Below are 85,082 nucleotides of genomic sequence, written 5' to 3'. Positions count from 1 at the left end.
TCCCTTTTAATATAGCGCGCCTCGTTGCAGTGGATGTTTATAAGCTATCAAGGCTTTTAAAATTATAGGACACCAGCGTAATAAGTTTAGCCTTTTCTAGACACAGCCATAACTTACGAATAAGTTTATTGATGCTCTATGAGTCGTAAGGAATTGATTGCTGTGAAAAAAATTGCGTTCCTATTGAGTTGTATCCTCGTACTAAGTGCCATGCCAGCGCAGGCGGATGGTATGTTTAAAATTGCGGCAGCGGATAATCAGCCCTCCGGTTTTGGGACAGAGGCTAGCGCTCTGGTAGTTGTGGAGGTGTATCGCATCTCCGTACCAGCAGAGAAAGCACGGGCGAGTATGAAGGATATTCGGCAAGCCTTGGGTTTAGTGCAGACCTTCAGGGCTCTGCCTGCTGGGACGACCTCCATTACGGCGGCAACTAAGGAGGAGTTCTGGAAGGGCCGGAACATGCGTGAGCGTGTTTTTATCAATATGATTCGTAATCAAGGGTATGACATAGACAAAGTGGCAGAGGATGTGACCCCCTTTAACACTTTGCCTGTACAGATGTCTGACAATAATAAAGGTAAGATTGATAGTTCAGAGATGGCGTTCAATTTTAATGCACAAGCATTTAAGGCAGAAGATAAAAGCGTAAAGCTTACATTTAACGCCTCAGCGAAGCCCTTTAGCGAGAGTGACCAGTTTTTCAGTAAACAATATACGTTTAAATTGAAGAATGTAGAGACCGGGTACGCGTTTGATAAACCAAAAGAATCATCCAAACTTGGGGATCGTAATATTTTTGTCTTTTCAATTACACCATTTTTGATGGATAGTTTTGTGTACCCTGTTCAGGAAAAATAAATACATAAGGGGGAGAGGGTATGATGCAGTCTGTTATGGAGTGGCCTGCTAAAAGCCCTCTCCCTGGTAGCGATGTTGAGCATCCCGCGCTTTATCATCTACTTGATGTCGCAGCAGTGGCGGAAGTGCTTATTGAGCCTTTTCCCTTTTCACCGCCTCTTAAACAGGCTTTTGTGGCTCTTGTTGGGTTGCATGACCTCGGTAAGTTTAGCGAGAGCTTTCGCGCTATGTTGCGGGAGGGGATAGCGCAGCTGTTTCGGCATTGGGAACTCACAGAAATCTTCCTGTATGAAAAAGATGAGTATTTGGAGGAATGGCTCGGTGGTGAGGAAGATGTCCGGCGTTGTTTATATGCGTCTATAGCTGGACATCATGGTCGTCCTCCGAAAGTGAGTCTGCAAGGGGATAAGTATGACGAATGTTTAGAACAATTTGGTGAGGGAGCGGAGAGTGCGTCGGAGGTTTTAGAACTATTCCGTACGCTTTGGCCTGAAGCCTCTTTAGCGGAGCTGAATGAGGAGGATGCTATCCGCCTATCATGGTGGTTACCCGGTTTCTGTACAGCGGCGGATTGGGTTGGGTCGAACACATTTTATTTTCCTCCGCTAGCCCCGGGGTTGGAGCCGCAGGCATATTTAGAGAAAGCCCGTGAGACAGCGCGTAAAGCTGTGCAGGAGGTAGGGCTTGGCAGCACAAGCGCGCGGGATGAGGCGTTATTTTTCTTTGCGCTGCGTCCGCTACAAATCGCGTGTGTTGATGTGCCTTTGCCGGATGGTCCTAGTTTGGTCATTTTGGAGGCAGAAACTGGGGCAGGCAAGACGGAAGCGGCATTGCTTTTGGCGCAACGTATGGCTTTGGCTGGGAAGGGGCGAGGGTTGTTTTTTGCCCTCCCCACTATGGCAACGGCCGATGCGATGTTTGAGCGTGTTAAACAAAGCATTGGCAAGATGTTTGACAAGCCAACCCTTACCCTTGCGCATGGGCGGGCGGGTCTTTCGGTCCCTTTTCAAGATTTAGTGTTGGGGCAAAGCCGTACGGGCGAGGATGTACCACATGATGAGGCTACGAGTTCTGCATGGTTGGCCCATGATAACCGGCGCGCTTTGTTAGCAGATGTTGGTGTAGGGACGATTGACCAAGCGTTGTTGTCGGTTCTCCCCGTGCGGTTTCAAACATTGCGGCATTATGGCTTATCCTCAAAAATTATAGTGGTGGATGAGGTTCACGAGATGGGTGAGCCTTATATTGCGCAAGAGCTAGTGGCTTTATTGAAAATGCATCGGGCGATGGGGGGCTCGGCCATTTTATTAACGGCGACATTGCCTTTAACGTGGCGGGAAAAATTACTGGCCACATATGGTGGTGAGGCGCAGTCTTACGCTTACCCCGCGATAACTGTAGCCGGTGGTGAGGCCGTGACCGCTTTTGCAGCGGATGAACGTCCCCAAAAAGGCTCGGTAAAGGTAGAACGTCTCGGCACTATGGATGAAGCCGTGCATTATCTTGCCGAATGTGCGGCAAAGGGAGCGGCTTGTGTATGGGTGCGCAATGCGGTTGATGATGCTATTGCCGCGGTAGAGGTTTTGCGCCAGCAAGGGATAGAGGCGCGGCTTTTGCATGCGCGTTTTGCGTTATGCGATCGTAAGCGTTTGGAGCATGAGGTTCTCTCCCGCGTGGGGCGTGATGGCACTGAGCGTGACGGGTTTGTTTTGGTCTCGACACAAATTGTTGAGGCATCGTTAGACCTAGATTTTGATGTCATGGTCTCGGACCTTGCGCCTATGGGCTCTCTAATACAGCGTGTCGGGCGGTTATGGCGGCATATGGACCGTCGTTCTGCCGCAACTCGGCCCGTACCTGCACCGGTCTTGAAGGTTCTTTCACCTGACCCTGCGGTGATAGAGGGCGAGCGTTGGCTACAAGGGGCTTTGGGTAAGGGGGAATGGGTGTACCCCCTGCCTGATATGTGGAGAACAGCCTCTGTTCTATTCCGTACGGGGCAAATTGAAGCTCCAGAAGGCTTGCGGAGCCTTATTGAGGCTGTTCATGGGGATGAGGTCGAGCCGGTACCGTCCGTTTTAGAGAATGCGGAAAATGAAAGATGGGGTAAGGATTCAGCGGCTAAGGGCTTAGCTTATCAAAATATTGTCGCTTTAGGGAATGGCTATCGTAAGGCTGGCAATGGAGCGGATGATGCGCGTTATCCGACACGTCTGGGTGATGAGACGAGGACATTAATGTTAGCGCGTTATACAGAGGCAGGCTTACGCCCTTGGGCGCAGGCTGATGGCAGTACCAATGGTGATGAGAAGGCTTTATGGCACTTATCGGAGCTTTCTGTGCGGGTTGCTAAAGTAGCGCACCTTGAATTGCCAGACCAAGCTGCCCCAGCGATTCAGGCTATTAAGAAAGACTGGCCTCAATGGAGGCAAGCCAGCGTTACGCTATGCCCTGTGAAGGAGACAGCAGGCGATATTTGTGCGGGACTGCATTATGACAGAGATAACGGGCTAGTATTCTACAATAAAGAGAATTAAAAGAGATAGTATTTATTATCAACCCAAAGTTGTGAATATGTGGCTATTGCTGGGTAAGATTTCTCTTTACGGTTAGTTTGAATAGTTTGTGAGGGCTTAGCGTTGTTGAATCTCATCACGGATCCGTGGATTCCTGTAAAATGTAAAGAGGGCCGCCGGGTGATTGCCCCGTGGCAAATAGCGGAGAGTGATGTACTATTCCCCGATTGGCCTAGGCCTGATTTTAACGTTGCGTGCTTGGAGCTATTAATTGGGCTTGTTTATATGGCAACCCCGCCTTCTGATAAGAAGGATTGGAAGGCACGTACAAAGCCCGACCCGGAGGGATTAAAGACCGCGTTGGAGGCTTATGCTCCGGCTTTCTTTTTAATGGGGGATGGGCCGCGTTTCTTGCAGGATTATGACAAGCTTGATGGTGCGCCTAATCCTGTTGATATGTTGTTTATCGATAGTGCTGGCGGCCAGACGATGCGGAAAAATCTGGACCTTATGGTCCACCGGCATCGGTATAAGTGTTTGACGTTGCCAGAGGCGGCCATGGCTCTCTACACCTTGCAGGATTTTGCGCCTGCTGGTGGTGCGGGGAATCGGACCTCTATGCGTGGTGGTGGCCCGCTCGTGACGATTTTAGACCCCGGCAAAACATTGTGGGATTTAGTGTGGTTGAATGTGCCATTCGGCCAGCCTTCTATGATGAAGGACCTTCCATGGATGCGCCCGACCCGAACATCAGAGAAGGGGAAGGGGCCTGTACGGCCTAATGATGGTAAGGATGAAAAGGCTCCTCCCTTTACGGTTGAAGCCTTTTTTGGCATGCCCCGCCGCCTACGTCTTGTAGGGGATGAACAGGGGATAACGGGGGTTATCCAAAAACCTTACGGGACGAATTATGAAGGGTGGCAGCATCCTCTTAGTCCTTATTATCGTATGAAGTCCGGAGAAATGCCACTTTCCCGGCACCCGCGTGCGGGTCGGTTTGGGTACCGTAATTGGCTGGGTGTTCTTATTGTAGGGAAACCTTCTCGTGAGGATGAAGAGGGTTTAGAGCATCGGGCTTTAATTCTCCAAGAATGGGACGGGATGGACAGACCAACAGGGAAGCAAGTGTCTGTTATTGTCGCGGGTTGGGCTATGAGTAATATGAGCCCGTTAGATTTTGTTTTTTCACGTCAACCAATGCAGATTTGTTCGGCTGAAGCGGTAAGGCGTGTGAAACGTTTCATCGAGGCCGCGGAGATGGTGGCCTCTATGCTGCATCAGGCTTTAGCGTCCCTTTTGGATAAAGGGGAAGCGCGTGACGCGCAGCGGGAGGAGTTTTATCTCAAGACGGAACCGGCTTTTTATGAGCATTTTCGCGACATAGCCGAAGGTGGTAATCCTGCCGAGGCGTGGTTGGGTGAGATGCGGGCTCAAGCTTTGTCTCAATTTGATGTCTTAGCCAAACCAGGACTCTCTGAGCGTGGCATGAAGGAGATGAAGGCGATCGCAGAGGCGCGGAAGTTCTTGAGCATAGCATTATATGGCCATGGCAAAAAAACCGGGGCTTTATTGTTCCAGAAGTTAGGTCTTCCTGTTCCTACACCAAAAATGCAGAAGAAGGGGCAAGCGGCATGAGTGAGAAACGACCAATCGGGGAGGACATCTTTCAATGGTGGAAGGATTATATCGCCCCGCGCGTGCAGGGCGACTCTGGCGATTATGACCCGCGGCAAAGTGCAGCGCGTGCCCTAAGTGCGCGGTTACGTCGCAGCACATATCCCGATATTTTGTTTGAGCCGGATGTGTCTGAGCTGGTCGTTGAGCTGAGCTTAAGCAAGGATCAGCTAAAACCTTTTGCCTACATGCTGCATGTTATTAGTTTTGTGCGTCGTGATGTGCCCGATAGTTTAGCAAAGCGGTTAAAGGGCGCAGATGAAACCCCTGTGATGTCGCATATGCGTTTTAAGCAATTAATGACGGCAGGGGAGGATGAGGTCGCGTCCTTATTGCGGCGTGCTGTCACGTTAGTGGGGTATGAATGTAATGTAGCGCGTCTTGCAGGGGATATGATGTTTTGGAAGGATCAAACTCATACGCATTGGTGCCTAGATTATTTTGGAGCTCCGCCTAGTTCTTATGAAGAGGTTGAGCCTAGCCAAGCTTGAGTTTCTGTTTTTACCTGATGGATAGAGTGAGTGTTTTATCATGACTGTTTTTGTACAATTCCACCTTTTGACGACATACGGCCCATCTAATCCTAATCGTGACGATATGGGGCGGCCGAAGCAGGCTGTGATTGGTGGTGAGACGCGTTTGCGGCACTCCTCACAATCGATCAAGCGCGCGTTGCGGGAGAGTGCCTTCTTTGCGGAGAATCTTGCGGGTCATATGGGGGTGCGGACGAAGCGTCTTTACGGTAAGTTGGTCGAACATTTAGTGAAGAATGGCATCAAAGAGGCGGTTGCTCATAAAACTGCTGAAGAGGTTGCGGCTGTTTTTGGTAAATTAGAATCGGCTGGGAAAGAGTCCGGCGATAAGCTTGCTACGACACTAGCTTTTATTTCTCCAGAAGAACAGAAATTGGCCTATGAATTGGCTGAATCTGCGGCTGCAGGTGAGAAATTACTGAAGGATAAAGACCTTAAAAACCGGGTTCTTCGGAATGCTGATGGTGCGGTGGATGTGGCTATGTTTGGGCGTATGCTGGCCTCTGATGCGGACTTCAACCGGGATGCCGCTGTGCAGGTCGCTCACGCTTTCACCACACATCGGGCGGTCGCGCAAGAAGACTGGTTCTCTGCGGTGGATGACCTCAATAAAGCAGATGAGACAGGGGCCGCGCATATTGGCGAGACCGGTTTTGGCTCTGGCGTATTCTATCACTATGTTTGCGTGAATGTGGACCTTTTGATTGAAAATCTAGCGGGTGATAAAGAGCTTGCTGTTAAAGCGTTGGAGGCCTTGGCAAAAGGTCTAGCGCAAGCGACGCCTAGCGGTAAGCAGAACAGCTTTGCTCATCATCCACGCGCCCATTACATTTTGGCAGAGCGTGGCGAGCAAGCCCCGCGTGATTTGTCTGGTGCCTTCTTTAAGGCTGTGGAAGGCAAGGACTTGCTGGGTGAATCCGTTACGAAATTGGAAGCTACCCGTAAGGCGATTGATAAAGCCTATGGTCCATGTTGGGAGGCAGAAGCTAAGCTGCATGTTGGTCATGAAGGTGGTGCGACATTGGAAGAGATTGCTGCATTTGCAGGCGAAGCCGCGCGGGGTGCGTGATGTCTTCTTATCTGGTGTTTTCGCTCGCAGCCTCTCTTGGGGCGATGGGCGAACTTGCCGGGCATGAGCGGCGCGGGTCGCTGCTCTGGCCCGGTCGCTCCGCCCTTATTGGTTTGATGGGGGCAGCCTTAGGCATTCCGCGTGATGGTGATTTTTCACTGTTAGATGCGTTGAAGATTGATGTGGCGATTTTTGCAAGCGGTGAGGGGGTGCGGGATTTTCATACAATCCAAGCTGTGCCATCTGCTGCGGTGAAGAAACCCAATTCGCGCCCAGAGGCTTTGTTAGCTGCGGGGGACAAGGTAGAGACGAGCATTACGCTGCGTGACTACCGGGCGGGGGTGTTCTATGGCATCGCCGTACAGGGTGAAGGCTTGAAGGTTATAGAAGCTGCCTTAAAGAAGCCGTGTTTTACGCTCTATTTAGGGCGGAAATCATGCCCGCTTGCTGCACCACCACACCCGCAAATCGTAGAAGCGGATACGGTGGAGGACGCTTTGGGGCATATAATAGTGCCGAGGGTGCCACATTGGTTTTCGTCCTTTGGGGAGGAGGGCAAATTAGAGGCACGCACTCTCGTGGTGGATGGCGCGCATAGTGATGAACACGCCCCGCGTGAGATTGTGCACGATGTGCCGTTAGACCGGCAACGCTGGCATTTTGCTGCGCGCGAGGTTGCTCTGCGCTCGGTGTCGATTAAGGCACAAATAGCCAGAGAGACAAAGGGGGAGGCGCGCTAATGGAGTGGTATTTAAGCCGTATTCGCCTCTCGCGTAGTCCTGTTGTGCGTGTTTTGGAGGATACGTTAAAACAGCCCGATGCGGGACACAGGCGGTCTGCTCAGCATAATATGTTATGGTCTGCTTTTGCGACAGACCCCGACCAAAAGCGGGATTTCCTCTGGCGGGCGGAGAGCGATGGGAGCTTTATCACTTTATCGCCGCGCCCACCACGGGATGATAATGAGCTTTTTGAAAAACCGGTGGTCAAGCCTTTTGCCCCTCAGTTGCAGGCGGGGGACCGGTTGCGCTTTCAACTACAAGTCAACGCAACACGGATGAAGCGTGATACGGGCAAGCGTGTTGATGTTGTGTTGGATGCGCTTTATCCCGTGGTGAAAGAGGAACGAGCAGCAAAGCGTATGGACCTCGCACAGCAAGAGGGCCAAGCATGGCTCGCCCGCCAAGGTGAGAGTGCTGGCTTTGTGTTGGAAGATATGCAGGTTGAGGATTACCGTGTAGAGCGGCTGCCACGTTTTGATAAACGGCGTGGCAAAGAGCAGCCAGTATTTGGTATCTTGGACCTGACAGGGCAGTTAGAGGTCACGGACCCTCAAGCCTTTTTGGAGAGGATGGGTAAAGGCTTTGGCCGCGCAAAGGCCTTTGGGTGTGGGCTTATGCTCATTCGGCGGGCTATATGAGCGGGGCGGGGAAGGGTGGGTTACCCGGTCTTGCCCCGCCAAAGCCTATCCCGCTTAAAGACCGTGCTTCGCTCATCTTTGTTGAGCGTGCCCAACTTGATGTGCTGGATGGTGCCTTCGTTGCTGTGAATGCAGACGGCACACGGACGCAAATCCCCGTTGGTGGATTAGCAGGCATTATGCTGGAGCCGGGGGCGCGTATCTCTCACGCAGCAGTATGTTTAGCCGCGCGTGTGGGGACGCTCATCACATGGGTAGGTGAGGCGGGGGTACGGTTATATTCGGCTGGCCAACCCGGTGGAGCGCGGTCTGATCGCCTGCTCTGGCAAGCAAGTTTGGCGTTGAATGACGAAGCGCGTTTGCGCGTTGTGCGGGAAATGTACAAGCTGCGCTTTAAGGAGGACCCACCAGCACGGCGATCGGTCGAGCAATTACGCGGCATTGAGGGCGCGCGCGTGCGGGAAGGGTACGCTCTTTTGGCAGCACAATATGGCGTGAGCTGGAAACGCCGCTCTTATGACCGGAAAGATTGGGATGGCTCCGATATTCCTAATCGATGTCTTTCCGCCGCGACAGCGTGCTTGCATGGTTTGTCCGAGGCCGCTGTATTGGCCGCTGGTTATGCCCCAGCGGTGGGGTTTCTCCATAGTGGGAAGCCGCTCTCCTTTGTGTATGATGTGGCTGATATTTTTAAGATGGATACAGTCATACCAGAGGCTTTTCGCATTGCGGGTAAAGCAGAGCGGGGCCGGTTAGATATGGCACCAGATCGTGCCGTGAGGCTTGCCTGCCGGGATAAGTTCCGCAAAGAGCGTTTATTGCAGAAGATTATCCCTACCATAGAGGAGGTTCTCTCCGCTGGTGGCTTGCCTCGGCCTGACCCTCCGCCAGAGGCCGTACCCGTCGCGTTTGAGGATGAACCCTTTGGCGACCCCGGGCACCGCTAATGCTTGTTGTCGTGGTTACGAATGCCCCGCCGCGGTTGCGTGGTCGTCTCGCCGCTTGGTTGGTGGAGATACGCGCTGGTGTTTATGTGGGTGATTACTCTGCCCGCACACGGGAGATGATATGGGAGCAAGTGCTTGCTGGCTTAGGGTTGGGAGATGCTGTCATGGTCTGGCATGTGCCTAACGACCAAGGCTATGCCTTTCGCACCGCAGGGCGGAACCGCCGCATGCCCGTTGATTTTGATGGGTTAGAGCTTGTCTCGTTTCGCCCGGAACAGGAGGGAGGTGATAATTCTTAAAATATAATTTATGTTGGTACGCTCTTTGACAATTGAAAAAGATTTATAATACAGTTGGTTTTAAGAAGTATGTTCCCCGCCCCCGCGGGGATGAACCGACTAAATTAGTATCATTGTTTTTCATTTCATTATGTTCCCCGCCCCCGCGGGGATGAACCGGCCCATGCGCGCCTATTGCAGCCAGAACCACAATGTTCCCCGCCCCCGCGGGGATGAACCGCGCTTGTGTGCGCTATAATCGCTCGCGGCTTTATGTTCCCCGCCCCCGCGGGGATGAACCGGGCGAATCCTGCCAGAAACACCCCCAACCCGGATGTTCCCCGCCCCCGCGGGGATGAACCTTGACGAAGGCCACCACCTCGGTAACGAAGTTTATGTTCCCCGCCCCCGCGGGGATGAACCGAAACTCATGGCCGGTTCCCACAAACAATCTTGATGTTCCCCGCCCCCGCGGGGATGAACCGCTGATGGGCAGCCACAGCCCATTCCAAGAGGAATGTTCCCCGCCCCCGCGGGGATGAACCGTCCGAAACACACAGTCCGGCGGCAAGATCGTCAATGTTCCCCGCCCCTGCGGGGATGAACCGAGCCGCTTTCGCGCAATTATTCAGCTTCTCACATATTCCCGCCTTGCGGGGATACTTACCTAGGGTCGTTGCTTCATCGTCAGTTGTGACGGGGTGTGGGATTTGGCCGCCAAAGCCATTCTAGGGCTTCTGGGAGGGTTTGGTCTATTGTGGGGCCATCGACATGCTGGGCGTTGCGTGAGATGATAAATTGATACGCATAGCCTTTTGCCGCAAGGACACGGGCGAGATTTTCGCCAGCGAGGACCCAATCATGCATCCCATCAGGCATAGGGTGCACGGGGTAAAAGAGGTCTTGGTCGCCCATCTCGTACCAAATGCGTAAAGGCAGGCGTGGGCTTGCTGGGATGAGGGCCGCGCCGGGGTGGGGTGGTATAGCCTGCGGCGTGCCTGCCCATGGGGAATGGAGCTGCCAGCCCCCACCGGGTAGAGCGGGGTTATACGGCCATTGTTGATTCACTAAAGAGGGAGAATAGGCCAGGACCCGATGGTACAGCGTGGGGCGAAACCATGCCATGGCAAAGGCTGCGGCCCCGCTGGAGCTAAAGCCCATGGTCGCACGGTCATCAGGGTTATGGGAGAGATGGAGGTGAGCCTTTGCCTCTACAAGAGGGAGGATATGGGCCTCGACCCAATCGGCATAATCGCCGGACATCGTATCATATTCGCGCCCGCGTTCGCTGCCTTGGGCATCACCCCCGCCGGAACCAACACCAATGATGACCATCGGGGGGATGCGATGCGCTTTGATGAGGGCATCAACCAAAGCGAATAGGTCATGCCCCGGATAAATACCGTCATCGCCCGCATCACCAAATATGAGAAAAGGGAGAGGATGGTCTGTTGGTGTATAGGGCGGGATGTAAATATCAACGCTACGGTGCCAAGGGGCGGGATGGGCACCGGGGACGTCTAGGCGTGAGGGGTCGCCTGCGTGGCTGGTGGACATATTGCGCATCCCCGTTGCGCAGGGCTCTGCCTCATCACGGGCGATGCCGGGGTTATAACCGCTTTGAGGAGAGGATGAGAGTGTGAAGTGAATCAAGCGGCCTTGTGCGGGTTGGGTGTTGTTCCACTCTGCGGGGAGTGTGTGGGTAGGGCCTAGGATGTAATTACCGTTTTGGGTGAGGGGTGGGAGTGTGGCATCGGGGAGGTCGGTCGCAGGGGGATAAAGTGGGTTATGCGGGTCATGGATGGGCATAACACCGCTGCCGCTTAAGCCGGATGTATCGATATAGAAAGGTTGGGTGGGGTCTGTCGTATTAGCGTGCGGGGGGTGGAGGGCGTCTAGCGGCATACAAGGGCCTGCGATAGCAAGTGCAGGGCATAAGATGGCCAAAGCCAGCACGGCTCTTACAGTGAGAGCTAACAGAGAGATGGGGGCGTGTGAGCGGATGAACATAGCCCCACGCTATCATAAATTGGGTCAAAACATACAGGCCCCGTTCGTTATGCCGGGGCCTGTGGGTGAAGTTTACGCGGGTTGATGTGTGTGGATGAGGGCAGCGAGCTGGCCGTAATCGTCTTGCGAGATACCTTGCAATGGGCGTGGGAGCGCGCCCGGCCCTGCTAGATTCATAATCTCCGCAGCAGAGGCGATAACGCGTAGTGAACCATTATAACGGGCACTCATAGCCCAGAAAGGCGCGAATATCGCCTCAATGCGGGTTATTTCAGCCTCATTTTTAGCAAGGGCCGCATCGGTGAGGTGACGGGCTAGACGAGGGAACAAGCCGCCCCATTCGGAGTACCATATGCGTGCGCCATGTATGAGGGCTTGGGCCGCGGTTGGGTCGCCACTAATGCCGGGGGTGATGCTCTCTGGCAGGGTGGGGAGGAGGCGTGCCATCCGTGCAGCAGCTTCCTCAGCGGTGGGGGAGCCGCTAGGGAGCTTAATGGAACGGACATGCGAAAGTTCGCAAATATGCTGCATTAACGCATCGGAGAAATGGAACTGCGTTGTACCGGGCGTATCATAAACAATGAGCGGGACGGAGACATGGCGGTTGACGGTCTCATAAAGTGTAAAGACCTCTTCATCTCGTAGGGGGAAGTAGCTCATAGGGGGGAGAAGAAGGGCTTTTGCCCCGGCTTTTTGGGCATCTTCAGCAAGTAGGAGTGTATCGCGTAGATGAATAGCCCCAATGCTGACAAGGACGGGGATGCTACCCGCATGGCTGACGGCCAAGCGTGTTAGTTTTTCCCGCTCCGTGTGGGTGAGGAAGGCATAACTTCCCGTAGAGCCGAGGGCCCCGATGGAATCCACTTTGGCCTCCACCAACCGGGTGATGAGGGCAGCAAAGCGTGCCTCATCGGGTTTGTCCTGTTGCATAGGGGTAATGGGAAAGGCACTCAGGCCGTGGAAAGAGATGCTCATAAGTTATCCTCATGATGAGACAGAGTGGGTGCGTCATCATGCTAGAGAGGCCGTGTCACGGTATAGAAGGAATGTGACCTTATTTGTTTTATAAAAGCGGTGCGGGGGTAAGTGGAGGTATGGTGGGGTCCTGACGATAGCGGCCCGGTGTGGTGCCAAAGGTCCGGTGGAAGAGCCGGCCCATATGGCTTTGGTCCGCAAAACCCGTATTCATGGCCGCTTGCACGTTGTTTATCCCTGTGCGGAGTTGGGCTTTAGCCTCGTTTAATTGGCATAGAAGCCGAAAAGCCTGCGGGGTTACGCCGTATTGGCGTTGAAAGCGGCGGGAATAGGCCTCCCGACTCATTCCAGCTTCTCGCGCAAGGGTTTGGATAGAATGAAGGGGGGTGCCATCCTGCATAGGGAGGGGTAAAGCCGGTGCGGGAATAATGGTGATGTGAGTGGGGCGTTCCCCAACAGATTTTTGGAGGAGGGCCGCGCAATCGGCTGGGTCGTGATAATGGTGGGGTGTGAGATAGAGATTGAGGCATAATGTGTCCCCAATGCGGGCAGGGTCATCATCACGTGAGAGATGCGGTGTAGCAGCGGGGATGAGCAAAGCCTGCCCCGCTGTAAGAGTGACGCTGCGATGAGGAAATAGGAAATGACGACATCCCGTTAGGAGGAAAGCGAGTTGGTCTTCTTGATGAAAATGCAAGGGGAGGGCCAGTTTTGCACCATATGCCATGCTCATCTCCCGAATATCAGGGTGATGTATGCGCCAATAATGCCAAAGTGGCCCAGAGGATGAAGAAGATGACGGGGTGAATGAAACAGGCATAGCAGCGCTATGATACTGAGGGGAGCGCGGGAGCGTCCAGAGGAATGATGTGGACTGACCAGTCTATTTCAATTCTGGACAGATAGGCTTGTTTTTGATAGGGGGTGAAAGCATGACAGTGGCAGGGAAGCATGTGCAAGCGCGTCGGCGTATTTTGGAATCGGCCCGCCCGCTTATAAGCCAGCGGGGATTTTCCGCTGTGGGGTTAAGCCAAGTTTTAGAGGCGGCGCAGATTCCTAAAGGTTCCTTCTATCATTATTTTGAATCGAAGGAGCATTTCGGTGCGGCATTGTTGGAGCTGTATAATGAGCAATATCTCCAAAAGCTGGATGCTTTGATTGCCGAGCGGGGCAAGACGGGCTTTGAGAAATTATCCGCCTATTGCCAATGCTGGGTGGACGCGCAGCAACATGGCTGTTTGAGCGAGAAATGCCTTGTCGTTAAATTAGCGGCAGAAGTCTCCGACCTTTCCGAGCGCATGAGGTTGATTTTGGAGGAAGGGACAACGGCCATTATTGCGCGGCTTGCCTGTATGGTGGAGGAAGGCCAACAGGATGGGACCATCACAAAAGCTCTACCTGCGCGTTTAGCGGCATCTGTTGTGTATCAAACATGGTTAGGGGCGACCTTGCTTGTTAAGGTCACGCATAAACAAACCGCTTTTGAGGATGCGTTTGTGGCAACGCGGCAGCTATTAGCCTCCTAATAGGGTTATTAATATGAGTTTTTTGTAATGAGAGGGTTTTTTAAGGATGCCTCCCTTTCATTTTCGAGATGACCGGTCTATTTTTAGTGTATGTCCAGAATCAGCGAGGATGCTATGGATAATTTTGAGTTTTATAACCCGACAAAGATTCTCTTTGGCAAAGGGATGATTGCCAAGTTGGATGAGCAGCTTAGCCCGCAAGCGCGCGTGCTTGTCCTTTATGGTGGGGCGAGTGCAGAGAAGACCGGCACATTGGCAGAGGTACGCAAAGCCCTTGGGTCGCGAGTTTTCTGCGAGTTTGGGGGGATTGAAGCCAACCCGACTTACGAAACCCTCATGAAGGCTGTTGAGGTTGCGCGTAAAGAGAAGGTGGATTTCCTCCTCGCAGTTGGTGGTGGCTCCGTTATGGATGGCACCAAGTTTGTTGCGGCTGCTGTACCTTATGAAGGTGAGCCGTGGGACATCCTGTTAAAGCAGGGGCAGACGGTTAAAAAGGCTCTGCCTTTGGGGACGGTTGTTACCTTGCCTGCTACGGGCTCGGAGATGAACAATATTGCTGTGATTTCCCGCAAGGAAACAGGCGATAAGCTTGCCTTCTCTAACCCGCATGTGTTCCCGACTTTTTCCATTTTGGACCCTACACGCACCTTCAGCTTGCCGCCGCGTCAGGTGGCCAATGGTGTGGCGGACTCGTTCGTCCATGTGATGGAAGCTTATATGACCTTGCCGCAAGATGCGATGGTGCAGGACCGTTACGCAGAAGGGCTTTTGCTCAGCCTGCATGATATTGCACAGCGCATCACAAAAGCCCCTGCTGATGATTATGACCTGCGGGCAAATCTGATGTGGGTCGCAACACAGGCTCTTAATGGTTTGATTGGGGCTGGTGTGAAGCAAGATTGGGCAACGCACGCTATCGGGCATGAGCTCACGGCGAAATATGGCATTGACCATGCCCGTACTCTAGCCATTGTTCTGCCGGCTATGTTGAAGGAGCGGCGGGAGCAGAAGCGGGCGAAGCTGCTGCAATATGCAACGCGTGTTCTGGGGCTAAAGGATGGCTCTGAGGATGAGCGGATTGATGCGGCGATTGCTCAGATTGAGGCCTTCTTTAAAGGGTTGGATATTCCTGTTCGTCTCTCAGCTTATGAGATTGGCCATGAGGGGATTGAGCCTATCATCACGCAGCTAAAAGACCACGGCATGACAGCCTTAGGGGAAGGGGAGGAAATTACCCCAGAAATTAGCCGCAAAGTGTTGGAACGCGCTCTATAAAATAGGGCAAGAGAAAGAGGTATATTATGGCTTACGCAACAACAAACCCTTATACGAATGAGGTCCTCAAACAATTCCCCGAGGCAACGGACCAAGAGGTCCAAGCGGCACTAGCCCGGGGGTATGAGGCTTATGAGGCATGGCGGACAACGAGCTTTGCCGAGCGGGCGAAGGTTTTAAAAGCTCTTGGAGCCTTATTGCGCCGGGATGCTGATAAATTAGCGCGTCTTGCTGCTTTAGAGATGGGCAAGGTACTGGCTGAAGGCAAAGCAGAAGTCATTCTCTCAGCCGAGATTTGCGAATATTATGCTGAGCATGCAGAAGACCTTCTGAAGCCAGAGGAGTTGAAGGTCTCTAACCCTGCCATTGGGCGGGCAAAGATTGTGTATGAGCCGCAGGGCATTGTTCTGGCGATTGAGCCGTGGAACTTCCCTTATTATCAGGTGGTGCGTATTGCAGCACCGCAGATTTCTGCAGGGAATGCGGTCATCCTCAAACATGCTGGTAATTTGCCGCAATGTGCGGCGGTGTGTCAGGAGTTGTTTGAGGAAGCAGGGGCACCGAAAGGCTTGTTCCAGAATCTCTATCTGGCTCGTCATCATACGGAAATGGTGCTGAATGACCCGCGTAGTTGCGGTGTGGCCCTGACAGGCTCGGAAGGGGCTGGCTCGGTCGTGGCAGGGATTGCCGGTAAAGCGTTGAAGAAAGCCACGATGGAATTAGGCGGTAGTGATGCCTTTATCGTGCTGGATGATGCTGATTTAGAAAAGACCGTCAAATGGGCTGTGTTTGGCCGCCATTGGAATGCAGGGCAGGTTTGTGTGTCTGCTAAGCGCATCATCGTGGTGGATAGCCTCTATGACCGTTTTGTGGAGCTGTATAAAAAAGGCATCTCTGAGCTGAAGGCCGGTGATCCGTTAGACCCAAGCACCAATTATGCGCCACTCTCTTCCCAAAAAGCGGCTGATGATTTGCGTGCCCAGGTGGAAGAGGCCAAAAAGCATGGGGCACAGGTTGAGACAATTCCTCTGCCTATCCCCAATCAGGGGGCATTCTTCCAGCCAATGATTATGACAGGGCTGGATGAGAAGAATGAGGCACGCCATTGGGAGTTCTTTGGCCCGGTTACGCAGCTTTATCGGGCAAAAGATGAGGCTGATGCTATCCGCATCGCTAATGATTCCCCTTATGGGCTTGGTGGCTCTGTCTTTACAAAGGACGAAGCCCGTGGTGCCCGTGTGGCTGCAAAAATCCGTACTGGTATGGTGTTCATCAATCACCCAACCGGGACAAAGGCCGAGCTACCTTTCGGTGGGATTGCCCGCTCCGGCTATGGCCGGGAGCTTATCGACCTTGGTATTAAGGAGTTTGTGAACCACAAGCTCATCAATATCGTGGATATTGATGCTCCTTTCTGAGGCTTACTACTTACCGTTTGGGTAAAGGAAAAGGCGGTCCTGTAAAAGGGCCGCCTTTTTTATGTGTTTTGTGCCAAATTGGGATTGGTTACCGCCCCAACATGGAGCCCATGACACCATCGCGGCGGATGACGCCGTGTAGTAGGGCCGCTCCGATATGGGCGAGGATGAGGAGGATGAGCCCATAGGCGAGCAGGCTGTGTAGGCAGCGTAGCGCACCCCATAGATGGGGATGAAAGCCCATAAGAGGCGGAATGTGACAACCGCCCCATAAGGTAATGGGGTAGCCCCCGGCTGAGAGCATAGCCCAGCCAACCAGCGGTAAGGCGAACATGAAGCCATAGAGCAGGATATGGGAGAGATGGGCGGCGAGCTTCATGGGGCCGGGGAGGTCTGCCGGGAGGGGCGGTGTGCGATTGGTAAAGCGGTTAATAAGCCGGATGACCACGAGTAGCAGGATGAGGAACCCGACCGTGCGGTGCAATGTAAAGAGGCCCGCATAATGGATGCTCGATATATGCGCCATAAACAGCCCGACAAAGAGCATCACAAGGATGAGTGCGGCCATGATCCAATGAAGCATGATGGAGAGGCGAGGGAAGGGCGCAGCCTTACCCGTATTTTGCGGAAGTGACATAGCTTACTGGCCCTTCTCGTCTGATGTGAGGGTCGGGTTGGCGACATCGTTAGGGGTGACCATGCTCGGCGTTTTATGCTCAGCAGAGCGTGTTGCGTAAGACTTCATATACACCGAGGCTCGCAGGGTAAGTAAAGGGTCTTGCGAGACGCTGATGCCCTCTGGGAGGATGGTGGGGTCAAAGACCATAGGGCCGCAGGGATTTTCATCCTCACTATAAGCTTTGGTGAAGGTTACAGTGCCAACGGTAACTTTTTGGTCTGCGTCATTCCAAGGTTGGCTGGGGTCGTTCACCGGGTCGCCCTCACGGGCAATGGTGGCTACAATATCCCAGCTTAGGGGGCGTTCATCTAGCGTTTGCACTAAGCGTTTAAAGAGGTAATTGCCATCATTCGCACCGCTCCCTTCAGCCGGGCGGAAAGGCTCTTTTGCCTGTACAGCCCAGCGGACGGCTGTTTTCTTACCTGCATCATTTGTCAGGATGAAGCTGTCCAGGCTGTTATAAGTATCGTTTGTCAGGTCGGATGGTTGTTGATGGGCTTTTGCTTGCTCAAAGGCGGTGTTTAGCCAAGGGCGTTGGGCGGCATAGGCCTTAACTGCCTCCGGGTCTGGCTTATGGGTTACAGGGTCTAACCGTGCGGCTTTGAAGAAGGCGTAAGCATCAGCAATGTCCCGCATGGATTGTAAAGGCATATCAACAAGGGCCATGCGCCAATCATCTCCTGAAGGCGTGCGAATCTGCAAGGCTAAGCTGCGGGCTATGTTGGGGTTATCGGGTAAATAAGGCAGCGGGGGTGCGAGTGAGAAACGCCCGATAACGGGGAGATGCTCCCCTTTAAAGACTCCTGCATGGGAGAGGGCGCGGCCTTCTGGTGAGGGGTCAAACCAGCCTGTTACACACATCCCTTTGGCATGGGCGCGGCGGAATCCTGTATTAGGGGCCCCAGCATTATGGAAGCGTTGCATAAAATGGGAGGGCGAGATGGAGGCCGGGGTTAATAAGCCAGCCGACCACGCCAGCAAGCCACCCAAGCATAAAGGTGGCAGAATGACAGCAGCCCAGCGGGCTGGACTCGCTGAATGGGGGGAGCGCGCCATAAGAGAGCATCTCCTTCGCAAAAGATGAGGAACGTGCTCTCAGGCTTATCAGATGTATGGGGTAATAGGAAGAAAAGACTATGCCCCATCATGACGTGAGACCATCACGATGGGGCGGGTGTTGCGTTACGGCATGGCCCCAATGGGCAACGGTTTGAGATGAGCATTGGTGCCACGGCCTACAGCATCGGGGGCATCATGAGTGAGGTCCTCATGCGCTTCGGGATGCTCGGAGGCATGGACATCCCCCACCTGTTTGGGGTGGTGCAGCCCTTCATATTGGAAGGCCCCGACCGAGAGGGTCTCACCCATATTGGGGAGGTCTTTTACATCCCAGCCCCCGCCAAGGCTGCGGATTAAAGCAACATCTGCTTGGTAAAGCCGTGTAGCAACTTCCACTTGCGCAATGCGGCTGCGGAGGGTGTTTTCTTGGCTGAAGATAGCATCCAGATATGTGCCGACCCCACCTTGGTAGAGCGTCATGGTCATATTCTGGGTCTCCATATTCGCATTAACAGCTTTTTGGAGGGCTTGGTTCTCCAACGCAAGGCGATTGGTGCGGGAGAGGCCATCTTCCACCTCGCGGAAGGCCGAGAGGACGGTCGTGCGGTATTGGTCCCGTGTTTCCCGATAAGCTGACCAAGAGCGCTGCAGCTCAGCACGGTGAATCCCGCCATCAAAGAGGGGGATGTTCATCCGTGCGCCATATGTCCAGAGGGAGTTGGCAAGATTGGCCAGCTTGAAGCCATTGGCCTCAAAGCCTGCATCCGCATTAAGGGAGAAATGCGGGTAAAAGGCGGCGCGCGCAATGCCGATAGCACGGTTTGCTTGGGCCATTTCCCGCTCTGCACTGGCAATATCAGGCCGGCGTTGCAGCAAGGCTGATGGCACCCCGGTGGGGATTGAAGGTTGGTGGAAGTCCAACGCCGTTACCGGGTCGATATGGAAGCTAGAAGGCGCACTATTGGTCAGGACAGCAAGCGCATGTTCTGTCACCTCACGGGCGGCTTGGATGTCATATAACGCGGCTTGTGTGGTGTAGAGCTGCGCCTCTGCACGGGCGAGGTCTAACCGGGGGGCGGCTTTATATTTCAGTTGTGTGCGTGTGACATTAAGCGCACGCTGATAATAGGCGATGGATTGCTGATAGATAGCAATCTGTGCGTCATAGCCGCGCAGCTGGATGTAATCACTTGCAAGCTCGGCCTCCAAGCTGAGGCGTGCCATCGCAAATTGTGCCGCCGATTGTTGAGCAGCTTGCCGGTTTATTCTCACCCGGTTACGGATGGAGGACCAAATATCTGGCTCCCATGAGGCCAGGCCTGCATATTCCTCTTGCGTTTGGGTTAGCGTAGCCCCGTTACGAAAGAGCCTATCGGCTGATTGTTTATTATCAGACCCGCCTACATCAAGGCTGAGATGAGGCAGAAGGCCCGCGCGTGCTTTAGCGACTAAAGAGCGTGCTTGGAGGAAGCGTTCCGCCGCAGCTTGGAGGTCGCCATTCTCGGCAATGGCGCGGTCCTCTAGCTTATCAAGGAGCGGGTCATGCAAGAGGGTCCACCAGTTTGTAGGTAAGGTGGCATCAGCTGGCTGGGCGACAGCAAAAGGGGCTTGGCCTTGCCAGCTATCAGGCACGACAAAATGCGGAGGCTCATAGCGTGGGGCGAGGTCACACGCGCCCAGGGCGGTGAGGGCCAGCAGGCCACTCCCAAGGGCTGTATGGCGGGCAAGCCGTCCCAGCCAATGGCGTGTTTTTTGTACAGGGCTGGCGAGGGTGGAGGGTGTGGTTGTCATGCTAGGCATTAGTCATCATCCCCGGATTCTTCCCAGCCGCTTTGGTTATAACCACGCGCAGGGGTGACGATATGGACGGGGTCGCCCTCTAGCAGGTCAGCCGGTGGGTTATTGATGATGCGGTCATCAGCATTAAGCCCCGCTTGGACCTCTGTAGAGCTATCAGCCATTTTACCAACGCGGATATTTTTAAAATGCACATGGCTCTTTGCATCCACCGTGGCAACTTGCATGCCTTTTTCTTGAAAGACGAGCGAACCGGTGGGGATTTTCAGCAAATGAGCCGCGTTATTATTGGCTTTCAGCTCGACTGAGGCGAAGGTCCCTGGCCAGAGGGCATGGTCGCTATTCTCCAAGGTGAACTCGGAGACGGCTGTCCGTGTGTTAGGGTCATAACCGAGCGAGGCGGTGAGGAACTTGGCTTCAAAAGTCCGGCCCGGATATTGTGGGACATGGATGTGCGCTGTGAGGCCGTCTGTTAGCATGTAGGAGAAGATTTCCGGTACGGAGACGAATAAGCGTAGCCGGTGCGTATCTGCTACGGTGAACAGCTCAGACGCGCCACCGGTGGCATTAAGCTGCCCCCCACCGCTATTGACGTAATCCCCCACATTGATGGAACGCTCCGTTACCACGCCATCAAAAGGCGCGACAATTTGTTTAAACTTCTCCAATGCGGCGAAATGGTCCAGGTTACGTTGGGCAGCCTCTAATGTAGCGAGGGCGGCTTTTTCATCCGCTGTGGCAACAGAGACAGACTGGCCCGATACAGCCTGGGACTTGCCCATGGCCCGCCAACGGTTAGCCGTGACAGAGGCCAGATTATAGCGGGCTTGTTGGGCGTCGAGGTCAGCACGCGCTTGGGCGTATTGAGCATCCAAAGCGGGGGCGTTAATCTCGGCTAAGACATCGCCTTGATGAACGACAGCCCCGTAATCTTTGTACCACATTTTCACATAGCCAGAGACCTGAGCATAAATGGGGGCTTGGTACCATGCGTCAATCGTGCCGGGGAGGGTGAGGCTTACCTTGCTATCAGCCTTATGAGGCAGAATGACCGCGACATTGGGGACGGCACTTTCCTCCGCTACGTTATGGAGATGGGCCATATGGGCGATGCGGCCTATCAATAATGAGGCAATGTAAAGGCCCAGCACTAAGGCAATCAGGCCGAGCAGTAATTTACGGTTGCGAGACATGCTGGCCATTAGATGGTCTCCTTATGAGAGGCAGTACGGTTATGGATGATGGCGTAAACACAGGGGACAAACAGGAGCGTGGAGAGTGTGGCGACAATCAACCCACCAATAACGGCCCGGCCTAAGGGAGCATTGGTGGAGTTGGAGGTCGCCATGGGGATCATCCCCACAATCATAGCAAGGGCTGTCATCAGCACGGGGCGGATACGCTCTCGCCCGGCCTCTGTTGCAGCGCGTAGGGCATCGCCGTGGAGCTCAATCCGCTCTCTTGCGAAGGATACAACGAGGATGGAGTTCGCCGTTGCTGTCCCCATGCACATAATGGCCCCCGTCAGAGCCGGGACGGAGAGGCGTGTCCCGGTGAGGAACAAGGCCCATGCAATCCCCGCTAACGCGCCGGGTAGGGCGGTGATGATGATGAAAGGGTCCGTCCAAGATTGGAAGTTCACGACAATGAGCAGATAAATCAGCACGATGGAGACCATCAGCCCGAGGACGAGTTGGCTATAAGCACTATACATCGTCACCGCTGCCCCGTGGATGTCTGTTGCAGCTGTTTTGGGCAGGAGGGGCTTGGTATCGGCGATGACCTGCTTAACATCTGCCAGCACAGCCCCAAGGTCGCGCCCTTCGGTCGAGACGTAAATATCAACTTCGGGCATGGAGTTAAAATGTGAGACCTCGCCCGGTGTGCCTGTTGGCACAACAGTGCTGATGCTGCCGAGCAACTGGTCCCCCGTCCCGGTTGGGTTGCCATCGCCTTTATCGACGGGGATGGTCAGCAGGTCGCTCAAATGGGTGAGCTGGTCTTGAGAGACGTAGGTATTGAGCGGGAAGGTGACATCATTACTGGGATCGAGCCAGAATTGCGGGTCCACCGTGCTGGAGCCGGAGAGTGTCATAAGCTGGTTATTGGCGAGGTCGGCCTCGGTGAGGCCGGTGGCCATACTGAAGGTCCGGTTACCACGAATCATCAAGGTGGGTGTTTTCATCGTTTGCTGGATGACCACATCCGCCGTGCCGGGAATATGACGTAAACGGGCGATGATTTTACGCGCATAGTCGTAATTATCGGCAATATCTGGCCCGTTAATTTGAATATCAATCGGCGCGGGGGAGCCAAAATTGAGGATTTTGGCTGTCAGGTCCGCTGGTTGAAAGGTAAAGACCGTACCGGGGAATTGCGCGGAGAGGTCTTTACGCAGTAGGGCACGATAATCCCATACCGGGGAGGCCTCATTTTTGAGGGCGATGGTCAGGTCGCAATCTTGCGTGCCGATGGTAGGTGTTGGGATAAAGGCCTGATTATGCGCCCCTTCTGGCAGGCCGCAATTACTGACAATTTCTTCCACTTGGCCGGGGAGGTCACGCTCGATACGGTCAGAGACGAGGGCAGCGATACGCCCTGCAACCTCAATACGTGTGCCTAGTGGGGCACGCATATGCATTTGTAGAGCGTTGGATTTTGTCTCCGGGAAGAAGTCCCGTCCCGCAGTGAGGTAAAGCCCCAAAGAGAGGACAGAAAGCCCTAAGAACACCCCGACAAAGAGCTTACGTTGCTCCACACAGCGGACGAGGAGAGCGTAATAGCTATCGCGAAAGAGATTGAACTTTTCCTCAAAGCTTTGTTGGAAGCGGATACAAGCTCCCATAAAGCCGCTGCGTGCTGGTAGGGGGGCGGAACGGTTATGGCTATCTGTCCCATCTCCACGCTGGGCAGGGTGGCCTGCGGCTATAGCAGCGGCGTTGCTATCGGCAATATGCTGCTCTCTATCTGGAATATCATGGCCATGGTTATGATTAGCGAGCAGATATTTCGCCATGGTGGGGACGAGTGTCCGGGAGAGGATAAAAGAGGCAATCATCGCAAAGATGATCGCTTCTGCCATGGGGCGGAAGAGATACCCCGCTACCCCTCCAAGCTCAAAGAGAGGGAGCCACACAATGCAGATGCAGGTGGTGGAAACAAAGGTCGCTGTGACAATTTGATTCGCTGCATCAATAATAGCAGGCTCAAGCTCTTTACCCATCTCAAGATGGGTATCGATATTTTCAATCATCACGGTGGCATCATCAACGAGGATACCAACAGCGAGAGCCAGCCCGCCAAGGGTCATGACATTGATGGATTCACCAGCCCAGCTTAGCCCGATGACAGAGCAGAGAATGGCCAGCGGGATAGAGGTGGCAATAATGACGGTGGACCGCCACGAGCCAAGGAAGAGCAGCACCACAATCCCGGTCAGGAAGGCCGCTGTGACCATCTCCCGCACCACATCTTTAATCGCGTCTTTCACGAAGATGGAGGCGTCTGTGAGGATGCTGACATTGACATCATCTGGTAAGACGGCCCGTAGGCGGGGGAGGGCTTTTTTCACACCATCCACGACATCTAGCGTGGAAGCCTCACCACTTTTCATGACGACAACCTCAACGCCTTGTCGGCCTTTGACCAGCACAAGGTTGGTTTGTGGATGCCCGCCGCGATACACATCGGCTACATCATGCACGTAAATGACGGCATTGCCTACGCGTTTGACGGGGATATTGCCGATAGCCTTCATGCTCTTAGGGGTGGCGTTGGTTTGGACCATCCAATCCACAGCATCAATCTTTTGGTCACCAGCGGGGAGGACGATGTTTTGATTATGCATGGCATTTTGCACATCCATCGCTGAGAGGTGATGAGCGCGGAGCTGGTCTTGATTCAGCGTGACCATCACAAAACTATCCATCCCGCCATAAGGGTGCGGTACCACCGCGCCCTCTACCGTGACGAGAAGGGGCCGGACGCGAATCATCGCTAATTTATAAAGGTCGGATGGTGTTTGCTTGTCGGAGGTAATTTGCAGCGAAATCACGGGGACAGAGGAGGCATCCAGCCGCATAATCATCGGGGCTGGGATATTCACCGGCAGCTGCTTGATGACTGTTTGAGAGATTGCGGTTACTTCTGCCTCTGCTTCGCCAATCTCCGTCCCGGGTTGGAAGAAGATGGTGACAATCCCGCGCCCGTAATAGGAGTTGGACTCCATATGCTCGATGCCCTCTACGGTAGAGGTCACCATGAGTTCGTAATTATAGATGATGCGGCCAGCAAACTCTTCTGGCAGCATCCCACCATAGGTCCATACCGCTGAGACGACCGGGATTTTGATATTAGGGAAGACGTCTGTTGGTGTTTTAAAAACAGACATTACCCCAAACATCACAATCAAGATCGACAAGACCACAAAGGTCAGAGGCCGCTTGAGCGCGGTGATGACAATGGCATTCATGATGCAGGTGGTTTCCTGTTATTGCAGAGGCAGAAAATTATAGGCGTAATTTAAGCAAAAAAGAGGGGTTAGCGTATTAAATACGGTTTTAGTCAGCTTTATGACATCGCTGTAAGACAAAGCGTATCCAAGCCAAAACCAGAGGAGACGGCTTTTCCTGATTTTATGCTCTTTAAAAGAAGCACTCTCTTTGCGTTACTTTATATTACAATAATGTCACTTATAGCAGGACGGTTTCATCTTAGTTTTTCGGTAAGATGGGGGGTACGGTGGGGTGAGCAATCTGCTGGCGAAGCCGCCGGACTTTATCCTCACTAACGCTGCTGCTGTGATTGCCCCAACTATGGCGGATGAAGCTTACAAGCTCTGCGACCTCTTTGTCAGAGAGCGCATCGCCAAAAGCGGGCATTGTAAAGGCAGAGGGCGCGGTAGGGAGGGGGTGCATTGTCTCGCCCGCGAGGATGATATGGATGAGCGAGGTGGGATTATCCGTCATCACGACAGGGTTCCCTGCTAGAGGGGGAAAGACCGTGCCATAACCAGCCCCATCGCTGCGATGGCAAGCTGCGCAGCGGTCCAGATAAGTTTGTGCGCCAGGTTGGGTGACATCACCCCGGCGTAGGGCGTCTGCCGTGCTTGGGTCATAAACCCAAGGGGCTTCTGGGCGGGCGGGGCTTAGTGTGCGTAAATAGCGCGCAATCGCGTGGAGGTCGTTATCTGTAAATGCGTAGGTGCTGTGGATGACAACAGGCGTCATGCCCCCGAAGCTGGCACCGGGGCGAGCGCGGCCAGTGCGGAGGAAGTCCACAATATCTTGTTCACTCCAACGGCCTAGGCCGGTGCGATTTTCTTGCCGCAGGGAGGGGACAACCCATTGTTCTACAACCCCACCGCCGGAGAGAAAGAGCGGGCCATCTTGGGCTGTTTGGGCCTTTTCATTCAGTGCGATGCCGCGTGGTGTATGGCAGGCCCCGCAATGGCCCGGCCCTTCGACAAGATAGGCCCCTCGTGCCAAGGTTGGGTCGGTGAATTGGCTATTGGTGCGTTGCTGGGCATAGCGAATGCTAGGGGCAAAGAGCCACCGCCAAACGCGTAGTGGCCAACGCATAGAGAGCGGCCACTTAATTTTATTCTCTGGTGGCGCTATCGCTTGAGGGGCCACACCATGTTGAAAATAAACATAAAGCGCGTGGATATCCGCATCACTCAGCCGCGCATAGGAGGGGTACGGCATAGCGGGATAAAGTGTGGAGCCATCTTTACGCACCCCAAGCCGGACAGCGCGGGCAAACTCTGCCTCGCTATAGCGGCCAATGCCATGAACAGGATCTGGCGAAATATTGGTTGAATAAATCGTGCCGATGGGCAGCTCAAAGGGTAAGCCCCCGCTATAATCAGGGCGGCCCGGTGCTGTATGGCAGGCAGCGCAATCGCCGAGGATAGCTTGATAATGGCCTTCCTCTAGCAAAGCAGGCGGTATGGGGGTGTCTGCTCGAGCTATGGTGAGGGGGGAGGAAAAAATGGCAAGCAGCCCTAATGCTGCATAAAGTGCCGCATAAAAGGAAGCGCGGAAGATATGGGTCATGCGGTTACCATAGGGCCGGGGTTACGGAGGTAAGTATGGCGGATATGGTAAGCCGACCAATAAGCCAGCGCGGCCACCAGCCCGGTGGGGTTATAGCCTAACCCTTGGGGAAATGCGCTAGAGCCAATGACAAAGAGATTAGAGACATCCCAACTTTGTAGATAACGGTTCACCGCACTGGTTTTGGGGTTTTCCCCCATGATAACCCCACCATTAAGGTGCGTGGTTTGGTAGAGGCGGCTATCAAAGTTCTGGCCATGTTGGAGGCTATTGAGGGCAATCTTAGTGGCCCCCATGGCTTTGGCGATCTGACCAATATGCTGGACGGCATATTGATTCATGCGGATGTCGTTCTCCTTCCATGTGAAGGTCATGCGTAACATGGGTTGGCCATAAGCGTTGCGCCATGTGGGGTCGAGGTCCAAATACACATCGCGATAAGCCATATTGCTGCCATGGGCATCAATACTGAGAGAGTGGCGATATTGGTCAATCATGGCTGTTTTATAAGCGTGTCCCCAGCGGGGTGCGCCCTTGCCACCACTGCTAAGGGCGGCATTGATGGGTTTTGTCCCTGCTTGGTTTACCCAAATGGGTGAGCCACCAATAAAGCCCGCTTTCCCACGGTCTAGGCCGGGATGGTTGATGTCATCAATGGCAACACCCCCGCCGCCAGCGCCAACAAATTGGTTGGTAAAGTGCGTTTTAGGCAGCCAAACGCGGGAAGAGGTAATGGTTTGATAGGTGAAGTTACGGCCAATCACCCCCGTTTGCGTTACTGGGTCATAAGGTTGGCCAATGCCTGAGGTGAGCATGAGATGAACATTATGGAGCTGGAAGGCACTCAGTATGACGAGGTCAGCCTGCATCGTCTGTTCGGATTGTGTTGTGAGGTCAATATACCGTACGCCTGTGGCGGTCTTGCGGTCATCATCTAAGAGGATTTCCAACACTTGCGCCTGTGTGATGAGGGTGAAGCGTTTATCCTGCCGCAGGGCGGGGAGGATGTTCACATTCGGGGACGCTTTGGAATAGAGATAACAATCATAACCGCTGCAATAACCGCAAAAATTGCACGGCCCCATCTGGCAGCCATATGGGTTGGTGTAAGGCTGGGAGGCATTAGCAGCAGGCATGCTGTAAGGGTGAAACCCAACCTCGGTTGCGGCTTTGCGGAACAGGCTGGCTGAGAAAGTATCAGCCAGTGGAGGTAGTGGGAAATGGTCGGAACGATCAGGCGCAAAAATATTTCCGCCGCCTGTAGCTTGCCCTCGTACGGAGGAGGCCTCTCCTGCTGTACCGAAAACTTTCTCGGCTTTATCGAAGAAGGGTTCTAGCTCCTGATAGCTCACCCCATAATCTTGTAAGAACATGCCATCTGGGATGAAGTTACGCCCATATCGCTCTTGTGTTACGCTATGGAGGCGCAGTTCATCCTCTGTGGTGCGGAAGTGACAGCCTGACCAATGCAGCCCGGCCCCGCCTACGCCCTCGCCGGGAAGAAAGGCGGCAAGTTGGCGGTAGGGAAGGGCTGTTTGGGTGGGATGGTTGCGAATGGTCAGAGAAGTGCGCGCGAGTTTTTGGAAGAGACGCTTGCGTATCGCCCCGCGTAATTCATCAATCGATTCAGGATACGCGCCCTCTACGGCCGTGCTATGGTCATGCCCGCGCTCTAGCATGGTAACATGCAGGCCAGCCTCGGTTAGCTCTTTTGCCATGATGCTGCCAGCCCAGCCAGCCCCGATGATGAGAACATCTGGCTTTTTAGGTGGTGTAACGTGGTCTGTCATGCGTGGTTAATCTTCCTCATCATGAAGCGCATCAGGGCCATAGGGGGCAACATTAGGGGGCATACCAACAGGGCCAAGCGGATAAGGGGCCCCTTGCTGGTTGACCCAATCCATAAAATCGGCCCGCGCACCGGGGAAGCCCATCATCTTCCATCCCCCCATAGCGTCATTACCGCCATAGAGGGGGTCGGCAAAGGCACCTTCTAACGTATTGGTGCGTAATTGCTCAAAAAAGACAGCCCCGGGAATATCATTAAACTGTAAGACGCCGTCCTCAAGTTTATGAAGAACCTCATCTTGCTGTGTGGTGGTGAGGTCTGCAAAGAGGGCGTTATAGGTCATCAAACAATGGGTATTAATAGGTTCGATCGTACGGCGATACAGCTCTTGCGGGCCGTAGGGAAGTTGGTAGCCGAGTTCTGGTGGACCATTGACAAATGGGGGGTGAAGGTACCAGAGGTCCCCTTGCCCGTAAGGGGTTTGCATTTGTTTATCAATAAAACGCGGTACAGCTAAGGCTAATGCACCGGGCCCATTTTCATCTTCTGGGAAAATCCGCTCACAGGCATGGCAGAGGAAGCGATATTCCTCCGCTGTGAAGAAACGCGGCACATAACGGGCGGGATCATTCTCTGCTTTTCTGGCCTGCTGGGTCTTTAAGTCAGCACGGGCTTGGGCTGCATGGCTTAGTAATGATGAGCCAGAAAGCGCACCAGTCCCCCTTATAAATCCCCGCCGCGATAACGCAGTACGGGATGGAGCAGTGGGGTGAGAGGGGGATGACGTCATCGTGTGGGGTGGGCCTGAGGAGATGAAGAGATGGTTAAAGATGCGGTAAGGTGAGCAAAATCTTCGCAGAATACAAGTGAATCTGCTGTCATATATTCACCTTATAGCGAGGAGGTAGGTTTAATGTTGTGGTAGGGAGAGAACACCCGGCGGTGGGGAGTGGAGCTTTGTCGGCGTGGTGCTCTCATATGTTGTGGAAGTGGGGTGAGGGGCAGCAGGAGCCGTGGTGTTGAGGGGGGCATGTTGTTGTGCGCTGCCCTCCAACGCGGGGAGTTCTGTACTAGAGAGGTCTTGGCTTTGGACGGTAGTGGCATTTAGCGGCGTACCGGTGGCGTCAGTCAACCAAGAGGCAAGATGATTGCGGACCTGATATTCCAGCTCGACATTCATATCATCCATGAGGGCCGTGTTTAGCGTGTGGAGGTCACGCTCCAGACTATAAGAGCCGGGGGCCTCAATGGTGCGATGGACACGTGCGGTGATAAAGCCATGGCGTTGATGGGTTGGGTCATCCAGTGTGAGCTTTACGCCATAAGTCCCGCTAAAACTATGATGAGAGAGTTTTGTCATCTCGATTTGCGTGACGATAAATTGCGCTGAGCCGGACGTTCCCGTTGTGTGTAATCTCTGACGCGCCATGAGCTGGAGGTCACTCTCGGGGTTGTTGGGGCTTCGTGCGGTTAAATCGTCATAATTCGGTTGGATTTGACTAGTGATTGTGATCTGGCTGACATTTAGATTTAGTGGTGGCAGATAGCTATAATCAGCTTTTGGGAAGGTCTCATTACCTTCATCATGCGCACAGCCTGTTAAGAGAGCCAGCCCGAAGAGGAGAGCCAAACAAGGCCATAAGCGCGAGAGGGGGGCAAAGCGTGTAATGGTCATGAGCGGCGTTTCCGTCCTTTTTTACGTTTCTTCTTACGAGGTTGATAGGGCTTTTGGGCCCGTTTCTGCGTTGGTTTGTTGTGTATCTCATCCTCTAAAGGGGTAAAGGGCGTCTCTCCTAGAGGTCGCAGAAAAGCGGCCTGTCCCCATAATAGAGAGGAGAATGGGAAAGAAGAGAGTATTTGTCCAGCCTTCCCGCGTTCGGTTGTTTTTTTCGGGGAGGAAAGATTGTCCCATAAGGCAGAGGCATGGCCAACGCCGTAATCCTCTAGCGTGAAGGGGCGGGCTTGTTTGAGCTCTTCAACACAATGTGGTGTCCCTATAAACCATGAGAGAAGAAAAGTAGGTACTAACGGGGTAAAGAGTCCCTCCCCGACTAATAGTGAGGCTTTGGGAAGGTAGAAAATTGGTGGAATGGTCTCGGGAGAGGTGTTGCCTTCATCCCCATGTGGCCAGAAGAGATAAAAGGTGAGTTCTTCCTGTGGGTCAGTAAAGCGACATGCTATGCCTTGCTCTAAAGTGATTGTCAGCTCTGTACGGATAATGTCCCCATTAAAGGGGGAGCAGGCCAGACTATGCGGCCCGGCTAGACGTGTGCGGAATAGCTTTTGGATGAAGGCGGGGGGAAAAGGGCTTTCATTTTCATGCTCTAAGAGGGCTGTAAGAGAGATAACATGCATCGCCGCTCGCGCGGTTTGGAACCATAACGTCACCAGTTGCAAACGTGCAGGTGCAGGAAGAGCGCGCAGAAGGGGAAGAGGTTCGTTTAAAAGATCATCTTCAGAGGGAAGGGGAGCAGCCCCATCAAGCAGGCTTGCACTAAGGGGTTGGAGGACAGGGTCTAATGTTTTGACGAGGGCCTCTTGCCATGTCCCCCTTAGGGCGAGAGCATGGCAGGCTAAAATCTCGCCATCGGGGGAGAGCCACCAATAGGCCTCTTCTTTGGTGCGGGGATGCTGAAGGATTAGGATGTCCATACCCGCAGGGCCAGAAATACGCTGGCCCATTTCCCAGCCGGGATAAAGCCCTGTAAGAGGTTGGCCTCTGCGGTGGAGTTCTGCGGGGTGTGCTGCCGTCATGGCGTCTCGGCAGAGAGTGTGTTTGTATGATGCGTAAGGCTATCACGAGGGAAGGTGAAGGCCGTATTGCAGAAATGACATTCCATAGAAATCACCCCATCTTGGGCCATATGGTCAAGGTCATCCGTGCTGAAACGCTCTAACACCCCTTGCAGGCGGGCACGGCTACAGCGGCACCCAAAGGAGAGCGGCCTCGCCGGGGCAAGCTCTACCCCCAATGTGCCAAAGAGCCTTGTGATAAGGGTAGAGGCTGAAAGAGCAGGGTCAAATAATTCATCCGCTTTTAGGGTATGAGCAAAGGTGCAAGCCGTCTCCCAGAGGTCTTGGATGGTCGCCTCGGAATGTTGCTGGTCATCATTACCGGCAACGGGGTCGCTATCGGGCAGACGCTCTAACACCAACGCCCCCGCTTGCCACCCGCTCTCTGTTAAGCGGGAGAAAAGTTGGATGGCACAATCATGTTGCTCACTGGTTTGAAAGTAGTGCGTCGCCATGGCGGCGAGGTCTTTACCCTCTAGCCCAACAATCCCTTGATAACGCTCCGTCTCTGGCCCTTGGTCCACTGTAAAGGCCAGATACCCCTTGCCAAGCAAGCCCGGAGCGGTTTCAGGCAGGGGGGTGGTGTAGTCCTCTGCCATGCGGGCGGTAAAGCGCAACGCCCCTGTATCGGTGCAATCGGCCAGAAAGAGCGAGACCGGACCATCGCCTTTAACTTGTAGGGAGAAGGAGCCTTTAAACTTTAAAGCCGTTGCCATAGCCGCTACCAAGGCAAGGGCTTGGCCTCCAAGGGCGCGCACAGGCTCTGGAAGTTCATCATGGCGGGAGAGGATGGCATCAGCCAACGGCCCAAGCGTAATTAATCGCCCTCGAACAGGCACATGGCCGAGATGGAAGGGCGTAATCGCATGGGCAACCGTTAGGTCTGGTACATCCTGCGGGCGGGTCGTGGCTGTAGGGGTGGTTTCTGTCACCGGGTTTGTCATGGTCCTATCCTCCCTTTTGGCCCCGATAGAGGGGAGAGGGGTGTGCCCTCTCAGCCCTGATAAGCGGAGAGGTCATCTTCCCCCAAGCACCAGAGCAGCAATCCCTTTTGGGCATGTAGGCGGTTTTCTGCCTCATCAAACACAACAGAGGCCGGGCCTTCAAACACGGCCTTGCTGACTTCCTCCCCTATATGGGCAGGCAAGCAGTGCATAAACAGGGCCTCCGGTGCTGCGAGAGCCATGAGGGCTTCATCAACATGATAAGGGCGGAAGATTTGATGGCGTTTTTCAGCATCTTTATCCCCCATGCTGACCCATGTATCGGTGATGATGGCATCAGCCCCCGCGGCAGCCTCGCGCGGGTCGTGGGTGAGTTGAATATCACCGCCCTGTGCGCGCGCCCAGTTTACAGCCGTCTCAGAGGGCATAAACTCCCCTTCTGGCGTGGCGAGATGCAGGGAGAAGCCTAGCCGTGCGGCGGCCTCAATCATGGAGGTGGCGACGTTATTGCCATCGCCAATCCAAGCCAGTTTTTTGCCGGTAATGGAGCCGCGATGTTCCTCAAAAGTGAGAATATCGGCCAAAATCTGCACAGGATGGGAGACTGGCGTTAGCCCGTTAATGACGGGCACATCACTCCAGCGGGCAAGCTCCCGAAGGTTAGCATCTGTCCCCGTGCGGAGGGTGATAACATCCAAAAAACGGGAGAGGACACGCGCCGTATCGGCAATGCTCTCGCCCCGGCCAAGCTGCATATCCGCAGGGGAGAGGACATTAACCGTCCCGCCAAGCTGCTTCATCCCCACCTCAAAAGAGACACGTGTGCGGGTGGAGGGGCGGGACATCATCAGCCCCAAAGCACGTCCGGCTAATGGCAGACCAGGGCAGAGAGGGCGTTTGCGCTCTTGCTGTAGAGCTTTGATATGGGCCGCAAGGTCCAGAATATGGCGCAATGTCTCGGTGGAATGGTCCTTAATATCCAGGAAGTGCCGAGGGGATGAGGTATAATCGTTGCTCACGCTACTGCTCTCCTTATTGGTTGCTTAGGGCGTGAGCTGCACGCCCGATGCGGGTGCAAGCCTCCGCGCAATCTGCTTCTGTGGCGATGAGGGGGGGGACGAGGCGCAATACATTATCGCCCGCCCCGATGGCGAGGAGCCCTTCTGCCATAACAGCCTCAAGCACCTCCCCTACAGGGATGCGGCACCGCAAACCCCGCATCAGCCCAATGCCGCGTACTTCCTCAAAAATGGAGGGATGGTCTGTAACACAAGCCTCGAGCATTTTCCCAAAAGCTGCGCCTGTTGTGCGGACATGCTCTAGGAAGCCGGGGCGGAGGATTTCGCTGACGACAGCAAAGCCCGCTGCACAGGCCAGAGGGTTCCCCCCATAGGTTGTGCCATGCGTGCCGGGGGTGAGATGCTGGGCTAAATCTGCACGGGCTAAAACAGCCCCAAGGGGGAAGCCCCCGCCAATCCCTTTGGCGGAGGAGACGACATCTGGCGTAATGCCAGCATGTTCAAAAGCAAAGAATGTACCGGTGCGGCCCATCCCACTTTGGACCTCATCAATCCCTAAATACAGCCCTTTTTCATCACAAAGAGCACGTAAAGCGCGTAAGAACGCAGGCTCTGCAGCACGGATGCCACTTTCCCCTTGGACAGGCTCTATGAGGATGCCAGCGGTCTTGTCTGTGATCGCTGCGCGAACGGCCTCAATATCGTTAAAGGGGACATGGTCAAACCCTTCTACGGGGGAGCCGAAACCTTCCAAATAAGCGGGATTTCCCGTGGCGGAGATGGTCGCTAATGTCCGACCATGGAAGGCGTGATGAAAGCAGATAATCCGCGTGCGTTCAGGATGGCCGTTTTTATATTGCGCCCGGCGGATAAGCTTGATCAGCCCCTCATTCGCTTCCGCCCCAGAGTTACAAAAGAGGACGGAATCCGCAAAGCTATGGGCTACGAGCAGGTCCGCTAAGGCTTTTGCTTGCGGCACCTGATAGAGGTTGGAGACATGGATGAGCTTCTTTGCTTGTGCGGTAATCGCTTCGACAAGGGCAGGGTGGCTATGGCCGAGGGAGGAGACGGCAATCCCCGCGCCGAAATCAAGATAACGTCGTCCATTTGTGCTTGTAAGCCAGAGGCCTTCGCCATGCTCAAAAGCAAGGTCGAAGCGTTTATAATTCGGCATGATGGAGGCGATCATGATGGACGCGTTCCCCGACTTAGATATAACACCACATAGCGTATTCTCCGTTCATCCAACGGAAAACACCCCTGTCTGAAGGAGCAGATCAGGGGGGCTATGCTGCTATACTGCGTGGAGAAAGAGCCGTCGTCAATTCCTATAGGTGGGAAAACGGGTCTTTAAGTATGTGTTCTCGCTGCGCTGTCTGCCTCACTTTTAGGAACGCGTTGATAAATCAGGTTCCGGGCTAGCCAACAGCTAATGCGGAGTTGATGGATTGTTCCCTGGCGGCGTTCAAAATGGAGTGTCCAATCACCGGGGGCGGTATGGTCCAAAGCGCGCGGGCAGGGGAGAACCCATAAATCCGGGCCTAAATGCTCTAGCCGTTCCATCCGTCCAGTGCCTAAAAAGCCAGAGAAACCTCCATATAATAAGCCCCCTTGGTTTGTAATGGTAATGCGGGCGTTATCAAGCTCCTCACAGTCATAAAGGCCGGTGAGGTCCTCTAGGGAGGGTTGAGGCGTTGTGGGGTAGGGGCGGAGGAGGGCGTGACGATTTTCCCCCGGGCGAACCATAAGGATATGCGCGCCTTCCGCTCTATTAGGCGGCGTTGTATGCATGGTTTTATCGTGGATATGCCGCAGCGTGACAGACCCGTTCTCTGCAAGGTGAGGGTCAATCATATCCAGTGTTTCCGGCAGCATAAGGTAGCGGAGCTGCAATTTCCCCGGTTCTGCTGCGCTGATGCGGGCGGAGAGCCCTGTTTCCTCATCTAGCCAGAGGCCTTCTAACATATGGGGGGATGTAGGGCAGGAGCGTGCAGGGCTGGGGGTGGGTTTAGCGGTTTCGTCACCTAAGAAGGCATGAGCCAGATCCGCCGCGGCCTGTTGGGCTGGGGCCATATGATTGAAAAGCACAACCACGGATAAACGCAGCTTAGCACAATGCAGCCGATTAGACCGCCAACCGCGTAAGGCTCCCCCGTGTGAGGTGATGTCGTAGCCCGCGATTTTACCATGCTGGAGGCCGTAGCTATAGGGGGCCTTATGGCCGTTATCAAACTGTACAATAGGGCAGAGACGGTTATAGAGGCCTTGAGGGTCATCACGCTGTTGGTCGATAAACCGCTCCCATGCGATCATATCTTCAAGAGAGGCTGCCATCCCGGCATCACCTGTCCAATAAATATGATTACGGGCAGGCCAATAGCCTCCCTCCTTTGTGCCTTCATAACCGGTTGTCCCGTCTGGGAGGGCGGTTGTCTCGGCGGAGAGGATGGCATGGTCCATGCCTACAGGCTTAAAGATATGCTCTTGGAGCAATGAGGCAAAGCTCAGCCCGCTTTCTTCCTCCATCGCTTCGGAAATGAGGCGGAAGTTCTGATTTACGTAGGAATAGGATGTCCCCGGTATAAAATGGAGCGAGCGCGTCCCCGCTATCACTCTCTCAGAATCGGCAGGGCTGAAATGCCCTTCAATCGCTGCACCATGGAGCATCGCTACAGCCCAATAATCGCGCAAGCCCGATTGATTATGGGCTAACTGGGCAATGCTTGGTGGGTCAGAGAGGAGATGGGGGAGGCGTTTACGAATATAAGGGGCGAGGATTTCGGGGTCGTTATAACGGGCGAGCATAGTCGCGCAGGTAAATTGTTTGGTGATGGAGCAAATACGAAACAAACTTGTTGGGGTGAAAGGGATTCGGCGTTCAAGTGACGCATAGCCCCATGTCTGGCACGCAATAACCTTCCCTTCATGGAGGACCGCCACGGCCCCACCCGGACCGGGATAACGGTGCTGAATGGTCGTAATGGCTGTTTTTATACGCTCAAGCTGGGAGGTGTGAGAATGTCGTGGCATGGGCGGCCTTAATGGTGAGAATGGAAGCAAACTCGGTCTTTCAGAGATGAAGAGTTTGGACGCCAAGAGCAAGACAGGCTATAGGTTGAAAGCATGTCTGACCTTCCACCAGCACCGGACTATCAAAAACTACGCGAGGCGGCTTTGGTACATCTGGCCCGCTTTGCCACCACGCGGCAAAGTTTGCGGCAGATGTTGCAACGGCGTGTAAAACGCTGGGGCATGCGGGCTTTACGGGCCGGTATGTTCGCTGAAGATGTCGCTATAAAGGAGCAAGACTGCCAACCGTGGATTGAGCAGATTATAGAAGATATGCAACGGCTAGGCGCGGTGGATGATGCCGTATTTTCGCGTTCAAAAGCGCGTTATCTGGCGCGGTCGGGTCGGTCACGCCGGGCTGTGCATGCTCATCTTCATGCGAAAGGCGTCGATGGTGAAACCGCACAACAGGCAATGGATGAGAGCCTTGGTGAGGTGGGGGATGAGCAGGCCCGCCAGGCAGAATTAACAGCGGCTCTTATTTTGGCCCGTAAGCGTGCTATTGGGCCGTTTCGACGGCCTGATAGGCCGGAGAAGGAACGGCTTAAACTCCTAGCCATTTTTGCACGTAATGGATTTTCACATGATATTGCCGAAGCCGCTTTGACGATGGAGCGCGAGGAGGCTGAGGATATGATTATTGCGTTTCGGTCTTTATAAACCGGCCTTGAGGGAGGGGGAGTATCATGGTGATGCGTGGGATAACATGGCGGGCTATGGCTCTTTTTGCCGTGTCGTTATGTCTCGCCCTTGGGGCCTGTAGCAACTCTTCAGTAGGCTCTTATCATGGCCCGGTGCAATGCGCGCCTTATGCACGGCAGGTGAGTGCAATCAAATTGCGTGGTCGGGCGGCAGATTGGTGGTGGGAGGCTCGTGGTCATTATCCGCGCAGTCATAAGCCGGTTGTGGGGAGTGTGTTAGTCTTTAAAGCGAGTTCACGCATCCCGGATGGGCATGTCTCTGTCGTGCGGCGTATCCGCACGCAGCGGCAAATTGAGGTTGACCATGCCAACTGGGTTGGCGGGCGGATAGAGCGTCATGCGTTGGTAGAGGATGTCTCTGTACGGGGGGATTGGTCGCATGTGCGCGTATGGTGGGCCCCCTCCGGGCGAATGGGGCGGCGTGTTTATGCAACCTATGGCTTTATTTTGCCGATGCGTTAGGATGTAGTTACACCATTATGGTGCAAATAACGGGGAGGGGTTGCACAATTCTATCACCCCTGCCACAGTAATAAAGCATTAACCTTATTAGGGAGTAGATCCTATGGGTAGCATGAGTCCGATTCATTGGGTGATCCTTGCCGTCATTGTACTTGTCTTGTTCGGCGGTGGGGGCAAGATTAGCAGCTTGATGGGGGACTTTGCGAAAGGGATCAAATCCTTCAAGAAAGGTATGGCGGAGGATGATAAAGAGGGGTCTGCCTCTCAACAGGGTGACCAACGTTTATCCCCCCCGCCGCAGGCCTCTCAATCAGGCCAACAGAACGCCCCTCATCAAGATCAGTCATCTCAACAAGTTGATGTGCGTATGGCTGATGATGAGTCCCATCATCCACGCTGAAAAGCGGTATTTGATACTTCGGTAAAGCCTTTATGATCTTCTGCAAAAACTGGCGAGCTGTGCCGCGCTCCTGCTGGCGAGCCGCGGTTGCTCTGGGTAACTTTGATGGCGTGCATCGTGGCCATGTCCATCTGATGCAGAGTTTGAAGATGGCTCGGCCGGGGTATCGGGTTGGGGTTTTAACATTTGAGCCACACCCGCGTTCTTTGTTTCGTCCGCAGGACCCCTCCTTTAGGCTTATGCGCCCGGAGGTACGTGCCCGTGCGTTAGAAGAGCAAGGGGTAAGTTGCGTTGTACAAGCACGTTTTGATAATGCGTTCTCCCATTTAGGGGCGGAAGCTTTTGTCCGTGACGTGTTGATTGACGGGCTACATGTGGCTCATGTGGCGTGTGGGGCAGACTTCGCTTTTGGCCATAGGCGAGAAGGCGATGTGGTATTGTTGGAGCGGTTGTTGGTGGCTCATGGCGTTGGTGTGAGTATCGTTCCCCCTCTGGCTGATGCAGCGGGGCCAATTTCTTCCAGTCGTATTCGTCGTTTGTTGCAAGAGGGTTATCCAGAGAAAGCGGCAGAATTGTTAGGGCGTAATTGGGCCATTACGGGGGAAGTTGTTAAAGGGGACCAGCGTGGACGGACGCTGGGCTTCCCAACAGCTAATATTGCGTTAGGCGATCATATTGAGCCTGCACGGGGTGTTTATGCGGTGCAGGTGCATCTTCCTGGTGGGCGCGTTTTCCCAGGTGTGGCGAATATTGGCCGCCGCCCAACGATTGATGATGGGCAGGAAAGTCGCCTAGAGGCGCATCTTTTTGATTTTGATGGGGACCTATACGGCCAGATATTAAAAGTAGAGCTTTTTGCTCTTTTGCGAGAAGAGAAACGCTTTGCCTCTTTGGATGACCTCAAAAGGCAAATCGCTCTTGATGCCGCCCAAGCGCGGGAGGTTCTTGCCGCAAGGGCTTGACCAAAGAGGCCGCATCTCTCCATAAATAGGGGTATTTTCTTAGCTATTAAGCAGGCGCGCTTATTCCATGTCTGAGTCTGTCGAAAAGACCGATACCCTCTTTCGTGAACAACAAGACCGTTATCGCGGTACGGTGTTCCTCCCCAAAACCTCTTTTCCTATGCGGGGGAACCTCCCTAAGCGGGAGCCGGAGATTTTGGCGCAATGGGCCGAGACAGGGCTAGATGAGCAGATTCGCGAGGCAGGACGTAAGGCGGAGCGTATCTTCACCCTTCATGATGGCCCGCCTTATGCGAATGGGCATATCCATATTGGCCATGCGCTTAATAAGGTGATGAAGGATGTCATCAACCGGGCGCATCGGATGGATGGGGCGGAGGTCCGCTATATGCCGGGGTGGGATTGCCACGGCCTGCCGATTGAATGGAAAGTTGAGGAAGAATATCGCAAAAAAGGCAAGGATAAGGACGCTGTGCCTGTCCTCCAATTCCGTGCGGAATGTCGTGAGTATGCGGCAAAATGGGTCGAGGCCCAGCGGGAGGATTTTAAGCGGTTAGGCATTCAGGCAGAGTGGGATCATCGCTATGTGACGATGGATTTCTCCTCCGAGGCCCAGATTGTAGAAGAAATTGGCAAGTTTTTGCTCAATGGGCGGCTTTATCGTGGGTTACGCCCTGTAATGTGGAGCCCTGTAGAAAAGACAGCCCTTGCCGAAGCGGAGGTCGAGTATCACGATATCACCTCCACAACGCTTTTTGTGGCTTTCCCGAATGTGAAGGACCCGACAGAGGGCCATAAGCTAGAGGGTGTCTCCGCAGTTATCTGGACGACAACGCCTTGGACCATCCCCGTCAATCGTGCCCTCGCGGCAGGGCCGGAGATTCTCTATAGCGTCATTCAGGTTACTAGCGTGAAGGAGGGCAGCCTCGTGCCTGTGGGGGCCAAGCTGCTCATCGCTGAGGATCGTCTTACAGCTTTTGCGGAGGAAGCGGGCCTTAACGCCTATAATGTGCTGCATAGCTTGCCCGGCCAAGCCCTAGAGGGGGCTGTGTTTGCGCACCCTTTGCGGGGGCGTGGGTTTGATTATGACGTGCCGCTCTTGCTGGGAGAGTTTGTCACGACTGATGCCGGTACGGGGTTGGTTCATATGGCCCCGGCCCATGGTCATGATGACTTTATGCTCTGTCGCGCTCATGGGGTGGAGGTCACGGAGGAGGTCCGCGATAACGGCACCTATGTGGATTGGATGCCAGAACTTGGTGGTGTGCATGTCTTTAAGGCTACGCAGCCTGTATGCAGCTTGTTGACCGAGGTACGCGAGGCCGCGCAGAAGGCAGGTCGGCCCGCTTGTGGCTTGATGGCCCAGGCAGAGATTATCCACTCTTACCCTCATTCTTGGCGGTCTAAAAAGCCGGTGATTTTCCGGGCAACGCCGCAATGGTTCATCGCGATGGAGCCGCGTGAGGGTGATGAGGGCGGCCCCGGCCTGCGGGAGAAAGCTCTTAATGCGTTGGAGGATATTACCTTCGTTCCTGCAAGCGCGCGCCGCCGCTTAACCAGCATGATTGAGCAACGGCCCGATTGGTGTATTTCTCGCCAACGCTCTTGGGGCGTGCCGATTGCCGTATTTGTGGAGAAGCGCACCGGTGAGGTGCTGCGTGATGCGGAGGTCATGGCCCGCGTGGTGCAAAGCTTCCAAGAGCGTGGGGCAGATGCATGGTACGATACGGACCCTGCCATTTATCTTGGTGAAGGCCGCAACCCGGACGATTATGACCAAGTCTTTGATATTGTCGATGTCTGGTTTGAGAGTGGATGCAGCCATCGCTTTGTTCTGCATCAGGAAGGGGTGAATTACCCTGCTGATTTGTATTTGGAGGGGTCAGACCAGCATCGCGGTTGGTTCCAATCCTCTTTGTTGGAGAGTGTTGGGGCAGAAGGTGAGGCCTCCTATAAGGCGGTTGTGACCAATGGCTTTGTGCTGGATGGCCAAGGGCGGAAAATGTCCAAATCCCTCGGCAATACAATCGGGCCAAAGGATGTTACAGAGACCCTAGGGGCGGATGTATTGCGCCTATGGGTGTTGAACTCCGATACAAATGAGGACCTCCGCATCAGTAAGGAGATTCTCAAACAACAAGGCGAGCTGTATCGCCGCGTGCGTAATACGCTGCGTTGGTTGCTTGGCGCGCTTGAGGGGTTTGAGGCAGAGGAAGCTATCCCGCTTGGGTGGGAGGATGTTTCTGCCCCAGCCGATAAGGTGTTGCATAAGCTGTTCCCAGAGGATGCCGCGCGCGCATTACGGTATAAAACGACCGAGAAAGCGCGTAAGGCCCTGCCGCTTTTGGAGCAATATATCCTCCATCGCCTTTACGAGCTGTATCAGCGTATTCAAGAAGCGGTGCAGACTCATCAATGGAATGGCGTTTACCCGCTGCTGCATAATTTCTGCAATAATGAGCTTTCAGCCTTTTACTTCGACATCCGCAAAGATTGCCTCTATTGCGACCCGAAGGATTCGCCTAAACGCCGTGCAGCACGCACCGTGCTGGATATTCTCCATCGTGCTTTAACGACATGGCTTGCCCCGGCTTTGGTCTTTACGGCAGAAGAATCATGGCAGGCGCGTTTTGGGACGGAAAGCAGCGTACATGCAGAGCGTTTCTTCGTGCCTGAAGATGGCTGGCATAACCCGGTTTTAATCGAACATTGGGAGCTGGTACGTCAGGTACGTCGTCGGGTGAATACAGCGTTAGAGGCTGCACGGCGGGAAGGGCTTATTGGCTCCTCGCTGGAAGCACAAGTGATCCTCTCTCTCACGCCGGAGGAGCAAGCGGCTTCGGAGGATGTGGATTGGGCGACGCTGTGCTTGGCTTCGGAAGTGCATCTACAAGAGGGTAGTGATGCAGACCCCGTACAGGTGCGCCGTGCAGATGGGCAGAAATGCGCGCGCTGTTGGCGTGTCCTACCTGATGTGGGGCAGAATGAGGAGCATACGCATCTCTGCTTGCGCTGTGTGGAGGCGGTAAGCGCATGATGTCCCCAACCGGGCCGGAACCTCAGAGTGAGGCGAAGGCTTCCTCGCCTGTGACGTCTCAACCTACGCCGCGTTGGCGGCGTGTTGGGGTGGTGGTCGCTTTGCTCGTCTTATTGGTGGATCAAATCAGTAAGGCATGGATTTTACAGGGGTTAGACCTCCCTGCAAAACGGAGTGTTGTGATCTTCCCCTGGCTTAATTTCACGATGGTGTGGAACCACGCTGTGACCTTCGGCATGTTTGGGGGGCATGGGCGATGGGTGTTTATCATCATTTCGGCTTTAGCTGTACTGGGGCTGTTATGTGTGCTGGCACGTTCGCGCCGCCGGTTGGTAAGTGTTGCCTGTGGTGGGATTATTGGCGGGGCGATTGGGAATGTGATTGACCGCCTACGTTACGGGGCTGTGGTGGATTTTCTCCATTTCCACATTGGGCAATGGTCTTGGTATGTTTTTAATATTGCAGATTCGGCCATTGTGTGTGGTGTTGGGCTGTGGCTGCTTGATTCTTTCTTGGTAGAGAGGCGGTCACATCATGGATAAAATGACAAGCGGCTTGCTCATTAAGGGTAGGACGGCTATAGGATTGAGCCATCTTCTTGTCAGTGCAATGCGGGAACCTGTCATGCGGCGTTTTGCTCCTTCAATTATGCGTTATGGGGTTCGGTTGGGGATTACGGCCTCAGTCGGGCTTGCGCTGGCGGGCTGTTCTGGTAGCGATGTTGCGCGTGGCTTTGGCCTCAAACGCAGCCTGCCGGATGAATATACAGTGACGACGCGTGCGCCTCTCTCCATGCCACCATCGGAGCAACTGGCTCTACCAGGCTCTGCCAGTGCCAACCGCCCTGATGAAAGCCCGCGTATGCAAGCTCTTGAGACGCTGGATCCTGATGCGGCCTTGCATCCCAATGCTGGGGCGGATAGTGCAGGCCAAGAGGCCCTTGTAAAGGATGCGGCGTCTGCCTCACACGCGCCAGCTAATGCCGAGTTAGGTGATGCTGATGCAGGCTTTGTGGATAGTCTGCTCTTCTGGCGCGGGGGCCGTGCGGGGAGTGTGGTTGATGGTGAGGCCGAAAATCGCCGCATCCAAAAGGCAGAGGCTTTGGGGCAGAGCTTTACAGAAGGGGCTACGCCTACTTTAAAGAAAAGCAGTAAGAAGTAAGGAGGTTTGACCTCCTCTCTTACGAGGCCTTCTTACGGGGAAGGGTATATGGCACGGCCTGTAATTCGCCGTTTGTCTGATCATGTTGTGGACCTTATCGCAGCGGGTGAGGTGGTGGAGCGGCCTGCTGCGGCCCTTAAAGAGCTTGTCGAAAATGCGTTAGATGCCGGGGCCACACGGATAGATGTGGCTCTGCGCGGTGGTGGTCGTGACGTTATTGAGGTTGTCGATAATGGTCGGGGGATGGATGCGGAGGAGCTTCCCCTCGCGGTGCAGCGTCATTGTACCTCCAAGTTACCTGATGATAATTTAACAGCCATTCAGACTTTAGGCTTCCGTGGGGAGGCTTTGCCCTCCATTGGGGCGAGTGCTCGCTTATCTTTAGTATCCCGTACGGCAGAGGCAGAGTCCGCATGGGAGTTATCGGTGGAAGGCGGGGTGATGAAAGGCCCCTTCCCCGCGGCAGGCAGCGTAGGGACGCGCGTTGTGGTGCGGGATTTGTTTTTCGCCACACCAGCGCGGCGGAAGTTTCTTAAAACCGTGCGGGTTGAAAGCGGCCATGCTGAGAGCGTCATGCGCCGGATTGCCCTTAGCGCGCCAGAATGTGCCTTTCGCGTTACCTTTGATGGGCGGGAGATTATGAATCTACCGCCGCAAGATATGCCGGGCCGTGTTGCTTCTATTTTAGCGGTACCTGAGGATAACTTGCTGCATCTGGATGAGCAACGCGGGGCTATGCGGTTAAGCGGTTATCTGTGCGGGCCGGGGGAGAGCCGGCGCACGGGGGCAGGGCAATTCATGCTCGTTAATCATCGTCCCGTGGTGGACCCCGTTTTAAGAACAGCGGTGCGCGTTGCTTATCGGCCTGTGATAGAGCGTGGGCGTTTTCCCATTTTCTTATTGCATCTTCAAGTACCGTTAGAGCGTGTGGATGTGAATGTTCATCCCGCTAAAACGGAACTGCGCTTTGCTGATGAGGCCGAGGTGCGTGGCTTTGTGATTGGGGCGGTAGGCCGTGCCCTTGCGCGTGGGGCAGGTGAAGGCGGTGGGATTCAGGCAGACCTTAGCGTCATTGGTCGTCATGCAGGGCAAGAGGCAGCCCAGTTAAGCCAAAGCCACGCAGTATCCGCTCCCCAGCCACGGTTGGACACTATTCCTGCGCGAGATTTTGGGTTTGGCCCTTCCATACGGCGTCTAACGCCTCCGCAAGGGGGGCGTAGCCAGCATGGTGAGGGCGTAGCAGAGGGGCAGCGTTCTTACACTACGGCATTTGCTGGGTTGGATGAGCGTGCGATGGCCGCGCAGACGGATTCATCAGAGCCGCAAACTATACCGCCTTCTTATCCTCTCGGTGTGCCGATTGGGCAGATTCACGCCACTTATATTCTCTCCATCGCGCCGAATGGGGATTTAATCCTCACCGACCAACATGCCGCGCATGAACGCTTAACGCATGAGCGTTTGCGTGCGCGTTTTGCAGAGGGGGCTATAACCGCACAGGCTCTCCTCATGCCGGAGGTTGTGGACCTCCCCCATGATGAAAGCATAGCCCTTTTGCAGTGCGCGGAGGAGCTTGCCGGTTTAGGGCTAGAGATTGAGGCCTTTGGTAATGGGAGCATCCTTGTCCGTAGCCTTCCTGCCCCGTTAAGCGGTGGTGATGTTGCCGGGTTGCTGCGCGATGTGGCCGAAGAACTTGCTCAAATGCCCGATTTAGCAGCACGGCAGACGGATAGTTTGGAGTCCCGGTTTGAGGCCATTATGGCGCGGATGGCGTGCCATGGTAGTATTCGGGCCGGGCGCATCCTCAAGCAGGAGGAGATGGAGGCCCTCTTGCGGGGGATGGAGCAGCACCCGCGCGCTAATACCTGCCCTCATGGTCGTCCTACATGGTTACGGCTAGACCGCGCAGGGCTAGAGACATTATTCGGCCGAGTGAAATAACGTCCCATCAACAAGCCCCTCACAGTCTTTTGACATATTTTCAGGCAGTTAGGTTATTGCCCCCGTGGTGCTGTGGGCAAAAAGAGCGGTAAGATCATGCCTGCGATATATAAGGCCTTTGGCCCAGGAGGGAAGCCCTCCTTGAAGCATGCGCTAGAAGAGGATGACATGACCACGATTGTTGATGACCTAAAAACCGTTGTTGGGAAACGTAACGTCCTAACAACGGAGGGAGGCACTTATGGGTATCGTAAGGGCTTTCGCTTTGGTGATGGCAAGGTGGAAGCGGTCGTGATTCCACGTTCGTTGGTCGAGCTATGGCATGTCGCAACGCTTGCGGTAGCAGCAGGGCGTATCATTTTAATGCAGGCCTCTAATACTGGCCTGACAGGTGGTTCCACCCCCGATGGGGATGATTATGACCGCCCCATCATTCTCATCAGTACAAGGCGATTAAAAGGGATTCAGCTTCTTGGGGAGGGTAAGCAAGTTGTCTGCCTCCCCGGGGCAGACCTCTACGAGCTGGAGGACCGGCTTGCGCCTCTTGGGCGGGAGCCTCATTCAGTGATTGGCTCATCTTGCATCGGGGCTTCTGTCTTGGGTGGGGTGAGTAATAATTCCGGCGGTGCACTCGTCCAGCGGGGGCCGGCCTATACGGAGATGGCCCTTTATGGTCAGGTAGATGCACATGGTAAGCTGCATCTGGTCAATCATCTAGGCATACGCTTCCCCAATGCGCAAACGGCCGAGGAGGTTTTAGAAGCCTTAGAGCATGGCCAATATCATCCAGAGGATGTTGATTGGTCGGGTCAGCAAAAAGCCCATGATGATGATTATGTAACGCGGATTCGGCAGGTCGATGCAGAGACGCCGGGCCGGTATAATGCAGATCCCGGCCGTTTATTTGAGGCCTCTGGCAATGCGGGGAAGTTGATTGTCTTTGCGGTGCGGTTAGATACATTCCCCGCCGCGCAGGAGACAGCCGTATTTTACCTTGGGACAAACCAGACCAAAACGCTGGAAACTGTGCGTCGTGCCTTGTTGACAGAGTTTGAGGAACTCCCCATCGCTGGCGAATATATGCATCGTGATGCTTTTGAGGTCACCGACCATTACGGGCGGGATACTGTGGCGATGATTCGCTATTTGGGGACGAAGCATCTACCTGCGCTATTTCGTGCGAAAGCGTGGGTGGATTCGCTATCTCGCCGGTTTCAGTGGGTGCCTGATGGGTTGAGCGACCGGGTGATGCAGTCTGTAAGTCGACTTTTGCCCTCGCAAGTCCCCGCGCGTTTAATGGCTTATCATAAACGCTATGAGCATCACCTCATGCTACGGGTGTCAGGCCGTTTGGCGCAGCAGGTGCAGCCATGGTTAGACCGCTTTTTTGCTGAGGGTGGGGAGGGTGAAGGGGCCTTCTTTACCTGTACTGCAGAGGAAGGCAAATTAGCCTTTTTGCATCGTTTTGCCGCAGCCGGGGCGGCTAATCGTTATAATGTCGTCCACGCCCACATGACGGGCGGTATGATGGCTTTGGATATTGCCCTCCGCCGTAATGACTGGGATTGGTTTGAGCAACTCCCCCCAGAGATAGACGATAAATTAGTCATGAAGCTCTATTACGGGCACTTCCTCTGCCATGTCATGCATCAGGATTATGTGGTTAAAGCCGGTGTGGACCCGATGGAGGTGGAAAAAACTATGATGTGGCCTCTGCTCGATAAACGCGGTGCTTGTTATCCTGCTGAGCATAATGTAGGCCATCTCTACCAAGCCCCGCAAAGCATGGTGGAGCATTACCGCAAATTAGACCCTTGTAATTGCCTAAATCCCGGCATTGGTCGCCAGACTAAGCAAAAGAATTGGGTCGCTGAGAGCGTCTAAGGGAAGAAAAGCCTTTAGAGAAAATCGTCTTCCCTAAGGGGGATGGGGGTGAGGGTTTCTGGCAGATAGAGCGGATGTTCTGGCCGGTGGCCCTTGCGGCTAAGCCTGAGGGCTGTGACCTCGTACCCCGCGCGCAGTAGGAGCAAAGCAACCTCAGGCCCACGGGCACGGAGTGCTTTGGCTTGTGGCGTGCCATAGGCCAGCACGATGCGCTCTGCATGGGCGGCCATCTCTAAAAGATAATGATTTGTTTCAGGCCCAATAGGGTCTGGGACTTCCAAAAGGCGTTTTTGGTCTGTGCAGCGATACGCAAAGCTATTGCCTACAAACATCCCGCCATAGCCCCATTTACGGCTATAACGCTGGCATTTTGCAACAGAGCGATCATCTCCATATTCTGTGGCGACAGAGGGGTTCATCATCACCCACATAATGAGAGGTTTTGTCTCATCCCACACACGGCGTAGGGTGTAACGGTAGCATTCCCCCGGCCCGTCATAACGGGCTGTGCTGGTGACATCATCCGCTAAACGCAGCGGTTTAGCCGTCCCGACATGATGCGTTGGTTTAGCCATAAATCATCTCCAGAGATGGGGAAGGCTTAAAAATGGGCCCCGGGGGGGACTGTTACACAAGGGGAGATGCCATGGAGGCGTCTGCACGCATCGACAGCCTGACTATGGGTAAGGTTTGTCAAACGGGCGCGGTAGAGTGTGCCGTGGTTGGTATGGGTCTGCATGATATGGATCATCGCTCCACCAGCAATAGGAGTGATGCGAGGGCGTAATTTTGTGGCTGTCATATGGGCCTGTTTTTGCCCTGCATAGCTACCAAGCTGGATGGCCCAATCATGGGTGGATTCCGCCATCATATCCGTAGCGCGTGTATGGCTTGTGGGGGCATCAGCTAGCGGGATGGAGCGGATGCGGAGCGTATTGGGCTCTGGTCGTGGTTCTGCGCGTTGAGGAGGGGGCGCGACAGGCTGTACAGGGGTGGGGGTAAAACCGCGCGAGGCCCAAGCGGAGCGTATATCTTGCGTCTCAGCTGTTTGGACGGCTTGTTCTGCCACCGGGGCTGCATCAGCAGGTAGAGAGTCCTCAGGGTTATAATGGCGGTTCATCCTAGCGGTGCGATCATGACGGGCTACGATGAGGTCATTTTGCGAGCGTTGACGTGGCCAAATCCCAACGATTTTAGGCGCAATGGCAGCAACGTAATTGCGTGTCTCGCGTGGGAGGGCACGATTTTGGCGGAGATAGTGATCCAAACTTCCGGGGCCATAATTATAGGCCGCTAAAAAGCCTGGGGAGCCATAAATATCATACATTTGGCGGAGATAAGCCGTGCCTGCCAAAATGTTATCATGCGGGTCGTAAGGGTCCGGGCCAAGATTATATTGGGCGCGGAGGTCATCATAAGAGGGGGGCATAATCTGCATTAGCCCCATTGCGCCGGGCGTAGAGGTAATAAAATTGCCAGAGCTATCGTAAAGATGGCCGCCTGATTCCTGGTGCATAACAGCACGAATCCACTCAGTGGGGATATCAAAACGGTTGGAGGCTTCCTCAATATAAGGCCCCCATGGGTCATCAGGGGGACCGGGAGGGGTGTAATGTGAGCGCGCATGAGCGCGGTAATCAGCTTGCTCCTCCATCACGGGCATGGTGGGTGTGGTTGGGCGGGTGGCACAAGCAGCCAGTAGGATGGGGAGAAATAAAGCAAAAAGGAAACGGCCTATAGGTGCAGGGGCAGGAGTGGCAGCAGTGCAGATCATGTGGACGTCCTATGCAAAGGCGAGAATGGGATTTCTTATTATCATGAAAAGTGTCGGAGGGAGAGAGGAAGGAACTTTTTGTAAATATTGTGTTAATTGATAAGGTAATCTGGTTTTTTTTGTGGTAAGTACATATAGTAACCGAGGATTACGAAAGATCGCGGTCTGGTTTGTATAGCTAAATTGTTTTATAGGGGCAGTAGCTATACCGTAAAGCGGTCTTTTTCTCCCTATCATAGGGGGGTGTGGTGGAACTAGGAATAGGGGTGCTGAGACATGTCTTATGCTGCGTTGGATGCAGGCCGTGTTGCGAAAGCAGCCGCGTTAGCATTGCAAACTTTAGCAGCGGAGGCTGAAGCGTCTGAGGTAACCCAACGAAAGACGATTCTGATAGAGCGGATTCACGCACTGGCTAAGGCAGCATCGGAAACAGTAAATCAAGGAACTGTGACGCTGACTTCAGAAGAGTTCTGGTTGATTTCTAGAAATTGGTAATCATCTGTTAAATAGATCCGGACTATAGATGAGCGAACGGTCAAAATATTTTGATGGATCTGATATGTTAAGGAGTGTGAAGTAATGAAGTGGTTTTTTGCAATTACAGAAGAGACACTCTCTAACGACCCAGATCATGGTTTTATTGATTGTATTCGCGTTGCTGTGCGTTCTGCGCGTGAGAATACAAACTTGATCCCGCATATGGTTTTTGATGGTAATGAATGTGACTTTACGCGGGAGATGCGGGCTGCTGGTGTGACGGTTATTTTCCACCGTCTGCATTTTTATGATCGCCTCCTTGATGCTCAGCGTCGCCTCAAGCCGGAATGGCCTAATTACATTCTCACCGCCGCTGGTGCTTTTATGCGCCTAGAGCTCCCTTTGCTTGAGACGGAAGATCAGTATGTCCTTTATACTGATTGTGATGTGATGTTTATGAAGGACCCTCAGGTTGAGTTTTGCAAACCTGAGATTTTTGCGGCTTGTGGCCAATTTGGTAAGCAAGATTATTACGCTGATATGAACTCAGGGGTCATGGTGATGAATCTTGAGCGTATGCGTAAAGATCTCCCCGCTATGGTGGACTTCCTGTGCGATAACTTGGATTATATTGCAGGGTACGATCAGGAATTATTGCGCATTTTCTATAATGCCCATTGGAGCCCGCTTTCCGCTCGGTTTAATTGGAAGCCCTATTGGGGCGTTGATGAGCGGGCAACAATTGTGCATTTCCACGCTGCCAAGCCTCCGGCGGCGCGTCATTTGTTGGACGACCCCGCCTATCGTGAACATGACCATGTCTTTCATGCATGGCGTCATTGGTTCTTCCAAAATCCTGCCGGGTATGGTTATTACGTCCCGCTTTGGGAGTCTCATTTGGAAAAAGCGAAGGCGGATTACAGCCTCGATATGGTTAATGAGTTTGATGCATTGCGGGTTGAGAACTAACCTTGCAGAGCAAAGAATGAGAGAGGGTCTGCCACATGGCAGGCCCTTTTTTTATGCTTACTCTTTAGGTTGAGGGATGAGTTTTTCGCTCAAAGGGGTGCGTGCATGGCGCTCTAGCCAGCGGCCTAATGGGCGTGCAATGGTAGGGCCAAGTGTTACGACAGCGATCATACGTGCCGTCTGCATGGCAATGATAAATGGCAAGGCAATGGGGATGTTCGCACTGATGACGATGATGGTATCAAGCCCGCCGGGGCTGGTGGCAAGATAGGCACTGAGCAGGTCAATCTTTGCAAAATAGGCAACGGGAAAGGCTAGTAAAGCACAGACGATAATCAGCGTAAGCGATGAGAGCAGAACTGCGGGGATGGAGCGTAACGCATAGCGCAATACTGGGGCGGTAAAACGTAAACCTATAGACCAACCGATGATAAGATAAGCGGGAATACGTAACCAAAACGGCGCGCTGATTTGTAAAATGCCAGCCAGTTGGAGCCCCGTGCCGATGAGGATGGTCAGCAAAAGGGCCAAAGCAGGCATCCGTAATTTAAGGCTGATGAGCGTACTAACAGCGATGAGGCCAAGGGTGGGGAGGAGGTCACCCTGCGTGAGAGGTGGGATTCCAATATCGTGATGCGTACGAACGACAATCCATGAAACAAGCGATGTGGCCACAGCAACCATGATGACGCGGAAATAGAGCATAAAAGCTGTTAGTCGCGCATCAGCCCCAAAAGAGCTGCATAACATCACCATGGTAGAGGCTGCCCCAGGGGAGGTGCCCCATAGGGCTGTTGTCCCTGGCATAACGCCAAACCATGCGAGGCCTGCACCGGTCGCAAAGCTGACTAAGATAACCGATAATACACTGAAGAGGACTAACGCCCAGTGTGAGAAGATGTGATGTAATACAGAGAGTGTAACGCTATTGACCACCACACAAGCAAGAATCGCTTGGGCCATTGTAAAGAACACAGGCTTTACAGTGACTGCACGGCCTTTGAGCGACATAATAATGCCCGCGATCATCGGCCCTAACATCATCCCCGCTGTGAGATGGAGCAGCAAAAAAAAGCCAGAGATGAGCGCAGAGAGGCCAACAAGCCCCGCCCATCTAAGGCAGTAAGATCTCCATGGGAAGGAAAAACGGATCACACGCTCAGCCTTTGCTTAGCGGTCAGAATCATCAGTATCGTCTGGCTGATGGGCGGGTTTTTTACGGAATGCGGCTAAACTGACAACTTCCGCGCCTTCGGTAGAGGCGGTGGATTGACCATCTGTTTTGGTGGAATGGTCCGACCTCTGCTCATGTGATGTGGGGCGGAAGTCATGCACCTCCGCTGGGGGGCCCATCTCACGATGAGGGATGAAGCGTAAGACGAGATGAATATGCGGGTCGGCAAAGGCCGTAATGGCAGCAAAGGGGATATGCAGCGTACTGGGCACGCCCCCAAAAGAAAGCCCTACAGAGAAAGAGCGCGCATCACGATCCACCGTGAGGTTTTGGAACTGATGTTGCAGCACGATGGTCATCTCCTCCGGGTAGCGTTCTTTCAACGCGGCGGGGATGACAACACCGGGAGATGTGGTGAGGAAGGTCATATAGAAATGATGCTCCCCCGGTAGGCCGTGTTCGCTAACATGCTCTAGGGCTTTGAGCATAACCTCGCGATGCGCTTCTTCAAGCCATGCGTCATAAGGGAGGAGACTGGCGGGAGGGGGTGGCTCGAACCCATCTGGGTCTTTGGTATCATCACTCATGGCGGGACCCTCACCTGTTTTATCAAAAGCCCTTTAGGTGTGCGACAGCTGTAACAAAATCGCAAGGGCTGAGCAGCATATTCTTTTCGGATTTACTAATATCTGGGGAAGAAAAGGTAAAAGGTGGGGGGCTTCTGTTGCCCGGTGCCCCCCGGACCGCGCTTATCGCTTATGCAGCAACAGCGAGCACCTCAGAGTTATCGTTGGCACTTGTAAAATTAGCCCGATAACGGCGGTACAATGCCGGGCAAAAAGTAGATCTTTACCATGCGTGTCGAGCCTGTTTCGTCCCCCTAAGCCAACCTAAAAGGTTGATGGTGGAGACGCCGGGCACTGCCCCCGGGTCCACAACACTTATTTCATCTACCGTTTATCGCCATAGCTAAGGCCGAAGCCTCCAGCAGGAGAAGATATACGCTCTCTTAACACCGATATCAAGGATAAGAGAGTAGCCTACTGGTTAGGCTTGCAGGAGGGGCAGTTGTAAGGCTACATCAAGGCTTCCGCTAAGTCAGGTGAGCAGGAGAGACATCATGGCCCTAACAGACGAGCAACAATCCGAAATTACGGCGTTGCGTGCCTCCCCGCATAAAACGGTTCGTCCTACCGTCCCTGCGATGGAGGAGATTTTGTTTGAGCCTTTCCCGTTGCTGGATCATGGGTTCATCCGGGTTGTGGATTATATGGGCGGTGATTCTGCCGTCGTGCAGGCTGCGCGTGTGTCTTATGGGAAGGGGACGCGTAAAACATCTGAGGATGCGGGGCTGATTCGTTATCTCATGCGGCATCGCCACTCCACACCTTTTGAGATGTGTGAGATTAAGTTCCATGTGAAACTCCCGCTCTTTGTCGCACGGCAGTGGATTCGCCACCGCATGGCTAGCGTGAATGAATATTCCGCGCGTTACTCTGTGTTGGATAAAGAGTTCTATCTCCCAGAGGCTGCTCATATTGCCGCGCAAAGTACGGTGAATCATCAAGGCCGTGGTGAGAGCTTAAGCGCGGAGACAGCACAACAGGTCCTCGCTATTCTCCAACGTGATGCGCTGCAATGTTATGGCGATTATGAAGAGATGCTGGACCCAGAAGGGATGGGTGTAGCGCGGGAGCTTGCTCGTATTAACCTCACCCTCAATACCTATACACAATGGTATTGGAAGATTGATTTGCATAATTTGATGCATTTTCTCGCCTTGCGGGCTGATTCCCACGCGCAATATGAGATTCGCGTTTATGCCCAAAAGATGATCGAGATTCTCAAGGCATGGGTGCCTCATACCGCTCAGGCGTTTGAGGAATATCGCCTGGGGGCTTATAGCTTCTCCGCTGGGATGTTGAAGGTCTTACGCCGCCGTCTTGCTGGTGAGGTCGTCACGCAGGAAAGCTCTGGCCTGACAAAGCGGGAATGGACAGAAATGCAAGCCGTGTTGGAAGGTTGAAGGAATCGTGCCTTCCTCCCCCGCCCCTTTTGATGATGAGGACCGCCCCACCGGGCCTGTGCAGGATTCTGAATCCTTGTTGGCAGAGGGGCGGCGTTTTCAATATGAGCAGGGGATTCCACCTCTTTTAGGTCGAGAGCCGCGCTTTTGGCCGTGGGCTTTATTAGCGGGTCTTTTAGTGGCTATTTCATTAGGGATAGAACTTTTCTGGCCCTTGCCGGGGCGGCACGGTCCCTTACCTTCATGCGAGCATGTTACAGTGGGGACGGCCTCCTGCCAGCGTGTCCCACAAACACCGCCTCATATGGCGCATTGAGGGCTATGATGCGCCCCTCTAGCCCCTAGCTTTTAGCGTCTAAGAGGCGACAACGCTTTTCCCACGGCTGCCGAGGACATCAAAGGCGCGTGTGAGGCGGGCGATGCAGTGTTCTTCTCCTGCGCGCATCCAGTTACGAATATCATATTCATGTTTGAGCGGCCGTCCCGTGTCAGGTGCCACTTGGTGGCGAAAAGCTTCTTTATGGGCATCAATATAGGTCGCAACACCTTGAGCATAGGCAAATTGCGTATCAGTATCGATATTGAGTTTAAAGACACCATAATCCACAGCGTGGCGGATATCCTGCTCATCCGAGCCTGACCCACCATGAAAAACGAGCGGGACCGGGTTAGGCTCGGTTTGGAATGTCGTAGCGATAAGAGCCTGTGAATCGCGCAAAATAGAGGGGCGGAGGCACACATTGCCGGGTTTATAGACGCCATGCACATTACCAAAAGAGGCCGCGATAGAGAGCATCCCTAAAGGGGAGAGGGCCTTCCATGCGGTGAGAACATCTTCCGGCTCTGTATAAAGCTCTGGGTTTTTTGCGGCATGATGGCCGGTAAGCTCTGTACCGATGCCATCTTCTTCCCCACCGGTGATGCCAAGCTCAATTTCCAACCCTATGCCGAGAGGGGTGAGTTTTTGCAAAAGCGTGGCGGCGGTGGCGATGTTCTGCTCCAATGGTTCCGTAGAGAGGTCTAGCATATGGGAGGAGAAAAGCGGCTGGCCTGTTTGCCCATAATGCTGACGATTTTCCTCAATCAGCCCTTCCAACCAGCCCAATAAAGGCCGGTTTGCATGGTCTGTATGGAGGATGACCGCTACACCATAATGGCGTGCTAGAAGATGAACATGTCGTGCTAAAGCAACAGCGCCAAGGATGTGAGCCTGTTGCTTATCCGGCAAGCCGCGCCCGGCATAAAATTGCGCCCCACCGGCAGAAATTTGGATGATGATGTCCGCACGATTCCGCCGTGCTGCCTCTAGGGCCATATTGGCCGTGGTCGAGCTACTAACATTCACCGCAGGGAGAGCATAACGGCCCAAACGGCAGCGTTGTATAAGGGCTTTATACGCTGCCCCAGTAACAACGCCGGGTGTGATGGGTGTTGTCGCAGAGGGGGGAGATATAGACGCAGACATCTAAGGATTCTTCATAGAGGAGGGCAAAAGCCGACGCTGACAAGCATAGCCTGTTTTGTTAGCAGGATATATAGTCTAGAAAAATAGGACTATAAAGGTCCATTGTAGCAGCATCGGCTTGCATAAAAAGGTGCTCATCGTGCTGAGTATCTGATAAGAGAGGCTATTATGACACAAGATACCCTTATGATGATTGAGACTGAAGATACCCCTAACCCTGCAACGTTGAAATTTCTGCCAGGTCGCGATGTGACGGGGACGCGTCCTTCGGTTGATTTTGCAGAGGCAGGCCTCGTAGCAGGTCGCTCCGCATTGGCTGATGCATTGTTTGGTATGGGGGATGTGAAACGCGTTTTTCTGGGACGTGACTTTGTCTCTGTTACAAAGGAGGATGCGGCGGATTGGTCTGCGTTACGTCCTCGTATTCTCGTTACTTTGACGGATTTCTTTAAAGAGGGGGAACCTGCTCTTACAGGGGAGATTGCCGCTCCAGAAGCGGATATTTCACCAGAAGATGCCGAGATTGTTGCTCAAGTGAAGGAGCTTTTGGATACACGGGTGCGCCCCGCCGTGGCCAGTGATGGGGGGGATATTGTCTTTCGTGGGTATCGCGAAGGGGTGGTGTATCTTAGTATGCAGGGGGCTTGCTCTGGCTGCCCGTCCTCTCGTGCGACATTGCGCCACGGGGTAGAGAATATGTTACGCCATTATGTGCCAGAGGTGACAGCGGTGGAACCGGTAGAGGAGTAAACGCTCATGACGACATCCTCCCCAGCAGGCGAGTCGCCTGACGAACAACGGCCAGAACAGCCTAAAAGCCCCCTCCTTGCGGAGGCGCTTTTTACCCATTGCCGCACGGCGGAGGGGTTCTCCACTAAGGCCGTGGGGGATGATGTGTTGCATCAGCTTTATGATCTGCTCAAACTCGGTCCAACCTCTGGTAATTGTTCTCCCGCACGTTTTGCGTTTCTACAAACCCAAGAGGCGCGCGAGGCGATTCGTCCCGCTTTGTCCCTTGGCAATGTAGAGCGTGCCATGGCCGCCCCCGTATTGGTGGTTGTGGGGTATGATCCTTTATTCTTCGAGCAGCTTAAAACACTCAACCCATTGCCGGGTCTGCGTGATTGGTTTGCCGCCGATGTAGGGTTGAGTGATGAGACGGCTTTTCGCAATGGGACGTTGCAAGGGGCGTATCTCATCATGGCTGCCCGTGCTTTAGGCTTGGCAGTGCGGCCAATGTCGGGTTTTGATGCCATGATGGTGGAGGAGCAATGCTTCCGTAAAAAAGGATGGCGGGCGAATTTTCTAGTCGCTTTGGGCTATCCTGATGAGGCTATAGAACCCCGCCCTCGCGCTCCTCGCTTACCGATGGATGAGGCCTGTTTGTGGTTATGAAGCCCGAGCGGTGCTTGGTTTTAAATGGGGCCGGGGCTGGTCGGGGCTTGAGTAATCTTATCGCTTTGTTGGAGGGCGGTACGGTTATCGCCCAGCAGAGCCTAGCAGGGCGTGGCGCATCAGAGCGTTTTGCCCCTACAGTGCAGGCCCTATTAGCACAAGCGGGTTGGTTTCACCCGCCTGATTTGCTTGCAGCGATTATCGGGCCGGGGTCTTTTACTGGTTTACGCGCCTCTCTCTCTTTAGCCGCCGGGCTGGTACGGGGCTGGTCATGTCAGGGTGTTGGGGTTCGTCTGGGTGATGCCATGCGAGCGAGTCTGCAACGGAAGGATGCAACGATTCTCTGCCTCGCACGGCGCGGACGTGTTTTTGTGGACCCTCCCGGTCATGCGGCTTATGCCTTGCCGGTAGAGGAGATATCCCCCGGCTTATGGTCCGCTATTGCTGGTGATGCTGTGTATGGGGAGGATGCGTTGCCGGAGCTAACAGGCGCGATGGGAGAGGCACGCTTAGGGGGTGAGAGTGAGCGGTTGCCATTAGCCGCCCCCACGGCGGAAGGTATTTTCCAAGCAGCGATTGAGGGCCTACAAACGCCGCAATTTTATGCGTTAGAGCCCCTTTATATCGACCCGCCCGAAGCACGGCCCCCTGCTGGTGGCCTTCGTCTAGCCCCGCGCTGATAGTGCGACAAAAAGACACTGTGTTGAATTATGCTGGCAAAGAGGAAGCGATCTTTACACTCACACAAGTAAGTGTGGAGGCCGCGCCCCTTTTATCAAGCTTACATCATGCTGCTTTTGCGGGGCATGAGCCTTGGACGCAAACAGCGTTTGAGCAGGTTTTAACAATGCCGGGTGTGGAAGCCTGGCTTGTTTGCATTAAGGCTTATCAAATAGCTGAGGAAGAGCCAGCAGAGGCATTACCGGTAGGTTTTATAGTGTGCCGCTTTGTGTTGGATGAAGGGGAGATTTTAAGCCTTGGCGTTCATCCTCATTGGCGGCGACGTGGGGTAGCACGACATTTGTTAGGACACCTCGTTCAAAGAGCGCACGATGAAGGAATAACTCTGTTCTTAGAAGTAAGGCGCGGGAATCATAAAGCGCGTCTTTTGTACGAACAGACAGGGTTTCAACAGGTAGCGATACGATCATGCTATTATGATGATGGTGAGGACGCTCGCCTTTTAAGGTTTTTACCCGATACAAAATAGTAATTTTCTGTAAGATGACTCGATAAATTCTTTGAGGGTTATAAGGTTTCTTTGTGTGTAGTTAATAAGAATTAAAGAACTATACGTCCTCCTTGCGTTAACAGCCATAAGTTGGAGAGTTTCCTATGTATCATAGGTGCATAGGGCGAATGTTTATTATATAAAAGCAGGGAATAGGAAATAATATATAGGTTAATAAATAATTAACAAATAGAAAGCGCAAAACATTCCCCGATAGAGTGTCGTGGTATGATATATAAGGGGAAATATAACATCTTTACAATGTAATTTTTATTGATGTTGAGAATTTTATAAACGGGTTAGCAGGTCTATGTTAGCAATAGGCTGTAACTATTAGGGAAAAGGAATTTTTCCTTGTTGTATTTTTCCTATAGTAAGGTATAAACGTGAATAAATTTCTTAGGAGTCAACTATTTATGTCGTCTGAGACAGAAATGCAGGATCTGCGCCAGCTTACAGCACAGATCATTACCGCTTATGTAAGTAGTCATGATGTCGCCTCTGAGGCATTGCCCGATCTTGTTCGGTCCGTTCATGGTGCATTAGCTAGTGCAGGGCTTCCGACTGAAGTAGAGCCAGAAAAACCTGTACCGGCAGTACCGCCGCGGAAGTCGGTATTCCCAGATTACATTATTTGTCTTGAGGATGGTAAAAAGCTGAAGTTACTGCGCCGCCATCTTAAAACAGCGTATAACATGACCCCTCAGGAATATCGGGAGCGGTGGGGTTTACCAGCGGAATACCCAATGGTTGCTCCAAATTATGCTAACCATCGTTCATCTTTGGCACGGCGTATTGGTTTAGGGCGTCGTCGTGATGAGAGCAGCAGCCAGTAAAAACTTACCGGGTTATTCCTGTAGGAAATTTAAGCTGGTTGAGAAATAAAAGGGGGGTGCCGGTCCCGGTTGTGATGTATGTTGGACAAACCGTATCATAATCGGGTAGATCATCAGTATGGTGATGAGCACAAAAAAGATGGGGCGTGAGACTGAAACGCCCGATGGCGTAGTGGGGGATTCCCCCATTGCGCGTCTTTGCGTCAAGCATGGCTTAAAAATGACAGGCCAGCGGCGCGTAATTGCGCGCGTTTTGTCGGAGGCGGAGGACCATCCTGATGTGGAGGAGCTGTACCGCCGTGCATCTGCATTAGATAGTCGCATCTCTGTAGCGACTGTGTATCGGACAGTACGCTTGTTAGAAGAGAAAGGGATTTTAGAGCGGCGGGATTTTGGTGGAGGCCGCGCGCGCTACGAGGCAAGTGAAAACGGGCACCATTACCATCTTATAGATGTTGATAGTGGTAATGTGATCGAATTTGAGAATGATGAGCTGGTAGGGTTGCTGGCAAGGATTGCCGCTGAGTTGGGTTTTGACCTTATGTCCCATCGCGCTGAGTTGTTTGGACGGCGCATTAATGGTGATAAAAAGGCATCTGCACCTTCCAATGTTACTCAGACCGGGCATAGGGGTAAGTAGTTTCGTATGACCGGAAAGAGTGTGCTTGATCGTGATATAGCTGTGGAAGCCATCTCTCCTGCTCGTGCAGTAGGGGGACGCGTTAGCGGTTTTGTCAGCAGTGAGAGAACGCGGCGACAGATGGATACGTTGGCGACGCTGGCGTTAAATCGTGATGGTGGCTTTCAGGAATTACGAGGCGGGAATTTAGGGGTTCGTTTAGCGACGAGTGAAGAGGAAATTCGCGCCGCACAAGCCTTACGTTACCGTGTTTTCTTTGAGGAAATGGGCGCACATCCCAGTGAACAAGCGTTAAAGACTCGCTTGGATGCCGATAAGTTTGATGAAATTGCTGATCATCTCCTTGTGGTCGATCACGCGCGGAGTGATCGTGCGCCGGCTGTTGTGGGGACGTATCGCTTATTGCGCTCTGATCTGCTCGGCCCGAAGGATCGGTTCTACACAGCAGATGAATACGATATTTCATGTTTGACGGACTTCCCAGGGCGTCTATTGGAGGTGGGACGCTCCTGTGTTGCGCGTGAATATCGTAGTCGGGCAGCGATGCAACTGCTGTGGCGCGGTATTGCGTCTTATATCTTCCTCCATCGGATTGATGTTCTTTTTGGCTGTGCCAGTTTGCCCGGTACCGCTCCAGAGAGCATGGATGAGGAATTAACATGGCTGTATCATAATCATCTGGCTCCCCCCGTATTACGGGTAAAGGCATTGCCAGAGCGTTACGTGACCATGTTACGGACGGACCCTACAACGTTGGATCGTCGTCGTTGTTTAAGCAAGCTTCCTCCCCTTATTAAGGGGTATTTACGCCTGGGTGGTTATGTCGGGGATGGTGCTGTTGTTGATGAGCAATTTAATACGACCGACGTTGCTATTTTGGTAAAGAGCGAGTTATTGGCTGATAAATATTATCGGCATTATGAGCGTCGTCTGCGGGACGCGTTAGATTAAGAGCAGTTAATAGGGGTTCCCCATCATGAGGATGAAGGCATTGTGTTCCCTACCGCAACAGGGAGGGTGGCGCGGTGCCCTATTTATGGTGGGGATGGGCTGTGTAGCGGCATTAGCTTTGCCGCCACTTTGTTTTATTCCTGCTCTTCCTGTGGCGTTAGGCTTATTTTATCGGGCTGTTTGTGTAGCCCCTACATGGCGGCGTGCTGCTTTGTGGGGCTTTTTATTTGGGATGGGGTTTCACACGGCAGGGTTATATTGGCTGACCAATGCCGTGTTGACGCGTGTGCATGAGTTTTGGTGGGTTGTGCCTTTTGCCGCCCCCGGCGTTGCGTTGTTGATTGCCCCTTTGATTATGGTTCCTGCTCTTTTATGTCGGTTGGTCCCTGAGGGGTGGCCGCGCATGTTGCTGTTTGCGGGGAGCTGGACATTGGCTGATATGGCCCGTGTATTCTATTTTTCTGGTTTCCCGTGGAATCCTTTAGGGAGCGTATTGGAGCTACCTGGTCGTGTGGGAGATGTGTTGATTCAGCCCGCCGCTCTAATAGGGGTAGATGGGCTTACATTTATGGTGGTGCTGGCGTCTTTGGCGTTATGGCAAGGGCGAGGGGCTGTCACGAGTGTTTGTGTTTGTGCGGGGTTATGGTGTGGGTGGGGGCTATGGCGGCTCGACCATAATATCGTACGAGCAGATCATTCTAATCCTGCCATTGTTATTGTGCAGGGCAATGTTGCTGAAGATGATGTGCTGGAGCGTGATGGGGCATACGCGCAATTCGAGTCGTATTTACAATTGACGACAAAAGGTGTGGCAGAGGCGCGGGCGATTTTGCCAGGACATAGGCCTGTTGTGGTATGGCCTGAGTCGGCATTCCCTGGTTTGTTAGATGAGGATGAGGAAGCGCGGCGTCTTATTGCTGTGGCAGCAGCAGGTGCCCCAGTTTTATTAGGGTCTGACCGACGTGCGGGAAAAGGGCGTTGGTATAATAGTTTGATAGCTCTGGCCGCCGATGGGCACATTGAGGCGATGTACGATAAAAGTCGTCTCGTTCCATTTGGTGAATATGAGCCATGGGTTCTACCATTTCATCTATTACCGGCAGTTATTGTGCCGGGACCAGGATTAAAAACATGGGACCTACCTCTTGTGGGGCGTGTCGGCCCTATGGTGTGCTATGAGATCGTATTTTCTGGCAGTGTTGTTGCACGCGGGCAGCGGCCAGATTGGTTATTAACGATCTCTAATGATGCTTGGTATGGTAATAGTGCCGGGCCACGGCAGCACCTTGCTACTGGAAGAATGAGGGCCGTAGAAGAAGGGCTACCTGTGGTATTTGTTAATAACCGTGGCATATCGGCTCTTTATGATGCAAGAGGCCGAGATGTAGGCCATACACGTTGGGGAAAAGAGCAATTATTGATCCGCCCTCTACCAGCGGCAGAGGGATGGACATTGTTCTCTATAATGGGGCGTTCAGTCCCTTATATGTTGGCTCTTATGGCGAGTATGGTCGCTATAGTGGAGCATTATAGACGAAAATGGGCAGAATAACGGTATTAACGAGCCTTCGACTCGGGGAATAGATTGACGTAGCCTGACAATTAACTAATTACTAACCACTACGCGAAAAGGAATTAGTTTACCTGTTATTGTCGGGGTTGTTGAGATGGCTGGTATGGCTTCGTCTGTTGATGTGCATGTTGGGAGACGCATCCGCCTTTTACGAGGCTTGCGGAAATTCTCGCAGGAGAAGTTAGCGAAGGCACTCGGCATTACATTCCAGCAGGTGCAAAAATATGAGCGCGGGACAAATCGTATCGGTGCAGGTCGCTTATATGAGATGGCAAAAATCTTAGGTGTGCCAGTTGGTTTCTTTTTCGATGAGTTGGACAGTTTTACGCTTCCTCTAGAGGTTGGGTTACAGGAGGAGCAAGCCCCTTTCCAAAAAGGGGAAGCATCGAAAACGAGCGATGTATCCTTAAAAGCAAAAGAGGGTAGTGAGATTGAGTTGCTCATGATGCCCGAGACATTGGAACTCGCGAAGGCCTATTACAGCATCAAGGACGAGCGTCACCGCCAGAAGCTTCTTGACTTCATCCGAGATATAGCGCGTAGTCCATAAAGGAGTGTTTATCGTCTGTAGGTCAGTAAATGCTTAAATTGTCCTGCATGATAAGCATGACGTAGGTCGTCTTCATTATAATCGTAGCGAACCCAGTCTAAAAAAGGCCGTCTTCCTTCGGCTGTTTTTTGGTAAAGTAAGAAAAAGGCATCCAATATCCCTGTACGGGAATGATGAAAGTGCAGAAAACGCCAATGGAGTTGTTTAAGAGCGTCCTCTGCCGTGCCGCCTTCAAAAAGAATGATAAGACCGCTGGCGAGGCCTGTTCTATCCGCGCCGGATTTACAATGTAAAAGTAGGGGAAATTGTGCCTGAGTATAAAGGGCGTAAAAGCGTAAAATACGGTCTTTATGCGGTGCATTACGGCTCTCAAACGCCATATCAAGATAAGGCAAGCCAATATGCTGGCACATCTCTCGTCCTAACGCGTCTGCCCCACATTGGCGGTGTCCGCGTAAATTAAAGACCATTTTTAAGCCAAGTGTTTTGTGCCATCGTTTAAGGCGAGCTGGTGTGGGATGGTTGCTCCGCCATACGCGTCCCGGTATGACAGGAGCAAGGTTAGTCCACACTAAGCGGAAGATAGCGTGGTCTTTAAAAAGCCCATCAAACCAGGCATGAAGCCATTGTCGTGGGGATGAAATAGTGCCTTTAAACATGTCTTGTCTTTTCATGCTCGCAGGCCTTCGTCAATCACATAGACATGCTATAAGGTGGAAATGACACGGTTTTTTCACCCTTCTGCATTTATCCCTCTTCAAGGGCGGTGGGCCAAGTACTGCCGGCTTGGGCTATGTTTATTAGGGTGTGTTGTGGTTATGGGGTGTGCTGGAGAGGGCAATGATGATGAGCGGAGCCATCGTCATTTACCAAAAGCAGATATGACAGAGGCCTACCCTAAAAAACCATTTCGGGAGGTGCACCACCCCCCACCGGTTTATTGGGGGGGCATGGTCCCTATTGTACAGACGATCCAACCCACACCTGATGAGATTTCAGGCCGAGCGGTACGGGCTAATACAGGGGGTGTGCCTGGTGTGCCTATGGCCCCACCAGAGACACGAACAGACGTGATGTATGGCGCGCCCTCAACCAAGCAGACGCCTTAGAAGCGCTTAGTTTTCCTCAAGGGGGGTTGCGTGTTCTGGCAGCATGACGGGGATGCCATCACGTACGGGGAAGGCCAATTTCGCTTTGGGGCTGATGATGCAGTTGCGCGCAGCATCATAATGGACAGGCCCTTTTGTAAGGGGGCAGACAAGGCGCGTTACAAGTTCTGGTGCGGGGGGAGTGGTGGTCATGATGAATCATCCATTATTTGTTTGAATGTAAGACATGGTATGATTTTTGCGGTTGGGGGGCCAGCCCTAGTGTGAGAGTTCTTCCATAAGTTGATGGGCGCGCGTGTTTAAGCAGTCACACTCCAATAAGGTTTGTTTTGTACGGGCTGAAAAGGGTAGCAGCATCGGTAACATTGTAAGGAGAATGCTGTTATTAAGTTTGTTTAGATTCTGCCATTTGATGGAAAGAGAATGACGCTGGCTATAGCTTTTTAAGGCTGTAGCAAGTGCCTCTCTGTCCAGATTGAGGGAGGGGGGTTCTAAGAGGTCGTGAGAGAATGGCATGGCATTGATGCGGCCTTCCCGCCAACCGTCCTCTGTAAGTTGGTCTTGGAGCAAGCGAAAGCGGCATACTCCAGTGAGTGTGATGAAGAATTGGCCGCTTTCTTGTTCCATAAATGAAGTAACGCGGCCTAATGTGCCAACATGCTCTAACGGTGGGGTGGTATCGCCAAAGCGAGCCTCAGCATTTGGTTGGATGATGCCAATCATACGATGTTGTGTGAGAGAAGCCTCTAAGAGAGCAAGATAACGTGGCTCAAAAACGGTAAGGGGAAGCTGCCCTTGGGGTAGGAGGATAGTCTCCGTTAAAGGAAACAAGCCGACGCGGGGGGGAAGGTCTGCTAATGTTATGTCCACAAGGGCCGGGACACGCCGCTTTATTGTAGGATGTGTGTGTGTTGTTGGCATAGTATCCTCCATAAAGGGGGGCAAATATTAAAGCGCATTTTATCCCCCCTTCATGGTGTCATGAGGGGTGCTTTGTCATGAGAAAAGGAGCGAGGAGAGCTTACGTCGTGCCGTTAATGTGTCGGGATGAGTCATGCCCCAACTTTCAAAGAATGTGAGCAATTGCGCCTTTGCCGTCTGTCTGGCTTCTTCCTTGTCGTGAGCGATGATGTCGAGCAAGAGTTGGGCTGCCTCTTCTCGTTGTCCTGCACCATTGAGGGCGGTGGCAAGCTCTGCGAGCAGTGTCGTATCTTTGGGGGATTGGGCAACAGCTTGGCGTAATTGAGAGAGTTTACCGGCTGCTTTTTTGCCTTCAAGAAAAGTGTGTAGGGCGGTTTTTACCTCGCAGATGAGCGGGTCAGTTAGCAAAGATTCGGGGATTTGGCGTGCGGCTTCTTCTGCGCTGTCTGGGTCATCTAAGCCCATCATGCAGCGGATGAGACCGGCCCAAGCGGCAGGGTGGTTGGGGTCTGTCTCTAAGAGGCTGGTATAGTGATTCGTGGCCTCAGCCCATGCACCCGTTTGGAGGGCCTCTTTGGCTTTTTCCAATAAATGTGCTGCCGGTAGGCTTTGTCCACTGTCTTTAAGGAGTGTCTCAAGGAATGTTTTAAGCTGAGGGTCGGTGGGAGTGCCTTGGAAGAGGTCACACACCTGCCCCTGCCAGAAGGCGACAACAAGCGGGACAGATTGTAATGGCAGGCCCATTTGCGCCAATTGGGTGACGAGCGGACGATTTGTGTCGATGTTTAACCGTGCGAGCGTGATACGCCCTTCTAGGGCCTGAACAGCATTTGCTAAGCGAGGGGAGAGCTTTTGGCATAATGCTGAAGCAGAGGACCAGAACTCTACCATGACGGGTGTGGTCGTGCTGGCCTCAATTACGTCTTGCATGAAGTTGGCATGATCCACCTCTATCGCGTGAGAGGCCATGGGCACTTTAGGGGGAAAGAGAGACTCTGGCATGATGGGTAGGACTTTGTAGTGTAGAAAACTGACCTTGATGATAGAATTATTGTGCCTCTTTGCACAGGCAAAGGAGCCATGTGGCAAGGGGATGGCACTGTCGGAGGGAAAATAAAATGTTAGTAAGGGATTGCATCAAGGATGGCTTTGGGGCATAAGCCTCCCACCAACGATGCGGGCGTAGCTCAGGGGTAGAGCACAACCTTGCCAAGGTTGGGGTCGAGGGTTCGAATCCCTTCGCCCGCTCCAAGTGATAAAAGTTTGGGTTGTTGGTAGAGAATCTGATGCGGGCGTAGCTCAGGGGTAGAGCACAACCTTGCCAAGGTTGGGGTCGAGGGTTCGAATCCCTTCGCCCGCTCCAGACCGGTAGAAGAACCACGTTGCTAAGGGCAAGGTGGTTTTTTTTATGGCTATGCTGCGCTGCGCGTAGCACGCCTTTATAAAAAACGGGCCGCCCCTTTTAGAGACAGCCCGCTTTTATAGAGATGTGAGTAGAACTTACTTCTTCGCTGCGGCGAGGGCTGCTTCAATCACCTTGCCGGCTTCTGCTTTATCGCCCCATCCAGCGACTTTTACCCATTTATTAGGCTCTAAGTCCTTATAACGCTCAAAGAAATGGGCGATGGCTTTAAGGGTAATCTCTGGCAGTTGGTCCAAAGACTGCACGGTGCTGAATTGCGGGTGGATTTTATCATGCGGTACGCAGATGAGCTTCTCATCTTGCCCGCTTTCATCTTCCATTTTCAGCACGCCAATAGGCCGGGCACGGATAACACTACCGGGGAGGACATCAGCCGGGGTAAGAACAAGGGCATCCACCGGGTCGCCATCAGCGGCGAGTGTGTTGGGGATGAAGCCATAAGCGGCAGGATAAGCCATGGGGGTAAAGAGGAAGCGATCCACAAAAACAGCCCCGCTCTCTTTATCAACTTCGTACTTTACTTGAGAGCCCTGAGGAATCTCAATAACGACATTGATGTCATTAGGGACATCTTTGCCGGGGGAAATTTTGCTAACGTCCATGCCATGCTCCATTGATCTGATTATGTAGGCGGATAAGCGTATCCATAAAGGATACATTCAGCTTTGTATATGTGTATTACAGAGCCATTATGAGGGGGTGGGAGAGGGAAGAAAGAACGTTTTTCATGCGGAAGGGGTTGCAAAAAAAGTGCGTCTGGGCGATGTGACGGAATGTCTATGCGCCTGTAGCTCAATTGGTTAGAGCTGGCCGCTCATAACGGCTAGGTTGCGGGTTCGAGTCCTGCCGGGCGCAGATGGTGCTTCCATAAGGGGGCGTATTTGTATTTTTGGGAGAACGCCCCAAGGTAACAGGGGGCAGGGCCCTGCTTTCTGTATTCTTGTCGCGCGTTTAAGAGGGAGACCGCTACCATGGCCGCCTATCAGTATGTTTATGTCATGAAGGACGTCACAAAGTCCTATCCGGGCGGCCGCGAGGTATTTAAGGGGATTACGCTCTCCTTCCTGCCGGGGGTGAAGATTGGTGTCCTCGGTGTGAATGGTGCGGGTAAGTCCACCCTGCTTAAAGTGATGGCAGGGATTGAGAAAGAGTTCGGCGGTGAGGCTTGGGCGGCTGAAGGTGTGCGCATCGGCTATTTGGAGCAAGAGCCGCAGCTCGACCCGAACTTGACCGTTGGTGAGAATGCTGCTCAAGGCTTTGGTGAGTTGAAGAAGGCTGTTGAGCGGTTCAATGAGATTTCCATGAAGTTTGCTGAGCCGATGTCTGATGATGAGATGACGGCTCTTTTGGCAGAACAAGCCGAGCTCCAAGAGAAGATTGATGCAGAAGATGGCTGGGAGCTGGACCGTCATTTAGAGATTGCTCTTGATGCGCTGCGTTGCCCCCCAGCTGATAGCCCTGTTGATAAGCTCTCCGGCGGTGAGAAACGCCGCGTGGCTCTATGCCGTTTGTTGTTGGAGAAACCCGATATTCTCCTGCTGGACGAGCCGACCAACCATTTAGATGCCGAGAGTGTTGCGTGGCTGGAAAAGACATTGCGCGAGTATAAAGGCACGGTGATGGTCATCACCCATGACCGTTACTTCCTTGACAATGTCACGAACTGGATTTTGGAGATTGAGCGCGGGCGTGGTTACCCATTCGAGGGTAATTATTCCTCATGGTTGGAGCAAAAACGCAAACGCCTCGCGCAGGAAGAGAAAGAAGAAAGTGCCCGCCAGCGTGCCCTCGCTGCCGAGCAACAATGGATTTCCAGCTCGCCTAAAGCTCGTCAGGCCAAGAGCAAAGCCCGTATTACGCGCTATGAGGAGATGCTGGCCGCAGGGCAGGATGCCGCTGGCAGCACGGCGGAGATTGTCATCACACCTGGCCCTCGTCTAGGCCAGACGGTTATTGAGGCTGAGAATCTCTGCAAAGGCTTTGGTGACCGGCAGTTGATTGATAACCTCAACTTTAAGCTGCCCCCGGGGGGCATTGTTGGGGTGATTGGGCCTAATGGGGCGGGGAAATCGACCCTCTTTAAGATGATTACCGGCCAAGAGCAGCCTGATTCTGGCTCGCTGAAAATCGGTGATACCGTCAAGTTGGGGTATGTTGACCAATCCCGTAACGATCTTGATGATAGCAAAACCGTGTGGGAGGAAATCTCCGGCGGGACGGATGTTATCCATCTTGGCAAGCGGGCTGTACCTTCCCGCGCTTATGTTGGGGCGTTTAACTTTAAGGGGCCAGACCAGCAAAAGCGTCTTGGCGTTCTCTCTGGTGGTGAGCGTAACCGCGTGCATCTGGCAAAGATGCTTAAAGAGGATAATAACGTCCTCCTGCTGGATGAGCCAACAAACGACCTAGATGTCGATACCCTTCGCGCTTTGGAAGAGGCGTTGGAATCCTTTGCTGGTTGTGCTGTGGTCATCAGCCATGACCGTTGGTTCTTGGACCGTCTGGCCACGCATATCCTCGCTTTTGAGGGCGATAGCCATGTGGAATGGTTTGAGGGTAACTTCCAGCAATATGAGGAAGATAAACGCCGCCGCTTAGGCCCGGATTCAACGGAGCCGAGCCGGATTCGTTATCGTCCCATCGCGCGCTAATGCGTTATAAGGCGGCGCATTGTGGCAGGCAGTGAGCTGCGGACGGCGCGCCTCCTCCTCCGGCCTGTAAATTGGCCGGATATGGAGGATATGGCCCGTTTAAAGGCTGATGGTGCGGCCTTTGGCTCTATGCTGGGCGGGGTGCGGAGTCGTGCTCAAGCTGAGGCTGAGATGGCTGAGGATGTCGCCTTTTGGGCCGAGCGTGGCGTTGGTATTTTCTCCATCATTGAGCAGAATCGCTTTGTCGGGATGACGGGCGTGCATGAGCGGCCCGATGGGCGCGGGCTGGGCCTGCGCTTTGCGTTGTTCCCATGGGCATCAGGGCGGGGAATCGCACGAGAGGCCGCAGCTATTGCTCTCAATTTTGTGTTGGATACGGGGATAGAGCGTGTCGTGGCGGTTGCGCGGGAAGATAATCGTGCCTCACGCCTTGTCTTGGGCAGTATCGGTATGAGCCTTCTTGACCAGTTCGAGCGGGACGGGCACACCATGTTGGTGTATGAAAGAAGACAGACGCCGTTCTATTGGTGAGGCTAAGGGGGGCAAGCCGGATGACGACGCGCATATTTATTGATGGCGAGGCAGGAACAACAGGGCTTGGGATTCGCCGCCGTATTGAGGCCGTAGCGGAACGTTATGCTCTGACTTTATTAAGCATCGACCCTGCCCGCCGGAAGGACCCTCAAGCCCGCCAAGAGCTTATGGCGCAGGCTGATATTACCGTGCTGTGTTTACCTGATGATGCCGCGCGTGAGGCTGTGGCTTTAGGGCACGGGACCAAGACGCGCTTTTTGGATGCGAGTACGGCTCATCGTGTGGACCCGGATTGGGTGTATGGCTTGCCAGAGCTGGATTCGACTCAACCAGAGCGTATCCGTAAAGCGCGGTTTGTGAGTAACCCCGGCTGTTATGCCACGGGGGCGATCGCGTTATTACGCCCGCTTGTGCAGGCGGGGATTATCCCGATGGATGCTCATATCTCCATCAATGCTGTCTCAGGTTATAGCGGCGGTGGTAAGGCGTTGATTGAGCAGCAAGAGGCGGAAGGTGGCCCGCCTTTCTTTTTATATGGCCTAAATCTACAGCACAAACATTTACCGGAGATGACGCATTATAGCGGGTTGACGCGCAATCCGCTCTTTGTGCCATCAGTGGGGCATTTCCCCCAAGGGATGATAGTGTCCATTCCTTTGCATCTCGTCTCTCTCCCCGGTGTCCCGATGATTGAGGATGTTACAGCGGCTTTGCAGGCTTTCTATAAGGATGCACAAACAATCCGCGTTGTAGAGTCCGAGCCAAAATTAACTGCCGATGCTCTTGCTGGACGTGATGATATGGAGCTGCGGGTGAGCGGCCATAGCGGGCAGGCATTGTTGACAGCGCGGTTAGATAATTTGGGCAAGGGAGCATCAGGTGCGGCGATGCGTAATATCTTGTTGATGAGCGGGAAAGAGTGACCCGGTAAGATTTTTTCTCTTCACCTCTAGTCCTTTAGGGCGGAATCTTTTATAAGCGGGCTATCCCTCGTAGAGAGCGTAGGGCATTATGGGCGAGAGTGGCGGAACTGGTAGACGCAGTCGGCTCAAAATCGACCGCCGCAAGGCATAGGGGTTCGAGTCCCCTCTTTCGCACCATCATTTCCCAAAGCCGTTACGGGGCTTTGGGGCCGGGAAGCCGGTTATAATCGTAAGTCTCCCCATCAGAATGTAAGATGAGGTCTTGTTGCCGGGCTGCGTGTAGAGCCTCTGGGGCGAGTTGATAACCCATCATCGTTAAGAGGATGTATTTCTCCATAAGTTGGGAGAATGTCCCATCGGTTTGGCGGAGTGCCTCGGCCTGCTGGCAATAAGCGGCATGATGTAGGCCTGCGAAATAGATAGGGATACGATATTGCTCTTGGCCGCCATCATAAACCCCATGCATACCATTATCAGGTGAGGTGAGGATTTCCCCATGATCTGCGCTGTAGAGGAGCGTGCTATGGGGTAATGTCTGCTCCACCATGTGAAGAATCGTTGCGATGAGATGGTCCACATGATGGATAGCTTGGTCATAGCTCCCAGCATGGGGTAGGGCGCGCCGGTCCTCTGGGGTTGTTTTCTCCTGGTATGAGACGTGACTACCAATGAGATGGATAATAATAAAATGCCCCGCTGCTTCCTGCCGATAAATTTCTAATTGATGTTGGAGAACAGGGAGGAGGCTCTCATCATCATGTTCGCGCACGCTGAGGGGGAGGGTGCTGTAATCGGGCCGGACGACCTGTTCACTAAAGTTGGAGAGATAGCCAATCGGGCTGTTATAGAGGGATGTTCCCTCATGGCTTCCTACCCATAAGGTTTTATAGCCATGGGCGCGGGCGAGCTCGATGAGGTTTTTCTCAGTCAGGATAGCGCGGCGGTTTTGCGGGGTGAGGAAGGAGATCATCATCGGCACAGCATTATGTGTCATGCTGGCAGCGGAATGGGCGTTGCTAATGGCGCAGAGTGCACCTCGTGCGGCGAGGGTGCGCAGGTGTGGGGTCGTGTCCTGCTCTGTATAGCCATAAAGGCCGTGATGGCGTGCTGCGTCTGATTCCCCGATGATGAGGATGATGTTTTTCTCCCCCACAACACGCCCTGGTAGAAGAGCTGAGTTTATGTGCTCATGCGGGGTGAAGGTGAGGCTATGGCGGTATGCTTTTGCTTGTTGATACCCTTGATTAAGGGCCAAAGTTGCTAAGCTAGTGCCAATAAAGCCGGGAAGGTTGACGTAAAAAGCGAGATTTTTCGCAAAATAAGGGCTGTTGATATAATGGCGATGTACGCTGTCATATGTAATGGCGACATTATAATGCCCGGCAATATCGCGGTTTAAAGGGCGATGTAAAGCAATCGTGAAGGTAAGAGCGCAGCCTATAAGGCCGAACAAGGCATAAAGAGGGCGAAAACGCGCAGCTCGTGCTGTGGCGTATAGCACGCCTCCGAGGAGTAATCCGGCGAGTAAAAAGGACGTGATGGGGATCGTCCGCAGCATATTGGCAGCGTCGGCACTATCTGTCCCGGCGATGGCCATACAAATATCATAAGTGATTTTGTGATAATGGATGATGATATAGAGGTTAACGACCACAATAGCCGTGAGGGGCAGGCTAAATAAGCAGGCTACAAAACGCCCACAGGATAAGAAAAAAAATGGCAAAGAAAGGCTGGCTAGGCTGAAAGCCAGCCTATGTTGTGCCAGTTCACAATTATTCGCGACGAAGAGGTTAAGGAGGAGATAAATCCCTAACCACGCTGTGGTGATAAAATGCCTTGTTTTGGCGTGTGGTCGTTGTGTCATGGTTTTGTCTTACGCAATCGGCGTTGTTCTGCCAATCATGCTCTGTTTGGCTTGACCCCTTATGATGCGTGTGACACCTAAAGAAAATATAATCCTTTACCGTAATGATGGATGACCAACCCGTTATGCCCCCCGCTAAGCCTTCCCGCCGTCCGCAACGCCCGTATTTCTCATCTGGCCCATGCGTCAAACGCCCCGGCTGGACGCCTGAGGCCCTTAAAGGGGCTTTTCTTGGGCGGTCGCACCGTGCGGCAGAAGGGCGCGCACGGCTGCATGAGGTGATAACGCGCTCAGCCTCTTTGCTTGGTATGCCAGAGGGTTGGCAACTTGGCATTGTCCCAGCCTCTGACACGGGGGCAGTGGAGATGATTTTGTGGGCCATAGCAGGGCAACGCGGTGTGGATGTCCTCTCTTTTGAGAGCTTCTCTGGCACATGGGCGCAGGATTTACGCGATGTCCTCGCATTAGATGACCTCCGCGTGTTGGAAGCCCCCTATGGCTCCCTGCCCGATATGACGCAGATCGATTGGTCGCGTGATGTTGTACTGACATGGAATGGCACAACCTCAGGCGTGTGCATTCCTTCGGTTGAGGCGGTGCCAGCCCAGCATGAAGGGTTGGTGATTTGCGATGCGACCTCGGCTGCGTTTGCGATGGACCTGCCATGGGAACGGTTGGACGTTGTGACATGGTCGTGGCAGAAGGCCCTTGGGGGGGAGGCAGCGCATGGCATGGTGGCACTCAGCCCTCGTGCTGTACAACGGTTGGAGGAGGGCAGCCAGCGGCCTTTGCCTAAGATTTTCCGCCTTACGAATAAAAAAGGGCTGAATGAGGCTATCTTCCGCGGCGATACAATCAACACCCCCTCCATGTTATGTGTGGAAGATGCGTTGGATAGCTTACGTTGGGCGGAATCCATTGGTGGTTTGGAGGCTCTGAAAGCACGGGCGCGGAAGAATCTCGCCCTTGTGGAGGCATGGGTGGCTCAGCGTGATTGGGTGGCCTTCCTCAGCGCGACAAAAGAGACACGCTCTTGCACCTCTATTTGCTTAAAGATTACCGCACCGTGGTTTGAGGCTCTAGATGATGCCCAACGTTCTGCGGCGATTAAGAAGATGACCAGCCTTTTAGAGGCCGAGCAAGCGGGTTATGACCTTGCTGGTTATCGTGATGCCCCTGCCGGATTACGGATTTGGGGTGGGGCCACGGTTGAGGCAGAGGATATAGAGGCCCTCTTACCGTGGTTAGATTGGGCTTATGGGTGCGTTGCAGAAGAGGCCATGCGGGCATGATGGAGACACCAGATTTATCAAACCCGGCTTTGTTGCCTATGGGGTTTGTGGACCTCCTCCCCGCCGAGGCCGAGGCAGAGGCCCGCGGCCTTGCAGCGGTGATGGATGTATTCTCCTGCCATGGCTATGAGCGCGTCCGTCCCCCTTTGTTAGAGTTTGAGGCCTCATTGTTGAGTGGGTCCGGGGCGGCTTTGGCGGAGCAGAGCTTCCGTTTGTTAGATCCATCCTCGCATCGGATGATGGCATTGCGGCCGGATATGACAACGCAGATCGCCCGTATTGCAGCGGTGCGGATGCAGGATTGCCCGCGCCCGCTCCGTCTTTCTTATGCGGGGGATTGTGTGGTTATCGGCACGCCGGGGCGTGAGGGGCAGCGTCAAATCTCCCAAGCGGGGATAGAGCTTATCGGCCCTGATAAAGCCGAGGCCGATGCCGAGGTCATCGCTCTAGGGGCGGAGGCCCTTGCAAAATTGGGGATTGCTCATGTCTCTTTTGACCTTTCCATGCCTGTTATGGTTTGGAGCTTGATAGAGGATGGCTTTAGCGGGGCTGAGCGTGAGGCGATTATCCATGCGTTAGACCGGCGTGATGCCGCCGCCGTGCGGGAGCATGGTGGGGCATGGGCGGAGTTGCTTTTAGGGATGATGGATGCTGTTGGCCCGGCTCATATTGCGCTGCAGAAGTTAGAGACGCTGACATTCCCTGATAAATTACGCCCTTTTGTGGCGCGTTTACGGGCAGATGTGGCAGCGATTTTAGCACGCCTACCTACGGCTCGTTTGACGGTGGATCCGGTTGATTTCCGAGGTTGGCGGTATCATACTGGGGTATGTGTAACGGTCTTTGCTCTACATTCTCGTGAGGAATTGGGACGTGGGGGGCGTTATCTCGCAGGGGATGAGCCAGCATGTGGGTTGACACTTCATCCCCATGCTTTTTTAAGGGTGGCAGAGCCACCACCACGGCGTAAACGCTGCCTTGTTCCCCCCCATATGGCACAGAAGGACTTGTCCAGCCTGCATGAGGCAGGCTATGCCACCATCGCATCGCTTGGGGAATCAAGTGCGATGGAGCAGGAGGCGCATCATTTACGGTGCAGTCATATCTGGAAAGATGAACAACCCACCCCCCTGCCGCGCTAATAAGCGGGTAGGGATCGTCATTATGAGACGTTGAAGGAAGAGCATTCTTATGGCCAATGTTACCGTAATCGGGACCCAGTGGGGCGATGAGGGTAAAGGCAAGATTGTGGACTGGCTGTCCAGCCGTGCCGATATTGTTGTGCGTTTTCAGGGTGGGCATAATGCCGGCCATACGCTGGTCGTTAATGATCAGGTGTATAAATTATCATTGCTGCCGTCTGGTTTAGTCGGGGGGAAGATTGGCGTCATCGGCAATGGTGTCGTGGTGGACCCCAAAGCTTTGATGAGCGAGATTGACCGCGTGACAGAGCAAGGCCTGACCGTCACGCCAGAGACACTCTGGATAGCCGAGACAGCTCCTTTGATTCTCCCTGTGCATGGGGCGTTGGATCGCGCGCGTGAGCAGGCTCGTGGTACCCATAAAATCGGCACGACAGGCCGCGGCATTGGCCCTGCTTATGAGGATAAAGTAGCCCGCCGTGCCATCCGCATTTGTGACCTGACCGAGCCTGACACGCTGGATTGGAAGATTGATGAGCTGCTGCTCCATCACAATACGCTTTTAGCCGGCTTGGGGGCAGAGACCTTCACAAAGGAGGCGATCCTCGCCTTCCTTGAAGAAATTACCCCGCGTTTGCTGCCTTATGCCTGCCGTGCGTGGGACCGTCTTGCCGAGGCCGACCGCGCTGGGAAGCGCATCCTGTTTGAGGGCGCACAAGCTGTCATGCTGGATGTGGACCACGGGACTTACCCCTTCGTGACCAGCTCCAACACAGTGGCGGCGATTGCTGCTTCTGGGAGCGGGATGAGCCCGAAATCGGTCGGTTTTGTGTTGGGGATTGCTAAGGCGTACACAACCCGCGTGGGGGAGGGGCCATTCCCGTCTGAATTATTTGATGATGTCGGCAAAGGCATGGCCGAGCGCGGGCATGAGTTTGGCACTGTGACAGGCCGTCCGCGCCGTTGTGGTTGGTTTGATGCGGCCATGGTCCGCCGGGCCGTGCGCGTTGGGGGCGTGAGTGGTGTTGCGCTGACAAAGCTGGACATCCTCGATGGTATGAAAGAGGTCTCCATTTGCGTTGGGTATGAGCTAGATGGGCAGAGGATAGAGCACTTCCCCTCTGCACCGGGGGCGCAGGCCCGTGTGAAGCCAGTTTTGGAGACCATGCCGGGCTGGGATGAAACAACAGGTGGTGCGCGTTCTTGGGCAGAACTCCCCGCTCAGGCGATTAAATATGTGCGCCGGATTGAGGAATTGATTGGCGCGCCTGTCACGCTGCTTTCCACCAGCCCGGAACGTGAGGATACAATTTTGGTAACAGACCCATTTGAGGGTTGAATGGCCGGGATTGTGTTATGTGAGTGCCAGCCCGTTGCATAACTGGGCTGGTATGGCATGAATCTTCTATTGAGAGGAATTGTAAGTTCGATGCGGAAATTATTATGTGCAGGGGCGATGGCTCTTGTGCTGGCAGGTTGTTCATCTTACGGCAATCGGGCCATTAAGAATGAGACGGCTGCAACGATTGATCAAAAAATCCAAGATGGTGTGACAACCAAGGATCAGGTTAAGGCCATGTTTGGCGACCCGCTGGAGATTAATTACACTGATGGCGGTCGTGAGGTCTGGAAGTACGAGTTTAAAACTCTGCACGAGAATGGGGAGAATTACATTCCCTATTACTCAGCTTTCTCTAATGGTAGGCATGGTAAAGCCAAAACAGTGCTGCTTATTTTTGATGATAAAGGGCATGTTTGGCACCATACATTTGCAGAATCCAAGATTGCTACCCATAGCGGCGTAGCTGACTAATCCTTCTTTTTAAGAGAGTAGGATGAAAAAAGGAGTGCCCGTCATGGAGGCACTCCTTTTTTAATGTCATATCCTTTTATCGGTAGGGGCGGTTATTGCGTTGGTACGTCACCCACTAAGCCACGGGCATAATCAGTAGCGGAGAAGGGGCGGAGGTCCTCTGCCTGTTCGCCAACACCAACGAGATGAACCGGCAACTTAAATTGCTCGGCCAAGGCGACCACAATACCCCCACGGGCAGAGCCATCCAGCTTAGTGACGACTAACCCACTGACATTGACGAGGTCGCGAAAGACGCGCACTTGCTCTAGGGCGTTTTGGCCTGTTGTGGCATCTAGGACAAGCAACACACTATGGGGGGCTGTGGGGTCAAACTTTTGCATCACGCGGATGATTTTGGCCAATTCATCCATTAAAGCTTGGCGGTTATGCAATCGCCCAGCTGTATCAACAAGGAGAAGGTCGGCTTGCTCCTCCGTTGCGCGTTTTAGCCCATCATAAGCAAGGCCTGCGGCATCCCCCCCCGCCTTGCCCGCTATAACGGGTGAGTGCGTGCGCTCCCCCCAGATTTGGAGTTGCTCTACCGCCGCCGCGCGGAAGGTATCGCCGGCCACCATCATCACGGATTTCCCCTCTTGATGATAATGATGTGCGATTTTGCCAATGGTTGTCGTCTTGCCCACACCATTAACACCCACCACCAGCACAACATGGGGCTTTTTTGTGGTGTCTAGCGCAAAGGGGCGGGCCACAGGCTCCAATACGCGGGAGATTTCTGCAGCGAGGGTCTGGCGGATTTCCTCTGGGGTAATATCCTCCCCAAAGCTTTTCTGGCGGAACTGCTCTATAATCCGCTCCGCAACTGCCGGGCCCAGATCAGCCGCAATCAGCTCATCTTCCAATTCTTCAAGAGTGGCATCATCAAGTTGCCGTTTTACAAACACCGCATTAAGGCGCGCGCTTGAACGGGAGAGACCCTGTTTGAGTCGTGAGAAAAATCCAGCCATAGCAGACGACTTGGTGTGAGAAAGGGGGAGCCGTCAAGCCCTTCCTAGAGGATTTCTGCCAATAAAAGACCATCCTGCACCTTTAGAATGCGGATGCGCTCTAACCGCCCGCGTTGAGTAGGGGGCATGTTTTGTGGGGCAGAGGTGAGGGTAAAGGCGGCGAATTCTGGCGTATGGCCGCTTGTGGGGCTTTCCATAAGGACTGTTTTTTCCTGCCCAATAAAGCGGCGGAGGAACTGCTCTCTCACCTCATGGCCTAAGTGGCGAAGTTTCGCTGCACGTTCTTGGCGAATGGCACGCGGAATAGAGGGCATGCGTGCTGCTGGCGTGCCAGGTCGTTCGCTATAGGGAAAGACATGGAGGAAAGGGATAGCCTGCTCGGCGAGGAACTCATATGTCTCTTGGAATAACGCCTCCGTCTCCGTTGGGAAGCCCGCAATCACATCCGCCCCAAAGCCTGCATCAGGCCGCAAGCGGCGCACATGCTGCACTAACTTTGCGACATCCTGCGTATTATGGCGGCGTTTCATGCGTTTGAGGATGAGGTCCGACCCCGCTTGGAGCGATAAATGCAGATGCGGCATAAAGCGTGGCTCATCAGCGATGAGCTGCCATAAAGCATGGTCGCCTTCTTTAGGGGTAAGAATCATGGGGTCGATGGAGGAAAGCCGCAAACGGGCAATCTCTGGCACTTCATCCAAAAGATGACGGCAGAGCTGCCCCAACCCCTGTCCCCCATGCTGCCATGAGGCAATATCCACCCCTGTAAGGACAATCTCACAATGCCCTGCCTCTGTCAGGGCACGCGCTTTGGGAATGATGTCCGCTAAGGGCATAGAGGTCGATTGCCCCCGCCCAGTTGGAATAACGCAGAAGGTGCAATCATTATCGCAGCCTTGCTGTACTTGCAGTAACGCCCGAATATAGCGGGAAGGCGGTGGGGTACGGCCTGCCTCCTCCGGCAAACCCCATGTGGAGGGATGTGTCTTTTCCGTATTGGGGATAACCTTCGCAACACCGGGTAAAGCGGCCCAAGCCTCTGCTGCACGCTCGGAGGCACATCCAGTTACAATGATGCGCGCTGAGGGATTCTCCCGATGAGCGCGGCGAATAGCCTGCCGGGCTTGCCGCTCGGCCTCGGCTGTAACAGTGCAACTATTGACGATGATGGTTTGCCCCTCTTGCCCTAACCCCTGCCGGGCAAGATGTTCCATCGCGTCACTTTCATGCGCATTTAGGCGGCAGCCAAAGGTGAGAAGTGTAACACTCATAGGGCGGGGGCCTGCCCTTCTGCCAGCCATGTCTCATCTAACGTACCGGTGAACACATGTTGGGCGGGGCCTGTCATGAGCACATAGTCATCATCCTGCCATGTGATGGTAAGAGAGCCACATTCCATACTGACAAGGCAGGTCCGTTCCACAAGGCCGCGCCGAGCAGCATTGACAACAGCCGCACAGGCACCAGAGCCACAAGCAAGGGTCAGCCCCGCTCCGCGCTCCCACACACGCAAGCGCAGATGGGTGGGGGATTGTATGTCCGCAAAGCCGATATTGGCACGCTCGGGAAAGAGCGGGTCCGTCTCCAAAACAGGGCCAAGTGTGGCGGCATCTTCGATAGAACGAAAGAGCGTGAGATGGGGATTGCCCATAGAGCATGCAGCCCCATCATAAAGGGGGAGATGGGCTGTATCACACGCATTGGCGAGGGGGATGCTTTGCCAGTCCAGATGAGGCTTACCCATGAGGACAGAAACAAGACCGTCTGTTTGTGATGTGGGGAGGAGGCCATTTTGGGTTTGTAATGTAGGGTTCCCCCCTAATAAGGCGGCAACACAGCGGGAGGCATTACCACACGCCCCCGCCTCTGACCCATCAGGGTTGAAGAAGCGGACCAACACATCCGCCCCGGCGCGTGTGGGCGGGGAGAGCGTGACGAGCTGGTCACAGCCAATGCCGCGTTGGCGGTTACATAAACGGCTTATCAAGGTGGAGGGCAGGGTAAGGGGGGTCCTTCTGCCATCAAGAATGACAAAATCATTCCCTAATCCGTGCATTTTCGTAAAGGACATGCCCATAAGGCCCTCCTAGAGATGGATGAGATGGCTCTCTTTTATAAGCTTGTGGGGCTGGGGTAAAATGCCCCGTTATAGTGAGCGCATTTTTTCTTTATCTATGATAATGACCGACCTAGCGAGTAAAGGAAGGGAGCACCGTGCAAGGCTTACACGAGAAAGCATTTACACAAGCCTCAGCCGAGCCAGATAAAAGCTTCTGGGCCCGGCAGGATTTAGATTCATTAATGGATATGGGCGCGCGTACAGCCATTACAGCCCTGTATCGTACAGCCCTACCAGTAGGGGGGCGTAGTTTAGACCTTATGTGCGGGGCGATGAGCCATTTGCCAGAGGATGCGACCTTTCAAGAGTTCATCGGGATTGATGTTCATAAAGCCGCCTTGCAGGCGAATCCTGCATTGACGTCCTTTAAGGAGCAGGACCTCAACCAAGATACATCCCTACCATTTGATGATGCGAGTTTTGATGGGGCGTTGCTATGTGATGGCATGGCGTATCTCACTAAGCCACAACAGGTTTTGGAGGAGATACGCCGCATCCTCCGCCCCGGTGCCCCGCTGATTATCAGTTTTTCCGACAGATTCGTCCCTGCCAAAGCCGTGGCCATTTGGCAAGCGTTGGAGCCAGAGGACCGCGTACGCCTCACCAGCGCATTAATGCAGCGTGCAGGCTTTGTGGAGCTTGATACAGGCGAGGTTGTCCCCCCAGAAGACCTTACTGCATGGCAAGATACTGTACATGCTGTGATAGGCCGCTGCCCCGCTGGAAGTTGAAGCGGACGCGCTGCTTTTTAATTTGGTGGTGATCTTCTCTGGCTTTGTGGCAGGTAAAGGAGTATTTACCGCTTTTCTAGCTGTTATATTTTGGTTCGTAACAGCCCGTGTATGACCGAGTGTTCTTTGACGATGCCTTTTCCCGATACCCATCCCGCCTTAACTCGCGCCCTCGCAACGCGTGGCTATGAGCAGCCAACGCCCGTGCAAGAGGCCGTATTAGAGCCAGCGTTGGAGGGGCGGGACCTGCTCGTCTCCGCACAAACAGGCTCCGGCAAGACGGTTGCTTTTGGTCTAGCCTTCTCCTCCGATTTATTGGGTGAGGGGGACCAGATGGCCCCTACAAAAGCACCGCTTGCTTTAGTCATCGCCCCTACGCGGGAGCTTGCTATGCAAGTGCAGGCAGAGCTTTCTTGGCTATATGGTGAGACAGGCGCGCGTATTGCGAGCTGCATCGGCGGGACAGATGCCCGCCGGGAAGCCCGCGCCCTTACCAGTGGGGCGCATATTGTTGTTGGCACACCGGGGCGGCTTTGTGACCATCTCTCCCGTGGTAAGCTCAATCTCGCAGCTTTGCGCGTTGTCGTGCTGGATGAAGCTGATGAGATGTTGGATATGGGCTTCCGGGAGGAGTTAGAACAACTTCTGGACGCCTCCCCTAAGGACCGCCGCACCCTTTTATTCTCCGCCACCATCGCGCGGGAAATTGCCTCTCTGGCACGGCGTTATCAAAAAGAGGCTAAGCGGATTGATACCGTCTCCGGCCAAAAGCAACATGCCGATATCACCCATCGTTGCGTGGTTACAGCCCCGCAAGAGGTGGAGCGGTCGCTCGTTAATGTGCTGCGTTACTATGAGAGCCAAACCGCTATGGTGTTCTGCAATACGCGGCTTTTGGTGAATCAGGTGCAAGCCGCCTTGCTAGAGCGTGGCTTTGCCTCGGTCGCCATTTCTGGCGAAATGGGTCAGAATGAGCGTTCCCGCGCGATTGAGAGCCTACGCTCTGGGGCAGCGCGTGTATGCGTGGCAACGGATGTCGCAGCGCGTGGGATTGATGTCCCCGCTTTGGGGCTTGTTGTACATGCGAGTGTGCCTTCATCCTCCGATACCTTCTTGCATCGCTCTGGTCGGACAGGCCGTGCAGGGCGTAAGGGGGTGAGCGTGTTGATGGTGCCGTTTAACCAACGGCGTAAAGCGGAGCGCGTGCTCGCCCAAGCTCGCGTTAAAGCAGAGTGGGAGCCTGTCCCCACAGCAGAAGCCATTGCCGAGAAAGACGCTCAACGTTTGTTAGAAGACCCAATCTTGACAGGCGAGGTTGATGCCTCTGTCCCAGAGGAGATTGTGGCAAAGTTAGTCGAGCAGTTTGATGCCGCTCATTTAGCCCGTGCGTTAGTGGGCTTTCATAAAGCGCATCTACCGCGCGTGGAGCATATTCGTCCTGTCTCGGTGGAGCCTCCAACTCGTGGGGCTGCGCGTGAGGGCACGGGCCGTGGGCATGATATGTCCGGTTCGTGGTTCCGCCTTGGTGTGGGCCGTAGCGAGAAGGCTGACCCTAAATGGTTGATCCCTCTCATTTGCCGCCTCGGTGGGGTGCAGAAGCGCGATATTGGCAGCATCCGCATCCAGCAAGAGGATACGCTGTTCCAGATTTCTGATGAAAAAGTCGCGCGGTTTAATGCCTGTCGCGCTGGGGCGGATAAGGATGAAGTCACTATCGAGCCTGCCGAGGCCCCCGCTGGTGGGGCAGGCCCGCGCCGTGGGCGTGGTGGCCCGCCGGGCCGCCGTTTTGGGGCCCCGAAAGGACGTTTTGGCGGCCCCGGCGGTGGGGGGCGTCGTGAGGGGCGGGAAGGACGAGAGGGCCGCAGTGGTCCCCCGTCTTCAAAGCGTCGTTCTGGCCCCGCGCGTAATGGGGAGAAATCCTCCCGCCGCCGTAGCTGATGTCATAAGGGAGGGGGCTTACCCCTCCTTTTTGATGACCGCTAAACCACCCGATGCTTGGCAGACAGGCATAATCTCTAAATGATTTACATTCATATGGGCGGGGAGGTTAATCAACCATGAGACGGTCTCGGCAATATCAGCAGGCATGAGTGGCGTTGCATTTTCATAAACAGCGCGGGCTTTGGCATCGTCACGCAAACGCACATTGCTAAACTCACTACCGCCCACAAGACCGGGCTCAATAGTTGTGCTGCGTAAAGCCGTGCCGAGCAGGTCTGTGCGTAGATTCTTCATAAATTGGGCAACGAAGGCTTTTGTCGCCCCATAAACATTCCCCCCGCGATATGCGTAATGCCCTGCCGTACTGCCGATGGAGATAATATAACCACGGTTACGCGCCACCATACCCGGCAAGATTGCGTGGGTAATTTCCACAAGGCCGGAGATGTTGGTGCCAATCATGGTCTCCCAATCCTCAATGGAGGACTCTTGGGCAGGGGTTACACCCAAAGCAAGACCGGCATTATTGATGAGGACATCAATAGCCCGCCATTCCTCTGGCAAGCTGTCTGGCAGTGCGCGCAGGGCGGTATGGTCCTGCATATCTAATGTGAGGGGGAGAAAGTGCGCGCCCAATTCTTTATGGAGAGCAGCGAGTCGCTCACCCCGGCGGCCTGTCCCGATGACACGATGCCCTTCTTTAACAAGGCGCGTGGCTATTGTATGGCCAAAGCCTGCCGTAGCCCCTGTGACGAGAATAATCTGTGATGGCGACATAGTGCGCACTCCGCTCTATGATGTGTAAAAACAGCACTATATCTTGTTATGATGGCTGCTCATATTGTTTGTAAGAGGTGTTCATGCCGATTCTTGCCCCTCATGAGATATTGACGGACCGTTTGCTCATTGCCAGCCCTGTTTTGGCGGGGACGGAGTTTGCTCAAACCGTCATTTATCTCTGCGCGCACTCTGCGGAGGCTGGGGCGATGGGGATGATTGTTAATCGCCGTCTCACCCACCCAGATATTGGCGAGCTGCTCAGACAGCTTGATGTCTCACCCAACCCACCACAACGCTTATTTGGTGTCGGTGTTGGTGGGCCGGTAGAGCCAGGACGTGGCTTTGTCCTCCACACGCCCACCTCTTTGGGCGAGCAAGGGGCTAAGCGTCGTCTCTCCGTTCTGGCGGAAGAAGGCCCCGTGGCAGAGGTCAGCGCAAGCCTTGAGATGATTAAAGAGCTCGCCGCAGGGCGGGGGCCAGAGCAAGCTATGCTCCTTCTTGGTCATGCAGCATGGGCGGCCGGACAGTTGGAGGAGGAGATTCTCCACGGCAATGCGTGGTATGTCGCCCCGGCACAGGCCGATATTATCTTTGACGTGGACCCTTCCTCAAAATGGCAACGCGCTTTAGCCAGCGTAGGGCTGGAGCCCGCTTCACTCTCTGCATCTGTAGGGGAGGCCTAAGCGTAACACGCAAAGCTGCCCTTCCATTGCCATAAGCCTCATTTCGGCTCACATAATTGATGTGGGGATAATCTCGGAACGCCCTCTTGAAATAGGCGTCATCGTGCCTAAATTTTAGGCACAGCATGTCGCCATAATGGGGCAGGCTGAACATTCATCGCTGCCAAAAATGGGGCGAGACGGAGAGGCAAGATTATGGATATTCAGAAGTTTACAGAGCGGAGCCAAGGCTTCATTCAAGCGGCTCAGACCATTGCTCTGCGTGATTATCACCAGCAATTAACGCCAGAGCATTTGCTCAAGGCCCTGTTGGATGATGAGCAAGGGGCCGCTGCGGGCCTGATTCGTGCAGCAGGGGGTGACCCTAAATCTGTTCAACACGCTAATGATGTCGCGTTGGCAAAATTGCCAACCGTGCAAGGCAGTGGGGCGTCACAACCTCAACCAACACCGGATTTTGTACGCGTCTTAGATGGTGCAGAGGCTGCTGCTAAAGCCGCCGGTGATAGCTATGTCGCGCAGGACCGTCTTTTAGCGGGCATTGCTGCGAGCAAAACCCCCGCCGGGGAGGCTCTGCGGCAGGGCAAAGCGTCCGCTCAAGCGTTAGAAGGGGCCATTGCCGCTGTACGCAAAGGCCGTACAGTTGATTCAGCCTCGGCTGAAAATAACTTCGATGCGTTGAAGAAATATGCGCGTGATGTCACAGCCCAAGCGCAGGAAGGTAAGCTGGACCCCGTCATCGGGCGTGATGAGGAGATTCGCCGTGCTATCCAAGTGCTGGCACGCCGCAGCAAGAACAACCCGGTACTGATTGGCGAACCCGGCGTTGGTAAAACCGCCATTGTGGAGGGGCTGGCTCTACGCATCGTTAATGGCGATGTGCCAGAGGCTTTGCGCAATAAGAAGCTGCTTTCCCTCGATATGGGCGCATTGATTGCCGGTGCGAAATATCAAGGTGAGTTTGAAGAACGTCTGAAGGCCGTCCTCAAAGAAATTGAAAGTGCCGAGGGGCAAATCATCCTCTTTATTGATGAGATGCACACCCTTGTTGGGGCCGGTCGTTCTAGCGGGGCGATGGATGCATCCAACCTCATCAAGCCAGAACTCGCCCGCGGTGTGTTGCACTGCCTTGGGGCCACAACGCTGGATGAATACCGAAAATATATCGAGAAGGATGCCGCCCTCGCACGCCGCTTCCAGCCGGTTTTTGTGGGTGAGCCCTCTGTGGCGGATACAATCTCCATCCTGCGCGGGATTAAGGAGAAGTACGAGCTGCATCATGGGGTGCGGATTACCGATAACGCTTTGGTCTCAGCCGCCACGCTGTCCAATCGCTACATCACGGACCGCTTCCTCCCCGATAAAGCCATCGACCTGATTGACGAGGCCGCGAGCCGCCTGCGGATGCAGATCGACAGCAAGCCAGAGGCTTTGGACGAGCTAGACCGCCGCATCATCCAGCTCAAGATTGAGCGTGAGGCGATTCGCAAAGAGGATGACACAGCCTCTCGTGAGCGGCTCGAAGCGTTGGAGGCGGAGCTTGCCGACCTACAAGAGAAGTCCGATGCGATGAGTGCAGCGTGGCATGCGGAGAAAGACCGCATGAATGCTGTGCAAAAATATAAGGAAGAACTCGACCATGCACGCTCAGAGGTTGAGGTCGCGCAACGTCAGGGGAATCTCCAACGGGCCTCTGAGTTGATGTATAGCCGCATCCCTGAGCTAGAGCGCCAGATTGAGCAAGCCCAGCAGGCTGAAGCACAAGCGGATGAAACCGGCCTTTTTGCCGATACGGTGACAGACCAAGGCATCGCTGCGGTTGTCTCCCGTTGGACAGGTGTGCCCGTGGACCGGATGCTAGAAGGTGAGCGGTCCAAACTCATGCGTATGGAATCCGTCTTGCGGGAGCGTGTCGTAGGGCAGGAATCAGCCTTGGTTGCTGTCTCTAACGCAGTGCGTCGTGCGCGTGCGGGCTTGCAGGACCCCAACCGCCCGATTGGTTCCTTCTTGTTCCTCGGCCCTACCGGTGTGGGTAAAACCGAGCTTGCCAAGACGCTCGCGCAGTTTCTCTTTGATGATGAACGCGCCTTGCTGCGGATTGATATGAGCGAGTTTATGGAGAAGCACTCCGTCTCTCGTCTCATCGGGGCCCCTCCGGGCTATGTCGGTTATGATGAAGGCGGTGTGTTGACCGAGGCCGTACGGCGTCGTCCTTATCAGGTCATCCTCTTTGATGAGGTGGAGAAAGCGCATGAGGATGTCTTTAACATCTTACTTCAGGTGCTTGATGATGGCCGTCTGACAGACGGGCAAGGCCGTGTGGTGGATTTCCGCAATACCATCATCGTGCTGACGAGCAATCTCGGCTCTGAGATTCTAGCGCATCAGAAGGATGGCGAATCCACCGAGTCCGTTCGTAATGAGGTGATGGAGGTTGTCCGGGCGCATTTCCGGCCGGAGTTCCTTAATCGTCTGGACGAGATCATCCTGTTCTCCCGTCTCCAACGGGCCGATATGGGGCAAATTGTGGAGATTCAGCTTGGGCGGCTGCGGCATCTTCTGGCTGATCGCAAAATCACCCTCTCTTTGGATGATAAAGCACGGGAGTGGATGGCCGAGGCTGGGTATGATCCCGTCTATGGTGCGCGCCCATTAAAGCGGGTCATCCAGCGTGAGTTACAGAACCCCCTTGCGGGCCTCCTGTTAGAAGGGACCATCCATGATGGGGATGAGGTGACAATCTCCGCTAATGAGCAAGGGTTGCTCATAAATGGACATGCCACCGCTCAGAGCTAAGCGGAGGAGGTAACTTGGTAAAAAACCGCCCAAAACGGGC

At 53.8% G+C, this 85,082-nt stretch carries 78 protein-coding genes, 4 tRNA genes, 1 other RNA gene and 1 CRISPR repeat array; of the genes, 50 read left to right on the top strand and 33 right to left on the bottom strand.

The window, feature by feature from the left end:
* Positions 1-138 precede the first annotated feature (138 nt).
* The 9 genes from NQF64_RS08685 to cas2e all read left to right on the top strand — a co-directional run bounded on the left by NQF64_RS08685 (position 139) and on the right by cas2e (position 9,316).
* Positions 139-858: a hypothetical protein gene (locus tag NQF64_RS08685; RefSeq protein ID WP_099027468.1), complete on the top strand. Its 720-nt coding sequence runs from the start codon at positions 139-141 to the stop codon at positions 856-858.
* A gap of 20 nt (positions 859-878) precedes the next feature.
* Entirely contained in the window at positions 879-3,395 is a 2,517-nt protein-coding gene (gene cas3 / locus NQF64_RS08680; RefSeq protein ID WP_266107111.1) for a CRISPR-associated helicase Cas3', read from the top strand.
* A 105-nt stretch (positions 3,396-3,500) separates the two neighbouring features.
* Positions 3,501-5,009: a type I-E CRISPR-associated protein Cse1/CasA gene (gene casA / locus NQF64_RS08675; protein ID WP_266107110.1), complete on the top strand. Its 1,509-nt coding sequence runs from the start codon at positions 3,501-3,503 to the stop codon at positions 5,007-5,009.
* On the top strand, positions 5,006-5,539 hold the full coding sequence (gene casB / locus NQF64_RS08670) for a type I-E CRISPR-associated protein Cse2/CasB (RefSeq protein WP_266107108.1): 534 nt from the start codon (positions 5,006-5,008) through the stop codon (positions 5,537-5,539). The genes casA and casB overlap by 4 nt, the downstream gene beginning before the upstream one ends.
* A gap of 40 nt (positions 5,540-5,579) precedes the next feature.
* Positions 5,580-6,650 carry a type I-E CRISPR-associated protein Cas7/Cse4/CasC gene (gene cas7e, locus NQF64_RS08665; protein ID WP_266107107.1) on the top strand — a complete coding sequence of 357 codons (1,071 nt, stop codon included), beginning with the start codon at positions 5,580-5,582 and terminating at the stop codon, positions 6,648-6,650.
* On the top strand, positions 6,650-7,390 hold the full coding sequence (gene cas5e / locus NQF64_RS08660; RefSeq protein ID WP_266107105.1) for a type I-E CRISPR-associated protein Cas5/CasD: 741 nt from the start codon (positions 6,650-6,652) through the stop codon (positions 7,388-7,390). The genes cas7e and cas5e overlap by 1 nt, the downstream gene beginning before the upstream one ends.
* A complete protein-coding gene (gene cas6e, locus NQF64_RS08655; RefSeq protein WP_266107104.1) occupies positions 7,390-8,070 on the top strand; it encodes a type I-E CRISPR-associated protein Cas6/Cse3/CasE in 681 nt (226 codons plus the stop codon). The genes cas5e and cas6e overlap by 1 nt, the downstream gene beginning before the upstream one ends.
* Positions 8,067-9,017: a type I-E CRISPR-associated endonuclease Cas1e gene (gene cas1e / locus NQF64_RS08650; protein ID WP_099027480.1), complete on the top strand. Its 951-nt coding sequence runs from the start codon at positions 8,067-8,069 to the stop codon at positions 9,015-9,017. The genes cas6e and cas1e overlap by 4 nt, the downstream gene beginning before the upstream one ends.
* A complete protein-coding gene (gene cas2e / locus NQF64_RS08645) occupies positions 9,017-9,316 on the top strand; it encodes a type I-E CRISPR-associated endoribonuclease Cas2e (RefSeq protein WP_155573906.1) in 300 nt (99 codons plus the stop codon). The genes cas1e and cas2e overlap by 1 nt, the downstream gene beginning before the upstream one ends.
* Positions 9,317-9,385: 69 nt before the next feature.
* A CRISPR array of direct repeats spans positions 9,386-9,903; the repeat unit is 29 nt; unit sequence ATGTTCCCCGCCCCCGCGGGGATGAACCG.
* A gap of 79 nt (positions 9,904-9,982) precedes the next feature.
* On the opposite strand, the gene NQF64_RS08640 is transcribed toward cas2e, so the two are convergent.
* The 3 genes from NQF64_RS08640 to NQF64_RS08630 form a co-directional block, all read right to left on the bottom strand.
* Positions 9,983-11,305 carry an alpha/beta hydrolase gene (locus tag NQF64_RS08640; RefSeq protein ID WP_266107103.1) on the bottom strand — a complete coding sequence of 441 codons (1,323 nt, stop codon included), beginning with the start codon at positions 11,303-11,305 and terminating at the stop codon, positions 9,983-9,985.
* A 72-nt stretch (positions 11,306-11,377) separates the two neighbouring features.
* Positions 11,378-12,280: a dihydrodipicolinate synthase family protein gene (locus tag NQF64_RS08635; RefSeq protein ID WP_266107102.1), complete on the bottom strand. Its 903-nt coding sequence runs from the start codon at positions 12,278-12,280 to the stop codon at positions 11,378-11,380.
* 88 nt (positions 12,281-12,368) lie between these two features.
* Positions 12,369-13,100 carry a helix-turn-helix transcriptional regulator gene (locus tag NQF64_RS08630; protein ID WP_266107101.1) on the bottom strand — a complete coding sequence of 244 codons (732 nt, stop codon included), beginning with the start codon at positions 13,098-13,100 and terminating at the stop codon, positions 12,369-12,371.
* Positions 13,101-13,212: 112 nt separating this feature from the next.
* Between NQF64_RS08630 and NQF64_RS08625 the strand changes: the two genes are divergently transcribed.
* The 3 genes from NQF64_RS08625 (at position 13,213) to NQF64_RS08615 (ending at position 16,499) form a co-directional block, all read left to right on the top strand.
* On the top strand, positions 13,213-13,806 hold the full coding sequence (locus NQF64_RS08625; RefSeq protein ID WP_266107099.1) for a TetR/AcrR family transcriptional regulator: 594 nt from the start codon (positions 13,213-13,215) through the stop codon (positions 13,804-13,806).
* A 114-nt stretch (positions 13,807-13,920) separates the two neighbouring features.
* A complete protein-coding gene (locus NQF64_RS08620; RefSeq protein WP_099027458.1) occupies positions 13,921-15,081 on the top strand; it encodes an iron-containing alcohol dehydrogenase in 1,161 nt (386 codons plus the stop codon).
* Between the two features lie 26 nt (positions 15,082-15,107).
* Positions 15,108-16,499, top strand: coding sequence for an NAD-dependent succinate-semialdehyde dehydrogenase (locus NQF64_RS08615; protein WP_266107097.1), 1,392 nt, complete (start codon positions 15,108-15,110; stop codon positions 16,497-16,499).
* Between the two features lie 88 nt (positions 16,500-16,587).
* Here NQF64_RS08615 and NQF64_RS08610 read toward each other — a convergent pair whose 3' ends face one another.
* The 14 genes from NQF64_RS08610 to NQF64_RS08545 form a co-directional block, all read right to left on the bottom strand.
* Entirely contained in the window at positions 16,588-17,136 is a 549-nt protein-coding gene (locus NQF64_RS08610) for a cytochrome b (RefSeq protein ID WP_155579695.1), read from the bottom strand.
* 3 nt (positions 17,137-17,139) lie between these two features.
* Positions 17,140-18,234 carry a catalase gene (locus NQF64_RS08605; protein ID WP_266107096.1) on the bottom strand — a complete coding sequence of 365 codons (1,095 nt, stop codon included), beginning with the start codon at positions 18,232-18,234 and terminating at the stop codon, positions 17,140-17,142.
* 126 nt (positions 18,235-18,360) lie between these two features.
* Positions 18,361-20,028, bottom strand: a complete 1,668-nt coding sequence (locus NQF64_RS08600) for an efflux transporter outer membrane subunit (protein ID WP_266107095.1) — start codon at positions 20,026-20,028, stop codon at positions 18,361-18,363.
* An 8-nt stretch (positions 20,029-20,036) separates the two neighbouring features.
* Positions 20,037-21,227: an efflux RND transporter periplasmic adaptor subunit gene (locus tag NQF64_RS08595; RefSeq protein ID WP_370513462.1), complete on the bottom strand. Its 1,191-nt coding sequence runs from the start codon at positions 21,225-21,227 to the stop codon at positions 20,037-20,039.
* Positions 21,228-21,235: 8 nt separating this feature from the next.
* Positions 21,236-24,505 (bottom strand): efflux RND transporter permease subunit, encoded by a 3,270-nt coding sequence (locus NQF64_RS08590; protein WP_266107094.1) that lies wholly within the window; start codon positions 24,503-24,505, stop codon positions 21,236-21,238.
* A gap of 241 nt (positions 24,506-24,746) precedes the next feature.
* On the bottom strand, positions 24,747-26,090 hold the full coding sequence (locus NQF64_RS08585) for a c-type cytochrome (protein WP_266107093.1): 1,344 nt from the start codon (positions 26,088-26,090) through the stop codon (positions 24,747-24,749).
* Positions 26,087-27,880 carry a GMC family oxidoreductase gene (locus tag NQF64_RS08580; protein WP_266107092.1) on the bottom strand — a complete coding sequence of 598 codons (1,794 nt, stop codon included), beginning with the start codon at positions 27,878-27,880 and terminating at the stop codon, positions 26,087-26,089. Before NQF64_RS08580 ends, NQF64_RS08585 begins: the two co-directional genes overlap by 4 nt.
* Positions 27,881-27,886: 6 nt before the next feature.
* Positions 27,887-28,669: a gluconate 2-dehydrogenase subunit 3 family protein gene (locus tag NQF64_RS08575; protein ID WP_266107091.1), complete on the bottom strand. Its 783-nt coding sequence runs from the start codon at positions 28,667-28,669 to the stop codon at positions 27,887-27,889.
* Between the two features lie 120 nt (positions 28,670-28,789).
* A complete protein-coding gene (locus NQF64_RS08570; protein ID WP_266107090.1) occupies positions 28,790-29,554 on the bottom strand; it encodes a hypothetical protein in 765 nt (254 codons plus the stop codon).
* The gene (locus NQF64_RS08565; protein WP_099027448.1) at positions 29,551-30,633 is read right to left on the bottom strand and encodes a hypothetical protein; all 1,083 of its coding nucleotides are present in this window, start codon (positions 30,631-30,633) and stop codon (positions 29,551-29,553) included. The genes NQF64_RS08570 and NQF64_RS08565 overlap by 4 nt, the downstream gene beginning before the upstream one ends.
* Positions 30,630-31,616, bottom strand: a complete 987-nt coding sequence (gene hslO / locus NQF64_RS08560) for an Hsp33 family molecular chaperone HslO (protein ID WP_155573892.1) — start codon at positions 31,614-31,616, stop codon at positions 30,630-30,632. The genes NQF64_RS08565 and hslO overlap by 4 nt, the downstream gene beginning before the upstream one ends.
* Before the next feature lie 50 nt (positions 31,617-31,666).
* Complete coding sequence (gene argF / locus NQF64_RS08555; RefSeq protein ID WP_099027446.1) at positions 31,667-32,635, bottom strand: ornithine carbamoyltransferase; 969 nt, start codon at positions 32,633-32,635, stop codon at positions 31,667-31,669.
* A 13-nt stretch (positions 32,636-32,648) separates the two neighbouring features.
* A complete protein-coding gene (locus tag NQF64_RS08550) occupies positions 32,649-33,824 on the bottom strand; it encodes an aspartate aminotransferase family protein (protein ID WP_266107088.1) in 1,176 nt (391 codons plus the stop codon).
* A 161-nt stretch (positions 33,825-33,985) separates the two neighbouring features.
* Complete coding sequence (locus NQF64_RS08545; RefSeq protein ID WP_266107087.1) at positions 33,986-35,665, bottom strand: D-aminopeptidase; 1,680 nt, start codon at positions 35,663-35,665, stop codon at positions 33,986-33,988.
* Positions 35,666-35,758: 93 nt separating this feature from the next.
* Between NQF64_RS08545 and NQF64_RS08540 the strand changes: the two genes are divergently transcribed.
* The 9 genes from NQF64_RS08540 to dld all read left to right on the top strand — a co-directional run bounded on the left by NQF64_RS08540 (position 35,759) and on the right by dld (position 46,252).
* Complete coding sequence (locus NQF64_RS08540; protein WP_266107086.1) at positions 35,759-36,364, top strand: regulatory protein RecX; 606 nt, start codon at positions 35,759-35,761, stop codon at positions 36,362-36,364.
* A gap of 26 nt (positions 36,365-36,390) precedes the next feature.
* Entirely contained in the window at positions 36,391-36,867 is a 477-nt protein-coding gene (locus tag NQF64_RS08535; RefSeq protein WP_266107085.1) for a CHAP domain-containing protein, read from the top strand.
* Between the two features lie 103 nt (positions 36,868-36,970).
* Complete coding sequence (locus NQF64_RS08530; RefSeq protein WP_099027442.1) at positions 36,971-37,267, top strand: twin-arginine translocase TatA/TatE family subunit; 297 nt, start codon at positions 36,971-36,973, stop codon at positions 37,265-37,267.
* 32 nt (positions 37,268-37,299) lie between these two features.
* Positions 37,300-38,229 carry a bifunctional riboflavin kinase/FAD synthetase gene (locus NQF64_RS08525; protein ID WP_099027441.1) on the top strand — a complete coding sequence of 310 codons (930 nt, stop codon included), beginning with the start codon at positions 37,300-37,302 and terminating at the stop codon, positions 38,227-38,229.
* A 67-nt stretch (positions 38,230-38,296) separates the two neighbouring features.
* Positions 38,297-41,266 (top strand): isoleucine--tRNA ligase, encoded by a 2,970-nt coding sequence (gene ileS, locus NQF64_RS08520; protein WP_266107084.1) that lies wholly within the window; start codon positions 38,297-38,299, stop codon positions 41,264-41,266.
* 50 nt (positions 41,267-41,316) lie between these two features.
* The gene (gene lspA / locus NQF64_RS08515) at positions 41,317-41,808 is read left to right on the top strand and encodes a signal peptidase II (RefSeq protein WP_407651839.1); all 492 of its coding nucleotides are present in this window, start codon (positions 41,317-41,319) and stop codon (positions 41,806-41,808) included.
* A gap of 82 nt (positions 41,809-41,890) precedes the next feature.
* Entirely contained in the window at positions 41,891-42,427 is a 537-nt protein-coding gene (locus tag NQF64_RS08510) for a DUF3035 domain-containing protein (RefSeq protein ID WP_099027476.1), read from the top strand.
* 48 nt (positions 42,428-42,475) lie between these two features.
* Positions 42,476-44,368: a DNA mismatch repair endonuclease MutL gene (gene mutL / locus NQF64_RS08505; protein WP_266107082.1), complete on the top strand. Its 1,893-nt coding sequence runs from the start codon at positions 42,476-42,478 to the stop codon at positions 44,366-44,368.
* Positions 44,369-44,536: 168 nt separating this feature from the next.
* Positions 44,537-46,252 (top strand): D-lactate dehydrogenase, encoded by a 1,716-nt coding sequence (gene dld / locus NQF64_RS08500; RefSeq protein WP_266107117.1) that lies wholly within the window; start codon positions 44,537-44,539, stop codon positions 46,250-46,252.
* 14 nt (positions 46,253-46,266) lie between these two features.
* On the opposite strand, the gene NQF64_RS08495 is transcribed toward dld, so the two are convergent.
* Positions 46,267-46,827 (bottom strand): DUF1643 domain-containing protein, encoded by a 561-nt coding sequence (locus NQF64_RS08495; RefSeq protein ID WP_266107081.1) that lies wholly within the window; start codon positions 46,825-46,827, stop codon positions 46,267-46,269.
* A gap of 26 nt (positions 46,828-46,853) precedes the next feature.
* Positions 46,854-48,026, bottom strand: a complete 1,173-nt coding sequence (locus NQF64_RS08490) for a transglycosylase SLT domain-containing protein (protein ID WP_266107080.1) — start codon at positions 48,024-48,026, stop codon at positions 46,854-46,856.
* Positions 48,027-48,302: 276 nt separating this feature from the next.
* Here NQF64_RS08490 and NQF64_RS08485 point away from each other — a divergent pair, with 276 nt between their 5' ends.
* Together NQF64_RS08485 and NQF64_RS08480 are read left to right on the top strand one after the other, a co-directional pair.
* Positions 48,303-48,521, top strand: a complete 219-nt coding sequence (locus tag NQF64_RS08485; protein ID WP_099027436.1) for a hypothetical protein — start codon at positions 48,303-48,305, stop codon at positions 48,519-48,521.
* An 84-nt stretch (positions 48,522-48,605) separates the two neighbouring features.
* Positions 48,606-49,472, top strand: a complete 867-nt coding sequence (locus tag NQF64_RS08480) for a glycosyltransferase family protein (RefSeq protein ID WP_099027435.1) — start codon at positions 48,606-48,608, stop codon at positions 49,470-49,472.
* Positions 49,473-49,529: 57 nt separating this feature from the next.
* Here NQF64_RS08480 and NQF64_RS08475 read toward each other — a convergent pair whose 3' ends face one another.
* The 3 genes from NQF64_RS08475 to ssrA form a co-directional block, all read right to left on the bottom strand.
* Entirely contained in the window at positions 49,530-50,627 is a 1,098-nt protein-coding gene (locus tag NQF64_RS08475; RefSeq protein WP_099027434.1) for an AbrB family transcriptional regulator, read from the bottom strand.
* A gap of 15 nt (positions 50,628-50,642) precedes the next feature.
* Positions 50,643-51,233, bottom strand: a complete 591-nt coding sequence (locus tag NQF64_RS08470; RefSeq protein WP_099027433.1) for an SspB family protein — start codon at positions 51,231-51,233, stop codon at positions 50,643-50,645.
* A 122-nt stretch (positions 51,234-51,355) separates the two neighbouring features.
* Positions 51,356-51,675: a transfer-messenger RNA gene (ssrA, locus tag NQF64_RS08465) on the bottom strand.
* Positions 51,676-51,766: 91 nt separating this feature from the next.
* On the opposite strand from ssrA, the gene thyX reads away from it, so the two are divergent.
* The gene (gene thyX, locus NQF64_RS08460; RefSeq protein ID WP_099027432.1) at positions 51,767-52,672 is read left to right on the top strand and encodes an FAD-dependent thymidylate synthase; all 906 of its coding nucleotides are present in this window, start codon (positions 51,767-51,769) and stop codon (positions 52,670-52,672) included.
* Between the two features lie 7 nt (positions 52,673-52,679).
* Positions 52,680-52,988 carry a hypothetical protein gene (locus NQF64_RS08455; protein ID WP_155573877.1) on the top strand — a complete coding sequence of 103 codons (309 nt, stop codon included), beginning with the start codon at positions 52,680-52,682 and terminating at the stop codon, positions 52,986-52,988.
* A 39-nt stretch (positions 52,989-53,027) separates the two neighbouring features.
* Here NQF64_RS08455 and fbaA read toward each other — a convergent pair whose 3' ends face one another.
* Entirely contained in the window at positions 53,028-54,137 is a 1,110-nt protein-coding gene (gene fbaA / locus NQF64_RS08450; protein WP_266107079.1) for a class II fructose-bisphosphate aldolase, read from the bottom strand.
* A gap of 186 nt (positions 54,138-54,323) precedes the next feature.
* Between fbaA and NQF64_RS08445 the strand changes: the two genes are divergently transcribed.
* The 9 genes from NQF64_RS08445 to NQF64_RS08405 all read left to right on the top strand — a co-directional run bounded on the left by NQF64_RS08445 (position 54,324) and on the right by NQF64_RS08405 (position 61,313).
* Entirely contained in the window at positions 54,324-54,887 is a 564-nt protein-coding gene (locus tag NQF64_RS08445) for a NifU family protein (RefSeq protein WP_266107116.1), read from the top strand.
* Positions 54,888-54,893: 6 nt separating this feature from the next.
* Positions 54,894-55,532 carry a malonic semialdehyde reductase gene (locus NQF64_RS08440; RefSeq protein ID WP_099027429.1) on the top strand — a complete coding sequence of 213 codons (639 nt, stop codon included), beginning with the start codon at positions 54,894-54,896 and terminating at the stop codon, positions 55,530-55,532.
* Entirely contained in the window at positions 55,529-56,212 is a 684-nt protein-coding gene (gene tsaB / locus NQF64_RS08435) for a tRNA (adenosine(37)-N6)-threonylcarbamoyltransferase complex dimerization subunit type 1 TsaB (RefSeq protein WP_266107115.1), read from the top strand. The genes NQF64_RS08440 and tsaB overlap by 4 nt, the downstream gene beginning before the upstream one ends.
* A gap of 2 nt (positions 56,213-56,214) precedes the next feature.
* A complete protein-coding gene (rimI, locus tag NQF64_RS08430) occupies positions 56,215-56,742 on the top strand; it encodes a ribosomal protein S18-alanine N-acetyltransferase (RefSeq protein ID WP_180794248.1) in 528 nt (175 codons plus the stop codon).
* 437 nt (positions 56,743-57,179) lie between these two features.
* Positions 57,180-57,599: a MucR family transcriptional regulator gene (locus NQF64_RS08425; protein ID WP_099027427.1), complete on the top strand. Its 420-nt coding sequence runs from the start codon at positions 57,180-57,182 to the stop codon at positions 57,597-57,599.
* Between the two features lie 118 nt (positions 57,600-57,717).
* On the top strand, positions 57,718-58,239 hold the full coding sequence (locus NQF64_RS08420) for a Fur family transcriptional regulator (RefSeq protein WP_099027426.1): 522 nt from the start codon (positions 57,718-57,720) through the stop codon (positions 58,237-58,239).
* Positions 58,240-58,359: 120 nt separating this feature from the next.
* Complete coding sequence (locus tag NQF64_RS08415; protein WP_099027471.1) at positions 58,360-59,190, top strand: GNAT family N-acetyltransferase; 831 nt, start codon at positions 58,360-58,362, stop codon at positions 59,188-59,190.
* Positions 59,191-59,215: 25 nt separating this feature from the next.
* Positions 59,216-60,742, top strand: coding sequence for an apolipoprotein N-acyltransferase (gene lnt, locus NQF64_RS08410; RefSeq protein ID WP_407651837.1), 1,527 nt, complete (start codon positions 59,216-59,218; stop codon positions 60,740-60,742).
* A 124-nt stretch (positions 60,743-60,866) separates the two neighbouring features.
* Positions 60,867-61,313 carry a helix-turn-helix domain-containing protein gene (locus NQF64_RS08405; protein WP_257875201.1) on the top strand — a complete coding sequence of 149 codons (447 nt, stop codon included), beginning with the start codon at positions 60,867-60,869 and terminating at the stop codon, positions 61,311-61,313.
* An 8-nt stretch (positions 61,314-61,321) separates the two neighbouring features.
* Here the strand turns inward: NQF64_RS08405 and NQF64_RS08400 are convergent, their stop codons facing one another.
* The gene (locus tag NQF64_RS08400; protein ID WP_099027423.1) at positions 61,322-61,972 is read right to left on the bottom strand and encodes a tyrosine-protein phosphatase; all 651 of its coding nucleotides are present in this window, start codon (positions 61,970-61,972) and stop codon (positions 61,322-61,324) included.
* Positions 61,973-62,032: 60 nt separating this feature from the next.
* Between NQF64_RS08400 and NQF64_RS08395 the strand changes: the two genes are divergently transcribed.
* Positions 62,033-62,422, top strand: a complete 390-nt coding sequence (locus NQF64_RS08395; protein ID WP_266107077.1) for a hypothetical protein — start codon at positions 62,033-62,035, stop codon at positions 62,420-62,422.
* A 6-nt stretch (positions 62,423-62,428) separates the two neighbouring features.
* On the opposite strand, the gene NQF64_RS08390 is transcribed toward NQF64_RS08395, so the two are convergent.
* The 3 genes from NQF64_RS08390 to NQF64_RS08380 form a co-directional block, all read right to left on the bottom strand.
* On the bottom strand, positions 62,429-62,614 hold the full coding sequence (locus NQF64_RS08390) for a Trm112 family protein (protein WP_266107076.1): 186 nt from the start codon (positions 62,612-62,614) through the stop codon (positions 62,429-62,431).
* Between the two features lie 66 nt (positions 62,615-62,680).
* Complete coding sequence (locus NQF64_RS08385; protein WP_257875200.1) at positions 62,681-63,343, bottom strand: LON peptidase substrate-binding domain-containing protein; 663 nt, start codon at positions 63,341-63,343, stop codon at positions 62,681-62,683.
* 75 nt (positions 63,344-63,418) lie between these two features.
* The gene (locus NQF64_RS08380) at positions 63,419-64,345 is read right to left on the bottom strand and encodes a tetratricopeptide repeat protein (protein ID WP_266107075.1); all 927 of its coding nucleotides are present in this window, start codon (positions 64,343-64,345) and stop codon (positions 63,419-63,421) included.
* A 174-nt stretch (positions 64,346-64,519) separates the two neighbouring features.
* Between NQF64_RS08380 and NQF64_RS08375 the strand changes: the two genes are divergently transcribed.
* Positions 64,520-64,594, top strand: a tRNA-Gly gene (locus NQF64_RS08375).
* A 37-nt stretch (positions 64,595-64,631) separates the two neighbouring features.
* Positions 64,632-64,706, top strand: a tRNA-Gly gene (locus NQF64_RS08370).
* Positions 64,707-64,843: 137 nt separating this feature from the next.
* On the opposite strand, the gene ppa is transcribed toward NQF64_RS08370, so the two are convergent.
* A complete protein-coding gene (gene ppa, locus NQF64_RS08365; protein WP_099027418.1) occupies positions 64,844-65,368 on the bottom strand; it encodes an inorganic diphosphatase in 525 nt (174 codons plus the stop codon).
* Between the two features lie 179 nt (positions 65,369-65,547).
* Here ppa and NQF64_RS08360 point away from each other — a divergent pair.
* From NQF64_RS08360 to NQF64_RS08340, 5 genes are all read left to right on the top strand, one after another.
* Positions 65,548-65,621, top strand: a tRNA-Ile gene (locus NQF64_RS08360).
* A gap of 116 nt (positions 65,622-65,737) precedes the next feature.
* On the top strand, positions 65,738-67,417 hold the full coding sequence (gene ettA, locus NQF64_RS08355; RefSeq protein WP_099027417.1) for an energy-dependent translational throttle protein EttA: 1,680 nt from the start codon (positions 65,738-65,740) through the stop codon (positions 67,415-67,417).
* Positions 67,418-67,438: 21 nt separating this feature from the next.
* Positions 67,439-67,948: a GNAT family N-acetyltransferase gene (locus NQF64_RS08350; protein WP_099027416.1), complete on the top strand. Its 510-nt coding sequence runs from the start codon at positions 67,439-67,441 to the stop codon at positions 67,946-67,948.
* 20 nt (positions 67,949-67,968) lie between these two features.
* Entirely contained in the window at positions 67,969-68,874 is a 906-nt protein-coding gene (gene argC / locus NQF64_RS08345; protein ID WP_266107074.1) for an N-acetyl-gamma-glutamyl-phosphate reductase, read from the top strand.
* A gap of 92 nt (positions 68,875-68,966) precedes the next feature.
* Positions 68,967-69,051: transfer RNA gene (locus NQF64_RS08340), tRNA-Leu, on the top strand.
* Positions 69,052-69,067: 16 nt separating this feature from the next.
* Here NQF64_RS08340 and NQF64_RS08335 read toward each other — a convergent pair.
* Complete coding sequence (locus NQF64_RS08335; protein WP_266107073.1) at positions 69,068-70,738, bottom strand: phosphoethanolamine transferase; 1,671 nt, start codon at positions 70,736-70,738, stop codon at positions 69,068-69,070.
* 107 nt (positions 70,739-70,845) lie between these two features.
* Between NQF64_RS08335 and NQF64_RS08330 the strand changes: the two genes are divergently transcribed.
* The 4 genes from NQF64_RS08330 (at position 70,846) to NQF64_RS08315 (ending at position 74,985) form a co-directional block, all read left to right on the top strand.
* Positions 70,846-72,030 (top strand): phosphoserine transaminase, encoded by a 1,185-nt coding sequence (locus NQF64_RS08330; RefSeq protein ID WP_266107114.1) that lies wholly within the window; start codon positions 70,846-70,848, stop codon positions 72,028-72,030.
* Positions 72,027-73,172: an ATP phosphoribosyltransferase regulatory subunit gene (locus NQF64_RS08325; RefSeq protein ID WP_099027413.1), complete on the top strand. Its 1,146-nt coding sequence runs from the start codon at positions 72,027-72,029 to the stop codon at positions 73,170-73,172. The genes NQF64_RS08330 and NQF64_RS08325 overlap by 4 nt, the downstream gene beginning before the upstream one ends.
* Positions 73,173-73,221: 49 nt before the next feature.
* Positions 73,222-74,511, top strand: coding sequence for an adenylosuccinate synthase (locus tag NQF64_RS08320; protein ID WP_266107071.1), 1,290 nt, complete (start codon positions 73,222-73,224; stop codon positions 74,509-74,511).
* 90 nt (positions 74,512-74,601) lie between these two features.
* Positions 74,602-74,985: a hypothetical protein gene (locus NQF64_RS08315; RefSeq protein ID WP_266107070.1), complete on the top strand. Its 384-nt coding sequence runs from the start codon at positions 74,602-74,604 to the stop codon at positions 74,983-74,985.
* Positions 74,986-75,077: 92 nt separating this feature from the next.
* Here NQF64_RS08315 and ftsY read toward each other — a convergent pair whose 3' ends face one another.
* The 3 genes from ftsY to dapF are packed head-to-tail and all read right to left on the bottom strand — an operon-like array spanning position 75,078 to position 78,069.
* The gene (gene ftsY / locus NQF64_RS08310) at positions 75,078-75,992 is read right to left on the bottom strand and encodes a signal recognition particle-docking protein FtsY (RefSeq protein WP_155573860.1); all 915 of its coding nucleotides are present in this window, start codon (positions 75,990-75,992) and stop codon (positions 75,078-75,080) included.
* 44 nt (positions 75,993-76,036) lie between these two features.
* A complete protein-coding gene (locus tag NQF64_RS08305; RefSeq protein WP_266107069.1) occupies positions 76,037-77,263 on the bottom strand; it encodes a MiaB/RimO family radical SAM methylthiotransferase in 1,227 nt (408 codons plus the stop codon).
* Complete coding sequence (dapF, locus tag NQF64_RS08300) at positions 77,260-78,069, bottom strand: diaminopimelate epimerase (RefSeq protein ID WP_155573858.1); 810 nt, start codon at positions 78,067-78,069, stop codon at positions 77,260-77,262. The genes NQF64_RS08305 and dapF overlap by 4 nt, the downstream gene beginning before the upstream one ends.
* Before the next feature lie 137 nt (positions 78,070-78,206).
* Here dapF and NQF64_RS08295 point away from each other — a divergent pair, with 137 nt between their 5' ends.
* Together NQF64_RS08295 and NQF64_RS08290 are read left to right on the top strand one after the other, a co-directional pair.
* Positions 78,207-78,842, top strand: a complete 636-nt coding sequence (locus NQF64_RS08295; protein WP_266107068.1) for a class I SAM-dependent methyltransferase — start codon at positions 78,207-78,209, stop codon at positions 78,840-78,842.
* Between the two features lie 132 nt (positions 78,843-78,974).
* Positions 78,975-80,780 (top strand): DEAD/DEAH box helicase, encoded by a 1,806-nt coding sequence (locus NQF64_RS08290; protein WP_266107112.1) that lies wholly within the window; start codon positions 78,975-78,977, stop codon positions 80,778-80,780.
* Positions 80,781-80,798: 18 nt separating this feature from the next.
* On the opposite strand, the gene NQF64_RS08285 is transcribed toward NQF64_RS08290, so the two are convergent.
* Positions 80,799-81,560 (bottom strand): SDR family NAD(P)-dependent oxidoreductase, encoded by a 762-nt coding sequence (locus NQF64_RS08285; protein WP_266107067.1) that lies wholly within the window; start codon positions 81,558-81,560, stop codon positions 80,799-80,801.
* An 83-nt stretch (positions 81,561-81,643) separates the two neighbouring features.
* Between NQF64_RS08285 and NQF64_RS08280 the strand changes: the two genes are divergently transcribed.
* Together NQF64_RS08280 and clpB are read left to right on the top strand one after the other, a co-directional pair.
* Positions 81,644-82,246 carry a YqgE/AlgH family protein gene (locus NQF64_RS08280; RefSeq protein ID WP_099027405.1) on the top strand — a complete coding sequence of 201 codons (603 nt, stop codon included), beginning with the start codon at positions 81,644-81,646 and terminating at the stop codon, positions 82,244-82,246.
* A gap of 195 nt (positions 82,247-82,441) precedes the next feature.
* A complete protein-coding gene (gene clpB / locus NQF64_RS08275) occupies positions 82,442-85,042 on the top strand; it encodes an ATP-dependent chaperone ClpB (protein WP_266107065.1) in 2,601 nt (866 codons plus the stop codon).
* The last annotated feature ends 40 nt before the right edge of the window (positions 85,043-85,082 follow it).

It is taken from the genome of Bombella saccharophila (genome assembly GCF_026385475.1).
Lineage (GTDB): Bacteria > Pseudomonadota > Alphaproteobacteria > Acetobacterales > Acetobacteraceae > Bombella > Bombella saccharophila.
The sequence above is the reverse complement of the archived record's forward strand: the minus strand, read 5'-3'. Positions and strand labels throughout refer to the sequence as shown.

Bases quoted from the DNA above. Each gene is read 5' to 3' on its own strand.
- NQF64_RS08420 (WP_099027426.1), top strand. From the start codon at position 57,718: ATGGTGATGAGCACAAAAAAGATGGGGCGTGAGACTGAAACGCCCGAT.
- cas7e (WP_266107107.1), top strand. From the start codon at position 5,580: ATGACTGTTTTTGTACAATTCCACCTTTTGACGACATACGGCCCATCT.
- cas6e (WP_266107104.1), top strand. From the start codon at position 7,390: ATGGAGTGGTATTTAAGCCGTATTCGCCTCTCGCGTAGTCCTGTTGTG.
- NQF64_RS08615 (WP_266107097.1), top strand. From the start codon at position 15,108: ATGGCTTACGCAACAACAAACCCTTATACGAATGAGGTCCTCAAACAA.
- NQF64_RS08415 (WP_099027471.1), top strand. From the start codon at position 58,360: ATGGATACGTTGGCGACGCTGGCGTTAAATCGTGATGGTGGCTTTCAG.
- NQF64_RS08605 (WP_266107096.1), bottom strand. From the start codon at position 18,234: ATGGCGCGCTCCCCCCATTCAGCGAGTCCAGCCCGCTGGGCTGCTGTC.
- NQF64_RS08620 (WP_099027458.1), top strand. From the start codon at position 13,921: ATGGATAATTTTGAGTTTTATAACCCGACAAAGATTCTCTTTGGCAAA.
- cas5e (WP_266107105.1), top strand. From the start codon at position 6,650: ATGTCTTCTTATCTGGTGTTTTCGCTCGCAGCCTCTCTTGGGGCGATG.
- NQF64_RS08395 (WP_266107077.1), top strand. From the start codon at position 62,033: ATGACACGGTTTTTTCACCCTTCTGCATTTATCCCTCTTCAAGGGCGG.
- cas3 (WP_266107111.1), top strand. From the start codon at position 879: ATGATGCAGTCTGTTATGGAGTGGCCTGCTAAAAGCCCTCTCCCTGGT.
- NQF64_RS08640 (WP_266107103.1), bottom strand. From the start codon at position 11,305: ATGTTCATCCGCTCACACGCCCCCATCTCTCTGTTAGCTCTCACTGTA.
- dld (WP_266107117.1), top strand. From the start codon at position 44,537: ATGACCACGATTGTTGATGACCTAAAAACCGTTGTTGGGAAACGTAAC.
- thyX (WP_099027432.1), top strand. From the start codon at position 51,767: ATGGCCCTAACAGACGAGCAACAATCCGAAATTACGGCGTTGCGTGCC.
- NQF64_RS08585 (WP_266107093.1), bottom strand. From the start codon at position 26,090: ATGACCCATATCTTCCGCGCTTCCTTTTATGCGGCACTTTATGCAGCA.
- NQF64_RS08580 (WP_266107092.1), bottom strand. From the start codon at position 27,880: ATGACAGACCACGTTACACCACCTAAAAAGCCAGATGTTCTCATCATC.
- casB (WP_266107108.1), top strand. From the start codon at position 5,006: ATGAGTGAGAAACGACCAATCGGGGAGGACATCTTTCAATGGTGGAAG.
- NQF64_RS08565 (WP_099027448.1), bottom strand. From the start codon at position 30,633: ATGACGGCAGCACACCCCGCAGAACTCCACCGCAGAGGCCAACCTCTT.
- NQF64_RS08330 (WP_266107114.1), top strand. From the start codon at position 70,846: ATGGATGACCAACCCGTTATGCCCCCCGCTAAGCCTTCCCGCCGTCCG.
- NQF64_RS08685 (WP_099027468.1), top strand. From the start codon at position 139: ATGAGTCGTAAGGAATTGATTGCTGTGAAAAAAATTGCGTTCCTATTG.
- dapF (WP_155573858.1), bottom strand. From the start codon at position 78,069: ATGGGCATGTCCTTTACGAAAATGCACGGATTAGGGAATGATTTTGTC.
- NQF64_RS08305 (WP_266107069.1), bottom strand. From the start codon at position 77,263: ATGAGTGTTACACTTCTCACCTTTGGCTGCCGCCTAAATGCGCATGAA.
- NQF64_RS08335 (WP_266107073.1), bottom strand. From the start codon at position 70,738: ATGACACAACGACCACACGCCAAAACAAGGCATTTTATCACCACAGCG.
- clpB (WP_266107065.1), top strand. From the start codon at position 82,442: ATGGATATTCAGAAGTTTACAGAGCGGAGCCAAGGCTTCATTCAAGCG.
- NQF64_RS08540 (WP_266107086.1), top strand. From the start codon at position 35,759: ATGTCTGACCTTCCACCAGCACCGGACTATCAAAAACTACGCGAGGCG.
- NQF64_RS08525 (WP_099027441.1), top strand. From the start codon at position 37,300: ATGATCTTCTGCAAAAACTGGCGAGCTGTGCCGCGCTCCTGCTGGCGA.
- NQF64_RS08425 (WP_099027427.1), top strand. From the start codon at position 57,180: ATGTCGTCTGAGACAGAAATGCAGGATCTGCGCCAGCTTACAGCACAG.
- cas1e (WP_099027480.1), top strand. From the start codon at position 8,067: ATGAGCGGGGCGGGGAAGGGTGGGTTACCCGGTCTTGCCCCGCCAAAG.
- NQF64_RS08325 (WP_099027413.1), top strand. From the start codon at position 72,027: ATGATGGAGACACCAGATTTATCAAACCCGGCTTTGTTGCCTATGGGG.
- argC (WP_266107074.1), top strand. From the start codon at position 67,969: ATGACGACGCGCATATTTATTGATGGCGAGGCAGGAACAACAGGGCTT.
- NQF64_RS08625 (WP_266107099.1), top strand. From the start codon at position 13,213: ATGACAGTGGCAGGGAAGCATGTGCAAGCGCGTCGGCGTATTTTGGAA.
- NQF64_RS08380 (WP_266107075.1), bottom strand. From the start codon at position 64,345: ATGCCAGAGTCTCTCTTTCCCCCTAAAGTGCCCATGGCCTCTCACGCG.
- NQF64_RS08290 (WP_266107112.1), top strand. From the start codon at position 78,975: ATGCCTTTTCCCGATACCCATCCCGCCTTAACTCGCGCCCTCGCAACG.
- NQF64_RS08600 (WP_266107095.1), bottom strand. From the start codon at position 20,028: ATGACAACCACACCCTCCACCCTCGCCAGCCCTGTACAAAAAACACGC.
- fbaA (WP_266107079.1), bottom strand. From the start codon at position 54,137: ATGTCTGCGTCTATATCTCCCCCCTCTGCGACAACACCCATCACACCC.
- lnt (WP_407651837.1), top strand. From the start codon at position 59,216: ATGAGGATGAAGGCATTGTGTTCCCTACCGCAACAGGGAGGGTGGCGC.
- NQF64_RS08480 (WP_099027435.1), top strand. From the start codon at position 48,606: ATGAAGTGGTTTTTTGCAATTACAGAAGAGACACTCTCTAACGACCCA.
- hslO (WP_155573892.1), bottom strand. From the start codon at position 31,616: ATGACAAACCCGGTGACAGAAACCACCCCTACAGCCACGACCCGCCCG.
- NQF64_RS08635 (WP_266107102.1), bottom strand. From the start codon at position 12,280: ATGAGCATCTCTTTCCACGGCCTGAGTGCCTTTCCCATTACCCCTATG.
- cas2e (WP_155573906.1), top strand. From the start codon at position 9,017: ATGCTTGTTGTCGTGGTTACGAATGCCCCGCCGCGGTTGCGTGGTCGT.
- ppa (WP_099027418.1), bottom strand. From the start codon at position 65,368: ATGGACGTTAGCAAAATTTCCCCCGGCAAAGATGTCCCTAATGACATC.
- NQF64_RS08550 (WP_266107088.1), bottom strand. From the start codon at position 33,824: ATGATCGCCTCCATCATGCCGAATTATAAACGCTTCGACCTTGCTTTT.
- NQF64_RS08470 (WP_099027433.1), bottom strand. From the start codon at position 51,233: ATGAGTGATGATACCAAAGACCCAGATGGGTTCGAGCCACCCCCTCCC.
- ftsY (WP_155573860.1), bottom strand. From the start codon at position 75,992: ATGGCTGGATTTTTCTCACGACTCAAACAGGGTCTCTCCCGTTCAAGC.
- NQF64_RS08535 (WP_266107085.1), top strand. From the start codon at position 36,391: ATGGTGATGCGTGGGATAACATGGCGGGCTATGGCTCTTTTTGCCGTG.
- NQF64_RS08530 (WP_099027442.1), top strand. From the start codon at position 36,971: ATGGGTAGCATGAGTCCGATTCATTGGGTGATCCTTGCCGTCATTGTA.
- mutL (WP_266107082.1), top strand. From the start codon at position 42,476: ATGGCACGGCCTGTAATTCGCCGTTTGTCTGATCATGTTGTGGACCTT.
- ileS (WP_266107084.1), top strand. From the start codon at position 38,297: ATGTCTGAGTCTGTCGAAAAGACCGATACCCTCTTTCGTGAACAACAA.
- NQF64_RS08315 (WP_266107070.1), top strand. From the start codon at position 74,602: ATGCGGAAATTATTATGTGCAGGGGCGATGGCTCTTGTGCTGGCAGGT.
- NQF64_RS08385 (WP_257875200.1), bottom strand. From the start codon at position 63,343: ATGCCAACAACACACACACATCCTACAATAAAGCGGCGTGTCCCGGCC.
- NQF64_RS08510 (WP_099027476.1), top strand. From the start codon at position 41,891: ATGCGGCGTTTTGCTCCTTCAATTATGCGTTATGGGGTTCGGTTGGGG.
- NQF64_RS08595 (WP_370513462.1), bottom strand. From the start codon at position 21,227: ATGTCTCGCAACCGTAAATTACTGCTCGGCCTGATTGCCTTAGTGCTG.
- NQF64_RS08320 (WP_266107071.1), top strand. From the start codon at position 73,222: ATGGCCAATGTTACCGTAATCGGGACCCAGTGGGGCGATGAGGGTAAA.
- NQF64_RS08405 (WP_257875201.1), top strand. From the start codon at position 60,867: ATGGCTTCGTCTGTTGATGTGCATGTTGGGAGACGCATCCGCCTTTTA.
- NQF64_RS08545 (WP_266107087.1), bottom strand. From the start codon at position 35,665: ATGCCACGACATTCTCACACCTCCCAGCTTGAGCGTATAAAAACAGCC.
- NQF64_RS08590 (WP_266107094.1), bottom strand. From the start codon at position 24,505: ATGAATGCCATTGTCATCACCGCGCTCAAGCGGCCTCTGACCTTTGTG.
- NQF64_RS08495 (WP_266107081.1), bottom strand. From the start codon at position 46,827: ATGGCTAAACCAACGCATCATGTCGGGACGGCTAAACCGCTGCGTTTA.
- NQF64_RS08440 (WP_099027429.1), top strand. From the start codon at position 54,894: ATGACGACATCCTCCCCAGCAGGCGAGTCGCCTGACGAACAACGGCCA.
- NQF64_RS08570 (WP_266107090.1), bottom strand. From the start codon at position 29,554: ATGACCATTACACGCTTTGCCCCCCTCTCGCGCTTATGGCCTTGTTTG.
- NQF64_RS08485 (WP_099027436.1), top strand. From the start codon at position 48,303: ATGTCTTATGCTGCGTTGGATGCAGGCCGTGTTGCGAAAGCAGCCGCG.
- NQF64_RS08285 (WP_266107067.1), bottom strand. From the start codon at position 81,560: ATGTCGCCATCACAGATTATTCTCGTCACAGGGGCTACGGCAGGCTTT.
- NQF64_RS08630 (WP_266107101.1), bottom strand. From the start codon at position 13,100: ATGCCTGTTTCATTCACCCCGTCATCTTCTTCATCCTCTGGGCCACTT.
- NQF64_RS08610 (WP_155579695.1), bottom strand. From the start codon at position 17,136: ATGTCACTTCCGCAAAATACGGGTAAGGCTGCGCCCTTCCCTCGCCTC.
- NQF64_RS08390 (WP_266107076.1), bottom strand. From the start codon at position 62,614: ATGACCACCACTCCCCCCGCACCAGAACTTGTAACGCGCCTTGTCTGC.
- NQF64_RS08280 (WP_099027405.1), top strand. From the start codon at position 81,644: ATGCCGATTCTTGCCCCTCATGAGATATTGACGGACCGTTTGCTCATT.
- ettA (WP_099027417.1), top strand. From the start codon at position 65,738: ATGGCCGCCTATCAGTATGTTTATGTCATGAAGGACGTCACAAAGTCC.
- NQF64_RS08400 (WP_099027423.1), bottom strand. From the start codon at position 61,972: ATGTTTAAAGGCACTATTTCATCCCCACGACAATGGCTTCATGCCTGG.
- NQF64_RS08490 (WP_266107080.1), bottom strand. From the start codon at position 48,026: ATGATCTGCACTGCTGCCACTCCTGCCCCTGCACCTATAGGCCGTTTC.
- NQF64_RS08445 (WP_266107116.1), top strand. From the start codon at position 54,324: ATGATGATTGAGACTGAAGATACCCCTAACCCTGCAACGTTGAAATTT.
- tsaB (WP_266107115.1), top strand. From the start codon at position 55,529: ATGAAGCCCGAGCGGTGCTTGGTTTTAAATGGGGCCGGGGCTGGTCGG.
- NQF64_RS08575 (WP_266107091.1), bottom strand. From the start codon at position 28,669: ATGACGTCATCCCCCTCTCACCCCACTGCTCCATCCCGTACTGCGTTA.